Genomic DNA, 112,730 nt, shown 5'->3' on the forward strand with positions numbered 1-112,730 from the left:
TCCACCCCGAAGGGCTTCATCGTTCGACTTGCATGTGTTAAGCACGCCGCCAGCGTTCGTCCTGAGCCAGGATCAAACTCTCCATGAATGTTTACCGGTAATCCGGTGCACACGCACGAAAGAGCGGGTCAGCCTTGGTCGGAATATGACCGACTGACCACAACGTCCTCGCTGTGTTTGTCGCCTGCCAGTGCCCGAAGGCCCGACAGGTCTTTTCAAAGGAACCTCATCCACCGGAGTGGACGGGGTATCAACTTCTGGCGTTGATTTTTGGCACGCTGTTGAGTTCTCAAGGAACGGACGCTTCCTTTGTACTCACCCTCAGCGACATTTGCTGGGGCTTTCCTCCGGGCTTTCGTTCTTGCGATTCAGACTCTATCAGAATCTTTCTCGCTCGCTTTCCAGGTCCTTCGCTTTCGCGTTTTCCCTTTCCGGCGTTTCCGACTCTATCAGTGCTTTTCCTTCTCTCCGACCACCCTCCGTCGCGCCGAAAGGGCGCGTCGAAAAGGAGTGGAGATCGAGATCGTCACTGCTTGAGGAGGAGTCCCGTCCATCGACTGTTCGCGAGATGTTCACGCAACACGTCTCGGCGGGAGTCACGACAGTACAGGCCCCGAGGGGCGCAGGCAAATCCATTCACGCGTATGGTCTAGTCCACCGGTCTAGTCCACTAGTCTCCGTGTCGACGGGTCCACCCGGGTCGGGAACCGGCATCGGGCGAACCCGTACAAGCTGTGCAATATCCTTCACACGAAGAAGCCCCACCCCCTGGGAGGCCCCCATGACCAGCGTGACGTCCCCACTTGCCGGACGCGCCATCGGACTCGCGGCAGTGCCCGACCCGGTGTTCTCCGGCGCGATGGTGGGTCCCGGCACCGCCATCGATCCCGTGCGTGAGCCCTCCGCGGCGGTGTCCCCCGTCGACGGTGTGGTCGTCTCCCTGCACCCGCACGCGTACGTCGTCGTCGACGCCGAGGGCCACGGTGTGCTGACGCACCTCGGGATCGACACCGTGCAGCTGAATGGCGAGGGCTTCGAGCTGCTCGTCAACAAGGGCGACACGGTGGTCCGTGGCCAGGAGGTCATCCGCTGGGACCCGGCTGCCGTCGAGGCGGCCGGCAAGTCCCCCGTGTGCCCCGTCGTGGCGCTCGAGGCGACGGCCGACTCGCTCTCCGGCGTGGTCGAGTCCGGGGACGTCAAGACCGACGACGTCCTGTTCGGCTGGCAGTAAGACCTCAAGGCGTCCGCCTGCTCCCGCGGGCGAGTCGGACATCCACCGCGGCGGCTGCGCCCGCCGCTCAATCGGAGACGGGTGAAATGGAGACAACGCTGCGAGGCGTCGGCGTGAGCCACGGTGTGGCGATCGGCGAGGTGCGGCACATGGGTACGGCCGTACTGGAGCCGCCGGCGAAGCAGATCGCCGCGGACGAGGCGGAGCGCGAACAGGGGCGCGCCCGTCAGGCCGTGGAAGCCGTGTCGGCCGACCTGATGGCGCGCGGCCAGCTGGCCGGTGGTGAGGCCCAGCACGTGCTGGAGGCCCAGGCGATGATCGCCACGGACCCCGAGCTGATGTCGGACGTGGACCGGCGGATCGTCGTCGGCAGCACCGCCGAGCGCGCCGTCTACGACGCGTTCGCCTCCTACCGCGACCTGCTCGCGGGGGCCGGCGAGTACATGGCCGGGCGGGTGGCCGACCTGGACGACGTGCGCAACCGGATCGTGGCGCGCCTGCTGGGCGTGCCGATGCCGGGTGTGCCCGACAGCGACGAGCCGTACGTGCTGATCGCGCGGGACCTGGCCCCCGCGGACACCGCGCTGCTGGACCCCGCGCTCGTGCTCGGCTTCGTGACCGAGGAGGGCGGGCCGACCAGCCACAGCGCGATCCTCGCGCGGGCGCTGGGCGTGCCGGCCATCGTGGCGCTGCCGGGTGCCGGGGAGATCGCCGAGGGCACGGTGATCGCCGTGGACGGCAGCACCGGTGACCTGTTCGTCGAGCCGACGGCCGAGAAGCGGGCCGAGCTGGAGGCCGCGGCGGCCGAGCGGAAGGCGGCGCTGGCCGCCTCCTCCGGTCCGGGTGCCACCTCCGACGGGCACAAGGTGCCGCTGCTGGCGAACGTGGGCGGGCCGTCCGACGTGCCGGCCGCGGTGGAGGCCGGTGCCGAGGGCGTGGGCCTGTTCCGCACCGAGTTCCTCTTCCTGGACGACAGCAAGAAGGCGCCGTCCGAGGAGAAGCAGATCGAGTCGTACCGCAAGGTGCTCGAGGCCTTCCCCGAGGGCCGTGTGGTCGTGCGCGTCCTGGACGCGGGCGCGGACAAGCCGCTGGACTTCCTGACGCCGGCGGACGAGCCGAACCCGGCGCTGGGCGTACGCGGTCTGCGGACGCTGCTGGACCACCCGGAGGTGCTGCGGACGCAGCTCACGGCGCTGGCGAAGGCAGCCGAGGGGCTGCCGGTCTACCTCGAGGTCATGGCCCCGATGGTGGCGGACCGGATCGACGCCAAGGCGTTCGCGGACGCCTGCCGCGAGGCGGGTCTGGTGGCGAAGTTCGGTGCGATGGTGGAGATCCCCTCCGCCGCGCTGCGGGCGCGCTCGATCCTGCAGGAGGTCGAGTTCCTGTCGCTGGGCACGAACGACCTCGCGCAGTACGCCTTCGCCGCCGACCGTCAGGTGGGTGCGGTGTCGCGGCTCCAGGACCCCTGGCAGCCCGCGCTGCTCGACCTGATCGCCATGTCGGCCGAGGCCGCCAAGGCGGAGGGCAAGAGCTGCGGTGTCTGTGGTGAGGCCGCTTCGGACCCGCTGCTGGCCTGTGTGCTGACCGGTCTGGGTGTGACCTCCCTGTCGATGGGTTCCGCCTCGATCCCGTACGTGCGGGCGACGCTCGCGAAGTACACCCTCGCGCAGTGCGAGCGCGCGGCCGCGGCGGCGCGGGCGGCGGACAGCGCCGAGGAGGCGCGGGTGGCCGCGCAGGCGGTGCTGTCGGGCGAGTAGCCGGGCGCGTGCCGGAGCGATCGAGGGGCCTTCGCCGTGGGCGGGGGCCCCTCGGTCGTCTCCGTGTGCGTGTCCGTATCCGTGCCCGGCTCCGTGTTCCGGGGCGGGTCAGGTCGGGGCGGGTCGGGGTCAGTCGTGGGGGCCGGGGCTGTCCACCTCGTAGCCGGGGCAGTATTCGACGCCCGGTTCGGGGGCGACGGGGTCGCCGGTGTCGGCGTCCGTGCAGTAGGCGTCGAACACGGCGGCGGCGGAGAGGGCCAGCAGGCGGCCGCGGTCCAGGCGCCAGCCGTGGACGCGGTCCTGGAAGCCCTCGGTGGTGCTGCGCAGGACGAGCCCGCCGGGGCCGCCGAGGGCGAGGCCGGCGGCCAGGACGGTCACGAAGTCGAGGTGGTCACGGCCGTCCGTGCGGGGCGGTCCGCCGGGGTCGGCGGGTGCCTCGGCGTGCAGGACCGCGATGAGCTGTTCCTCCTCACCGGGGACGCTGCAGACGAGGTGGTGCCGGCCGGGTCCGGCTCCTTCGAGGAGGCGGAGCAGGAGGGCGGAGGCCCGTTCGAAGGAGGCGCGGCCGATGTCCTCGCCGCAGTCCGCGCATTCCCCGACGCCGGTGAGCAGGGCGCCGGCGTACTCCCGGGTGGCCTGGCGGACGGCCGCGTCGACGAGGAGGGGGACCAGTTCCTCCACGGGCTGGCCGGTGTAGGGCAGGGCCGGGCCGCAGGCCAGTTCGGCGGTGAAGCGGGTGCGGGCCGGGGCGCTGTCGGGGTCCAGGCCGTGGTCGGCGCAGTAGTCGGCGTACTCGTCGGGGTCGAAGAGGGCGACGGTGGTGTGGATGCCCTGGGCCGCGAGGGAGCGGAGCAGGGCATCGACGTGGCGCAGGTAGCCGGCGTAGTCGTCGCGGTGGCCGAAGGCGAAGCTGGGGTAGTCCCGCATGGCCGCGAAGTCCCGGGCGTCGGCGAGGACGCCGACGGTGCTGGGGACTTCGCGGCGCAGCTCACGGCGGAGGCGGGAGGTGGCGCTCCGGGTGCGTGACGGGCGGGGCCGCGAGGTGTCCGGTCGTGAGGTGTCGGGTGTGGTGTTCATGGTTCCCCCTGAGTGGTGCGCCGGTGGGCGCGACGGCTTGCTCACTCACGGTAACCATGACCACTGACAGTCACTTCCGGCTGCGGCCGAGCTCCTCGTAGAAGGCGAGCAGGTCCGGGTTGTCGACGGAGCCCGGGTTGACCGCCTTGGCCAGCGGGGTGCCCTGGAGGAGACGCTTGACGGGGACCTCGATGCGCTTGCCGGTCAGGGTGTGCGGGACGGCCGGGACCTCGATGACCTCGTCGGGGACGTGGCGCGGGGAGAGCTGTTCGCGGATGGTGGCGGCGATCTTCTTGCGCAGGGCCTCGTCGAGGACGGCTCCGGGGGCGAGGTGGACGAAGAGCGGCATCCAGTAGCCGCCGTTCGGCTCCTCCAGGCCGATGACCAGGGACTCCTTGATCTCGGGGAGGCGTTCGACGGCCTCGTAGATGTCGGCGGAGCCCATCCGGACGCCCTGCCGGTTGAGGGTGGAGTCGGAGCGGCCGTGGATGACGACGGAGCCGTGGTCGGTGAGGGTGATCCAGTCCCCGTGGCGCCAGACGCCGGGGAACATCTCGAAGTAGCTGTCGCGGTAGCGGCTGCCGTCGGCGTCGTTCCAGAAGTGGATCGGCATGGAGGGCATGGGGGCCGTGACGACCAGTTCGCCGACCTCGCCGGTCAGGGGCTTGCCGGCCGGGTCCCAGGACTGGAGGTCCGTACCGAGGCAGGCGGCCTGGAGTTCGCCGATGTGGACCGGGAGGGTGGGGACGGCGCCGGCGAAGCAGCTGCACACGTCGGTTCCGCCGCTGACGGAGGCGATCCACAGGTCCTCGGCGACCTCGTCGTGGAGCCAGCGGAAGCCGTCGGGCGGGAGCGGGGAGCCGGTGGTGGCCACGCACCTGACGGAGGAGAGGTCGAAGTCGCGGGCCGGGTGCACCTCGGCCTTCTTGCAGGCCATGACGTAGGCGGCGGAGGTGCCGTAGAGGGTGGCCCGGGTGCGTTCGGCGATGCGCCACTGGGCGCCGGTGTCGGGGAAGCCGGGGCTGCCGTCGTAGAGGACGACGGTGGTGCCGGTGAGCAGGCCGGAGACGAGGAAGTTCCACATCATCCAGCCGGTGGAGGTGTACCAGAAGAACCGGTCCTCGGGCCCGAGGTCGCAGTGCAGGCCGAGCTGCTTGAGGTGTTCCAGGAGGATCCCGCCCTGGGACTGGACGATCGCCTTGGGCGCGCCCGTGGTGCCGGAGGAGTAGAGGATCCACAGCGGGTGGTCGAAGGGGACGGCCTCGAAGACGGGTTCGACGTCCGCGGAGGTCAGCTCCGACCAGGCGCGGGTGCCCTCGGGGGCGGGGGTGCCCAGGAGCGGGATGTGGACGACGGCGCGCAGCGACGGCAGGCCCGCGCGCAGCTCGGCCACGGTGTCGCGGCGGTCGTGCTGCTTGCCACCGTAGCGGTAGCCGTCGACGGTGAACAGGACGACGGGTTCGACCTGCTCGAAGCGGTCGAGGACGCTGCGGGCGCCGAAGTCGGGGGCGCAGGAGGTCCAGACGCCGCCGACGGCGGCGGTGGCGAGGAGGGCGACGACGGCTTCGGGGATGTTGGGGAGGTAGCCGCTGACGCGGTCGCCGGGGCGTACGCCGAGGGCGCGGAGCTCGGCGGCGAGGGAGCCGACCTGGCGGCGGAGCTCGGCCCAGGTGACGGGGGCCGGCTCGTGGGTCTCGTCGACGTGGAGGAGGGCGGGGTCGGCGGCCCGGTCCGGGTCCTCGGCGGCGCGCAGGGCGTGCTCGGCGTAGTTGAGGGTGGAGCCGGTGAACCAGCGGGCGCCGGGCATGGTGCGGTCGGCGAGGACGCTCTCGTAGGGGGTGGTGAACCGTACGTCGAACCACTCGGCGACGGCCTGCCAGAAGGTGTCGAGCTCGTCGACGGACCAGCGGTGCAGCGCGGGGTAGCCGCCGTCGGCGGGGGCGTCGAAGCGTTCGGCCGCCCAGGCCTGGAAGGCGGTGACGCGGGCGGCGGCGATCCTGTCGGGGCTCGGGGACCAGAGGGGTTCCGGCTGGGTGGCTGAGGTCATGGGTCGGCTCCCGGTCAAGTCTGTGGCTCGCGCTTCGTGTGCGTACGGTGCCACCGCTGCGTCGGTGTGCGCGCGGCGGCTCACAGGGACGATGCCATGTGATCGACATCCGCACCAGAGCCGTCCCCGGCGGCCCGGGTTTCCTTCGCGGGTGAACGGCGGCTGAACGCCGCCCGCTCGGCGGGGGGCCGGTGGCAGGGTGACCGTCATGGACGGTCGTGAGCTGGTGCGTGCGGTGAAAGAGATCGGTACGGCGCGCGGGCGGCGCGCCTGGCGTGCGGCGCTGCGCCACCGCCGGACGGACGCGGAGGGGCTGCTTCCGCGGGGGCCGGAGCGGGCCCGGGTGCCGGGGCTGCTGGAGGGTACGGAGCCCCGGCCGGGCGGGGGCGTGCTGAGGTTCGCGCGCAGTGAGCTGACGGTGCGGATCGGCATGGGCGGCGTGGTGTTCTGGGGCTGGGACGGGGCCGGGCCGGAACCCTCGTACGCGGTACTGGGCGGGGGGCCGGAGCCCGATCCCCGGGCGTCGCTGGAGCCGGACACGGGGGGCGGCTGGCGGGTGGTGTCGGAACGGGTGACGGTGGCGGTGTCCCGGCACGGCGCGGTGGAGGTGCGGACCCCGGGCGGGGCGGTGCTGCGGCGGGAGCTGCCGCCGCGCTGGTGGGATCCGGCGGAGGGGGCGGCCGCAGGCGGCTCGCGGTGGCTCCAGCGGGCCGAGGTGGCGGCGGACGCCCGGTTCTTCGGGCTGGGCGGGCGGGCGCGGGGGCCTCGGCTGCGGGACGGGGAGTACCGGCTGTGGAACACCGACCCGAAGGGCGGGTTCGGGCCGGGCACCGATCCGCTGTACATCACGATGCCGGTGCAGGTGGTGGTGGCGGACGCGGGGACGCACCTGGCGTTCTACGACAACACCTGGGACGGGCGGTTCGTGCTGCGGGAGGGCGAGGAGGGTGCCGGTTCGGGGGCGGACCGGCCCGGGACGAGCGAGCTGCGGCTGGAGGGCGGTCCGGCCCGGTGCTGGGTGCTGCCGGGGACGCCGGCGCGGGTGGCGCAGGGGTGGGCGGGGCTGACGGGGGCACCGGCCGTGCCGCCGGAGTGGGCGCTGGGGTACCAGCACGCGCGCTGGGGGTTCGGGAGCGGGGCGGAGGTGCGGCGGGTGGTGGCCGGGTACGCGGAGCGGGGGCTGGCGCTGTCCGCCGTGCACCTGGACATCGACCACTACGACGGGCACCGGGTGTTCACGGTGGACCGGGAGGCGTTCCCGGATCTGCCAGGGCTGGCCGGGGAGCTGGGCGGGGCCGGGGTGCGGCTGGTGTCGATCGTGGACCCGGCGGTGAAGGCGGGGGACGCGGTGCACGCGGCGGGGCTGGAGGTCGGGCCGCACGGGGCGTTCGTACGGGACGGGCGCGGGCGGGAGGTGCGGGGGGAGGTCTGGCCGGGCGAGTGCGCCTATCCGGACTTCACGGATCCGGCGGTGCGCGAGTGGTGGGGCGGGCTGTACGCGGAGCGGCTCGCGCAGGGTTTCTCCGGGTTCTGGCACGACATGAACGAACCGGTGTCGTTCGCGCCGTGGGGGGACGCGACGCTGCCCCGGTCGGCGCGGCACGTGCTGGAGGGGGCGGGCGGGGACCACCGGGAGGGGCACAACGTGTACGCGCTGGGGATGGCGCGGGCGGGGTGGGAGGGGCTGGTGCGGCTGCGGCCGGCGGAGCGGCCGTTCCTGTTCTCCCGGTCGGGGTGGGCGGGGATGCAGCGGTACGGGGGCACGTGGTCCGGTGACGTGGAGAGCAGCTGGGACGGGCTGCGGGCGTCGCTGGCGCTGGTGCTGGGGCTCGGGCTGTGCGGGGTGCCGTACTCGGGACCGGACGTGGGGGGTTTCGGCGGGAGGCCGTCGCCGGAGCTGTACCTGCGGTGGCTGGAGCTGGGGGCGTACCTGCCGCTGTTCCGGACGCACTCGGCGATCTGGGCGGGGCCCCGGGAGCCGTGGGAGTTCGGGCCGCGGGTGGCGGAGGGCGCGGGGCGGGTGCTGGCGGAGCGGGAGCGGCTGCGGCCGTACTTCGTGACGCTGGCGCACCTGGCGCGGCGGACGGGGGCGCCGTACGTGCGGCCGCTGTGGTGGGGGGCGCCGGAGGACCGGCGGCTGCGGGACTGCGAGGACGCGTTCCTGCTGGGGGACGCGCTGCTGGTGGCGCCGGTGCTGGAGTGCGGGGCGGACCGGCGTGCGGTGCGGCTGCCGCGGGGGCGCTGGTACGACACGGCGACGGGGGCGGCGCACGAGGGGCCGGGCCAGGTGCTGCTGGACGCCCCGCTCGGGCGTACGCCGGTGCTGGCGCGGGCGGGGTCGGTGCTGCCGGTGCGGCGCGCGGACGGCTCGGTGGGCCTGGAGGCGTGGGCCCCGGCGCGGGGGCGGACCGGGGGCGGGGTGGTGATCCGGGACCCGGGGGCGGGGTTCGAGCCGGGCGAGGTGGAGCGGTACACCGTGCGGTGGGCCGGGGAGGCGGTGGTGGTGGAGGACGAGGCGGGCGGAGCGGTGAGCGGGGTGGAGGTACGGGGGGTGTAGCGCCGGCCACCCTGCGCGGGGCCGGGGGGCCGGGGGGGCCGGGGGTGGGGGCCCTGGGCGGGGCCGGCGGCCGGATCCGGGGCGTCGGCGGGGCCCGGGGGGGCGGTGGCTGGTGGCTGGTGGGCGGGGTTCGGTGGGCGGTGGGCGGGACCCGGAGCCCGGGGTGTCGGCGGTACCCGGTCGGCGGGGTCCGGTGGGCGGGGTTCGGTGGGCGCGGGCCGGTGGGCGGGGTCCGGGGGGTGGGCCGATGGGCGCGGGCCGACGGGCGGGGTCCGGGGGGCCGGGAAGCTGGGCGGGATCCGGGGGGCCGGGAAGCTGGGCGGTCGGGGGGCCGGCTGCGGGTGGCCGGGCCGTCCCCGCCGCCGGGTCCGGCAAGCCAGGAGGCTACGGGGAGGGCGGCTGCGGGTGGCCGGGGAGTTTCCGGGTGTGGGGGCGTCGGGGTGGGCTTGGGCGTGCGGTGCTTCGGGGCCGGGCGGTGCGTGGCGGTCGGGGGGGCTCGCGAGCGTCCGCCGGAAGGTCGAAGGGGGCCCCACGCCGACGGCGCCGGTTCCGGAGGAGGTGTGGGCTTCGCGCGTGACGGGTGGTGCCACCGATCGGGGCCAAGGCCGGGGTGGTCGGCGTGGTGCGGGCCGGTCACGAGGCTCCGGCCGCGATCATTTCGTCGCAAGGTCAGACCGCACCTCGCCCCCGCCGGGGCGGGAGCCTCGTGGTCGTCGCCCTGTCCCACACGGCCGACGGGGCGCACCGGCGACCTGTGACCGCCCACGCCCCGGGACTCCAGGGAAGGCACGCATGACAGGGATGGACGATGCCGCCGGCCGGGTGATCGCCGGGCGCTACCGGCTCCAGCGCAAGCTCGGCGCCGGCGGCATGGGGCGGGTCTGGCTCGCCCACGACCGGGAACTGGCGTGTGACGTCGCCATCAAGGAGATCGCCTTCCCGCCCGGCACCCCCAGGGCGGAGCTGGAATCCCGGATCACCAGGGCCCGCGGCGAGGCACGGCACTCGGCGCGGCTGCGCGGCAACCCCCACGTGGTCACGGTGTACGACGTCGTCGAGGAGGAGGGCCTCCCCTGGATCGTCATGGAGTACGTGCCCGGCGCGAGCGATCTGGGCCAGGTGGTGGACGAGCACGGTCCGCTGTCGCCGGCCGAGACCGCGCGGATCGGTCTGGCCGTGCTCGACGCCCTGTCCCAGGGCCACCGGCTCGGCATCCTCCACCGGGACGTCAAGCCCGCCAACATCCTGCTGACCGGTCCCGTCACCCAGGGCTCGTCCACCGGGGACGGCGGGCGCGTCATGCTGGCCGACTACGGGATCGCGCTCCAGCAGGACTCCGGTGAGCCCCGGCTCACCTCGACGGCCGGAGTGATCGGAACCCCCCGCTACCTCGCCCCGGAGCGCGCCCGCGGATCGGCGCCGACGCCGGCGGCGGACCTGTTCTCGCTCGGTGCCACGCTGTACTTCGCGGTCGAGGGCCACGGTCCCTTCGACCGGGATTCCGACGTGTCCAGCCTCACCGCGCTGCTCTTCGAGGAACCCTCACCCCCACGGCACGCCGCGGATCTGGCACCCGTCCTGCTGGGGCTCCTGTCGAAGGATCCCGGGCAGCGGCTGGACGGAGACACGGCGACGCGTCGTCTCACCCCGCTCGCCACAGAGCCCCGGCGCGCCCCCGCACCGCCCCCGCAGGAGCCCCCCACCCGTGACGTCCCGCCGCCCGCCCAGGAGCCGACGCGCACCGCTCCCCCTCGGCCGCCGGCCCGGACGGAGCCCGCGCCGCCCGTCCCGCCCGAGACGGAGAAGTCCTGGCCCCGACCACCCGCAGAACCACTCCCGACGCGCCGGAACGGGCCGGGCAAACCCGGTGGGCGTCTGTCCCTCAAGGTCCGGTTGATCGTCACCCTGACGGCTGCGGCGGTGGTGATGCTGATCGCCGGCATTCTGTGGGTGAACCTCCCCTTCGTCAAAGACGCGGTGAATCCCTCGAACACCACCAGTCCGGCCGACGGCGGCGTGAATGCCTGGGCCAAGAGGTTTTGCGACCCGGCCCGGCCCCAGCTTCAGAAGATCAGCGACGCCAACGCCGCGATGCAGCGCATGAGCGGAGCGGGCGACAAGCCGGCAGACGTCAAAAGGACCGACTCCCAGGCGTTCCAGCAGCTGTCGGAGGGGTACGGGGCGCTGAGCACCGCACTCCGGAACGCGGGCGCCCCGCCCGTCAAGGACGGCGTGGCGACCCAGCAGGGCGTCGTCAAGGCGTACCAGGACAAAGCCGCCGCCTACGCGGACGCGAAAAGGAAGATCGACGCACTCGACACGGATGACCAGGTGAAGTTCGCGGACGGTCTCCGGGCGATCGCGGGCCAGTTGGACGGTGTCGGCACGTCGAATGACAGCGCCGAGCGGAAGCTCACGTCCGGAGAGACCGGCGCGGCGATCTCCGCCCAGCCCGGCTGTCAGGTGTAGGCGCCCGCGAACCAGGAGGCGGCGGCCTGGGTGTGGAGGGGGAAGGCCAGTTCCGTCGGGGTGTGCAGGAGGTGCCAGCCCGTCGTCTCGTCGGTGGGCTTCGAGGGCGGGAGGGCGGAGGCCGGGCGGGTGGGCAGGAGGCCGAAGACGAGGAGGTGGCCGTGCGGGGAGCTGAGGACGTCGGCGAGGGCCACCTCGGAGGCCCGGGCCTCGATGCCGGTCTCCTCGCGGAGTTCGCGGGCCACGGCCTCGCGCCAGTCCTCGCCGAAGTCGACGAACCCGCCCGGCAGGGCGACGCCGCCCCTGGCCGGTTCGATGGTGCGGGTGATGACCACCAGGCCGGTGCCGGAGGCGTCCTCGACGGGGAGCAGGGCCACCGCCACCGGGAGCGGGTTGCGGTAGGCGACGGTGGCGCACGCGGGGCACGCGCGGGGCCAGTCGGTGGTGTCGAACGGCGCTCCGCAGGTGGAGCAGTGCGAGTCCCTCAGCTGTGCCGGCATGGGGTGATCGTATGCCAAGGGCCTCCGGGGCGCGGCCGGTTGGGGCCCCTTCCCGCTGTGCGGCCGGCGTTCGGCGTGGCAGACTTCTGACGGATCGTCAGGTTCGGGTTTCGGGAGGGGTCTTGGCACGCACACGTACACCCGTGGTCGGGGGTTGGTTCGCCGATACGCCCGGCGGCTTCCGCCTGCTCGGTACGCGGTGTTCCGCCTGCACGGCGGTGTTCTTCCCGCGGGAGGACGCGTACTGCCGCAATCCGCACTGCCCCGGCGGCGGTGCGCTCGCGGAGGTGCCGCTGTCGCCGCGCGGCCGCGTCTGGTCCTACACCGACGGGCGCTACCGGCCGCCGGCCCCCTACGTGTCCGACCCGGACGCGCCCTGGGAGCCGTACACGCTGGTCGCCGTGGAGCTGGAGGCCGAGCGGATGGTGGTGCTCGGGCAGGCGGCGCCCGGGGTGACCGTGGCCGACCTGGCGGTCGGCATGGAGGTGGAGGTGGTCGGCGGGGTGCTCGACGAGGACGCCGGAACCACCTGGACGACCTGGCGGTTCAAGCCGGTGGAGGGGGCGCTGTGAGCGGGGACGTGGCCATACTGGGGGCCGGTATGCACCCGTGGGGCAAGTGGGGCCGGAGTTTCGTCGAGTACGGGCGGGCGGCCGCCGCGGCCGCGCTCGCCGACGCCGGGCTCGACTGGACCGGCGTGCAGTCCGTGGTGGGCGCCGACACCGTGCGCGGCGGGTACCCGGGCTACGTCGCCGGGGCCACCTTCGCGCGGGCGCTCGGCTGGCAGGGGGCCCGGGTGACCAGCGTGTACGCCGCCTGTGCCTCCGGGGCCCAGGCCATCGGGACGGCCCGGGCGCAGATCCTGGCCGGGCTGGCGGAGGTGGTGCTGGTGGTGGGCGCGGACGCCGCGCCGAAGGGGTTCTTCGCCCCGGCCGGGGGCGACCGGCCGGACGATCCCGACTGGCTGCGGTTCCGGGTGCTCGGGGCGACGAACCCGGCGTACTTCGCGCTGTACGCGCGGCGCCGGATGGCCCTGTACGGGGACACCGGGGAGGACTTCGCGCAGGTCAAGGTGAAGAACTCGGCGGCGGGGGCGCTCAATCCGAACGCCCGCTACCGCAAGGCGGTGACGGCCGGGGAGGTGGCGGCGTCCGCGGTGGTCGCCGATCCGCTGCGGCTGCTGGACGTCTGCGCGACCTCCGACGGGGGCGCGGCGCTGGTGCTGAGCAGCCTGGACTTCGCCCGGTCGCGCGGGGTGGCCGACCCGGTGCGGATCCGGGCGGTGTCGACGGTGACGCCCACGTACCCGCGTACCGTGCTGGACCTGCCGGACATCGCGACCGATTCGGCGGTGGCGGTACGGCCGGCGGAGGGCTCCTTCCGGGCCTCGATCGCCCGGGCCGCGTACGAGGAGGCGGGGCTGGGGCCGGAGGACCTGTCGCTGGCCGAGGTGTACGACCTGTCGACCGCGCTGGAGCTGGAGTGGTACGAGGACATCGGCCTGTGCGGTGAGGGCGAGGGCGCCAAGCTCCTGCGGGAGGGGGCGACCGCGCTGGGCGGGCGGGTGCCCGTCAACGCGAGCGGCGGGCTGGCCTCCTTCGGGGAGGCGGTGCCGGCGCAGGCGATCGCCCAGGTGTGCGAGCTGACCTGGCAGCTGCGGGGGACGGCCGGGGCCCGGCAGGTGCCGGGGGCCCGGGTGGGGATCACGGCGAACCAGGGCCTGTTCGGGCACGGTTCGGCCGTGGTGGCGGTGCGCTGAGGCGGGGCGGCGGAAGCTGGCGGGGTGCCCCGACCACGGGGTGGGGCGGGGTCGTCACAAGTGCCGTCGCCGGGGTGCTTGACGCTCCCCGGTGGCGGGTTCACACTCTCCCCACGGTCCCGCGCCACGGCCCCCGGGACCCCCCGCAGCCCCCCATGAGAGCCGCGGCCCGTACCCCAGTCGGCGGGGGTACGGGCCGCCTCCACGCGCGGCGCCGGTCAGGCTCCGGCCGTCAGGCCGGCCCGGCGGGCCCGGGCCAGTGACATGGCGTGTTCCACGACTCCCACGAGCACGTCCTTGACCGACTCGCGGTCGCGGGCGTCGCAGAGCAGCACCGGTACCTCGGGGTCGAGGTCGAGCGCTTCGCGGATGGTCACCACGGGGTGGCGTTCCGCCCCGTCGAAGCAGTTCACCGCGATCAGGAAGGGCAGGCCGCGCCGCTCGAAGTAGTCGATGGCGGCGAAGCAGTCCGCGAGGCGGCGGGTGTCGGCGAGCACGACGGCACCGAGGGAGCCCTGCGAGAGCTCGTCCCACAGGAACCAGAAGCGGTCCTGCCCCGGTGTCCCGAAGAGGTACAGCACCAGGTCGTCGCGCAGGGTGATGCGGCCGAAGTCCATGGCCACGGTCGTGGTGCTCTTCTGCTCCACTCCCCCGGTGTCGTCGATGCCGACGCCGGGTTCGGAGAGCGTCTCCTCCGTCCGCAGGGGACGGATCTCGCTCACCGCACTGACCAGGGTGGTCTTCCCCACCCCGAAGCCTCCCGCGACCAGGATCTTCAGAGTCAGCGGTTCGACCGGCGAGACGGCATGCATCGCACCGGTGCGGCTAGAGCGCCCGAAGGCCATCGATCACCTCACGCAGAATGGATTCGTCGGGCAGTTCGGCCGGCGGTACCGGCCTGGTCACATGGACCAGCGCGTCGTCGACGAGGTCACCGATGAGGACCCGGACGACGCCGATGGCGAGGTCGAGGTCCGCGGCGAGCTCGGCGACGGACTGGGGGCGTTCCCGGCACAGCCCGAGGATGTGGGAGTGCTCCGGGGACAGGGTCAGGTCCCAGACCGGATCGTCGGCCGCCGGTTCGGCGACGACGAGGGCGATCAGGTCGAGGCGGTGCTGCGCGGCGGCGCGCGTCCGGCCGCGGGTCATGGCGTACGGGCGTACGACGGGCCCGGCTTCGTCGTCGAACCAGTGCGGGTGGCCGCTCCCGTGCGCCGTCGCGGGGGTGCCCGCGGACTCCGGGGAGGCCGGGAGGTGTTCGTGGCCTGGATCGCTCATACGGTCCGACTCACCCTCCGGCTGGCAGCCCGGTGCGCGGGGCGGTCGCCAGGTGGTCGCCGACGCGCTTGACCATGAGGGTCATCTCGTACGCGACCTGGCCCACGTCGGAGTCGGAGTCGGAGAGCACGGCCAGGCAGCTGCCGTCGCCGGCGGCCATGACGAACAGGAAGGCCTCGTCCAGCTCGACGACGGTCTGGCGGACCCGGCCGGAGTCGAAGTGCCGGCCGACGCCCTTGGCCAGGCTGTGGAAGCCGGAGGCCACGGCGGCCAGGTGCTCGCTGTCCTCGCGGGTCAGGTCCTTGGAGCTGCCCGTCGGCAGGCCGTCGCCGGAGAGCACCACCGCCTTGCGGATGCTGGCGACCTTGTCGACGAGTTCGTCGAGGAGCCAGTTGAGCGGGCCGGGGCCGCGGCCCCTGCTGTCGTTTCCGTTCTGCGGTGCGGTCATCGACCGTCCCCTTCGTTCTCGTGCGCGGGACCGGTGGCGGCGGGGGTGCCGGCCGTGGTCTCGGACTGCTGCGGTGCGTCGTGCTGCTGGGCTTGGCGTTCGGCGTGCTCCTTGCGCCCCGCCGTCCAGCCCCGCTGGAGGGCGGACATGCGGGCGCGTACGTCCTCCGCGTCGCGGTCGGTCGGAGGCGGCACGGGGGCTTCCTGCTCGGCAGGGGCCGGAGCGTCCTTCAGCTGGGGCGCGAGGCTGGCCTGGCGGACCCGGCGCGGCAGCCCGCCCGGGCCGGTCTGCGGCCGCTCCGGGGCCTTCACCCCGGCGGGGCGGGGGTCCACCCGGCGGCCGTGCTCGGCGACCAGGGTCGGGGTGGTGCGCCGGCGGGGCAGCGGGACCGTTCCGGAGCGGGGGCCGTCGGGGCGGACCGCGTCCAGGTGCGGGCGCTCGGCGCGGACGGGGCCGGTGGGCGTCTGGGGCTCCCGCTCGGCGCCCCGGGGACGGTCGGCGCCACCGCGGGGGCGGGTCCGGCCGGTGCCGGTCTCCGGGTCGGTGTCGCGGGCCCGGCCCCAGTCGCGGTGGCGGTCGGCGCCGTCGATCCGGTCGCCCTTCCAGGTGCCGCGCTCGGCGCCGCGCCGGTCGTCGGGGCGGCCCGCGGAGCCCAGGCCCAGCAGGGCGCTGCGCGGGGTGCCGCCGGGCGGGGTCTCGTCGTCGAGGGTGGCCATGGGCGGGCGGCCGCCGGCCCCGGCGATGCCGGTGATGGTGTCGTCGAGGCCGCCGAGGCCGTCGAGGCCCTCGGGCCCCTCCAGGCCGAGGAGGCCGAGCGGGCCCTCCAGCTCGACCGGGCCGTTGAGTACGCCCGCGGGGAGCGGGCGGGCCGAGGCGGCGCGGTCGAGGGAGGTGTGCGCGGGGCGGCCGGAACCCCTGGCGCCCTGGGCGGCCTTGACGCCCTTGACCGCGACGGGGCCCTTGGCGGCCCGTACGGCGTCGAGGCGGATGCCGCTGCCGTTGGTGTCGGGGGCCTCGGTGAGGAGATCGGCCGGGAGGAAGACCACCGCGGTGGTGCCCCCGTACGGGCTGTGCTGGAGCGCCACCTTGATGCCGTGGCGGCGCGCGAGGCGGCTGACCACGAAGAGGCCGAGGCGGTCGGTGTCGGAGAGCTCGAACTCGGGGGTCTCGGCCAGCCGGAGGTTCGCGTCGAGCAGGGCCTCCGGGTTCATGCCGAGGCCGCGGTCGTGGATCTCCAGGGTGAAGCCGTTGGCGACGCGTTCGCCGTGGACCTGGACGGCGGTGTGCGGGGGCGAGAACACCGTGGCGTTCTCCAGGAGTTCGGCGACGAGGTGGGTGACGTCGGCGACGGCCGGGCCTTCGATGCCGATGCGCGGCAGCCGGCGCACCTCGATGCGCTCGTAGTCCTCGACCTCGGCGACGGCGGCCCGTACGACGTCCATCAGCTGGACGGGCTTGCGCCACTGGCGGGAGGGGGCGGCGCCGGAGAGGATGACGAGGCCCTCGGCGTGGCGGCGCATGCGGGTGGTCATGTGGTCGAGGCGGAAGAGGTCGGCGAGCTCTTCGGCGTCCTCGGTGCGCCGCTCCATGGTGTCGAGCAGGGTCAGCTGACGGTGCAGCAGCACCTGGTTGCGGCGGGCGAGGTTGACGAACACCTCGGAGACCCCGCGGCGGAGCTCGGCCTGCTTGACGGCGGCCTCGACGGCGGCGCGCTGGAGGCTGTTGAGGGCCAGGCCGACCTGGCCGACCTCGTCCTTCTCGAACTCCAGGCGGGGCGCCTCGGTCTCCACGTCCACGGTCTCGCCGGCGGCGAGGCGGCGCATGACGCTGGGCAGGCGGACGCCGGAGGCCTCGTGGGCGTCCTTCCGCAGCTGCGAGAGGTCGCGGATCAGGTCGCGGCCGACGCGGACGGACAGGACGAGGGAGACGGCGAGGGCGATGAAGCCGAGGACGCCCGCGACGGCGGCCTGGACGAGGACGCCCTTCGCGACGGGTTCGACGCGCTTCTGGTAGCGGTCGCCGGCGGCGGTGCCCATGGTGGCGAGGTCGTCGAGGACCTTGCGGGAGGCCTCGTCCCACTGGGCGGCGGTGACGGTGCGCGGGTTCTTCCCGGCGCCGGCGGCGATGAACCGTTCCTCCGTGTCGCGCAGCGCCTTGCTGTCGGGGCCGTTCCAGTACTGCTCGAAGAGCTTGCGGTCGTCGGCCGGGAGGATCGCAAGGTTGAACTCGTACAGCAGGGAGCGGTTGGCGACGAAGGTGGAGACGTGGCGGACGTCGCCGGGGGTGACGTTGCCGGCGGCGAGGGCGGCGGCGATCACCGCGTCCTCGCGGGAGAGGGTCTCGCGGGCGCGGGTGATGCCGACGAGGGCGCGGCCCTGCTTGTCCATCTCCACGTTCTCCAGGGCGTGGAGGTTCATGAGGAAGTCGTAGCAGGGGTCGACGAGACGGCTGTAGAGGTCGAGGGCCTGGGCGGGGTCGAGGCTGCCGGCGTCGACGGAGCGGCGCAGGGCGGCGATGCCGTGGAAGGCGTCGAGGATCGAGCGCAGGCGCTGCCTGGCGCTGGAGCTGAGCTCCTCCAGGACCTCGGGGTCGGTCGCGTTCGCGGTGAACTTGCGGACCATCTCGTCGGTCGCGGTGCGGCTGCGGGTGAGCTCGGCGGTGGCCGCGGCGCCGCGGGGGTCGCCGACGACGACGAGGGTCTGGCGGCGCTCCTTCTGGATGACGCGGACGACGTCCTCGATGGGATAGCCGACCTTGTCGATGACGTACGCGACGTCGAGTAGCTGTACGGCCTCGCGGCCGGTGATCACCGTCGAGAAGCCCCAGAGGGCGGTCAGGGAGACGAGCGGCACCAGGAGCAACGCCACGATCTTCCGGCGGATCGACTTCCCGCGAAAGCGCATGGCCTCCCCAGCCTCCCCCAGCTCAACCCCCTTGCGAGGGGTCGGTGTTCCGTCGTTTAAACGGCGTGAGCCTACTACTGCCGGGGGGCGGGCTCGAAGGCGTGTCCGGACGTTTTCGGCCTGACCCCTGGACGAAGATCACGAGTTGTCCGATACTTCCGGTCAAGTCCGGCCCGATATGTGGCAGATGACACTCGGTGGGGTGTCGGTTCCCGGGACGGGAGGGATGGCTGGAACTCTCCGATCCGCAACGCGCGGGGGGCGGTGGCCCGTCCGGGATGCGGGAATCTCCCGGCGGGGCCGCTCGTTGGGCTCGGGGGGCGTGAGCGGAGCGGACCATGAGGATGTACGACGAAGAGGACGGATCGGTGTCCGAGGCGGCGGGGCGGGGCCTGTGGGTGGAGGAGCCGGCGCGGCGGCGGCGCCTGCCGGATCCGGTGCGGGCGTCGGCGGTGCGGGCGGTGCTGATCGTGGCGGTGACGCTGACGGAGGCGTCGGTCACGTTCTTCCTGGCCCTGACGGGGTCGTGGCTGGCGCTGCCGATGGTGATCCTGGGGATAGCGGGGACGGTGGTGGCCACGTGGGCCGTCCTGGACGTGTGGATCACGCGGCAGATGTGGCGTCAGCGGTACGGGGTGGTGTCGGAGCCGAGCAGCGCGGCCCGGGGGGACGAGGGGCGGTAGCCCTCCGGCGGGGCCGTGAACGGCCCCGCCGGCGCTGGTGGACCTCCGTCAGGCGGAAACCCCGCTGCGGCGGTACATGCGGGTCGCCGTGATCTCGCCGTGGATGGCTTCCGGCTCCTGGGTGGGCTGCGGGAGGCCCGGGCGGAGGTGTTCCTCCACGCTGATGTACTTCAGGCCCGCCCTCAGGTCCGCGTCGTTGCGCAGACGGATGACGAGGGGGAACTCCGCGAGGGCCGTCGTGTCGAAGAGGCCCGTCGTGTACAGGAGCTGGACGCCGAGGGCGTCGGAGACCGCCCGCTGGAGCTCCAGCAGGTACGTGGCGTTGGCGCGCCCGATCGGGTTGTCGAGGAACAGCGTGCCCGCGTGGCGGTGCTTGTCGCGGCCGCGGTCGTTGCTGCGGAGGGCCGCCATCGTGCAGTAGAGGGCGATGGCCGCGGTGAGCAGCTGGCCGCCGGAGAAGACGTCGCCCATCTGGCCGACCGGGACGCGTTCGGCACGCAGGACCGCGTCCGGCTTGAGGATCTCGACCGCGATGCCCTTGGGCTCCAGAGCGGCCTGGACGCCCCGCAGGAGCAGGGACATGCCGTCCCGGCGGCCTTCGCCGAAGGCGGCGTTCTTCCTGACGGCCGTGCGGGTGGCCTCGTCGATGACCTCGCCGAGCCGTTCGGTGAGGGTGGCCTGGTCCGGTTCCTCGAAGCGGATGCGCAGGAACTCCTGGCCCGACCACTCCCCGAGGCCCTCGGGGAGCTGGGACAGGCGCTGGGCGGAGCGGAGGGTGGCCAGGGCGGATTCGACGAGGCCGCGCAGGCGGTCGACGATGCTGTCCCGGTTGCGCTCCAGCTGCGCCAGCTCGTCCGTGAGGACGCGCAGCCGGGGCGCGAAGGCGGCCGCCCAGGCCGCGGCGTGCTCCGGGAGGGCGGAGGCGGGCAGCTCGCGGATCTGCTGGCGCGCGGGGGTGCGCACCTGCTCGTAGCGGTTGGCGTTGGCGTGCCGGACCAGGACGTCGCTCGCCTCGCGGACGGCGGCCTCGGCGGCCGAGAGGTCGGCGGCGCAGGCGCGCAGCGAGCGGCGGGTGTCGGTGGCGGACTGGCGGGCCTCCTCCAGGGTGCCCCGGTGGGCCGTCGGCTCCTGCTCGTCCTCGGGGTGGGTGTGGTCGCGCAGCAGGTCCCGCAGGAGGGCGGCGGTCTCGTCGAAGCCGCCGGCTCCCTCCTCGGCGGTGCGGTGGGCGCGCAGCAGGTCGGCGTGGGCGGCCCGGGCGCTCTCCACGGCGGCCGAGTGCGCGGCGAGCCGCGCGGTGGCGGCGCGCAGCAGGCCCTGGGCCTGTTCCACGTCGGCCGGGACCAGTTCCTCGGGCAGCTCGGTGTGCGCCTCGCCGTCGGCGGGGGCGTGCCGTTCGGCCTCGCCCCGCAGCCGGCCGAGCTGCTCGCTCGCGGCGGAGGCACGGGACTCCAGCATCTGGACGAGGGCCTCGGCGCGGGCGGCGGCGGCCTGCCGGGAGGGGCCGTCGGCGCCGTCGGTGCCTTCGAGGAGCTGGGCGGCGCGGGTGCGGACCTTGTTGGTGAGCCGGTCGAGCTCGGCGAGGGCGGCGCTCTCGTCGCTCTCGGCGCGGGCCTGTTCGGCGCGCAGGTCCGCGCCGACGCCGACCTTCTCGTACACCCGGGAGGCGGTGCGGTAGGCCTCGCGGAGGTCGGGCAGGGGCGCGCGCGGGCCCTCGCCCTCGGGGAGCTGGTCGGGGGCTCCGGCGATCTCGGCGCGTTCGGCGCGCAGGGCGCGGGCGGTGCGGCGGGCGTCGTCGGCGGCGCGCTGGGCGGCGCGGCGGTCCTCGTCGGCGGCGCGGGCCCGGTCCAGGCAGGCTTCGGCGCGGGCCTCGGACTCGGCGGCCTCGTCGGCGAGTTCGCGGACCCTGGCCTGCCAGCCGGAGCGCTCGCGCAGCCGGTGGGCGAGGCCGGCGAGGGCGTCGGCGGCGCGGCGGGCGCGCTGGGCGGTCTCCTGGCGTTCGTCGCGGACCCGGGCCGCATCGGCGGCGGCCTCGTCGGCCTCGGCGCGTACGGTACGGGCCTCGGCGAGCTCGGCGTCGGTCTCCTCGGCGAACGCGCGGGCGGCGGCGGCGTGTCCGGCCAGCTCGGCGAGGCGGCCGGGCGGGCAGCCGGTGCGCCAGGAGGCGAGGCGGGCGGCGAGTTCGCGGTCGCCGGCGAGCCGGGCGGCCAGCTCGCGGATCTCGGTGTCGCGGGCGGTGGCGCGGGCGCGCAGGGCCTGGCGTTCCTCGTCGGCGGCGTGCTCGTCGTGCATGGCCGGGTTCGGCGGGACGAGGAAGACCGCGTCGGAGCCGTCGGCCGGCGGTACGGGTGCCAGCAGGGCGGCGGCGGTGCCGACGGCCACGGTGGAGCGCGGCAGCAGGGCGGCGCCGGAGAGCACCTCGCGGGCCCGGCTGTGGGTGTCGGGGTCGGTGATGACGACGCCGTCGACGAGCTCGGGGCGGGCGGCGAGGACGGCGGCGTGGTCGGCCGGGGCCACGGACTGGGCCAGGTAGCGCCAGCCGGGAAGGGCCGGGATGCCGTGTTCGCCGAGGTACTCGACGGTGGCGAGGACGTCCGGGCCGGGCGGGAGCAGGCCGCCGTCGCCGAGGGCGCCGAGGATGCGGGCGTCGTCGGCGGCGGCGGTGCGCAGCTCGAACAGCTGGCGTTCGGCCGAGCCGACGGTGCCGGCCAGGAGTTCGGCGAGGGTGTCGGCGTTGCGGTCGAGGTCCTCGGCGGTGAGCCGTCCGGCGGTCTCGGGGTGGCCGGGCGCGGCGGATCCGCCGGGGCCGCCGGCGGCCTGCGTGGCCGTGCCCGGCGCCCCGGCCCGCGCGGCGGCGCCGGAGCCGGCGCCGTCGCCCGTGGCCGTCCCGGCCGTGCCGTGGGCCGCCGGTCCGGCCGCGTGCCGGGCTCCGGCCGGCGTGCCGGAACCTGCGGGTGCGGCGGCGGATCCGGCGGCCCGGCCCTCGCGCGGGTGCGGGAGGAAGGTCTCGGGGACCGACGGGAGGCCCAGGAGCTCCGCGAGGCGCGGGGAGGCGGCCAGGGAGGCGGCGGCGCGCTCCTCCGCCGCGTGGGCGGCCTCGGCCGCGTCGGCGGCGTCGGCGGCGCGGGCGGCGGTGAGCTCGGCGCGGGATTCGGCGGCGGCGGCCTCGCGGGCGGCTTCGGCGGCGGAGCGGGCGGCCTCGCGGGACTCGTCCCAGGCGGCCACGGCGGTCTTCTCGGCGTCGCTGGCGGCGAGCGCGGCGCGGGCCGGGTCGGCGTCGGGGGCGGTGTCGTCGAGCCAGCCGGCGCGGACGGCGTCGGCGGTCTCCTGCTCGACCTCGGCGAGGCGGGCGCGCAGGTGCTCGGCCTCGCTGCGGGCGCGCTGGGCGGCGGTGGCGGCGGAGGTGGCGTCGCGGTGGGCGGTCTCGCCGAGGGCCTGGAGCTCGGCGGAACGCTCCTCCTCCTCGTTGGCGGCCTGCTCGCCCTGCTCGGCGGCGGTGTGCAGGGCCCGTACCAGCTCGGCGGCGGCGGTGGCGCGGGCGGCCAGCGCGGGGGCGGCGTCCCGTTCCGCCTCGCGGATCGCGGCGGCGACGCGGGCGGAGCGGTCGGCTGCGGCGCGGTGGCGCAGGACGGTCTCGGCGGCCTGCCAGGCGGAGTGCAGGGTGCGGGCTTCGAGGAGTTCGCGGCGCTGGGCGGCGGCGGCCTTGTCGGCGACGGTCAGGGCCAGCGAGGCGTGCCGGTAGGCGAGTTCGGCGGAGACGGCGGCGCTGCGGGCGCGCTGCTCCTCGGCGGCGGTGACGGCGTGGGCGGCGCCGGTGACCTGCTGGGCGAGGTCGGCGGCGCGGCCGCGTTCCTCGGCGGCGCGGGCGGAGAGCCGGCGGGCGAGGGTACGGGTGCGGCGTTCGGCGCCGGCGTGGACGTCGCGCAGCCGGGCGCGGGTCTCGGCGGCCTCCACGATCCGGGTGAGGAGGTCGACGGAGCCGGCGGTGAAGTCGCGTTCGGCCATGAGCTCGGCACGGCGGCCGAGCTTGTTGCCGAAGCCGTGGACCAGGTCGGCGAGGCCGTCGGTGTCGCGGGTGTCGGTGACGGCGCGCAGCAGCAGGTCGGTGAAGTCGGAGTCCTTCTTGACCGCGAAGAGTCCGGCGGCCTCGCCCTCGTCGGCGTTCATCTCACGCTGGTAGCGGAAGAGTTCGGGGTCGAGGCCGAGTTCGGTGAGGTGCTCGTTCCAGCGGTCGTGGATCTCCTCCCAGGACACCTCCAGGTGCGGGTAGGCCTTGCCGGCCTCGGTGATCGCGTCGCGGAAGCCCTTCATGGTGCGGCGGCGGCCCTGGGCCCCGGAGGCGCCCTCGACGGGCGGGCGGACGGAGGTGGCCTCGGCGACGGGGAGGCTGTCCAGGCTCAGGCCGGGGCCGGGCCGGAAGGAGTACCAGGCCTCGGCGAACTTGCGGGGGTCGTTGGAGACCTGGCGGCCGCGCCATTCGCTGACCTTGCCGACGACCACGCACTCGCCGGTCTGGGTGTGCTGCCACTCCAGGGCGACGTGGCCGCAGTCGTCGGCGAGCAGGAACTTGCGGAGCACACCGGAGCTGGCGCCGCCGAGGGTGTTGCGGTGGCCGGGGAGCATGACCGAGAAGATCAGCTTGAGGAGGACGGACTTGCCGCCGCCGTTCTCCAGGAAGAGCACGCCGGCGGGCGCCGGGCGGCGGGGCGGGCCGGTGGGCTCGTCCTCGAAGAACTCCGCCTGGGTGGGCGCCGGGTGGGGTACCGGCTCGCCCACTCCGCGCAGGTCGAGCACGGTGTCGGCGTAGCGTGCGCCGGCGGGCCCGATGGAGTAGAGGCGGATCCGGGACAGCTCGTACATGGCGGCGGACTCTCGTTGCTTCTCGGTGTGTCTCAGTACGGGGGCGCGTGGGGCTCAGGCGTGGAACGGCAGGCCGGCGTCGGCGGCGAGTTCCAGGTCGTCGCCCTCGGGCGGCGGCAGGAGGGTGGCGGAGCCGTCGCTGACGGGTACCACGCCGAGTTCCAGGAGTTCGGCCATGGCCGCGCTGCCCGCCATGTCGCGGACCTGGAGCTGGTAGCGGGGGGTGGTGCGGTAGGTGCCGCCGGCGTCGTCGCCGGTGCGCTGGAGGAAGCCGGACTCGGTGAGGAAGGCGGCGGCCTTGCCGACGATGCCGGTGGTGGAGCCGGCGAGGCGGCGGGCGTCCTTGGTGGCGCCGGTCGCGCTGCGGCGGGCGTAGACGCGCCAGGCGGCCTCCAGGCCGGGGGCGTCGGAGGCGGGGTCGGTGTTCTCGCCGAGTTCCTCGGCGCGCTCCTCCAGGCGGCGGCAGGTCTGCCGGACGAAGGCGTCGACGCCGTTGACGGTGATCCGGCCGATGTAGCCGTCGTCGGCGAGGTCCTCGGGGCGGGGGAAGGCGAGGGCGGCGACGGCGAGGTGGGCGAGGCCGTGGAGGAAGCGGTCGCCGCCGTCGGCGGCGGTGCGGCGGGCGTAGTCGCCCATACGGACGGCGAAGACGGAGTCCTCGCCGGCGGCGACGGCCATACCGGCGCGCGGGGAGACCTCCAGGACGACGAGGCCGAGGCCGGTGGCGACGGCGTCGGTGAGCCGGCCGAAGCCGGGGTCCTCGCGGTAGCGGCGCAGCAGTTCGGCGTACTCGGCGTCGCGGGCGGGGAGCAGCTTGGGCTGGAGCCCGAACGCGACGAGGCGCGCCGCGTCGGCGGCGTCGGCCGGCGTCAGGGCGGCGGCCGGCGCGGGCGCGGCGGGGACCGACGTGCCGTCGGGCTCGCTCCACGCGGGGTGCTCGGCGTGGTGGTCGCTCACGGGTGGGTCTCCTCGGCGGTGCGGGTGTTCCGGGTACGGGTGCGGGTGCGGGTGAGGCGCGCGGCGGTGGCTCCGGCCGCGCCCGGCGCGAGCGCCACGGCGAAGCCGGCGGGCCCCGGCTGCGGGTGGGGGGCCGGGGTGGGGTGGGTCATGAGGGTTCCGCGCGGTCCGCGGCCATGCCCGCCGCGTCCAGGAGGGCCGTGCCGACGATCAGGTCGGCGCCGCCGAACTCGGGGTCCTCCAGCGGGGTGCCGTCGTCCACCGCGAACAGCAGCCGCTCCTCGCCCTGGCGGTACGCCGTGCCCACGGCCGGGCTGGCCGCGTGGACGGCGAGCAGGGCCACCAGGTACGGCAGGTCGGGGTCACTGAGGCGGGCCTCGGCGAGCAGGCCCGACAGCCGGCGCGGGGCGTCGTGCGGCAGTTCCAGGAGGCGGGTCGCGGCCGCGAGCTGCTCCTCGCTGAAGCGGCTGTCGTCCGGGGTCGCGATGAGGTCGGGCTCCGGCATCTCCACGCCGAGGTGCTCCCGCTCCAGCGGCGGGGTCAGCAGGATCTCCACCAGGTCGGCGACGCGTACCGAGACGGGGCTGCGCAGGCCGGTGCCGGCGGCGAAGAAGGCGTCGGTGACCCGGGTGGCCGCGGCCACGGGCAGCGGCAGCAGCGGAGCGACCAGCTGCCCGTACAGGTCGATCCCGGAGCGCGCGGCGGGCGCGGCGAAGGCCTGGCGGTCCTGTTCGGCGCGGAAGAGCGGGCCGGCGTCGAGGAGCCGGGACTGGAGCTGGGTGTGGCGGCGGATGCAGTCCTTGACGATGTCGACGAGCTCGGCGGCGCGCCGCTTGTTCTCGGGGTCCTCGGCCTCGTCGCGCGCCTTGCGGATGTTGGTGAGGATCGCGTTCTCGTGCCGGTAGCGGTCGGCGACGTGGTCGAGGGCCTCCTCGATCATGTCGGGCACGGACTCCAGCCAGTCGACCGCGCGGACGTTGCGCCGGGTGGCGTCCAGGGTGCGGCGCAGGGTCTCGGCGTACTGGACGGTCCGGTAGCGGGCCTGCTCGGCGGCGAGCTGGGCGTCGGCGAGGCGGCCCCGGCTGATCAGGACCTCCAGCTTGACCTCGGCGGCGATCTGCGCGCTGGTGACGTCGGTGTCGAGGGCGCCGACCAGGACGTTCACGGCCTCGTCGGTGGTGCGCAGGTACACGGCGCCGCCGTGGCCGGGGACCTCCTCGATCAGCTTGAAGTCGTAGTCGCGGCGGACGTAGACCCCGTCGGCGCCGAACGTGCCGTAGATCGCGCGGAAGCCCCGGTCGACGCTGCCGACGTTGATCAGGTTCTCCAGCACCCAGCGGGCGACCCGCTCGTGCTCGGCGGCCGGCCGGCCGGGGGTCTGGGCGGCGACGCGGGGCAGCAGCCTGGCCACTATCTGCTCGTGGTCGGCGCCCGTGTCGAAGTCCATGTTCAGCGTGACCAGGTCGATCGCGGACAGCGCGACCTCCGCCATCGCGTAGACCCCGTACTCGCCGGCCAGATTGGCCTTGCGTACGTCGAGGTCGTGCAGCGGGGCGGTGCAGGCGAGGGCGCGCAGCCGCCGGGCCAGGCCCTCGTCGGCGGCCGGGCCCGGCGCCGGGGACGGGAGGGTCTTCGCCGGGGCAGGGAGAGTCACGTCGAAAAGATTAGGCGGTGTCACGGACAACATCCCAAACGGCATGGTTCGGCCGGATCGTCCCCGGCTCCGCGGAAGGCCGCGGAAGGCCTCTGCGGCACGCGGCGCACGCGCTGTTCTACGCTCGCCGCATGGCTTCCATGATCACATCCCCAGCGGCCGCGATCGACCTCAACGCCGACCTCGGCGAGGGCTTCGGGCGGTGGGCGCTCACGGACGACGAGGCCCTCCTCTCGGTGGTCACCAGCGCCAACGTGGCCTGCGGCTTCCACGCGGGCGACCCGTCGATCATGCGGCGGGTGTGCGAGCTGGCCGCCGCGCGGGGCGTACGGATCGGCGCGCAGGTCTCGTACCGGGACCTGGCGGGCTTCGGGCGGCGGGCGATGGACGTGCCGGCGCCGGAGCTGGCGGCCGAGGTGGCGTACCAGATCGGGGCGCTGGAGGTGTTCGCTCGGGCGGCCGGGTCGAGGGTGTCGTACGTGAAACCGCACGGCGCGCTGTACAACCGGACGGTCCACGACGCGGACCAGGCCGGCGCGGTGGTGGCCGGGATCCGGCTGGCGGCCGGGGAGGCCGGGCTGCCGGTGCTGGGCCTGCCCGGGTCGCTGCTGCTGGAAGCGGCGCGGGAGGCCGGGCTGGAGCCCGTGGCGGAGGCCTTCGCCGACCGGGCCTACACCCCGCAGGGCACGCTGGTGCCGCGCGGGACGCCGGGGGCGGTGGTGCACGACCCGGACGCGGTGGTGGCGCGGGCCGTCCGGATGGCCGCCGAGCGGGAGGTCACCTCCTGCGACGGCTCGCCGGTACGGGTGGACGCGCGCTCGCTGTGCCTGCACGGGGACACCCCGGGGGCGGCGGGGCTCGCGGTGCGGGTCCGGGAGGCGCTGGGGGCGGCGGGCGTGCGGGTGGAGGCGTTCGCGTGAGGGCCCTGGTGGTGGGCCGGGAGGCGCTGCTGCTGGAGGCGGACTCGGCCGGGGAGGTGGCCGCCCTCCACGCCGAGCTGCTGCGGCGGCGCGACGCGGGCGAGCTGGGCGCCGTACGGGAGGTGGTGCCGGCGGCGCGGACGGTGCTGCTGGACGGGGTGCGGGAGCCGGCGGCGCTGGGCGCGCGGATCGCGCGCTGGGCGGTGCCCCCGCTCGCGGAGGCCGAGGGCCCGCTGGTCACCGTGCCGGTGCGGTACGACGGGCCGGACCTCGCGGAGGTGGCCGGCGCGTGGGGCGTCGGCGAGGGGGAGGTGGCCGCTCTGGTCGGGGGGATCGAGTTCCGGGTGGCGTTCTGCGGGTTCGCGCCCGGCTTCGGGTATCTGACGGGGCTCCCGGAGCGGCTGTGGCTGCCCCGGCGGGCCACGCCCCGTACGGCGGTCCCGGCGGGGTCCCTGGCGCTGGCCGGGGAGTACGCGGGGGTCTACCCGCGCTCCTCCCCCGGCGGCTGGCAGCTGATCGGCTCCACCGACGCGGTCTTGTGGGACCCCTCCCGGGAGCCGGCGGCGCTGTTCGCGCCGGGCGTGCGGGTGCGGTTCGAGGAGGCGGGGGCGTGAGCGGGCCGCCGGCGGGGCGGGGCGCGGGTGCGAGTGCGCGGCGGGGAGGGGCGGGCGTGAGCCGGAGTGGGCTGCTGGTGGTGCGGGCCGGGGCGCGGGTGCGCGACCGGAGCGTGAGCGGGCTCCCGGTGGCGCGGGCCGGGGCGCGGGAGCGGGACCGGAGCGGGGAGGTGCGGGCGTGAGCGGGCTGTTGGTGGTGCGGGCCGGGGCGCTGAGCACCGTGCAGGACCGGGGGCGGCCGGGGTACGCGCACCTGGGCGTGCCCCGGTCGGGGGCGCTGGACACGGCCGCGCACGCCCTGGCCAACCGGCTCGTGGGCAATCCGGCGGGGGCCGCCGCCCTGGAGACCACCCTGGACGGGGTCCGGCTGCGCGCCCTGGCCCCGGTGACGGTGGCGGTGACGGGCGCGCCGTGCGCGGTACGGGTCTCGGGGCGCCCGGCGGCGTGGGGTGCGCCGGTGTGGCTGCGGGCGGGGGCGGAGCTGGACGTGGGCCGGGCGGAGACCGGGCTGCGGAGCTATGTCGCCGTGCGGGGCGGGTTCGCCGCGCCGGCGGTGCTGGGGAGCCGTTCGACGGACCTGCTGTCGGGGCTGGGGCCGCCGGTCCTGGCGGACGGGACGGTGCTGGACGTCGGGCCCCCGGGGCCGGCCCCCGCGTCCGGGGCGGACGCCCTGCGGGTGCCGGGGCCGCCGGTGGCGGAACTGGTGCTGCCGCTGCGCCCCGGGCCCCGGGCGGACTGGTTCACGGGGGCTTCGGTGGCGCGGCTGCTGTCGTCGCCGTACCGGGTGTCGGCGGCTTCGAACCGGATCGGCCTGCGGACGGAGGCGGGGCCGCCGCTGGAACGGGCCCGGGCCGGGGAGCTGCCGAGTGAGGGCATGGTCCTGGGGGCGGTGCAGGTGCCGCCGGACGGGCTGCCGGTGGTGTTCCTGGCGGACCACCCGGTGACCGGGGGGTATCCGGTGGTCGGGGTGGTCCCGCCGGGCCCCGCCCTGGACGCCGCCGCGCAGGCCCGGCCGGGTCTGGCGGTCCGGTTCATCCGGACGTGAGGGGGCGGCGGGGGCCGCTGCGCGGGGCAGAGTCCCCTACCCTCCCCCAGACTCCGTCCGGGGGGACCCCCACTTCGCCCGTTCCCAGGGGCTCCGCCCCTGCCCCCGCGCCTCAATCGCCGGCGGGGCTGAAAGACCCGGGGTCGGCCCCGGGGAACGGAGGAAGGGCGGGGCGGGGAGACGGCCCCCCGCCCCCTGCGGAGCTACACGGCCGACTCGGGGGCGATGCGGCTACGGACCGCCGACTGGACGTCCTCTTCCTCCGCCGGGTCCGCCGCCAGGCGGCGCAGGCGCGGGGCGACGCGGGCGTCGGCCGTTTCGGCGTGGCGGGCCGCCACCTCGCGGGTGGTCTCCTCGCAGTCCCAGAGGCATTCGACCGCGAAGCCCGCCCCGAAGGAGGGGTCCGTGCTGGCCAGGGCGCGGGCGGCGCGGCCGCGCAGGTGGGAGGAGGAGGTCTCGCGGTAGATGTGGCGCAGTACCGGTGCGGCGCAGCCGATGGAGAGCCGGCCCGCGCCGTCCACCAGGGTGAAGAGCCGGGCGGAGTCCGGGCCGCAGCCGCGGACGGTGTTGCGGAGGGCCCCGAGCACCAGACCCGCGTCGTCGGCTCCGCCGCAGGCCGCCAGGAGGGCCGCGGCGGCCGCTCCGAGGGCGTCGGGGCGGTGGACCCACAGGCGGGCGCGTTCGAGGGCGGCGGGGCCGCACATGCGCTCGTAGGCGGCCACGGCCGGCTCGTCGCCGGCGGCCTCGATGAGGTCCAGGACGGCCGGGTTCTCCGGTTCGGCGAGGACCAGGTGGTGCAGGGCGGTGGCCCGGGCGGCCTCGCCCAGCGAGCCGGCGGCGGCCGCGAGGATCTCGGGGCGGTCCTCCGGCGCGGCCACGGCGGCGAGACACCGCGCGGCGGGCACGTGCAGCGGGGTGCCACGGCGCAGCCCGTCGGCGGCCCAGTCGAAGACGGCCCGCACCCCCCAGCCGGGCCGGGGGCCGCTGGGGGTGAGCTGGCGCTGCCAGCGGTCGAAGGAGCCCTGCTGGCGGGCGGCGCGCAGGCGTTGCCCGTACTGCGGCAGCTCCTCCCACAGGCTCCACGGCCGGGGCTCGTAGGCGTCGCGGACGGCGGCGGCCAGCCGCGCCCCGCCCTCGGCGGTCTCGGGGAACCGGGCGAGGACCGGGTCGGCGAGGGAGCGCAGCCCCTCGTCGTCGTCGCGCAGGGCGAGCTCGTCGAGGGCCCAGGCCCAGTTGGCTCCGGAGGCGGCGTAGCGGCGCAGCAGCATGAGCGCGTCGTCGCGGCCGTACGAGGCCAGGTGTCCGAGGACGGACAGGGCGAGCCCGGTGCGGTGGTCCTCCTCGTCGAGGAGGTCGTCGACGCCGAAGAGGTGGGCCTCGATGGCGCCGAGGGGGCCGTCGAGGTCCAGGTACAGACGTGCGTAGTACAGCGACCGGTTCTCGACCTGCCAGTCCTGCCGCGGGTCACGGGTCACGCACTCGTCCAGGGCCGCCAGGGCCTCCGGCCGGGGCGCCGCGAGGGCGTGCAGCGTGCCGTCGCCGCGGCCGCGCTGGAGGAGGCCGAGCAGGGTGCCGCTCGGCGCTATGACTGGTTCGAACATGGGAATGGCCTCATATCAAGCTGGGGACGCAACCGGGAATCGGGATTCACAGGGCCGCGTAACAGCATGTGAGGACGTTCGCCGTCATGTTCCGCTCGATGTAGACCATTGCCTTCTCACTCTCGTCGGTGCTTCGCGTCCGTGCCGGCCGGTACGGCAGGGGTGGGTGTGGACACCCGTCGTGTCCAGCCCGCTCCTGCCCGTCCGTCATGTCCGCGAATCGAATCCGACGCCATGATGACCCAGGCGGTTTGTGCGCCGCGACCACATTTAAGGGCGTCGTGACCAAGCCGTGAGGTCGCGGACCCGTCCCGGCCCGGGCCGGGCGGGGAAATAAGCGGATTACTCGGCTCCGAAGAGTTCCAGCAGGTCGGCCTTGTTGAACATGCGGGCCGTGTCCACCGCGGAGGGGGTTCCGGCGTGCGGGTCGGCCCCGCCGGCGAGCAGGGCCCGGATGACGGCCTCCTCGCCCTTGAAGACGGCTCCGGCCAGCGGGGTCTGGCCGCGGTCGTTGGCCCGGTCGGCCTCGGCGCCACGGGCCAGCAGGGCGGTGACGGCGTCGGCGTGGCCGTGGTAGGCGGCGAGCATGACGAGGGTGTCGCCGCGGTCGTTGGTGAGGTTCGCCGGGACGCCGGCGTCGAGGTAGGCGGCCAGGGTCGACGTCTCACCCTGACGGGCGAGGTCGAAGATCTTGGTGGCCAGCTCGATGACGTCCTCGTCGGGCGCGTCCTGGTGCTCGCTCATCGGTCGTACCGCCTTTCGCTCTTCTCACGTCGCATGGGGCAGGAGTCTGCCCAGGCCGGGCGGGCAGGGGGGTGCCCGGCGCTGCGTCCGTACGGGTGAATCGCCAGGGTAGCGCCCGGTCGGGGACATGCGGGGGCCAGGCCGAGGCAAGGATGTCGGTGGCCGGGGCACCCGACACCCTCGCGGGCCGACGCGCCAGCGGGGAGGGGCCGGTCAAGTGAAAAACCCGAAGGTTCACCCGTATGCACCTTTTGTCGCATTGATACTTCCTGTGAGCCTGGAACAACTGATGGTGACCTTCCCTACCGTCCCGCTACCAGGAGAACTCCCATGGTCCTGTCGATCTCAGGCGTCGTGCTGCTCGGCATCATCTGCTTCCTGTTCTTCAAGAAGGACGGGATGAAGCTGACGCACGCCGTCGTCTGCGCGCTCTTCGGCTTCTTCCTCGCCGGCTCCGCGATCGCCCCGAGCATCACCGCCAGCACGGCGAGCCTCGCGAGCCTGCTCGGCGGCATCAAGCTCTAGCCCGCCCCCGCCCCACCACCCAGGAGACGACCGTGGCCCGGCGCCCACTCCCCCGCATCCTCACCAGTGGCAGCACCTCGCTCGCCCGGGGCCGCGATCTCGCCCGCACGGCGGCCGACAACGCCACGGACGTCCTCCATCCGCTCCTGGTCATCGGGCGCGGACTGCGCGTGCTGGCCTCGGCCGGCCGCCGCAAATGGGCCGCGACCCCCAAGGACAAACGGGGACCCGCGCTGTTCCTGGGGGCCGCCTGCGTCCTCGTGGTCGCGCTCGTCCCGTACGGGCCCGTCACCGCGCTGCTCGCGCTCATGGCGGCGGCGGGCTGGCACGGGCGCGACCGCACCCCGGCGAAGACCGGGCCCAGCGACGCCGAGACCGACCGGCTGCGCTCCCTCTACGAGGCCCTCGTGCCCTACTTCTCCGCCCCGGAGGACCCGAGCCCGCTCTTCGCCCACGGCGGCGGCTTCGAGGACGCCTTCAGCGACTACGCGTTCGACGCGGAGGGCCGGGTCACCCGGCTGCGGATCCGCTACCCCGCGTACTTCACCGACGGCGAGGCGGCCTCGCGGGCCCGGATCGAGGCCCTGCTGCACGCCAAGTCGGGGCGCGGCCGGGAGTACCTCTTCGTCTGGGACGAGGAGGCCAACCGGCTCGACCTGCGCGTCCTGGAGGCTCTGCCCACCGGGATCGCCGCCCAGCCGTTCGTGACCTCGCCCGGCGAGTGCGTCCTCGGCTTCACCGACCCCGAGGGGGTCCGGCGCACCCTCCCCGTGCTGGAGGGCGACGAGCCGCGCGACCTGCCGCCCGTCGTCTGGCGGACCGGCCCCGGCTCCACCGAGCCGCACCTGCTCGCCGTGGGCCAGCCCGGCGGCGGCACGACCACCCTGCTGCGCTCGATCGCCCTCCAGGCCCTGCGCCACGGCGGCGACGTGATGATCGTGGAGGGCGGCGGCAGCAACGAGTACGCCTGCCTGGCCGGGCGTGCGGGCGTCCTGGCCGTCGAGTGCGGCCCCACCGGCGCCCTGGCCACGGTCGAGTGGGCCGCCCACGAGACCGAGCGGCGCCTGATCGCAGCGCACCGGGCCCGCGAGGCCGGGCGGCCCGCCCCCGAGGACATCCGGCGGCCGCTGTGGATCCTGCTGGACCGGCCCAGCGTGCTCGCCCACCTCGCGACCGCCGAGGGCCGGCCCGACCCCCTCGCCCAGCTCCAGGTGCCCCTGCGGCACGGCCGCGCCGCGCACGTCACGGTGGTCGTCGCCGAGAACTTCGACCACCTGGAGCTGATCGGCGACGCCGTCTGGCAGCACACCCGGGCCCGGGTCGTCCTCGGGCCCGCCCCCGTCCAGCAGCTCACCGACGTCCTCGGGCTGCCCCCGCACACCACCCCCGCCCCGCAGCTCCCGCCCGGCCGCGGCTACGCCCGGCTCGGCACCGGGCCGGTGCACCGGCTCCAGGTGCCCGCCACACCGGACCCGTACGACGACGCCACGCACCCCGCGCACCGCCACGCCGTACTGGAGCTGCTGCCCGAGCGGCAGGCGGCGGGACCCGGCGGCGGCGAGGCCCCGCCCGCGGCCCCGGGACCGCTCAAGGAGCACCCCCCGGCCCAGGCCTCGGCCTCGGCCTCGGCCCTCGACGCCGGGGAGCTCCCGGAGGTCGCGGCGGAGGCCCCGTAGCCCGGCCGGACCGGGCGTATCGGGCTCTGAGGCGTACCAGGCGTATCAGGCCACGAACGTGCGGGGCGGCTCCGCCCCGCCGCCCGCCCCCGTACCGACCAGACGGGCCGCCGACGCCAGGCGCGCGGCGGCCTCGTCGGCCACCGGCCCGCCCACGGTGAACGGCAGCCGGACGTAGCCCTCGAAGGCCCCGTCCACCCCGAACCGGGGGCCCGAGGGGACGCGGACGCCGACCCGCTCCCCCACCTCCGCCAGCCGCGACCCGGACAGCCCGCCGGCCCGGGCCCACAGGGTGAGCCCCCCGGCCGGCACCGCGAACTCCCAGTCCGGCAGCTCCCTGCGCACCGCGGCGACCAGCGCGTCCCGGTTCTCCCTGGCCTGCACGCGGCGCATCCCGACGGCCTCCTCCCAGCCGCCGGTGCGCATCAGCCAGTTCACCGCGAGCTGCTCCAGCACCGGGGTACCGAGGTCGGCGTAGGCGCGCGCCGCGACCAGGCTGCGGATGACGTCGGGGGCCGCCCGGACCCAGCCGATCCGCATGCCCGCCCAGAAGGCCTTGCTGGCGGAGCCCACGGTGATCACCGTGGAGCCGGCCGGGTCGAAGGAGCACACGGGGCGCGGCATCGCGGGCTCCGGGTCCAGCCGGAGCTCGGCCATGGTCTCGTCGGCGATCAGGACGGTGCCGGCGGAGCGGGCGGCCTCGACCATGGCCCGGCGCTGCTCCTCGGAGGCCAGGGCCCCGGTCGGGTTGTGGAAGTCGGCGACGACGTACGCCAGGCGCGGGGCCGCGTCGCGCAGCACCTGCCGCCAGACGTCCATGTCCCAGCCGCTCAGCCCCGCGCCCATGGCGACGGGCACCAGGCGGACCCCGGCGGCGCGCATCAGCTGGAGGATGTTGGCGTAGGAGGGGGACTCGACGGCGATCCGCTCGCCCCGGCCGGCGAAGAGGCTGCAGATGGCGTCTATGGCGCCCATCGCGCCGGTGGTGACCATGATCTGCTCGGGCATGGTCGGGATGCCGCGCTCGGTGTAGCGGTCGGCGAGCATCCGGCGCAGCGCGGGCAGGCCGGCCGGGTAGTCGCCGTGGGTGTGGGCGTACGGCGGGAGTTCCTCCAGGGCGCCCTGGACGGCCTTGGTGAGCCAGGGCTCGGGGGCCGGGAGGGCGGCGCAGCCCAGGTCGATCATGGAGCCGAGGGATTCGGGCGGGAGGGGTTCCAGGCCGCGGGCCGGGAGCGGGTTCCCGGCCGGTACGGCCGTCCAGCTGCCGGCGCCCCGGCGGGACTCCAGGAAGCCCTCGCCGCGCAGGGCCTCGTAGGCGGCGGCGACGGTGGTGCGGCTGAGGGAGAGGGCGACGGCCAGTTCGCGCTCGGCGGGCAGCCGGGCGGCGACGGGGACGCGGCCCTCCAGGACGAGCAGCCGGATCCCGTCGGCGAGCGTGCGGTACGCGGGCGCCTTGCGGGCGCCGGACACGGCGGGCCGCTCCTGCTGCGAGGTGATCAGCCGGGCGAGCTGTGCGGTGCCGACCGCTGAGGTCCACTGAGCCATGGCGTCCGGTCCACCTTCATCGGATTGGCCCCGGCCGGCCGGGGCCGGGGCCGGGATTGGATTGGTTCCGCGGCCCCCAGGGTGTCATGGTGCGGTCCACCCGGGCCAGACGGGGGCCGGTCCGGCCGCCCCGGCCCGGCGGGCGGCCGGCTGCGTTCACCGTCCGTCCACGCGGGCGCTCCCGTCCCGGGGGACCCAGCGTGCATACTGCGGCCGTGACCCACGTACGTCTTCGCCATCCCTATCTGGACCACCCGGCCCCGATCCCCTTCGCCCACCGGGGCGGGGCCGCGGACGGGCTGGAGAACACCGCCGCCGCCTTCCGCCGGGCGGCCCGGGCGGGCTACCGGTACTTCGAGACCGATGTGCACGCGACCGCGGACGGAAAGCTGGTGGCCTTCCACGACGCCACCCTGGACCGGGTCACCGACGCGACGGGCCGGATCCGGGAGCTCTCCTGGAGCCGGGTGCGGGAGGCGCGGGTGGCGGGGAGCGAGCCGCTGTCGCTGTTCGAGGAGCTGCTGGAGGAGTTCCCGGACGCCCGCTGGAACGTGGACGTGAAGGACGAGTCGGCCCTGTACCCGCTGGTGAACCTGATCGCCCGGGCCGGGGTCTGGGACCGGGTGTGCGTGGGTTCCTTCTCGGAGAGCCGGGTGGCCCGGGCGCAGAGGATCGCCGGCCCCCGGCTGGCGACCTCCTACGGGGTGCGGGGCGTGCTGGGGCTGCGGCTGCGGTCGTGGGCGATCCCGGCGGCGCTGCGGGTGGGCGCGGTGGCGGCCCAGGTGCCGGAGACCCAGGCGGGCATCCGGGTGGTGGACCGGCGTTTCGTACGGACCGCGCACGAGCGGGGACTCCAGGTGCACGTCTGGACCGTGAACGAACCGGAACGTATGGAAGCTCTACTCGACCTGGGTGTCGATGGCATCATGACCGACCGGATCGACATCTTGCGCACGGTGCTGGACCGGCGCGGAGCCTGGGCCTGACGGGCCGCGGGCCCCCCGCGCCCGGTGCGGCGGCCGGCGTCCTACGGGGAACGGCAAGGGGGCGCTCATGACCGAGCGTACGGAAAACGAAGCGGAATCCGGCGCGGACGACGGCAGAGCCGCCGCCGACGGGGCCGCCGCGCGCAGGCGCGAACAGCACGGCTGGTACTTCTACGACTTCGCCTGCTCGGTCTACTCGACGAGCGTGCTCACCGTCTTCCTCGGGCCGTACCTGACGGCGGTGGCCAAGGCCGCCGCCGACGCCGAGGGCTACGTGCACCCGCTGGGCATACCGGTGCGGGCCGGGTCCTTCTTCGCGTACGCGGTGTCGCTGTCGGTGATCCTGGCCGTGCTGGTCATGCCGCTGGCGGGCGCGGCGGCGGACCGCAGCGGCCGCAAGAAGCCGCTGCTGGCGGCGGCCGCGTACACGGGGGCGGCGGCGACGGCCGGGATGTTCTTCCTGGACGGGGACCGCTACCTGCTGGGCGGTTTCCTGCTGGTCGTCGCGAACGCCTCGCTGGCGGTCTCGATGGTGCTCTACAACGCCTTCCTGCCGCAGATCTCGACCCCGGACGAGCGCGACACCGTCTCCTCCCGGGGCTGGGCCTTCGGCTACACCTCGGGCGCGTTCGTGCTGGTGCTGAACCTGGTGCTGTTCCAGGGGCACGACTCCTTCGGGCTCTCCGAGGGGACCGCCGTCCGGATCTGCCTGGCCTCGGCGGGCCTGTGGTGGGGGGCCTTCGCGGTCATCCCGCTGCGCCGGCTGCGGGACCGGGCGGTGGTCCGGGAGGCGGGTGCGGCCCCGGCCGTCAGCGGCTGGCGGCAGCTGGTGGCCACGCTGAAGGACATGCGGCGCTACCCGCTGACCCTGTCGTTCCTGCTGGCGTACCTGGTCTACAACGACGGCGTGCAGACCGTGATCTCCCAGGCCTCGGTGTACGGCTCGGAGGAGCTGGAGCTGGAGCAGTCCACGCTGATCGTGGCCGTGCTGCTGGTCCAGGTCCTCGCCGTGGTCGGCGCGCTGGCGATGGGCCGGCTGGCGGCCTCGTACGGGGCGAAGCGGACGATCCTCGGCTCGCTGGCGGCCTGGGCGCTGACGCTGGGGGCCGGGTACTTCCTTCCGGCCAGGACCCCGGTGTGGTTCTTCGCGCTCGCCGCGATGATCGGGCTGGTGCTGGGCGGGAGCCAGGCGCTGTCGCGCTCGCTGTTCTCGCACCTGGTGCCGGCGGGCAAGGAGGCGGAGTACTTCTCCGCGTACGAGATGAGCGACCGCGGGCTGAGCTGGGTGGGGCCGCTGGTCTTCGGGCTGACGTACCAGGTCACGGGCAGCTACCGGGACGCGATCATCTCGCTGGTGGTCTTCTTCGCACTGGGTTTCGCCCTGCTGGCGCGAGTGCCGGTGCGGCGTGCGGTGGAGGCGGCGGGGAATCCTGTTCCGGTGCGCGTCTGAACCGGGATCCGTCCGGACTCGTGAACGAGTTCCGAACGGATTTCGACGTTATGGCAATCGGCCGGTAGTGTACGCCTTTGGCCTGCCAGGCGGACCGTTACTGCGCGTTCATGAAATAGAGACGTTGGGTGACATCTGCTGCCAGATGTGACAAAACGGGCACTGGTGGGTACAACAAGGGGCGGCACGACGGGCGACGCATGACCCGGAGCGGGAATCTATACCGCCGACCGGACGTTGACCGGATGACGACGACAGCGACACCTGTCCTGTGGGCGACAAGCCCGGGAGGCACGATTCATGAGTGAGCGAGCTCTCCGCGGTACGCGGCTCGTGGTTACCAGCTACGAGACGGACCGCGGCATCGATCTGGCCCCGCGCCAGGCGGTGGAGTACGCATGCCAGAACGGACATCGATTTGAGATGCCGTTCTCGGTTGAGGCAGAGATTCCGCCGGAGTGGGAGTGCAAGGCGTGCGGCGCCATGGCACTCCTCGTGGACGGGGACGGGCCCGAAGAGAAGAAGGGCAAGCCTGCGCGAACGCACTGGGACATGCTCATGGAGCGACGCACTCGCGAGGAGCTCGAGGAGGTGCTGGCCGAACGGCTGGCCGTCCTGCGCTCCGGCGCCATGAACATCGCCGTGCATCCGCGGGACAGCCGCAAGTCCGCCTGACCGCGGGCGTGAGCACAAGCCGAGGGGCCCCGCCACTGACGTGGCGGGGCCCCTCGGCTTGTTCCGTTCCGTTCCGGCCGCGAGCCGCGCCCTCCGGCTACGGGGTCAGCGGCGGGCGGTACGTCGTATCGGGTCCGGCCGGGGAGCCGTCCTCGCGGATCACCTCGCCCTGGACCACCTTGCCGTCGGGGAAGTGGATCCGGGCCTGCGTGTAGGCGTCGCCGAAACCGCCCGGGGTGCCCGCAGCCATCTTCCGCTCCAGCGAGCGCCCGGCCAGACGGCCGGCGAGGGCCCGTACCGGAGGCAGCAGCAGGAGCAGGCCGGCCACGTCGGAGAGCAGCCCGGGCAGGATCAGCAGGAGACCGGCCAGCATGGTCATGCCGTTGCCGGAGCCCCGGGCGGGCTGCGGGGCCGTCGGGGTCCCGCCCGCCATCGCCTGTTCCTGCGCCTGCTGGAAGGTCCGCGTCAGGTTCTTGAAGGCCCGCCGCCCGGCGCGCTTGATGACCACCACGCCCAGCACCAGCCCGCCCGCGAGCAGCGCGGCCACGGTGAACCCGCCGGCCGCCCCGGCGACCAGGCTGAGCAGCCAGATCTCCAGGATCAGCCAGCCGGCCACCGCCAGCGGGAGGAACGTACGGGCGCGCGAACGCTGCCGGGGGGCCGTGGCCGTCGGTGTACCGCTACTCATACCACCCAGTGTGCCCGGGCGGGCGTAAAAGCGACCTCAGCCGGAGGTACCGGACAGCCCCTAGGGGACGGTGGGAGGGCGCTCCCCCGGCTACCGGCGGGGGCTGCCCCCGGTGAGCTTGGCCAGGCGCTCGCCGAGGCCCCAGCGGGTGACCCGCCACAGGGCCTCGACCACGATGTCCCTGCTCATCTTGCTGTCGCCGAGCTCGCGCTCCACGAAGGTGATGGGCACCTCGACCACGCGGAAGCCCCTGCGGACCGCCCGGCGGGCCAGGTCGACCTGGAAGCAGTAGCCGGCCGAGGCGACCTCGTCCAGGCCGAGCCCCTCCAGCGTCTCGCGGCGGAAGGCGCGGTAGCCGCCGGTGACGTCCCGGATGGGGACGTCCAGCATCAGGCGGGAGTAGGTGGATCCGCCACGGGAGAGGAACTCCCGGCTCTTGGGCCAGTTCACGACCCGGCCGCCCGGCACCCAGCGGGAGCCGAGGACGAGGTCCGCGCCGGCCAGCGCGGTGAGCAGGCGCGGCAGCTCCTCCGGCTGGTGGGAGCCGTCGGCGTCCATCTCCACGAGGACCCCGTAGCCGTGCTCCAGGCCCCAGGCGAAGCCCGCCAGGTAGGCGGCGCCGAGCCCCTCCTTGCCCTTGCGGTGCAGGACGTGGACGTGGTCGTCCCCGGCCGCCAGCTCGTCGGCGAGCTTGCCGGTGCCGTCGGGGCTGTTGTCGTCCGCGACGAGCACGTGCGCCTCGGGGACCGCCGCACGGACCCGGCCCACGATCCGGCCGATGTTCTCCGCCTCGTTGTAGGTCGGAATGATCACCAGCGTGGTGCCGAGCGGCCCGAAGGTCCGCTGTCCGCCGTTGCTCACCGGTTCCCCTTGCGTGTCTTTCGTGGAGTCGGACCACTGCGGGGCACCCTCGTCCGGCCCGTCACAGCAGGATGATTTTAGAACAGCGATCGGGGCCCGGCGGCCCTTCGGGCCGGACCGGGGCCCGCTGGCTGCGGGCCGCCCTGACCGTTGTCTACTGGACCGCCGGGCCCGATCCGGGGCCACCCGCCGCCCCGGTGAAACCTTCCGTCGCCCCCGAGGCTCGGGTGCGCTGAACGGTCGGCTCCCTCCGGTCGGGCGTCCTGCCGGTGGACCCGGGCGAACCTATCCGGGCGGGGCCGCCGGTACCGAGCCGATGCCCGGTGGATCACCCCTGTGGCCGTACGAATACCTCCCGGCCGCCCACGACCGTCTTCAGGCACACGGGCAGTTCCCCGCCCGGGCTCAGGTCGGGCAGGCCGGGGGTGCCGGAGCGGGGGTCGGTGGACCAGCGGGCCACCCGGTCGTCGGGGGCCTGGACCACCAGCGCGCCGGTCTCCCAGACCGCGTAGTCGGCGGGCGCGCCGGGCACCAGGATGCCCGCGTCGTCGCGGCCCAGCGCCCGCCAGCCGCCCCGGGTGTGGGCGGCGAAGGCGGCCCGTACGGAGATCCGGTGCTCGGGGGTGCGGTGGAAGGCGGCGGCGCGGACCGTGCCCCAGGGGTCGAGCGGGGTCACCGGCGCGTCGGAGCCGAAGGCCAGCGGGACGCCGGCCTTGAGCATGGCCGCGTACGGGTTGAGGGTGCGGGCGCGCTCGGCGCCGAGCCGGTCGGCGTACATGCCGTCCTCGCCGCCCCAGGCGGCGTCGAAGGCGGGCTGCACCGAGGCGGTGAGGCCGAGCTCCGCGAAGGCGGCGATGGTGGCGGGGGTCATCATCTCCGCGTGCTCGACGCGGTGGCGGGCGGCCCTGATCCGGTCCAGGCCCACCTTCTCGGCGGCCGCGCGGACCCCCTCGACGACGGCGGTGACGGCGGCGTCGCCGATGGCGTGGAACCCGGCCTGGAGGCCCGCCTCGGTACAGGCGGCCACGTGCCCGGCGATCTCGGCGGCGTCCAGGTAGCCGGTGCCGGTGTGCGCGGCGTCCGCGTACGGGGCGTGCAGGCAGGCCGTGTGCGAACCGAGGGCTCCGTCCACGAAGAGGTCGCCGGCGGCGCCGACCGCGCCGAGCTCGCGGGCCAGGTCGAGGTCGCGGTCGGCCCAGTAGCCGTGGACCCGGGGCCCGGGGCGTTCGGCGGCCAGGGCCAGCAGGCCCGCGAAGTCCTCGGCGGAGGAGATGTCGGGGCCGCCGCACTCGTGTACGGAGCCGATGCCGAGGGAGGCGGCCCGGTCGAGGGCGGCCCGCTGGGCCTCGGCGCGCTGGGCCGGGGCGAGGGCGGCGAGCGCGGCGCGGCGGACGGCGTGGTGGTCGTCCTTGGTGAGCGGTTCGCCGTCACCGTGCGGGTGTACCCGGGGGACGAGGTCGAGGAGGGCGGTGGTGACGACCGCGGAGTGGACGTCGATGCGGCTGAGGTAGAGCGGGCGGCCCCCGGTGGCCTCGTCGAGCTCGGAGCGGCGCGGGGCCCGGCGCTCGGGCCAGCGGGCGGCGTCCCAGCCGTGGCCGAGGAGCACCCGGTCGGCGGGGCGGCGCGCGGCGTACGCCCGGACGAGGCCCAGGGCCTCGGTGAGGGAACGGGTGGTGGTGAGGTCGAGGCCGGTGAGGGCCAGGCCGGTGGAGGTGGCGTGGACGTGGGCGTCGGTGAAGGCGGGGGTGACGAGTGCCCCGCCGAGGTCGACGACCTCGTCCACGCCCTGCGCGAAGGCGTCGGCGGCGCCTTCGGAGCCGACCCAGGCGATGTGGCCGCGCTCGACGACCATCGCCGTCGCGAAGGGGTCGGCGGGGCTGTGCACCTCGCCTCCGCGGAGGAGGAGCGTGCGGGGTGCTCCGGCGGCTTCGGCGGAGGGGGCGGTGCGGTCTGTCATGGGGACCAGTTTCGCCCCTGCGGGGGGCGGGATTTTCCCCCGCCCCGCCCTTTCACCGTTTCCCGGGGGCTCCGCCCCCGGACCCCCGCGCCTCAAACGCCGGCGAGGCTGTAAATGGCCCCGGGAGGCTAGACCCGCGGTGGACGGGCTTCGTAGGGGGTGCTGAGGACCACTGTGGTGCGGGTGGAGACGTGGGCCAGGGCTCTGAGGCGGCCCAGGAGGTCCTCCAGTTCCAGCGGGGTGGCCACGCGGACCTTCAGGATGTAGTTCTCGTCGCCCGCGACGCTGTGGCAGGCCTCGATCTCGGGTACGCCCGCCAGCCGCTCCGCGATGTCGTCCGGCGCGCTCGGGTCGAACGGCTTGACCGAGATGAAGGCCGTGAGGGGGAGCCCGACGGCCTCGGGGTCGACCACGGCCGCGTAGCCGCGGATCACTCCGCGCTGTTCCAGGCGGCGTACTCGCTGGTGGACGGCCGATGTGGACAGTCCGGTGGCCTTGCCCAGATCCGTGTAGCTCATCCGCCCGTCCCGCACGAGCAGATCCACGATCTGGCGGTCCAGCTCCTCCATTGCGCTCATAGCCGCTCAACCTAAGGCCCAGGACCGCTCCAGGCCCAGCGGTGTCCACGCAGAAGTGGCACCTGCGGCGGGCATGTGACCAAAGCCACAGACGTGTACGGGCGTACATCCCGCTCTCGTGGTTACTCGTGCCGCTCGACGGGAAGTGCTTGCTGTGGCCGTGGCCGAAGAAAGTGCCCGCCCGGCCCACCCAAGGGGGAGTACATCCATGCTGAACACCAAGCGCGCCGGTCGCACCGAACCGGAGCCCCTGGAACCGCTCGCCGCCGAGTACGCGGACGACGACGACTACCTCGATTCCGCCGACGCCGAGGGGTTCGAGATCCACCACGCGATCTGCCCCGACTGCGGGCAGTCGATCGCCCTCGTGGCGGACGAGGAGCACCTCCCGGAGCACGCCCTGTGCCTGACCCCGTGGAACCCGTTCGGGCTCACGGTGTGCGCGGGTACGGGCCGGCCGGTTTCCGACGCGCTGGCGACGGTGGGGCTGCTCCAGTCGGAGCAGCCGGAGCTGGACGTCGTACACCTCACGCTGCCGCAGGGCCTCGACTGGCGGACGCAGCCCTTCTCGCACGTCGGCGGTCCGGGCTCGCGTCCGGTGCGGCCGGCGACGGCCCCGCTGCCGGAGAAGCGCCAGCACGCGCAGGCCGCCTGACCCGCGCTACCAGTAGGTTCCCTGCACCATGGCGGCGAGGCTGCCGTGGTGCAGGATCAGCCCGTCGGGGTCGGCGGGCACCTCGACCTCCCCGAAGTACGCCTGCCGGTAGGCGATGCGCAGCATCACGATGCCGTGCCGCAGGGCGGCGTAGAGGGTGTGGAACTCCATGTCCCGCGGGGTGTGCCCGGTGAGCTCGGCGTACCGGCGTTCCAGGTCCTCGCGGCGCAGGAAGTCCGGCAGGCCGGGCTGGCCGAAGCTCACGGTCAGGTCCTGGAAGAAGCGGTGGAGGTAGACGGTCCAGCCGAGGTCGACCTCGCGCGGGGCGCAGCCGGCCATCTCCCAGTCGAGGACCGCCGCCGGCCGGAAGCCGTCGTAGACCACGTTGCCGATGCGGGCGTCGCCCCAGTTGAGGACGGGATCCCCCTCGTCGGCGGGCCAGAGTTCCTCCAGCCGGTCGAAGGCGCGTTCCAGGAGGGGCGAGCGGGCCAGGCCGTCCACCACCCACGCGTAGTAGGCGCGCTGGGCGTCGACGTGGCGGCGCAGCGGGCTCCCCTCGCCGGGCGGGAGCAGGAACGCGGCCTCCTCGGCCGGTACCTGGTCGTGCAGGCGCGCGAGCAGGGAGATGCTCTGCTCCTGGAGCTCGGCGCGTTCGGCGTCGGTCGCGGAGTGCAGCCAGTTGCCCTCGTAGGTGTAAGGCATGACGTCGGGCGGTACGCGGCCCTCGGCGCGGGCCATCACGAAGAACGGCGAGCCCAGCGGGGCGGGGTCCTCCTCCAGCCAGAGCACGCGCGGCACGGGTAGGTCGGTGTGCTCGGCGACCAGGGCCATCACGCGGTGCTGGCGGGGCATGTCGTAGGAGGGGAAGACGGTGTAGGCGGCCGGGTCGGCGGCCAGGCGCAGGGCGCAGGCGCGGACGGGGGCGTCGGGGTGGTCGACGTCGAAGAGCAGGGTCTCGCTGGACATGCCGTTGGAGCCGGGCACGGAGGTGTTGGTGACCTTGGCGCCGGGCAGCCGGCGGTCGAGCCAGGCCGTGAGGCGGCGGCCGAGTTCCTCGGGTTCGCGGGTGGAGGTGCGGGGGCGCGGTGCCGTCATGTGGTGCTCCTCTCCGGATCGGGGCTGGTCAGGGGGCTACCGAGGTGTAGTCGGCGAAGCCGCTGGGGTCGTGGCGGCCGAAGCTGCCGTGTTCGAAGATGCCGAAGCCGGTGCGGCCGTCGAGGGTGAAGCGGGCCGAGTGGTCGGTGACCCCGAAGGCGGCCATGGGGTGGGCGCCGGGGTCGGAGAGGTCGTAGGCGCGGCGGTCGGTCCAGCCGCGGCCCTGCCAGCTGCCGTGCTGCCAGTCGGCGGCGGGCGGGTAGCCGGCGCCCACGGCGAGCGGGGAGGAGTTCAGGATCTCCACGCCGAGTTCGAGGGGTTTGCGGGAGGGGTCGGTGAGGTGGACGACGGCCCGTTCGGGGTGGCGGCTGCCGGGGCGGTAGCGGATCTCGGTGTGGGGCCAGCCGAGCTGGACGTCGTGACGGCCGGCGGCCTCGGGGAAGACCTGGACGGCCTCGTTCAGGGTGCGGTGGCCGTCGGCGTCCTCCTGGGCGATGACCATGACGAAGCGGTCCTCGAAGCGGACGGGGATCCAGAGCCAGTGGAAGCCCTCGGGGCGCATCTCCTCGGCGGCGCGGCCGCCGTCCTCGCCGGGTATCGGGCGCACCCCCCAGCTGCGGTCGCGGGTGCCGGTCCACTCCCCCGGGTTCAGGGTGAACTCCTCGCCGCGGGCCCGGATCGTGCCGGTGACGCCGCCGGCCTGGACGAAGCGGCGGCCCTCCAGCATGAGGCGGTCGCCGCGCCGCTGGATGTGGTGGGGCTCCCAGACGGCGGGGAACCCGGCGGTCCAGGTGACGTCGTACGAGAGTCCGCGCGGGTCACCGGGGTCGGGTTCGCAGCGCAGGGTGAGCCGCTGGAGCGGGACGTCCACGGTGATCGACAGGGGCCCGACGGAGAGGTTCATGCGGTCGTCGGTCAGGGCGTCGGAGGCGCGGACGGCGAGGAGTTCGTCGCCCAGGCGCAGGGTGGCGTACGCGTCGATGACCCCGGCGTTGGGGTAGACGCCGAGGCCGAGGATGAGGACGGCGCGGCCGGCGTGGTCGAAGACGTGGAAGATGCAGCGGTCGTAGGCGTTGCGGTCGCCCGTGACCAGGTGCTTCATCGAGAGCGGGGCCTGGTGGACGGGGTACTCGTCGAGGGGCACGGGACGGTCGGCGGGCATGGGCGAACCTCCTGGGCGCGGGTGCCGGCGCGGCGCCGGCCGAGCGGATATGACGGTACGTCAGATATCGCGCCCGCGGCCAGAGGCGTGGCACACCCTGACAGCACGGCACTCCTGGCCACCGTCGCGCACGTGGGACGGCTCGAACGGATGGGCGCGCGGGGGTGGCGGTTACCCGTGTGTCGGGTCCCGCGTTGGCCCTGCATGACCACCCTCGAAACGCCCTCGCCGAGAGCGGGACGCAGGCGGCGTCCCACCCCGCCGGGCTACGAAGAATCGGTTCAGCAGGCGGGTCCACAGGCGGCTCCGCAGGCGGTTCAGCAGACGGGCCCGCAGGTCGGCGCGCCGGGCGTGCGGCGCCCCGCGCCCGAGCAGCCCCGGTCGGGGGCGCAGGGGCACCGGGGGCTGCCGGACCCGCCGATCTACACGGCCCTGGTCGCCCGCTGGGCCGCCGACGGCAGGACCCTGCCGGGCCGGCACGACCCGGACTGGTCCCGCATCGCCGCGACCCCGATCTGGCCGTCCGGTCCGCTCTTCGGCTGAGGGAACGCCGAAGGGGCCGCCCCGGCTCCCCGCCGGTGCGGCCCCTTCCGTCGTCGTCAGCGGGTCTCGGGGCCGGCCAGGTGGCGGGCGATGACCATGCGCTGGATCTGGTTGGTGCCCTCCACGATCTGGAGCACCTTCGCCTCGCGCATCAGGCGCTCCACCGGGAAGTCCGCGGTGTAGCCGTAGCCGCCGAGGATCTGGACCGCGTCGGTGGTGACGGCCATCGCCGCGTCCGTGCAGAACAGCTTGGCCATCGCCGCCTGCCGGGAGAACGGCTTGCCCGCGTCGCGCAGCCGCGCGGCCGCGAGGTAGAGCGCCCGGCCCGCCTCGATCTTGGTGGCCATGTCGGCCAGCATGAAGCGCAGCCCCTGGAAGTCGGCGATCGGGTGCCCGAACTGCTTGCGGCCGAGCGCGTAGGAGACGGCCTCGTCCAGGGCGGCCTGGGCGACGCCGATGGCGCAGGCGGCGATGCCGAGGCGGCCCGCGTCGAGCGCGGCCAGGGCGATGGTGAAGCCCTGCCCCTCCTCGCCGATCCGCCGGGCGTCGGGGACGCGCACGCCGTCGAAGTGCAGCTGGGCGGTGGGCGAGCCCTTCATGCCCATCTTCTTCTCGGGCACGGCGGCGGTCAGGCCCTCGGCGTCACCGGGCACGAGGAAGGCCGTGATGCCCTTGGCGCCGGGGGCGCCGGTGCGGGCGAGGACGGTGTAGAAGTCGGCGACCCCGCCGTGGGTGATCCAGGCCTTGGTCCCGGTGATCACCCAGTCGTCGCCGTCGCGCACGGCCTTGGTGGTCAGCGAGGCGGCGTCCGAACCGGAGGCCGGCTCGGAGAGGCAGTAGGCGCCCAGCAGCCCGCCGCCGAGCATGTCGGGCAGGTGGGCGGCGCGCTGCTCCTTGGTGCCGTATCCGGCCAGGCCGTGGCAGGCCAGCGAGTGCACGCTGACGCCCAGGCCCACGGTCAGACGGGCGGCCGCGAGCTCCTCCAGGACCTGGAGGTAGACCTCGTACGGCTGGTCGCCGCCGCCGAACTCCCCCGCGTACGGGAGGCCCAGCAGCCCGGACTCGGAGAGCAGCGTGAAGACCTCGCGGGGGAAGCGTCCGGCGTCCTCCTCGTCGGCGGCGTTGGGGCGGATCTCCCTCTGGGCGATCTCGCGTACGAGCGCGAGGAGGTCCCGGGACTCCTCGGTGGGCAGCTGACGGTCCACCGGCTGCGGGGCGCGGTCGGTCATGGCGGCGCTCTCCTCCCTCGTCGGGCACGGCGGCGACGCGTGAGGTGTGGTACGCGCCACCGGATCTCGGTGCTGGCACAGCCGATGCTGCCCTCCCGGGTCGCGGAAGGGCTCGAACAGCGGCTGCGGCGGCTTGAGTATGCCCGATCAGGCGCTTTACGTCACCGGTACAGGATTGCCATGATCATCCGGGGTCCTCGAAGCCTCCTCGGGGCCGGCCGGAGGAGCGGGACATTCGGGGACGAGCTCCTCGATCACGGTGAAGGTCGCGCGCAGCTGCCGGACGAGGAGCCCGGCGAGCGCGGACCGGTCGGGCCGGCCCCCGTCCCCGGCGTCCGCTCCGGGTGAGCCGGTCCAGTCGAGGGTGGCGCCCTCCACCCCGGAGAGCCAGCCGACGAGGGCGAGCCGGGCCAGCGGCGGGACGGCGCGGCGTCCGTACGCGCCCTCGGCGATGGCGGCGAGCAGCTCCTCGCGGACGGCGTCGCGTATCGCGAGGACCTCGGCGTCGGAGCCGACCCCGCCGGTGACGATGGTGCGGTAGGCGGCGCGGTGGTGCTCGGCGTAGTGGAGGTAGCCGTCGACGGTGCGGCGCAGCCTTTCGGCGCCCGGCAGTTCGGGCTCGCCGGTGGCTCGGGCGACGAGCTGGGCGACCGAGTCCTCGACGATGGCCAGGTAGTAGCCGCGCTTGCTCTTGAAGTAGTAGTAGACGAGCCCCTTGGCGACGCCCGCGTGCTGGGCGATGTCGTCCATGGAGAGCGCGTCGTATGAGGTCTCGGCGAACAACTTCCGCCCGATCGCGATGAGTTCGGCCCTGCGGACCTGCGATCGGCCGGTCGTGCCGCGCTGTTGACTATTATTCAAATCCGGCCCTAGCCTCGAAGCCTCGAACTGTCCGCCACAGGAATTCCCGCAGTGTACGGGAGGGACCGCATGGGCAAGGACGGCACGAAGCCCGCCGAAGGCCGGGTCAACTGGAGGAAATCGGCGGCCGTGGCGCTGCCGGCGGTCGCGGCCGTCGGGGTGCTGGCCGTGGTCATGGCGCAGGGCGCTCTCGCCGCGTCCTTCGCCGTATCGGGGACGAGCTTCCAGGTCTCCTCGTCGAAGCTCAGCAGCAAGGGGCTCGCCTCGTACGTGCACACCGACCGCTCCGCCGACGGCACGGGGCACCCGGTGGCGCTGCTGGGGATCGGCGAGGCCACCCTGAGCGACATCTGCCAGTCGGCGAAGGTGGACACCCCGCTGGGCACGGTGGTGTTCAAGCTGACCGCGGGCGGCCCGGCCGGGGAGGTGACCGCCCGCAACCTGGTCATCGACGGCGAGGACCTCGTCGGGGACGCCACCTTCGGCACGGCGCAGATCGGCCGGGACGCCTCCACCCTCGACCAGGTGGACGGGGTACGGGGCGAGCCGGGCAAGTTCGGGCTCCAGGCGGGGAACATCGAGGTCGCGGGGGTGCGGTCGCACGCCTGGTCGGCCACGGGCGGCGATTTCCGGCTCAAGGGGCTGCGCCTCGGCGTCAGCCTCGGCGGGGCGCCGTGCTTCACGTAGGCGGCCTGCGGGCGCGGCTGCGGGTCTGGCGCAGGGGGCGGCCGTTCTGGGGCGGGCTGCTGCTGGTGCTGAGCGGGAGCGAGCTGCTGCTGGTCCCGCTCTCCCCGCTGACGGTGCTGGTCAGCCTGGGCCTGGGCGGGATCGCGGCCATCGGGATCGGGGCCGCGCTGATCCTCGCGGGGCTGTTCCTCTGGTACCTGCCGCAGGCCCGGGCCTACGTGTCGGCGCACGCCCTGCTGCTGTCGGTGGTGTCCGTCGTCGCGACCAACCTGGGCGGCTTCTTCGTCGGCGCCCTGCTGGGCATCGCGGGCGGCGCCCTGGCCTTCGGGTGGACCCCGCTGCCCCGGGACGGGGAGGAGGAGGGCCCCTACCGCCGGAGCCGGGACGCGCCGGTCCCCGGGGCGCCGGGTCCGCCGCGGGTGCTGGCCGCCGCGCTGCCGGTGGCGCTGCTGGCCGCGCTGGCCTCCGGGGCTCCGCCGGCGCGGGCGGAGCCGGCCGCCGGGCACGGGCCGCCGCCGGCCGCGCGCACTCCGCCCACGGTGACCACCTCGCTCTTCGCGCCGCAGGGGTTCGCCCTGGCCGGCGTCACGGAGGTGGCGACCGCGGACGGGCCGCGCCGGGTCCTCGTCCTGAAGATGGCGGCGGCCTCGCTGCGGGACTACCGGCTGCGCACCCGCGACGGGCGGGAGGAGTACGGGCTGGCCGCCCGCTCCCTGGAGCTGCGCGGGGACGTGACCCTCTACCTGACGCGGTTCAGCGGGTGCGTCGAAGGGCTGCTGTGCGTGACGTTCAGCCCGGACGGGCTGCCGGCTCCCCCGGTCATCCCGCCGTTCGTGTTCATGACCCGGGTCAGCGCCGAGCAGGCGCTGGTCACCTCGGACGTGATCGTCACCGACGGGCTGCGGCTGGAGGCCTCCTGAGCCCGGCGGAAGGGGCTACAGCCAGCCGACCTGGGTGACGAACATGGCCACGACGACCACCAGCGTCCAGCCGAGTACGTGCTCCAGCCAGGCGGAGTCCTTGGGGCCGCCGGTGCCGACGAGGCGCCGGGCGCGGGCGGAGAGGGCGGCGGTGTGTGCGGTCATGCCGTCCAATGTGCCAGCGTTCGCGGCATTCACGGTATATGGCAAGGGTCACAGGGCGGCGGCACGGGCCGTACGCCACCGGGCCCCGGCGGCCTCCGCGCTGCGGAGGACCGGCCGGGGCCCGGTGGCGTACGGGGCTCGTGTCCGGGTCAGGTGGTCGTGCGCGGGCGTCCGCCGATGGCCACCATGGCCAGGCCGAGGCACAGGGCGACCGCGCCGGTGATGACGTTGCTGACGACACTGCGGGTGGTGTCCATCGCACCGGCCATGACCCAGGGGGCCACGATGGTCCAGGCGCCGATCGCGACCGCGGTCCAGGCCATCGCGTGCGTACGCTCGTACGCCGATCCCAGGCCGCCCATGCACAGGCAGAAGGCCGCGCCGGCGATGAGGTTGTTGATGGCCAGCGGGCTCAGCGCACTGAACCCGGCGATCCACGCCGATGCCGCCAGGTAGAGGCCCGTGATCAGGGCCAGCGCCTCCACGGCCTGCGCGGCGGGAGTGGCCGTGACCCGCTCGAACCGAGTCCGCATTTCAGCGAGGTCCGGGTGGTGTTCGATGCTCGAATGGGTGGTCATGGTGGGCTGCCTCCTATGAGAAGCCTTATATGCCCTTTATGCCCAGAATCGGCCGGTTAAGCCATCCGGAGCAGCGGATGTTCGGCGGTGTTCCGGCGCCGTCGGCGGTGGCCTTCCCGTCACAGCACCCCGACCTGCCGGAGCGCGGCGATCTGGGCCGCCGTGGGCCGGGCCGGGGCGTAGAGGTAGCAGACGCCGCCGCTGCCGGAGACGGTCTTGCCCTCGGCGTTGCGGCGCTTGGTCCGCAGCCAGACGTTCTCCCACTCGCGCCGCTTGTAGACGCGGCGGACGGCGGTGTTGTCCGCCGAGTTCGGGTCGTTGGCCACCACGTCCCCGGCGGCGGTGAAGCCGATCACGGTCATCAGGTGGCCTGCGGTGCCGTAGCCGGCGCCGGTCAGCTCCTCGCGCAGGAAGGACTGGGAGGTGATGGCCGGGATCCCGGCGGCCACCAGCGTCTCCAGGTCGGTGAGGGAGCCGAGGCGGGTGACGACGCCCGCCATGTCGCGGTAGGTCGCGGCGTAGGCGGCGTTGAAGGGCCAGTTCCCGCAGCCCTTGTAGGCGGCGTCGTAGGTGGAGCGGGCGGCGTGGCAGACCTGCGGGTCGGCGTACGCCGGATCGACCCAGGCCAGGGCGGCGGCGGAGGGCTTGCGGCCCCAGTACTCGATGATCATCTGGGAGGAGGTGGGGCTGCACCAGGCCTCGCCGCCGTTGTCGTACTCCGGGTACTGGCCGGTGTGCACCTCCTGGGAGTAGCGCGGGACCTTCAGCTCGTGGGCCCTGCCCGAGGGGGTGGAGGCCGGCACGGTGAACCGGTCCGGGACGGCGGACGCCATCGCCCCGGCCAGCCAGACCGTGGGCCCGCCGTTGGTGCCGGGCCGGCGGTAGAGGGTCAGGCGCAGCTGCCAGTGCGTGATCCGCACCCCGGCCGCGGCGGCCGGGGTGCGCACGGCGAGGGTGTCCGTCCAGACGGTGGTGCGGCCGTCGCCCTGGCCGTCGACGGAGGTGCGGCGGATGTCGCCGTCCCCGGCCGCCCAGCGGCCCATCACGTACCAGGGGCCCGTCGTGCCGTCGGGGTAGGTGACGCGCAGCTCGGTCTGGATCCAGGTGCCGGCCGGGGTCCGGGCGTTCCAGGAGGCGATGGCCTCGGTGGCGGGGACGGAGGAGCGGTGCACGGGGGAGGTCCAGGCGGCGTACTCCCAGGTGGACTTCCGGCCGGTGTGCGGGTCGGTGTAGTCGGTGCGGCCGGCGGGCGCCGCGATCTCCAGGCCGGGCCGGGCGCCGTCGACGGCGGTGGTGCCGCGGTGGGTGCCGGCGCGCCAGTGGGCGTGGGTGTACCAGAAGCGGTTGTCGACGGTGCCGGTCGCCGCGGCGGTGCCGGCGGTGCCGGCCGGGGCTCCGGTGGCCGCGGCGGCCCGGCCGGCCGTGGGCAGGGTGGCCGCCGTGGCGGCGGCCACGGCGAGGGCCAGGAGGGTGCGGCGGGGTGTGGGTGCGGTCATCGGCGTGGCCCCCCAGGGGTCGGTGTGGCGGATCGGACTGATCCACCTTTCCAGTTCCCCGGGGCGGGGTGGCGAAGCCTGCGCCTCGTGTCGGGGGGCCGTCTCCCCGCCCCGCCCTTCCAGCGCTCCTCCCCCGGCCACCGCTGGGAGGTGCCCCCGGGAGGCCGGGCCTCGGATCACCGCCCGGCCAGGGCCTAGGCTGGGCGGGGTGGAAGGACACACGTCACTCGAACCGCTCGCGCGGGAGCTCGCCGCCGCGCCGCCCTCCCTCGGCCCCGTCCGCGTCATCGGGGTCGACGGGCACGCCGGCAGCGGCAAGAGCACCTTCGCCGGCCGGCTCGCCGAGGCCCTCGGCGGGGCGCCGGTGCTGCACCTGGACGACGTGGCCACCCACGCGCAGCTCTTCGACTGGTGGGGGCGGCTGCGCGCCCAGGTGGTGGAGCCGCTCGCCGCCGGTCGGCCCGCGCGCTGGGCCCCGTACGACTGGGAGCTCCGCCGTTTCGGCCCCGAGCGGGTGCTGGAGCCGGCGCCCGTGCTGCTCGTCGAGGGGGTCGGGGCCGGGCGGCGGGCGCTGCGCCCGCATCTGGCGCGGCTGCTGTGGATGGAGACCCCCCGCGAGACCTCCTGGGGGCGGGGTCGCGACCGGGACGGGCGCGAACTCTCCGGTTTCTGGGACGGATGGGAGCGCGCCGAGCTCGCGCACTTCTCGGACGACCCTTCGCGCCCCTTCGCGGACACCTTGGTGCACCAGAGCGGTACGGGATACGAGTGGACTTCCGGGGTTTCTGCGACCCCGGGAGCGCCCTCCGCGCTCACCGACGGTGACGGACTCCCCCAGGCCTGAGCAGTTCCGCTCGACTGAGCCCGGAGCGCTGCCCCGACCCGCTTGACCCGGGCCCGGATGCGGCCTTACGTTCTGAATGCGCGGTCTGCGAAGGCCGCCGCGGACGCGAAGCCCCCGGTTGTTCCCCCGTGATCGGGGGCTTCGTTCTGCCCTGAGCCGGTACCGGCCGGGCCCGGCGTGCGTCGCTCCGCCCACCACCCCTCACCCTGAGTTACCGTAGACATGCGGGGCACACCCTCGACCCGTGTGCACCGCACCCTGGGTAAGGTGCGTCACCGCAGGTACGATGCAGCCCTGATTTCATCGGCCGGGTGGACAACTCGCGCGCTCGGCGCGGGGGTTGCCGCGTGCCACGGGCAGGCTTGTGGGGGACGTGATGGACTTCGGCATGCCGGGCGGCACACACACCCCGGCCGAACTCGCCTGGCTGCGCGGGGTCGACGCCTGCACCATGGGCGCCTACCCGCAGGCCGAGGAGGAGTTCCGCACGGCCGTCAGCCTGGATCCCACGATGGCCGACGCCTGGCTGGGACTGCACGCGCTGCGCGCGGACACCACCAACGCCTTACTGCGCATGTACGCCCACCGGGACCGCTTCGGCGAGCAGCGCACCCGGCACCGGCGGACCCTGAACTCCTGGTACTGGCTGGGCTGGTGGGTCCAGCCCGTGCTGGAGAGCCGGCGCGACCTGCTGCTGGCCCACGCCTCGCACTGGCTGGACGGCCGCCACGTCCCCGAACTGGACCAGGCCCTGGCAGCGCTGCCGCCGGTGGACACCGATCCGCAGGTGCGGTTCCTGCACGCCTGCCGGGCCTACCTGGTCAAGGACTGGGAACAGCTCGTACGGCACACCGAGCCGCTGGTCCACGATCCGCTGCTGGGCATCGAGGCCGGGCTCTTCGGCGGGATGGCCCGGGTCCGGCTGGAGATGTACGGGCAGGCGGAGCCGATGCTGTCGGCGGCGCTGATGCGCTGCCGCAGCGAGCAGCCCCAGCGCAAGGAGCTGCGGTACTGGCTGGCGCGGGCCCGCGAGGGCACCGGGCGCAGTGCGGCGGCGCTGCCGCTGTACCGGGCCGTGCACCGGGTGGACCCGGCGTTCATGGACACGGCGGCCCGGCTGACGGCCATCGAGGACAGTGACGATTTCGACGGGATGGCGGACGCCGCCGGGTACGCCGGATACGGCGGCCACCTCTCCGAGGGCTTCGCCGGGCACGGGCTCTCCCCGGCCGGCGGCGACTACACGGCGGTCGCGTCGCTGGGCGGCGGCGGGCCCGTGCAGGACGTGGCCCCGGACGGGCAGGTGGAGGCCGATCCCCCGACGCCCGGGGAGCCCCCGGACCCGCGCTTCGGGCCCCCGGCCGGGACGGGCCGGCTGGAGGGCGTACGGCACAAGGTGACCGTCCCCGCGCAGGGCGCCCCCGTCGGGCTGCCGGCCGGGCCGGCCGATCCACAGGCGCTGGCGGAAGCGCTCGCGGAACTGGAGCGGATGGTCGGCCTGGAGCCGGTGAAGCGGCAGGTGAAGGCCCTCTCGGCGCAGCTGCACATGGCCCGGCTGCGGGCGGCGCAGGGGCTCCCCGTGCAGCCGCCGAAGCGGCACTTCGTCTTCTCGGGCCCCTCGGGGACCGGCAAGACCACCGTGGCCCGGATCCTGGGGCGGGTGTTCTACGCGCTGGGGCTGCTGGGCGGCGACCACCTGGTGGAGGCGCAACGGGCCGATCTGGTGGGCGAGTTCCTGGGGCAGACCGCGGTCAAGGCGAACGAGCTGATCGACTCGGCGATCGGCGGGGTGCTGTTCGTCGACGAGGCGTACAGCCTGTCCAACTCCGGCTACAGCAAGGGCGACGCGTACGGGGACGAGGCCCTCCAGGTGCTGCTCAAGCGCGCCGAGGACAACCGGGACCACCTGGTGGTGATCCTGGCGGGCTATCCGGCGGGGATGGACCGGCTGCTCGCCGCCAACCCGGGGCTGTCGTCCCGGTTCACGACGCGGGTGGACTTCCCGAGCTACCGGCCGGGGGAACTGACCGCGATCGGCGAGGTGCTGGCCGACGCCAACGGGGACGGCTGGGACGAGGAGGCCCTGGAGGAACTGCGCAGCATCAGCGGGCACGTGGTGGAGCAGGGCTGGATCGACGAGCTCGGCAACGGCCGCTTCCTGCGCACCCTGTACGAGAAGAGCTGCGCCTACCGGGACCTGAGGCTCGCGGGCTTCGCCGGGGACCCCTCGCGGGAGGACCTGGCGACGCTGCGGCTGGCGGACCTGATGCAGGCGTACGGGGAGGTCCTGTCCGGCCGGGGCCCCCAGGAACGGCCGGAGCAGCCGCCGCTGTAGCCGGGACGGGACGTCAGGGGGTCCGGGGACCGGCGCGGACGACGGCCTGGTCGCCGCGGGGGCCGAACAGGTGCAGGACCTCCGCCGCGACGCCGTCGGCCGGGCCGAACCAGTGCGGGCGCGCGGTGTCGAACTCGGCCACCTCGCCCGGGCGCAGGACGATCTCCTCGTCCCCGAGGAGCAGCCGCACCTCGCCGGCGAGGACGTAGAACCACTCGTAGCCCTCGTGGGTGACGAGTTTCGGCTCGCGCGGGGTCAGGACCTGCTTGAACACCTGGATCCGGCCCGGGTAGCGGGTCAGCGGCACGATGACGCGCCCGTGCCGGCGGAGGGGCTCCAGATGGACCCGTGGGTCGCCGGTGGGCGGGGCGCCGACCAGGTCGTCGAGGGCGACGCGGTGGGCCCTGGCGAGCGGGAGGAGCAGCTCCAGGGTGGGGCGGCGCTTGCCGGATTCGAGGCGGGAGAGGGTGCTCACCGAGATGCCGGTGGTGGCGGCGAGGGCCTCCAGGGTGAGGCCTCGGGTGCGGCGGAGCGTGCGGAGGCGGGGGCCGATGGCGTCGAGTACCGCTTCCGTGTCCGGGTCCACGGAACCATTGTGCCGGGTGGCCTCGCGGTGCCGGGGGCCGCTGCGCTCAAACGCCGCGCGGGCTGGAATTTCGCTGTGCGAAATCCAGCCCCGCGCGGCGTACGAGGCGTTGCGGCGTCAGGCGGTCAGGGCGGGGCGCTCGCGGCGGCGGGCCGGGACGCGGTGGGCGGGGTCTCGGACCTCGCCGACGAGCATCTCCAGGACGTCCTCCAGGGCCACCAGGCCCAGCACGCGGCCCGCCGGGTCGGCGACCTGGGCCAGGTGGGTGGCGTCCCGCCGCATGACGCTGAGGGCGTCGTCGAGCGGAAGCGTCGAGCACAGGGTGGTCATCCGGCGCCACACCCGCTGCGGTACGGCCCGTTCCCGGTTCTCCAGGTCCAGGACGTCCTTGACGTGGAGGTAGCCCATGAAGGCGCCGCTGTCGGAGCGGACCGGGAAGCGCGAGTAGCCGGTGCGCACGGTCAGCTGTTCGATCTGGCGCGGGGTGACGGCCGGGCCGACGGTGACGAGCCGGCCCGGGGCCAGCAGCACGTCGGTGACCGGGCGGCTGCCCAGCTCCAGGGCGTCCTCCAGGCGCTCCTGCTCCACCGGTTCGAGGAGCCCGGCCTGCCGGGAGTCCTCGACGAGCCGGCCGAGCTGGGCGCTGGTGTAGACGGCCTCCACCTCGTCCTTCGGCTCCACCTTGAAGAGCCGCAGGACCAGCGCGGCGCAGGCGCCCAGGGCGGTGGTGACCGGCCCGCAGAGGCGGGCGAAGGCCACCAGGCCGGGGCTGAACCACAGGGCGGTCTTCTCGGGGGCGGCCATGGCGAGGTTCTTGGGGACCATCTCGCCGATCACCAGGTGCAGGAAGACCACCGCGGCCAGCGCGAAGGCGTAGCCCAGCGGGTGGATCAGCCCCTCGGGGACGTGAACGGCCTCGAAGACGGGCTCCAGCAGCCGGGCCACGGTGGGTTCGGCGACCGCGCCGAGGGTGAGGGAGCACAGGGTGATGCCGAACTGGGCGGCGGCCATCATGCGCGGCAGGTTCTCCAGGCCGTACAGCACCTGGCGGGCCCGCTTGGAGCCGGCCGCCAGGGGCTCGATCTGGCTGCGGCGGACGGAGACGAGCGCGAACTCGGCGCCGACGAAGAAACCGTTGGCCAGGACCAGGAGCAGGGCGAAGAGCAGTTGGAGGGCGTTCATCGGGCGGCGCCTTCCAGCTGCTGCTCGGTGCGCTGCCGCCCGGCGGTGCGGGCGGGCTGCGGGACGGTCTCGGCGGCGGTCTGCGCGGCGGCCGTCAGACGGACCAGCCGGACCCGCTCGGCGCGGTTGCGGCGGACCTGGCGGACCGACAGCTTCCAGCCGGGCAGCTCGGCCCGGTCCCCGGGGGCGGGGATCCGGCCCAGGAGGTCGGCGACGAGGCCGGCGACGGTCTCGTACGGGCCCTCGGGCACCTCCAGGCCTATGCGGCGCAGGGTGTGCACGCGGCAGCTGCCGTCGGCCTCCCAGGAGGGCCGGCCGTCCTCGGCGGCGACGGCGGCCAGCTCGGGGCTGTCGTCCTCGGCGAGGTCGTGCTCGTCGCGGACCTCGCCGACGAGTTCCTCCACGATGTCCTCCAGGGTGACCACGCCGGCGGTGCCGCCGTACTCGTCGACCACGACGGCCATCGGCTGTTCACTGCGCAGCCGCTCCAGCAGCGGCTGCACCGGCAGGGAGCCGGGCACCAGCAGCGGGGCGACGCAGATCCGGCCGACGGTCGTGCGGGCGCGTTCGGACTCGCGCACGGCGAGGGCGTCCTTGAGGTGGACGACCCCGGTGATCTCGTCGATGCGCTCGCGGTAGACCGGGAAGCGGGACAGGCCCGTGGCGCGGGTCAGGTTCAGCACGTCGGCCGCGGTGGCCGAGTCCTGGAGGGCGCTGACCTTCACCCGGGGGGTCATGACGTGCTGGGCGGTGAGCTCGCCCAGCGACAGGGTCCGTACGAAGAGGTCGGCGGTGTCCTGTTCGAGGGCGCCGGCCTGGGCCGAATGGCGGACCAGGGAGACCAGTTCGCCGGGGGTGCGGGCGGAGGCCATCTCCTCGGCGGGCTCGACGCCGAGCGCCCGCACGAGGCGGTTCGCTACGGAGTTGAGACCGGCGATGACGGGCCGCAGGGCCCGGGAGAAGGCCTGCTGCGGGCCGGCCACGAACCTCGCCACCTGGAGCGGCTTGGAGACCGCCCAGTTCTTCGGGACGAGCTCGCCGACGACCATCTGGACGGCGGAGGCGAGCAGCATGCCGATGAGGACGGCGGCGCCGGGGACGGCCCCCGCGGGCAGGCCCGTCGCGGCGAGCGGCTTCGACAGCAGCGCGGCCAGGGCCGGTTCGGCGAGCATGCCGACCACGAGGGAGGTGATGGTGATGCCGAGCTGGGTGCCCGAGAGCTGGAAGGACAGCTCCCGCAGGGCTTCGACCACCGTGCGGGCACGGCGGTCACCGTCGGCTGCGGCCCGTTCGGCCTCGGGCTTCTCCACCGTGACGAGGCCGAACTCGGCCGCCACGAAGAAACCGTTGGCGAGGATCAGGGCGAATGCCGCCACGAGCAGGAGTAGCGGGATGGTCATGCCGCCGCCTCCACGGGGAGGGCGGCGCGGGTACTACCGGACGATCCGTCCATTGCTGGAGGGAGTCACTCCTCTGGTCGCAGGTGCCCACGGGCCACGGGGTCCCGGGGCGGGTGGGTGGGCGCTGTGGTGCGCCGCCCCACCAGGGTAGTCATTGAGATCGCCGCCGCAATGGGACGCAGCGGACGGGTGCGGCGGGCTCAGCGGCCGGCGCCGCCGGTGCCGCGGGTCTCGGCGAGGGCGCGCAGGGCGCGGGCGTCGCCGATGGCACGGGCCTTGGCGATGCCCGGCTGGATGCCCAGGGCGGGCAGGCTGGTGCCGTCGTTCAGGTCGAGGAACACCCACGGGTCGCCGGGGCGGAGGTTGACGCGCAGGATCTGCGCCCACTCCAGGCGGCGGGTGGTGGTGAGGTTGACCACGGTCACCCCGGCCTCGTCCGCGACCACCTTGGGGCGGCTGAGCAGGACGAGGACGGAGGACAGCAGGACGGCGGTGACGACGAAGCTGACCCGCTCGCCGGGGCTGAGGTTCTCCAGCAGCAGGGCGATCGCCGTGATGGTGGCGAACATGACGGATCCGACGCCCAGCAGCACCGCCCGGGTGCGGTTCGGCCGGAAGGTGACCGGCAGTGCGGGCGGTGCGGGCTGGGCGGCGGACTCGCTCATGGTGCGGTGATGCCTTCTGGGACGGGCCGGCCGGTCAGAGGCGGCAGGCGTGGATCGAGGTGGTGAGGATCGCGCGCGCGCCGAGCTCGTACAGGTCGTCCATGATCCGCTGCGCGTCCTTGGCGGGGACCATGGCGCGGACCGCGACCCAGCCCTCGTTGTGGAGCGGGGAGATCGTCGGCGACTCCAGGCCCGGGGTGAGGGCGACCGCGCGCTCCAGGTGCTCGGCGCGGCAGTCGTAGTCCATCATCACGTAGCTGCGGGCCACCAGGACGCCCTGCAGGCGGCGCAGGAACTGCGCGGCCTTCGGGTCGTCGCCGTCGGCGCCGGTGCGGCGGATGACGGTCGCCTCGGACTTGAGGATCGGCTCGCCGATGACCTCCAGACCGGCGTTGCGCAGGCTGGTGCCGGTCTCGACGACGTCGGCGATGACCTGGGCCACGCCGAGCTCGATGGCGGTCTCGACGGCGCCGTCCAGGTGGACGACGGAGGCGTCGATGCCCAGGTCGGCGAGGTGCTTGGCGACGATGCCCTCGTAGGAGGTGGCGATCGTCATACCGCTGAAGTCCTCGGGGCCCTTCGCCGTGCCGGGCTTGGTGGCGTAGCGGAAGGTGGAGCGGCCGAAGTTCAGCGGCAGGATCTCCTCGGCGTTGGCCCCGGAGTCCAGCAGCAGGTCGCGGCCGGTGATGCCGATGTCGAGCTTGCCCGACGCGACGTAGATCGCGATGTCCTTCGGGCGGAGGTAGAAGAACTCGACCTCGTTGTCGGGGTCGACCGTGACGAGTTCCTTGGACTCCTTGCGCTGGCGGTAGCCGGCCTCATGGAGCATCTCCGACGCCGGTCCGGAGAGCGAACCCTTGTTGGGGACGGCGATGCGCAGCATGGGGCTTCCTTCGTGCGTAGGTGCGTAAGGGGGTGTGGGCGGGGGCCCGCGGTGAAGAGCTCCGGCCTAGAGGTGGGAGTAGACGTCGTCGAGGGAGATCCCGCGCGCCACCATCATCACCTGGACGTGGTAGAGCAGCTGGGAGATCTCCTCGGCGGCGGCTTCCTTGCCCTCGTACTCGGCGGCCATCCAGACCTCGGCGGCCTCCTCGACGATCTTCTTGCCGATGGCATGGACGCCCTTGCCGACGAGCTCGGCGGTGCGGGAGGTGCTGGGGTCGCCGTCGGCGGCCTTGAGCTGGAGCTCGCTGAAGAGCTCTTCGAAGGTCTTGTTCGCCATGATGCCCTTAGGGTACGGGTTCACCCGGGCCCCCCGGTGCCGGGGTTCACTCCGTGGACTACCGCCAGGGCTCGCTGACCGTGCGCAGGGTCATGGCGGTGGAGACGGCGGCGGTGACCGCTTCGTGCCCCTTGTCCTCGTTCGACCCCTCCAGGCCGGCGCGGTCCAGCGCCTGCTCGTCGTTGTCGCAGGTCAGGACGCCGAAGCCGACGGGGACCCCGGTGTCGATCGACACCTGCACCAGGCCCTGGGTGACGCCCTGGCACACGTAGTCGAAGTGCGGGGTGCCGCCGCGGATGACCACGCCGAGGGCGACGATCGCGTCGTAGCCGCGGCCGGCGAGCACCTTGGCCACGACCGGGAGCTCGAAGCTGCCGGGGACGCGCAGCAGGGTGGGCTCGTCGATGCCCAGCTCGTGCAGGGCCCGCAGGGCGCCGTCCACCAGGCCGTCCATGACCTTCTCGTGCCACTGGGCCGCGATCACGGCCACCCGGAGGTCGCCGCAGTTCTTCACGCTCAGTACGGGTGCGCCCTTGCCGCTCACAGCTCTGCTCCTCGGGGGGTTCCGGTTCGTACCGGGATTGACGGATGGGGTGGGTGGGGTGGGTGGTGCGTGGTTACTGGTTTCCGCAGGCGGAGGTGGGCACGGCCCCCTCCAGCCAGGGGAGGTCGTGGCCCATGCGGTCCCGCTTGGTGCGCAGGTACCGCAGGTTGTGCTCGCCGGCCCCGACGGGCATGGCCTCCCGTCCGGCGACGGAGATGCCGTGGTCTTCCAGGGCGGCCGCCTTGTCGGGGTTGTTGGTCAGCAGCCGGACGGTGCGTACGCCCAGGTCGGCGAGGATCTGGGCGCCGGCGCCGTAGTCGCGGGCGTCGGCGGGCAGGCCCAGTTCCAGGTTGGCGTCCAGGGTGTCGCGGCCGCGTTCCTGGAGCTCGTAGGCGCGCATCTTGGACAGCAGTCCGATGCCCCGGCCCTCGTGCCCGCGCAGGTAGACGATGATCCCGCGGCCCTCGGCCTGGACCCGGGCCATGGCGGCCTGGAGCTGGGGGCCGCAGTCGCAGCGCTGGGACTGGAAGATGTCGCCGGTCAGGCACTCGGAGTGCATCCGGACGAGGACGTCGCGGCCGTCGCCGATCTCCCCGTGGACGAGGGCGACGTGCTCGACGCCGTCGACGGTGGAGCGGTAGCCGTACGCCGTGAACTCGCCGGCGGCGGTCGGCAGGCTGACCTCGGCCTCGCGGCGGACGGTGGGCTCGGCGGAGCGGCGGTAGGCGATCAGGTCCTCGATGGAGATGATCGTCAGTCCGTGCTTGCGGGCGAAGGGGATCAGCTCGGGCAGCCGCAGCATGACCCCGTCCTCGCCGGCGATCTCCACGATGGCGCCGGCCGGGCGCAGGCCCGCGAGGCGGGCGAGGTCGACGGCGGCCTCGGTGTGGCCGTTGCGGACCAGGACGCCGCCGGGCTTGGCGCGCAGCGGGAAGATGTGGCCGGGGCGGACGAAGTCGCCGGGCCCGGAGGCGCCGTTGGCCAGCAGGCGCAGGGTGGTGGCGCGGTCGGCGGCGGAGATGCCGGTGGTGACGCCGTGGGCGGCGCTCGCGTCGACGGAGACGGTGAAGGCGGTCTTCATCGACTCGGTGTTGTGCTGGACCATCTGCGGGAGCTCCAGGCGGTCCAGCTCGGGGCCCTCCATCGGCGCGCAGATCAGGCCCCGGCACTCGCTCATCATGAACGCGATGATCTCGGGGGTGGCCTTCTCGGCGGCGATGACGAGGTCGCCCTCGTTCTCGCGGTCCTCGTCGTCGACGACGACCACGGGGCGGCCGGCGGCGATGTCGCGGATGGCCTGCTCGACGGGGTCGAGGCGGAAGGACTCCTCGGCGCCGGAGTCGGCCGGGTCGGGCACGGGCTTGAGGACGGGGGTCATGCCGTTGCTCCTTCGAGGGCCGGGGCGGGGGTGGTGCGCGAGCGCTGGTACCAGTCGTAGGCACCCCAGAGCACGAGGGCTCCGTAGATCACGTAGACGAAGGCGGAGAAGGCGTAGCCGCTGGTGAAGGCGAGGGGGACGCCGACGGCGTCGACGAGCAGCCAGGCGAACCAGAACTCGACCAGGCCCTTGGCCTGGGCGTACATGGCCACGATGGTGCCGACGAAGATGTAGGCGTCCGGCAGCGGGTTCCAGGACATCCACGGGTAGAGGGTGAACAGCCCGGTGACGGCGAGGGTGCCGGCGGCGGCGGCCCCCAGCAGCAGTCCGCGCTCGCGCCAGCTCGCGAAACGGACGGCGAGGGAGGCGTCCTGGGCCTGCCGCTTGCCGCGGGTCCACTGGGCCCAGCCCCACAGGGCGACCAGCATGACGACGACCTGCTTGCCGGCGTTGCCGGAGAGGTGGCCGGCGGCGAAGGCGACGAAGAGGATGGCGCCGGAGAGGAACTGGGTCGGCCAGGTCCATATGGAGCGCTTCCAGCCGAGGGCGAGGGCGACCAGGCCCATGGTGTTGCCGATGGCGTCGGACCAGATGATCTTCTGGCCGAAGGCGGTGAAGGCCTCGGAGTTCAGCCAGGTCAGGGCGCTCACTTCTGGGTCTCCTCGGCGTGCAGCGGGTTCACGCCGGCGGCGAGCAGGCGCTCGACGTACTTGGCGAGGACGTCGACCTCCAGGTTGACCGGGTCGCCGGGCTGCTTGATGCCCAGGGTGGTCAGCGCGAGGGTGGTGGGGATGAGGCTGATGGTGAAGTAGTCGGCGGCGGCCTCGACGACGGTGAGGCTGACGCCGTCGACCGTGATGGAGCCCTTCTCCACGACGTACCGGGCGAGGTGGCCCGGGAGCGCGACCTTGACGAGCTCCCAGTGCTCGGAGGGGGTGCGGGAGAGGATCTCGCCGGTGCCGTCGACGTGGCCCTGGACCAGGTGTCCGCCGAGCCGGCCGCCGAGGGCCATGGGGCGTTCCAGGTTGACCCGGGAGCCCGCGCCGAGGACGCCGAGGCTGGAGCGGTTGAGGGTCTCCTGCATGACGTCGGCGGTGAACTCGCCGTCGGCGGTCTCCACGACGGTCAGGCAGACGCCGTTGACGGCGATCGAGTCGCCGTGCTTGGCGCCCTCGGTGACGACCGGGCCGCGCAGGCGGAAGCGGGAGGCCTCGGCGAGCTGCTCGACGGCGGTGACCTCGCCCAGTTCTTCGACGATTCCGGTGAACACTCAGTGCTCCTTGGGGGCGTTGGCGGGAACGGCGGTGATACGCAGATCGGTGCCGCTGCGTACGGCCTCGGTGATCTCGAGGCGGACGGCGTGGGCGATGTTCGTGATGCCGGCGCCGGCGAGGGCGGCGGGGCCCGAGCCGAGGAGGGCCGGGGCGATGTAGCCGATGACGCGGTCGACGGCGCCGGCTTCGAGGAAGGCGCCCGCGAGGGTGGGCCCGCCTTCGAGGAGGACGGAGCGCACACCCCGGGCGTACAGCTCGGTGAGCAGGCGGGGTACGGGGACGCGGCCGTCGCTCAGGGGCAGCCGCAGGACGTCGGCGCCGGGCAGGTGACGGGTGTCGGCGTCCTCGCCGGTGACGATCAGGGTGGGGGCCGCGTCGTCGAGGACGCGGGCCGTGGCGGGCAGTGCGGCGCGGGTGTCGAGGGCGACGCGCAGCGGCTGGACGGCCCCGTCGATGCCGCGTACGGCCAGGTGGGGGTCGTCCGCGCGCAGGGTGCCGCCGCCGACGAGGACCGCGTCGGCCTCGGCGCGCAGCCGGTGGACGTCGGCGCGGGACTCGGCGGAGGTGATCCAGCGGCTGCTGCCGTCCTCGGCGGCGCTGCGGCCGTCGAGGGTGGCGGCGTACTTCCAGGTGACGTGGGGGCGGCCCAGGCGGACGGAGGTGAGCCAGGCGGCGTTGCCCTGCTCGGCCTCGTCGGCCAGCAGGCCCGCCCCGGTGGCGATCCCGGCGGCGCGCAGGGTGGCTCCGCCGCCGCTGGCCTGCGGGTTCGGGTCGGAGACGGCGTACACCACGCGGGCGATCCCGGCGTCGATGAGCGCCTGCGCGCAGGGTCCCGTACGACCGGTGTGGTTGCAGGGTTCGAGGGTGACGTAGGCGGTGGCGCCGCGGGCGGCCTCACCGGCCGCGCGCAGGGCGTGGACCTCGGCGTGCGGGCCGCCGGCCCGCTGGTGCCAGCCCTCGCCGACGACGGCGCCCGAGGGGTCGGTGATGACACAGCCGACGACGGGGTTGGGGCTGGTGGAGCCGAGTCCGCGGGAGGCCAGCTCGATGGCCCGGCGCATCGCGGTGACGCTCGGGTCGGGTGCTGCCTGCGCGGCGTGTGTCGCCACCGGGTCCTCCTGCCTCATCGGGCACGGACTCCGGGGCCTGTCGGGATACGACAGATGAAGCGGAACAGCACACGCGGGGACGCCGGGGGCCGGAAAACACGGTCCCTCCGACACGTATCCCTGGGGATACGCCGATGGACCGCCGGCGGCGGCGTACCGGTGACTGCCCGCCGCGCACTGCCTCCCATCCGGACTTTAACCGTCGGTCCAGGAATTTCACCTGGTCAACCGGCCGCTGGATGCGGACGGGTCGCGGACTATACCGCCGGTTCGGAATTACACCGACCCCGGAGTGCGCTGCTACTGGTACTAGGGCCAGTGTGCCACGGGGGATCGGCGGCCATGCGGGTGAACCGCTGTGGCCTGGCTCACAAGACCACCGTTCTCGAGCGCTCCTCTTGCGCCGGCCGCGTCGCGAACGCGCCGGGTCCGAGGTTGGTCCAGACCTATTGACGGGTTGGTCTAGTCCTCTTAACGTTCCCTTCATCTTCCCGGGAGCCGGGCCTGCCGACGTGCGCACGTCACAGGCCAACCAGCGCCACATCCATGCCTGTTGCCGCATTTGGCCCTGCCATCCTCCCCTCCCCAGGAGGCACCATGCCGTCCCCCACACGTACGAGAGCGATGCTCCTGGCATCCGGCGCCGCCATCGCCGGACTGCTGCTACCCGCACTATCGACGGCCTCGCATGCCGCCTGGGGGTCCCCCCGGACGGAGTCTGGGGGAGAGGGCTGTCGCCCCGACGGGCTGTACAAGACGCCCGGAGTGGACGTTCCGTACTGCTCCGTCTACGACACCGAAGGCCGCGAGAAGATGGGCGCGGACCACCAGCGCCGCGTCATCGGCTACTTCACCGGCTGGCGCACGGGCAAGGACGGCACCCCCGCCTACCTGGCCAGCAACGTCCCGTGGTCCAAGGTCACCCACCTGAACTACGCCTTCGCCCACGTCGGCTCGGACAACAGGATCTCGGTGGGCTCGGACGGCCCGAACAACGCCGCCACCGGGATGACCTGGCCGGGCGTGGCCGGCGCCGAGATGGACCCGGCCCTCCCCTACAAGGGCCACTTCAACCTGCTGAACAAGTTCAAGAAGCAGTACCCGAACGTGAAGACCCTGATCTCGGTCGGCGGCTGGGCCGAGACGGGCGGCTACTTCGGCGACGACGGCAACCGCGTGGCCTCCGGCGGCTTCTACTCGATGGCCACCAACGCCGACGGCTCCGTCAACCAGGCGGGCATCGACACCTTCGCGGACTCCTCGGTCGAGTTCATCCGCAAGTACGGCTTCAACGGCGTCGACATCGACTACGAGTACCCGACCACGATGAAGGACGCGGGCAACCCGCTGGACTGGCAGCTGTCCAACGCCCGCCGGGCAGGCCTGGTCCAGGGCTACGCGGCCCTGATGAAGTCGCTGCGCGAGAGGCTCGACCGCGCGGGCGCCGCCGACGGCAAGCACTACCTGCTGTCCGTCGCCGCCCCCTCCTCCGGCTACCTGCTGCGGGGCATGGAGACGTTCCAGATGCAGAAGTACCTGGACTACGTCAACATCATGTCCTACGACCTGCACGGCGCCTGGAACGAGTACGTCGGCCCGAACGCGTCCCTCTTCGACGACGGTAAGGACGCCGAACTGGCGGCCGCGGGCGTCTACTCCACCTCCCAGTACGGCGGCGTCGGCTACCTCAACACCGACTGGGCCTACCACTACTTCCGCGGCTCGATGCCCTCGGGCCGGATCAACATCGGCCTGCCGTACTACACCCGCGGCTTCAAGAACGTGCAGGGCGGCACCGACGGCCTGTGGGGCAAGGCGGCGGCCACCAGCTGCCCGGCGGGCGCGGGCCTGACCAAGTGCGGTGACGGCGCGGTCGGCATCGACAACCTCTGGCACGACCTCGACACCAACGGCGTCGAGTCCCCGGCGGGCTCGAACCCGATGTGGCACGCGAAGAACCTGGAGAAGGGCGTCGTCGGCGACTACGTCACCAAGTACGGCTTCCCCGCGAACACCACGCTGACCGGCACCTACGCCCGCAAGTACGACTCCACGCTGGTGGCGCCGTGGCTGTGGAACGCGCAGAAGAAGGTCTTCCTGTCCACTGAGGACGAGCAGTCCGTCGCCGCCAAGGCCGACTACGTGGTGAACAAGGGCATCGGCGGCACGATGGTCTGGGAGCTGGCCGGCGACTACGCGTACAACGCGGCCAAGGGCCAGTACGAGATGGGCGACACGCTCACCTCCCTGATGTACGACAAGTTCAAGGCGGCCTCCCCCTACGGCGCGAAGAAGGCGGGCACGGCCCTGCCCACCCAGGCGGTGGACATCAGGACGGAGTTCACGGACTTCAAGCTGGGCGACTCGAACTACCCGATCACCCCGAAGCTGAAGATCACCAACAACACGAAGAGCACCCTGCCCGGCGGCACCGAGTTCCAGTTCGACTACGGCACCTCGGCCCCGAACAACGCCTCCGACCAGTCCGGCTTCGGTACGAAGGTGATCAGCAGCGGGCACACCGGCAGCAACGTGGGCGGCCTGAAGGGCGACTTCCAGCGGGTCTCGCTGAAGCTCCCGGCCTGGCAGACGCTGGCCCCGGGCGCCACGGTCGACCTGGCGTTCAACTACTACCTGCCGGTGTCCACCCCCTCCAACTGGACGGTGAACATCTCCGGCACGACCTACGCCCTCGCCGGCGACCTGGCGCGCGGCACGACGGTGACGGAGCCGGGCGGCAGCCAGCCCCCGACCACCCCGCCGACCACGCCTCCCACCACGCCTCCCACCACCCCGCCGACCACTCCCCCGACGACGCCGCCGACCACGCCCCCGGGCGGGACCTGCGCCAACCCGGCGTACGTGGCGGGCACGGTCTACACCGGCGGGACCGTCGTCTCGCACAAGGGCCACAACTGGAAGGCCCAGTGGTGGACGCAGAACGAGGAGCCCGGCACCACCGGACAGTGGGGCGTCTGGCAGGACCTGGGCGCCTGCTGACCCCCTCCGGGTGACGTGAAGCGTGAGGACCCGGTGGCCCGGCGGCCACCGGGTCCTCGCACGTCCGCCGGAGGATCCTCCGCGCGCCGATGTCACATTCCGCGGCCCTGGTCTGTCCTGTGGGCACAGGCACTCCCACGCGGAAGGACACCCCCACCATGAGCGCGATCCTCGTGACCGGCGGCACCGGCAACCTCGGTGCCCTCGTCGTCGGCATGCTGCGGGAACAGGGCCACGAGGTCCGGGCGCTGAGCCGGAGCTCGGCCGAGTTCCCGGTCGACCTGCGCGACGGCAGCGGGCTGGACGCGGCGCTGGCGGGCGCGGAGGTCGTCGTCCACTGCGCGAGCTCCCCGCGCGGGGGCGACGACGTGGCCGCCGGGCACCTGATCGAGGCGTCCCGGCGCGCCGGGACGGTCACCAACCTCGTCTACATCTCGATCGTCGGGGTGGACGTGGTGCCGCTCGGCTACTACCGGACGAAGCTGCGGGTGGAGCGGATGCTGGAGGATTCCGGGCTCGGGGTCACCATCCTGCGCACCACCCAGTTCCACGACCTGGTGGCCCAGGTGACGGCGTCCATGGCGAAGCTGCCGCTGGTACCGGTGGTGCCGCTGCCCAAGGGCGTACGGGTGCAGCCGATCGCCGTCGAGGAGGTCGCGGACCGGCTCGCGGAGCTGGCGGTGCCGGTCCCGGCGGGGCGGGTGGCGGACATGGGCGGGCCGGAGGTGCGCACGCTGGAGGAGTGGGGGCGGGAGTACCTCGCGGCGGCCGGCAGCCGGCGGCGGGTGGTGGGCGTGCGGATGGCCGGGGCGGCGTATGCCGGGTTCCGGCGGGGCGGGAACCTGGCGCCTGACCGGGCGGTCGGCCGCATCACCTTCGGTGAGTACCTCGCGGCACGGTAGCGGTCCGGCGGTGCGGGTGGGCCGCTGCGCGGAGCCGTCTCCCCGCCCCGCCCTTCGCCCGTTCCCAGGGGGCTCCGCCCCCAGACCCTCCCCCAGCTACCGCTGGGAGGTGCCCCCAGCGCCTCAAACGCCGGCGGGGCTATAAATAGCCCCGTCGGCGTTTGAGGCGACGGGCGCGCAGCGGGCGCACGGGGGGTCAGCCGAACAGGGACGCCTGCGCCGCTTCGCGGGCCGCGAGGCGGGCACCCTCCAGGACCGCCGGGTCGCCCAGCGCGGTGGCCCGGACCTCGGTCGGGACCGGGTTCAGGGCGGCGAGGCGGCGGGCCACCCGGGCGGCCAGAGGATCGCCGCCCGCCCGGCCCAGGCCCCCGCCGAGGACCACGCAGCCCGGGTCCAGCACCGAGGCGACGGCCGCCGCCCCGAGGGCGAGCCGCTCGGCGACGGCCTCCAGGAAGGCCTCCCCGCCGGCCCCGGCGAGCGCCTCCTCCACCGGTCCGCCGAAGCCGTGTTCCACGGCCAGCGCCGCCACCGCCGCCGCGCCGGCCAGGGCGTGGAAGCCCCCGCCGCAGTCGGTGGCCGAGGGCAGTCCGGCCGTACCCGGCACCGGCAGGAAGCCGATCTCGCCCGCCCCGCCGGAGGCGCCCCGTCTCAGGCGGCCGTCGAGCACCACCGCGGCCCCGACCCCCGCGCCGAGCCACAGCAGTACGAAGGAGTCCACGTCCCGCGCGGCGCCGACCCGCTGTTCGGCCAGGGCCGCGAGGTTGGTCTCGTTCTCCACCACCACCCGGGCGGGCAGCCTGCGCTGGAGCGCGGCCACCAGGTCCCGGTGCCAGGCGGGCAGGCCCGAGGTGCCGCGCAGTTCGCCCGAGGCCGGGGCGACCAGGCCGGGCGCGCCGACGACCACCGTGTGCAGCGCCTCCGCGCCGGCCTCCCGGGCCAGGGCCTCCAGCCGGTCCACGGCCTCGTCCACGGCGTCGACGGGGAGCTCCGCCCGGGCGAGCGGCTCGCCGAGCAGGTCGGTGACCACCGCCGTCGCGCTGTCGGTCCGGACGTCCAGGGCGGCCAGGTGGGCCCGGCGGGCCACGATCCCGTAGAGACGGGCGTTGGGGCCGCGCCGCTGGGCCCCGGACTCCCCCACGACCTCGACCAGTCCGGCCGCGCCGAGCCGTTCGAGCAGGTCGGCGACGGACGGGCGGGAGAGCCCGGTGAGCTGCTTGAGCTGGGTCGCCGTCAGCGGCCCGCGCGCCTGGAGGAGTTCCAGCGCGAGGCGGTCGTTCATGGCCCGGGCCGTGCTCGGCGAGGCGGGCGAGGGCGCCGGGGCGGCGGGCGGGGCGGAAACGGCGGGGGACATCGCCTTCACAGGGGTCACGGACCCATCCTAAGGAAAAGGCCTTAATTATCAGGCAGCCTCCCTGATAGTTTCCTCCCATGACGACCGTGACGCCCGGGGAACCCGGCACCGGCCCGGCGCGGCTGCGCCGTGCCCGCTTCGCGATAGCCGCCGTCTTCTGCGCCCACGGCGCCGTGACCGGCTCCTTCGCCACCCGCATCCCGTGGATCCAGGAGCACGCCCAGATCGGCGCCGGCACCCTGGGCCTAGCCCTCGCCTTCCCCGCCCTCGGCGCGGCCCTCGCCATGCCGCTGGCCGGGCGGGTCAACCACCGCTTCGGCGCCCGCGCCGCGCTGCGCGGGCTGCTGTCGCTGTGGACCCTGTCCCTCGTCCTGCCGGGCCTCGCCCCGAATCCGGTCACCCTCTGCTGCGCCCTCTTCGCCTACGGGGCCGCCGCCGGCATGTCGGACGTCGCCATGAACGCGCTCGGGGTGGAGACCGAGAACCGGCTCGGCCGTTCGATCATGTCCTCGCTGCACGGGATGTGGAGCGTGGGCGCCCTGCTCGGTTCGGCCGCCGGGACCGTCGCCGCGCACACCGGGACGGACGCCCGGGTGCACCACCTGATCGCCGCCCTGGCCCTGACCGCGGCCGGGCTGGTCGCCGCACGCGGGGTGCTGGACCTGCGCAGCGAGCCCGGGCAGGAGGCGCCGCCCCGGTTCGCCCGGCCCCCGAAGGCGGCCGTGCTGATCGGGGCCGTCGGGTTCTGCGCGGTGTTCGCGGAGGGCGCGAGCCTGGACTGGTCGGCGGTGTTCCTGCGGGACGTACTGGACACCGGGGCCGGTACGGCGGCCGCCTCCACCACCGCGTTCGCGCTGACCATGGCGGTGGCCCGGCTGGCCGGGGACCGGGCCGTGGACCGGTTCGGGGCGGTGCGCACGGTGCGGGCGGGCGGGGTGCTGGCCACGGCGGGCGGGCTGCTCGTGGTGACGGTGCGCCAGCCGGCGGCGGTCATGGCCGGGTTCGGGATGATCGGGCTGGGCATCGCGGTGGTCGTGCCGCTGGCCTTCGCGGCGGCGGCGCGCAGTGGGCCCGCCCCGGCGCAGGCGATCGCCGGGGTGGCGACGATCACGTACACCTCGGGGCTGATCGCCCCGTCGGCGATCGGGGCGGTGGCGGACGCGACCTCGCTGGTGGTGTCGTTCGGCCTGGTGACGCTCCTGGCGTGCGCGCTGGTCGCGGGGGCGGCGGTGCTGCGGCCGAAGGCCGGGCCGTCGGGCGGCGCGCAGGCCGCGAACCGGGACGAACCCGCTGCTATCCGGCCGTAATATATCGCTGGCCGCCCTGCGGTCATGATCCTTGACCTCTCGGCGGAACGGAAGTGGTGGAACATGGGCTTCGGCCTGCGCTGGACCCTGCACGGAGACGGGCGGACCCCGGCCCCCGGCGCGGTGGTCCGGCCGGACGAGCGGCTGTCGTGGCCGCGCACCGCCGGGCTCGGCGCCCAGCACGTGGTCGCCATGTTCGGGGCGAGCTTCGTCTCCCCGGTGCTCATGGGCCTGGACCCGAACCTGGCCATCATGATGTCGGGCATCGCCACCGCCGTCTTCCTGCTCGCGACGCGCGGGCGGGTCCCCTCGTACCTGGGCTGTTCGCTCTCCTTCGTGGGCGTGGCGGCGGCGATCCGGGCCGGCGGCGGGGACAGCGCCGTGGTCACGGGCGCGGTGTTCGTGGTCGGCGCGGCGCTGTTCCTGGCGGGTCTGGCCGTGCAGCGGTTCGGGGCGCGGATCATCCACGCGGCGATGCCGCCGGTGGTGACGGGCGCCGTCGTGATGCTGATCGGGTTCAACCTGGCGCCGGTGACGGCGGCCACGTACTGGCCGCAGGACCAGTGGACGGCGCTGCTGACCATGCTGTTCACCGGGCTGGCCGTGGTGTGCCTGCGCGGTTTCTGGTCGCGGATCGCGATCTTCCTGGGCCTGGTCTTCGGGTACGGGATCTCGTGGGTCTTCGACCTGCTCTTCGGCAAGATCCACTCCACGGCCGGCGGTACCGAGGCCGTGGACCACTGGCGGCTCGACCTCTCGGGGGTGGGCAAGGCCGACTGGATCGGCCTGCCGTCCCTCCACGGGCCGTCCTTCGAGTGGTCGGCGATCCTGATCGCCCTGCCGGTCGTGATCGCGCTGATCGCCGAGAACGCCGGGCACATCAAGGCGGTCGGCGAGATGACGGGCGACCCGCTCGACGACAAGCTCGGCACGGCGATCGCCGCCGACGGCGCCGCGTCCATGCTGTCCACGGCGGTGGGCGGCCCGCCGAACACCACGTACTCCGAGAACATCGGGGTCATGGCCGCCACCCGGGTCTACTCCACGGCGGCCTACTGGGCTGCGGCCGGCTTCGCGCTGCTCTTCGGCCTGTGCCCGAAGTTCGGCGCGGTCGTCGCCGCGATCCCCGGTGGGGTGCTGGGCGGCATCACCGTGATCCTGTACGGCATGATCGGCCTGCTCGGCGCGCAGATCTGGCTGAACGGGCGGGTGGACCTGCGCAATCCGCTGAACCTGGTCCCGGCCGCCGCGGGCATCATCATCGGCGTCGGCGGCGTCAAGCTGCACTTCAGCGACAGCTTCGAGCTGGGCGGCATCGCGCTCGGCACGATCGTGGTGATCACCGGGTACCACGCGCTGCGCTACTTCGCGCCGGAGCACCTCAAGCGGCAGGAGCCGCTGCTGGACTCGGGCACCTCCGCCTACGACGAGGGCGCCGGGGAGCCCCGGGACAAGCGGGGTTGACGGTCCTTCGCCCGAACCGGCGAAGCCTGCGGCCAAGTTCCCCGCCCCCGGCGCCGGGGCTGTGACGCTGTCCTCCATGGAAGCGGTACTCGCGCGGATGCGCGTCCTCGACGAGCGGCTGCCGGCGCAGGACGGCGTGGCCGTCTTCAACCGGGTGTACCTGACCGTGACGCAGACCCTGCACGAGCGGATCGAGCACGGGGACTTCCCCCGGCCCCGGCGGGCCGAGGCGCTGAGCGTGCGGTTCGCGGAGCGGTACCTGACGGCGGTGGAGTCGGAGCGGGCGCCGGCCTGCTGGCGCCCGCTCCTGCAGTACCGCCGCCACCCCGGGGTGCGCCCGCTCCAGCACGCGCTGGCCGGGATCAACGCCCACATCGGGCACGACCTGGCCCTGGCGGTGGTGTCCACCTGCCGGGTGCTGGACTGCGCCCCGGCGGCCCTGGAGGCCGACTTCCACCGGGTCGGCGACACCCTGGTGGCCCTGGAGGAACGCATCCGGGAGGACCTGATGCCGGGCCCGGACCTGCTGGAGATCGCCGACCCCCTGACGCACCTCCTGGGCTCCTGGAGCCTGGAACGCGCCCGCGCCGGCGCCTGGGCGGCGGCCCGCCTCCTGTGGACCCTGCGCCGCTCCCCCGGCCTGGCGGAAGAGTTCGAGGAATCCCTGGACGCGGGCGTCGGCCTGGTCGGCCGCTGCCTCCTGACCCCCGTCCGGGCATGAGAACGGGCCGCCGCCGCGTGGGGACGCGGGGGCGGCCCGTGGTCACGGGGCCGGGGGTACCGCCTGGGTACTAGTCCTCCGGGAGTTCGACCGGGGCGATCTCGTCGTAGACGTCGCCCGGGCCCGGGTTGGTGGCGTCCGTGGAGCCGCCGAGGTGGTGCATGACGCCCCAGACCGCGTTCAGGGCGGTCTGGACGGCGCCCTCGGCCCAGCCGGCCGTCCAGGAGATGTCGTCGCCCGCGAGGAAGATGCCGCGCTTGTCCTCGGGGAGGCGGTCCTGCATGAAGTGGGTGAACAGGCGCCGCTGGTAGCGGTAGTGGCCCGGGAGGTTGGCCTTGAACGCGCCCATGAAGTAGGGCTCGTCCTCCCAGGAGACGGTGACCGGGTTGCCGATGATGTGACGGCGGATGTCGACCTTGGGGTAGATCTCGCCGAGGGACTTCAGCATGACCTCCATCCGCTCGTTCGCGGACAGCGGCAGCCACTTCAGGCTGTCGTCGCACCACGTGTACGAGAGGCAGATGACGGCGGGCTTGTCCGGGCCGTTGTCCAGCAGGTAGGTGCCGCGGGTCATACGGTCGGTCAGCGTCATCGACATGACGTCGCGGCCGGTCTCCTCGTCCTTGTCCAGCCAGAACGGCCGGTCGACGGGGACGAACAGCTTGGACGACTCCATGTAGTGGGTGCGCTCGATCGCCGTCCAGTGGTCGATCGGGAACAGCGTGTCGTCGCACTCGATCTTCGACAGGAGCATCCAGGACTGGGCCGTGAAGATCGCGGCGCGGTAGGTGCGGATGTCGCCCGAGGCGTCGGTGACCGTGATGCGGTTGCCGGCCGTGCGGTGCAGGCGGGTCACCGCCGGGCGCGGGGTGCCCTCGTGCAGGGTGGACAGCGAGGTGCCCTGGGCCCAGTGGACGATCTTCTCGGGCTCGCGCTCCCACAGGCGCAGCGGCAGCTGCTGCGAGCCGCCGACGATGCCGCGGTGGTGGTCGTCGGCCTCGGTGTAGACGACGCGCAGGATCTCCAGGATGGAGTTCGGGAAGTCGGTGTCCCAGCCGCCCGTGCCGAAGCCGACCTGGCCGAAGATCTCGCGCTTGCGGAAGGACTTGAAGGCCTCCGACTTGCAGAGGAAGCCGTAGAAGGTCTCGTCGTCGAGCTTCTCGACGAGCTTGGCCCAGATCTCGCGGATGCGCGGGACGTCCCGCTCGCGCATCGCGGTGTTCATGTCCGAGAAGTCGGCGCCCTCGTCGAGGCAGGCGTTCCACGCGGCGGACACGTCGCGGTAGATCTGCGGGAGGTCCGCGATCGTCTCGGCGTAGTGCGTCTCGCCCTTCAGGTCGACGACCGTCGAGGGGGTGGACTCGGCGAGCGGGTTCGGGAAGGGCTCCGTGACCAGGCCGACGAGGTCGATGTAGTGCTGCAGGGCCGTGGAGGAGGGCGGGAAGCGCATGGCGCCCATCTCGGCGGTGAGGCCCTCGGTCTCGGCACCCTCGAAGCCGACGGTGCGCAGGCGGCCGCCGATCTGGTCGGCCTCGTAGACGACGGGCTTGAGGCCCATCTTCATCAGCTCGTAGGCGGAGATGATGCCGGACAGGCCGCCGCCGATGACGGCGACCTCGGTGCCGAACTCGGTCGCCGGTATCTGGCCCAGGCCCGCCGGGTGGGCGAGGAAGTCGTCGTACGCGTACGGGAAGTCCGGTCCGAACATGGTGATCGGCGGGAGCTGTCCGTCGCCGTGCGGGACGGCGGTGGTGGGCACCGTGGACGTCATGGGGGTACGTCTCCTTGCGGCTGAGCAGGCAGGGCGGGGGCGGGGTGGTGAAGGGGGGCGGGCGGGCCTCAGACGAGGGAGGCGTAGAGCCCGGGGCGGCGGTCGCGCAGGTACGGGTTGGTCTCGCGCGAGGCGCGGAGCAGCTCGGGGTCGACCTCGCCCTGGACCAGCTCCTCGCCGCGGCCGGCGCGGGTGCGGGTGACCCCGTCCGGGCCGGCGAGGCAGCTGAGGCCGACGAACTCGAACTCGCCCTCGGGGCCGGTCCGGTTGACGTACGCGATGTACATCTGGTTCTCGAAGGCCCGTACCGGGACCAGCTGTTCGGCGACGAACTGGAACGGGTGCATCTGCGCGGTCGGGACCAGGAGGAGGTCGGTCCCGGCCAGCGCGTGCGCCCGTACGTTCTCCGGGAACTCCACGTCGTAGCAGATCATGATGCCGACGCGGAGGCCGTTCAGGTCGGCCTGGACGACGGGGACGTCGCCGGGGGTGAAGGCCTCCTGCTCGAAGCAGCCGAACAGGTGGGTCTTGCGGTAGTTCGCCAGCCGGGTCCCGTCGGGGCCGACGAGCTGGGCCGAGTTGTAGACGGTGTCGCCGTCGCGCTCGGGGTAGCCGTACAGGACCGCGATCCCGTGGCGGCGGGCGATGCCCCCGATGGCGTGGGCGGACTCGCCGTCGGCCGGCTCGGCCAGGCCCGCGACGTCCCCGACCTCCAGCGCGTAGCCGGTCAGGTACATCTCCGAGGTCACGAGGAGCCCGGCCCCGCCCTGTGCGGCGCGCGCCGCGGCCTCGTCGAGCCGCTTCAGGTTCTCGGCGGTGTCGCCGAGCCGTCCGGAGCTCTGGAGGAGTGCGGTGCGCAGCGGGGGCATGGGCGAACCTCTGTGACAGGTGGGGTGGGGGTCGTAAAACGGTACGTTCGGGCGTTCGACCGGGACAAGCCGTCAGCGTTGCGCTGGCCTCATCGATTCGTTGCGCGTTCCGCCCCGGGTGCGGCGAATCGTTGCGTGGGGCCTTTCCGGCGGGCGGAGCGGGGCGGATGGGGGGCGGATGGGGGGCGCGGCCGTAATTCCGCTGCTCCCGGGGGCCGCGGCGGCGTACCCTGCGGCCGTCGCCGCAGTCCCGTGCCGCCGCGCGGGGGTCCGGAAGGCGGCCGCCTCCAGGGAAGGATCCCGCACCGCATGTCCACCGAGAACCCCGCCGCCCCGCTGGACAACCCGGTGTGGGCCGCGCTGACCGGTCCGCACCGGGCCTTCGCCGAGTACTCCGGGCGGGGGGCCGCCCGCTACCTCCCGGCGGCGAACCCGTTCGCCGCCGTCGCCGACCCGGCCGACCCGGCCGCCTGGGCGGACCTGGCCGCGCTGGTGGGGCCGGGCCGGGAGGTGTGGCTGACCGGCCTGCCGACGCCGCCGCCCGACTGGGGGACCGTGCGCGTCATCCCGGGCGTGCAGCTGGAGGGGCGGGCGGTGCGGGCCGAGGCCGCGCCGGAGGCGGTGCGGCTGGGGCCGGCCGACGTCGCCGAGATGACGGCCCTGGTGGAGCTGACCGAGCCGGGCCCCTTCCTGCCGCGCACCATCGAGCTGGGCGCCTACCTGGGGATCCGCCGCGAGGGCCGGCTGGTGGCGATGGCCGGGGAGCGGATGCGGCCGCCGGGCTGGACGGAGATCAGCGCGGTGTGCACCCATCCGGACCACCGCGGGCAGGGCCTGGCCGCGCTGCTGGTCCGGGCGGTGGCGGCCGGCATCCGCGAGCGCGGGGACGTGCCGTTCCTGCACGCGGCGGCGGACAACACGAACGCGATCCGGCTGTACGAGTCGATGGGCTTCGCCCTGCGCCGGGAGCCGGTCTTCATCGGGCTGCGTACGCCCGGGACCCCGCACGACCGGCCCTGACCCGGTTTAACACGGGGTTCATTGAGTCGGCCCGGGGCCTCCCGTAGCGTCGGTGCCACGAAGGGGGCCCGGGCAGGGGGCCGGACGGCCGGGCGATGAACACGCGGATCAGCGGCCGCCCGGCCCTCCGCCCGGCCCCCTTCCCCCGTTCCCGGCCCATGGCGGCACCCGCCCGTGACGGCCTCCCCCGCGGATACGACGACGCCCCCGCCGGGTGAGGGCGGGGGCGTGGCCGTTACGCGGGCGCTCCGGAGGTGAAGCGGCGCAGCAGGGGCGACAGGACGAGGACGGATTTGGTCCGTTCCACGAAGGGCTCGCCCGCGATGCGTTCCAGGACCCGCTCGAAGTGGCGCATGTCGGAGGCGAAGACCTGGACGAGGGCGTCCGCGTCGCCGGTGACGGTCGACGCGGACACCACCTCGGGGTACCGCTCCAGTCCCCGCCGGATGTCGTCCGGCGAGGTGTTGTGGCGGCAGTAGATCTCGATGAAGCCCTCGGTCTCCCAGCCCATGGCCGCCGGGTCCACGCGGACGGTGAACCCGGTGATGGCGCCTTCGGCGCGCAGCCGGTCCACGCGGCGTTTGACGGCGGGGGCGGAGAGGCCGACCTCGGAGCCGATGTCGGCGTAGGAGCGTCGGGCGTCCTCGGCGAGGGCGTGCACGATGCGTTCGTCGAGATCGTTCAGTCGCACTGCGGATGGATCACATTTCTGCTGGAGCCACTTCTTCCGTGGCCAGTCGGGAGCGGCGGATGCCGTACACGAAGTAGAACACGAGGCCCACGATCATCCAGCCACCGAAGACCATCCAGGTCGCGCTGTCGAGCTCGAACATCATGTAGCCGCAGGCGATGGCGCCGAGGATCGGGGTGACGGGGAAGAGCGCCACCTTGAAGGTGCGCGGCATGTCCGGGCGGGTCCGGCGCAGGATGATGACGGCGACGTTGACCAGGCCGAAGGCGAAGAGGGTGCCGATGCTGGTGGCGTCGGCGAGCTTGCCCAGCGGGATGAAGGCGGCGAGGACGCCGCAGAAGAGGGAGACGATGACGACGTTGGCGCGGGGGGCGCCGGTCTTCTCGTCGACCTTGGCGAAGACCTTGGGGACGAGGCCGTCGCGGGACATCGCGAAGAGGATGCGGGTCTGGCCGTAGAGGACGGCGAAGACGACGGAGAAGATCGCGACGATGGCGCCGGCGGCGAGGACGACGCCCCAGACGCTGGTGCCGGTGACGTCGGTCATGATCTGGGCCAGCGCGGCCTCGGCGCCCTCGAAGTCCTTCCACGGCATGGCGCCGACGGCGACGAAGGCGACGAGCACGTAGAGGACGGTGACGATGGCCAGCGACAGCATGATCGCGCGCGGCAGGTCCTTCTTCGGGTCCTTGGCCTCCTCACCGGCGGTGGAGGCGGCGTCGAAGCCGATGTAGGAGAAGAAGAGGGTGGAGGCGCCGGCCGCGATGCCGCTCATGCCCAGCGGGGCGAGCGGGGTGTAGTTGCCGGCCTTGATCCCCATGACGCCGATGCCGATGAAGAGCAGCAGGGTGACGATCTTCACCGCGACCATGATCGAGTTGACGGTGGCGCTCTCCTTGGCGCCGCGCATCAGGAAGACCATCGAGAGCAGGACGACGACCAGGGCCGGCAGGTTGATGAACCCGCCGTCGCCGTACGGCTGGGAGATGGCCTCGGGGACGGTGACGCCTATGGTCCCGTCGAGGAACTCGTTGAGGTACTGGCCCCAGCCGACGGCGACGGCCGCCACGGAGACGGCGTACTCCAGGACCAGGCACCAGCCGCAGATCCAGGCGATGAGCTCGCCCATGGTGGCGTACGCGTAGGAGTACGAGGAGCCGGAGACCGGGACGGAGCCGGCGAGCTCGGCGTAGGAGAGGGCCGAGAACAGGGCGGTGAGGCCCGCGAGGATGAAGGAGATCGTCACGGCGGGGCCGGCCTTGGGGGCGGCGGTGCCGAGGACGACGAAGATGCCGGTGCCCAGGGTGGCGCCGATGCTGATCATGGTCAGCTGCCACATGGTGAGCGAGCGGCGCAGCGTGCCGCCCTCGCCCTGCCCGCCCTCGGAGATGAGCCGCTCGACCGGCTTGCGCCGCATGAGCGGGTTCACGGGCTTGCGCGTCTCGGGGGAGAGCGGGGGTGCCTGGCCCTGATCGAGCACGGGGGGACTCCTTTGACACTGCGGGATGGGGACGGGTCGGGCGTCGACCGCAGCGGTCCGGAGCAGTTGACAGACGGGTGGGCCCGTCTGGGCATGAGAGGACCGCCGAGCAGGCGGTCCGCGCCACTCCACGTACAGGGGGTGAGCCTACGAGCTGAGGGATACCGCCCGTAATGCACCATCCTTGCACATTGGCGCACGATCGTTGCGCGGATCTGTCCTGGATGGTCCTTTGTTGCACGCGGATGATCGATCAGTGCGCGGCCTCCACCGCCTCCCGTTCTTGACAGCCCGTCAGAATTGCCGCAGCGTGCCGCCATGGACGCAGACGGAACGGCCACGGCCTGGCTCGATCCGGGCCCCTTCCTGCGCGGGGTCGCCTGGCTGGACGGGAACCGGCCCGTACGGGCCGACCCGGCCGACACCGAGCGGCTGCCCTGGGACACGGGCGAACGGGCCACCCTGCCGATCGGGGTCCGCCTGGAGTTCCTCGCCCACGGGGCGCGGGCGGTGGAGATCCGCTACCGGGCCGCCGTCCCCGGCCCCACGGACGCCCTGCGCGACCTCGCGCACGGCTTCTCCCTGTGGGACCGCCACGGGCCGGTCCGCGAGGTCTTCACCGACCCCGCCACGGAGGCCGTCGTGCGCATCGGCCTGCCCGGCGGCCCCGGCCCCTTCACCGTCCACCCGCCCGAGGCGCAGTCCCCCCTGGTCCTGGGCGTGCGCGGGGTCGGCGGGGCCCTCGCCCCCGCCCCGCCCGCCCCACGCTGGGTGGTGCACGGCGACTCGATCACCGAGGGCTGGTGGTCCACCCGCCCCGCCCACGGCTGGCCCGCCGTCGCCGGGCGGGCGCTCGGATGGAACACCGTGAACCTCGGGTACGCGGGAGCCGCGCGCGGGGAGCTGGCCACCGCCGAACAGCTCGCGGCGCTCCCCGCCGACGCCCTCACCCTCGCCTTCGGCACCAACTGCTGGACCCGCGTCCCCTACACGGCCGCCCTGCTGTACGAGACCACCCGCGTCTTCCTCGACCTGGTCCGCCAGGGCCACCCCCGCACCCCGCTGCTGCTGGTCTCCCCCGTGCTGCGCCCCGACGCCGAACGCACCCCGAACCGCCTCGGCGCCACCCTGGGGGCCCTGCGCGACGCCATGGAGCGGGCCGCCCGCGAGCGGACCGCCGCCGGGGACGACCGGCTCGCCCTGCTGCCGGGCCGGGACCTGCTCGGGCCCGAGCACCTCGCGGACGGGCTGCACCCGAACGACGCCGGGCACCGGATCCTCGGCCTCGCTGTGGCCACGGCCCTGCGGCGGGCCGGGTTCGACGGCGGGTGAGTGAAACACGCCATACCGCCCCCGGTGAACAGGAGGCTCCCCCGGCGCCGTGTTCCGCACGAGTTGACGGGTACGGCGGGCGAACAGCCCCCGGACCCGGCGGAACACACACGGGAGAGATCACCATGGGCATCAAGCGCGGAACCACCCTGGCCGCGGTCGCGGTCGTCGTCGTGCTGGCGGCGACCGCCTGCAACGGGGACGACAAGGCCGGCAAGGCCGACGCGGCCAAGCCGGCCGGGGCCACCGCGGCCGCGCCCGCCGCCGACCCCTACGCCGGGGACAAGCCCGCCGGGGAGGCCGGTGCCAAGCCCGCCGGCGCGCTCGTCGTCTCCACCACCGACAAGCTCGGGCCGGTGCTCACCGACAGCGCCGGGTTCACCCTGTACCGCTTCGACAAGGACACCGCCAAGCCCCCGGCCTCCAACTGCGACGGTGACTGCGCCAAGGCGTGGCCGGTGGTCCCGGCGGGCGACGCGAGCGCCGCGGCGGGCATGGACCCGTCCCTGCTGGGCGAGGTGGTCCGCAAGGACGGCAGCAAGCAGCTGACGGTGGCCGGCTGGCCCGCGTACCGCTTCGCCAAGGACACCAAGGCCGGCGACCTGAACGGCCAGGGCGTGGGCGGCACCTGGTTCGCCCTCGCGCCCGACGGCAAGAAGGCGGCCAAGGCCGCGCCGGCCGCCCCCGCCCCCGCCGGAGCGGGTCAGGCCGCCGGCGCCCTGACCGTGGCCAAGGACCCCAAGCTCGGCGACCACATCGTCGACGGCAACGGGATGACCGTCTACCGCTTCAAGCCCGACACCGCCTGGCCCATGGTCTCCAAGTGCACCGGTGACTGCCTGGCCAAGTGGCCGGCCGTCGCCCCGGCCGAGCGCGGGAACGGCATCGTCGAGAAGAACTACCTGGTCCTCGACCGCCCCGACGGAAAGAAGCAGCAGACCGTCAACTGCTGGCCCGTGTACACCTTCACCGGCGACCAGAAGCCCGGCGACGTCAACGGCCAGGGCGTGGGCGGCACCTGGTACGCCGTCGCCCCCGACGGCAAGCTCCTCGGCGCCCAGTAGCCGGCTGCCCCCGGTAGCCGGGTGACTCCCCCCACACACCGGCCGCGCGGCCCCCGCCCTCCTCCCCCCGGGCGGGGGCCGCGCACCCGTTTTCCGCAGCGGAGGCCCCGCCTAGACTCGCCCCATGCTGCGCGTACTGGCCGTCGACGACGAGAAGCCCCTGCTGGAGGAGCTCCTCTACCTGCTGCGCTCCGACGACCGGGTGCTCAGCGCGGAGGGCGCCTCGGACGCCACCGAGGCGCTGCGCCGGATCACCCGGGCCGTGGAGAGCGGCCCCGACGGGCCCGACGCCATCGACGTCGTCTTCCTGGACATCCAGATGGCCGGGCTGACCGGTCTGGACATCGCCCGGCTGCTGGCCGGGTTCGCGCGGCCGCCGCTGATCGTGTTCGTCACCGCCCACGAGGGTTTCGCCGTCCAGGCCTTCGACCTCAAGGCGGTGGACTACGTACTGAAGCCCGTGCGGCCGGAACGGCTGGCCGAGGCGGTGCGGCGGGCCCGGGCCATGCTCGGCGGCCCGGAGGAGCCGGCCGTCCAGCCGCCCGCCGGACCCCCGCCGGCCGCCGCCGAGCCGACCCCCTCCGAGCCGGCCCCCGCCGAGCGGGCCCCCGAGCAGATCGCCGTCGAACTGGGCGGCGTCACCCGGTTCGTGGCCATCGCGGACATCGCGTACGTCGAGGCCCAGGGCGACTACGCGCGGCTGCACACCGACGGCGGCAGCCACCTGGTGCGGATCCCGCTGTCCACACTGGAGGAGCGCTGGGCCCCGCGCGGGTTCGTCCGCATCCACCGGCGCCATCTGGTGGCGCTGGGCCGGATAGACGAGCTCCGCGTGGACGCGGGCACCACCAGCGTCCGGATCGGCACGGCGGAGCTCCAGGTGAGCCGCCGTCACGCCCGGCAGCTCCGCGACCTGCTGATGCGCCAGGCGACGGGCTGACCCTCCCGCCCCAGGCCCCCCGCCCCGCGACCCGGCCGCCCCGTGCGCCCGCCCGTGCCACCGGCTCACGCCCCGCGCCCGGACGACCGTCCGGCGTACCAAGGCGCCGTTCGTCGCTCGGGGAGGGGCGTACGGCGATCCACCGGGCCCGTCGGCCGCAGGAGGAGGGCGTTGCCGCCCCGGGCCGTCCGGGCCGCCGTATCGTGGATCTTCCGGCCCCGGGAGGAGCGAAATGTCCGAGATCGAGGCGCTGCTGGACGCGCTGACCGGACTGCCCCGCACCCGGGCCGCCGGCCCCGCGGAGGCCGAGGCGCTGCTGGCGCGGCTGCGCAGCGCGGCCGCCCGCTGGGCCGACGTGCTGTACGAGGCCCGCGAGGGCACCCGCGAGCAGCTGCCCCCGAGCGCGGAGGCGGCCCTGACGCTGGCCTTCCGGCGGGCCGAGGAATCGTACGTGGAACTGGAGATCGCCCTGCGCGGCTGCGCGGAACACCGCGACCCGGCGTTCTGAGGGCCGGAACCGGCCTGTTCGGGGACGCGGGGGCTGCGTAGACTCCCAAGATCCCCTCCCCTGCCGAAGGACCCCCGGTGAACCAGACGTACGCGCTGACCGCGGTCACCGTCGTCGTCCTGGTCACGGTGCTGGTCGGCGCCCTCGGGCTGCGGATATCGCGGACCACCTCCGACTTCTACGTCGCCTCCCGCACGGTCGGCCCCCGGCTGAACGCGGCCGCCATCGGCGGGGAGTACCTCTCCGCCGCCTCCTTCCTCGGGGTCGCCGGACTGGTGCTGCTCCAGGGGCCGGAGATGCTCTGGTACCCGGTCGGCTACACCGCCGGGTACCTGGTCCTGCTGGTGTTCGTCGCGGCGCCGCTGCGCCGCTCCGGGGCGTACACGCTGCCCGACTTCGCCGAGGCCCGCCTCCAGTCGCAGGCGGTGCGGCGGATCGCGGTGCTGTTCGTGCTCGGCGTCGGCTGGCTGTACCTGCTGCCGCAGCTCCAGGGGGCCGGGCTGACGCTGGAGGTGCTGACCGGGGCCCCGCACTGGGTGGGCGGCCTGGTCGTCGCCTGCGTGGTCACGGCGGCGGTGGCGGCGGGCGGGATGCGCAGCATCACCTTCGTCCAGGCCTTCCAGTACTGGCTCAAGCTCACCGCCCTGCTGGTGCCGGCCTTCTTCCTGCTCGCCGCCTGGGCGGGCGACGGCGCGCCCCGCGCCTCCTTCGACGCCCCGGCCGTCTTCCGCGAGCACACCGCCGTCACCCTCGCCCGGGACGTCCGGCTGTCGGTGCGCGAGCCGCTGACCCTCACCGTGACGGGCCGGGTCGACGGGCGCGCCTACCGGGAGGCCCCGCTGACGCTGGAGGCCGGACAGCACACCGTGCAGGCGCGCGCCCGGCTGGAGTTCACCCCCGGCTCGGCCGTCCCGGACTCCCGCACCGGGGCCGACCGGGACACCCCGGGCTGGTCGAAACCGCTGTCCGGGGGCGACCGGGGGCACCGGCTGTACGCCACGTACGGGCTGATCCTCGCCACGTTCCTCGGCACCATGGGCCTGCCGCACGTCGCCGTGCGCTTCTACACCAGCCCCGACGGACGGGCCGCCCGCCGCACCACCCTGGTCGTGCTGGGCCTGCTCGGGGGGTTCTACCTGCTGCCCCAGGTGTACGGGGCCCTCGGCCGGATCTACGCGCCCGAGCTGGCACTGACCGGGAACACCGACGCGGCCGTGCTCGTGCTGCCGGAGCGGATGCTGGGCGGGCTGGTCGGGGACCTGCTGGGGGCGCTGCTGGCGGGGGGCGCCTTCGCGGCGTTCCTGTCGACGGCCTCGGGGCTGACGATGGCGGTGGCGGGGGTGCTGCACCAGGACGTGCTGCCCCGGCGCGGGGTGGGCAGCTTCCGGCTCGCGGTGGTGGTGGCCATGGCGGTGCCGCTGGCGGTCGGGTGCGTCTCCACCCAGGTGCCGGTCGCGGACGCGGTCGGGCTGGCCTTCGCGGTGTCGGCGTCCACCTTCTGTCCGCTGCTGGTACTCGGCATCTGGTGGCGCGGGCTGACCCCGCCGGGTGCGGTGGCCGGTCTGCTGACCGGCGGCGGGGCGGCGCTGGGGGCGGTGGTGGCCACCCGCAGCGGGCTGGTCCCGCAGGGGTGGGCGCACGCGCTGCTGGCCTGGCCTGCGGTGTGGTCCGTTCCGCTGGGGTTCCTGACGATGGTGCTGGTGTCGCTGGCGACCCCGTCGCGGGTGCCGGCCGGGACGGCGGCGGCCCTGGCCCGGCTGCACCTGCCGGAGGACGTGGCGGGGGCGCGGAGCTCGGGGAAGGGGGCCTGGTGACGGGCACGGCGCTGACGGTGCTGGTGGTGGCCGGGGCCGCCCTGCTGCTGGGGCTGGGCTGGGCGGGCGGCCACCGCCAGGCCCGGCGCGGGGAGCGGGCGGCGGGGCTGGACCTGGGAACTCCGGTGGAGCGGGCCACGTTCCACACCCTGTACACCGCCTCCCTGGCCGCTCCCCCGCTGCGGGCCGGGCTGACGCAGGACGCCGCCCGCAAGGCGGCCCGGCGGCTGCGCTCGCTGCTGGGCACGGAGGCCCTGTGCCTCACCGACCGGGAGGCGGTGCTGGCCTGGGACGGGCCGGGCGCCGACCACCACCAGCGGCGGGCGATGGCCCGGGTGGCGGTGATGCTGGAGTCGGGGCGCAGCCAGAGCGTGCGCACGGAGTGCCAGCGGCCGGACTGCCCGCTGAAGTGGGCGGTGTTCGCCCCGCTGACGGGTGAGGACGGGGTGCTGGGGGCGCTCGTCGCCTACGGGTCGCGGGAGTCGGCGGTGCTGGTGCGGGCGGCGACGGAGGTGGCCCGCTGGGTGTCGGTACAGCTGGAGCTGTCGGAGCTGGACCGGGCGCGTACCCGGCTGATGGAGGCGGAGATCAAGGCGCTGCGGGCGCAGATCTCCCCGCACTTCATCTTCAACTCCCTCGCGGCGATCGCCTCGTTCGTGCGGACGGATCCGGAGCGGGCGCGGGAGCTGCTGCTGGAGTTCGCGGACTTCACCCGCTACTCGTTCCGCCGGCACGGGGAGTTCACCACGCTGGCCGAGGAGCTGCGTTCGATCGAGCAGTACCTGGCGCTGGCCGGTGCCCGGTTCGGGGACCGGCTGAAGGTGACGCTCCAGGTGGCTCCGGAGGTGCTGCCGGTGGCGCTGCCGTTCCTGTGCCTCCAGCCGCTGGTGGAGAACGCGGTCAAGCACGGGGTGGAGGACTCCACCGGGGAGTGCCGGATCACCATCGCGGCCCGGGACGCGGGCGCGGAGGCGGTGCTGACCATCGAGGACAACGGGGTGGGCATGGACCCGGCCCGGCTGCGCCGCATCCTGGCCGGGGACCGGGCGGGGTCCTCGTCGGGCGTCGGGCTGCCGAACGTGGACGAGCGGATGCGGCAGGTGTACGGGGACGACTACGGGCTGGTCATCGAGACGGGCGTGGGCGCGGGCATGAAGATCACGGTCCGGCTCCCCAAGTACCGGGCGGGCGTGCACACGACGACGCCCCGCCCCCCGGCCGGTCCGGCGGGGGGCGGGGCGTCGTCACAGGCCCGGGGGGACTAGCTCCAGCTGGCGTGCAGCGGCTTGCCCTCGGCGTAGCCGGCGGCGGACTGGATGCCGACGACGGCCTTCTCCTCGAACTCGGCCAGGGAGGCCGCGCCCGCGTAGGTGCAGGAGGAGCGGACACCGGCGATGATCGAGTCGATCAGGTCCTCGACGCCCGGGCGCTGCGGGTCGAGGAACATGCGGGAGGTGGAGATGCCCTCCTCGAACAGCGCCTTGCGGGCGCGGTCGTAGGCGGACTCCTCCGAGGTGCGGTTGCGCACGGCGCGGGCGGAGGCCATGCCGAAGGACTCCTTGTACAGGCGGCCCTCGGCCGACTGCTGGAGGTCGCCCGGGGACTCGTAGGTTCCGGCGAACCAGGAGCCGATCATGACGTTGGAGGCGCCGGCGGCCAGGGCCATCGCCACGTCGCGCGGGTGGCGGACGCCGCCGTCGGCCCAGACGTGCTTGCCGTACTTCTTGGCCTCGGCGGCGCACTCGAGCACCGCGGAGAACTGCGGGCGGCCCACGCCGGTCATCATGCGGGTGGTGCACATGGCGCCGGGGCCCACGCCGACCTTGATGATGTCGGCGCCGGCGTCGATGAGGTCCTTGACGCCCTCGGCGGCGACGATGTTGCCGGCGACGATCGGGACCTGCGGGTCCAGGGCGCGGACGGCCTTGATCGCGTTGATCATCGACTCCTGGTGGCCGTGGGCCGTGTCGATGACGAGCGTGTCCACGCCGGCGTCGAGGAGCTGCTTGGCCTTGCCGACGAAGTCGCCGTTGATGCCGACGGCGGCGGCGATGCGCAGCTTGCCGTTGGCGTCGGTGGCGGGGGTGTACAGGGTGGCGCGCAGGGCGCCCTTGCGGGTCAGGATGCCGACGAGCCGGCCGTCCTTGTCGACCGCGGGGGCCAGCTTGCGGTGGCCGGCGTCGAGCTGGTTGAAGGCCTCGCGGGGGTCGATGTCGGCGTCGATGAGCAGGAGCTCCTTCGACATGACCTCGGAGAGCTGGGTGAAGCGGTCCACGCCGGTGAGGTCGTGGTCGGTGACCACGCCGACGGGGCGGTTCTCGGCGTCGACGACGACGCCGGCGCCGTGGGCCCGCTTGGGCAGGAGCGAGAGCGCGTCGGCGACGGTCTGGGTGGGCGCCAGCGTGATCGGGGTGTCGAGCACGAGGTGGCGGGTCTTGACCCAGGAGATGACGTCGGTGACGACCTCGATCGGGATGTCCTGCGGGATGACGACGATTCCACCGCGGCGGGCGACGGTCTCGGCCATGCGCCGGCCGGCGATCGCGGTCATGTTGGCCACCACCAGCGGAATGGTGGTGCCGGTGCCGTCGGGCGAGGAGAGGTCCACGCCCTGGCGGGAGCCGACCGCGGAGCGGCTCGGCACCATGAACACATCGTCGTACGTCAGGTCGTACGGCGGCTTCAGGTCATTGAGGAAACGCACGTGCTGAACATCCCAGTCGATCGGAGGTACCTCGACAGAAGACAGCCGAGGAAACGCACGTACTTCATTCTCCCACGGTCCGGCGTTCACACAGCCCGGGCTGATCGTCCAGGACATTCCGGGCCGCGTGGTCTTTTCCTACGGGACCAAGGTCCTGAAAGGGTGGTGCAGGGGGCTCAGGCCGCCGGTCAGCGGGGCGGCGGTGGCCCCGTGGCGGACGGCGGTGAGCTCGGCGGCGATGGCGACGGCCGTCTCCTCGGGGGTGCGTCCGCCCAGGTCGAGGCCGATGGGCGATCTGAGCCGGGCCAGCTCGGCCTCGGTCACCCCCTCGGCCCGCAGCCGTTCGGTCCGCTCGGCGTGGGTGCGGCGCGAGCCCATGGCCCCGACGTAGGCCAGCGGGAGCCGCAGCGCCAGGGCGAGGACGGGTACGTCGAACTTGGCGTCGTGGGTCAGGACGCATACGGCCGTACGGGGGTCCAGGCGCCCGGCGTCCCGTTCCCCGGCCAGGTGCCGGTGGGGCCAGTCCACGATCACCTCGTCGGCACCGGGGAAGCGCTCGGGAGTGGCGAAGACGGGCCGGGCGTCACAGACGGTGACCCGGTGGCCGAGGAAGGTGCCCATTCTGGCCAGGGCGGAGGCGAAGTCGATGGCCCCGTAGACGATCAGCCGGGGCGGTTCGGCTGCGGATTCCACCAGCAGGGTGAGCGGCTCGCCGCACAGCCCGCCGGCGGTCCCCAGCTCGGCGGTGCCGGTCCGCCCGGCGAGCAGCAGGGCGCGGACCCGTTCGGCCGCGGCCCGGTCCAGGGCGGCGCCGCCGCTGAGCCCGCCCTCCCAGGAGCCGTCGGCGTGGACGGCCAGGGCCCGGCCGAGCTGGCCGGGCGGTCCGGAGACCACCCGGGCCAGCGCGGCCCGGCCCCCGCCGGCGGCGGCGTCGAGCACCGAGCCGAGCACGGGCCGTACGGGGTCCTGTCCGCGCACCGGGGTGACCAGCACGTCCAGGACCCCGCCGCAGGTCAGCCCCACCGCGAAGGCGTCGTCGTCGCTGTAGCCGAAGCGGTGGACGCCGCCTTGGCCCGAGGCGATGGCGTCCAGGCAGAGCTCGTGGACGGCGGACTCCACGCAGCCCCCCGACAGGGAGCCGAGCGCGGTGCCGCCGGCGTCCACGGCCAGGCTGGCGCCCGGTCCCCGGGGTGCGCTGCCGCTGACGGCGACCACGGTGGCCAGGGCGAACTCCCGGCGCTCGGCGCACCAGCCGCGCAGCGGCCCGGCGATGTCGAGCATCAGCGGATGTACGCGCGGCGCGCGGACTGGCCGGGGATCAGCGGCCTCGGCGGAAGGACGGCGGGCGGCCGGCCCTGGGTGTGTCCGCCCGGGTAGCGGGCGGGTGAGGCGAGGGACACCGGGTCGGTGCCGCGTCCGCCGGTGCCGAGGAGCCGGGCCGCGTGGGCGACGCTGGCGAGGGTGGCGTGGTGGTGCCAGCCGCGGAAGGAGCGGCCCTCGAAGTCGCGGATGCCGACGGGTTCGCAGGTCTCGGTGAAGTCCAGGGCGACCCGGTCGGTGAGCTTGGCGAGCAGGAAGAGCTGGGCGAGCGGCCGGTCCCCGATGTTGGTGATCCAGAACTCGGAGGGCATCAGGGAGGCCTCGGTCCAGGCGCCCATCAGGAGCAGCGGGGCGGGCACGGGCCGGTCCTCGGCGGGGGTGGCGAGGATGTGGGCGGAGGTGAGCAGGGTGACCGCTCCCTCGGCCCGGCCGTGCCGGGTCCATTCGACGACGCGGCGCTGGGAGCGCAGCGAGTCGATCAGCTCGCGGGCGGGGGCGGTGTACGGGCCGGGCTTGTGGCGGCCCGCTCCGCCGAAGGAGACGGGCAGGGAGCCGTCCACCTTCAGGACGAAGGGGATGTCCTGGAGGGCGAAGGCCTCCAGGACGGAGGGCAGGTCGGTGTTGGAGACCTCCATGACGACCGGGCGGCGCTGAAGCTGCCAGGTCGCGGCCATGCGCTGGACGGCGTGCACGGCGTCCTGCGCGGGTGTCTGGGAACGTGCGGTGTCGGGGATCCCGGCCCGGCGGCGGCGCAGCAGTTCGCTGGTCCAGGGGCCGGGGAGGGTGAGGGTCCATTCGACGGGAAAGCTGGCCTCGCTGGAGGCGAGCCAGATCCCGCCGGCCTGCTGACAGTTGGCGGTGCGGCCGAGCTGGGGGACGAACTGCCTGCCGACGCCCACGGAGCGGTCGCCGGCCTTCTCGATGACCATGGGCTGCACCACCCAGGCCAGCGGGCGCTGGGCGGTGCGTTCGAGGTGCTGGGCGAGGGACCGCCGTACCGGGGTCCAGTCCCAGGGGGACTTGCTGATGAACTGCTGGAGGCTCTGTTCCACGGAACTGGCCCCCGTTCCGGCGATGTTGCGGATCGTTTTCTTCCCGCTGGTCCGGACCAGGCCGTTGAGATAAACGCGGGCCCAGTTTCGCTGGTCCCGCCGCGGTAAAGACTCGAAGAATAGCGAGATCAATACGTCGATCAATTCGGAGATTTCCGTGCTGGAATCCTCCGGCAGCACTGCGCGAACCATCTGGAGCCTCCCCCGCGACCAGACCGGACCTTGACCCTACTTGACCGTACAGAACGCCCGTAGGGCCCTGCGGCTACTTCCTGAGGTCGCTGCCAGATTCGAGCCGCTCTTCTTCTACCACGAGCGGGATGGGGATCTGGTTCGCAGCATAGTAGAGGGCGATCAGGAAGTGTGCGACGAGAGTGAGAGGTGCGGAGAAGAAGGACAGAATCACGGTCAAGGGGTATGCGACCGCACCCAGTCCGAATCGGACCCTTGTGGCCCGGGCGCCCTCCTTGTCCACCGCTTCGTGGAAGAGGTGGCCGACCCTGGTGACGTACCACCAGAAGGCGAGGAACGCGAGGGCGTACACGACGGTCCACGCACTGTAGAGGATCGCCGCGACATTGGCCGAATCCCCGTCCATGAGGTGCTCGGCGAGGATGTTGGTGGTGTAGGGAATCACCGAAACCACCATCAGCACCATCAGATTCAGGAACAACAGGGGTCGGTCGACCCTCTTGAGGTGACTGAAGATCGTGTGGTGGTTCACCCACATCACGCCGATGATGAGAAAACTCACCAGATACGCGGCATAGTGCGGCCATTGTTCCAGGAGTCCGTGCCACAGGGCCGACCCCTGCTCTTCCGGAACCTTTAACTCCAGCACCAGAATGGTGATCACGATGGCGAATACGCCGTCACTGAACGCCTCCACCCGGTTGGTTTCCTTGTCCATGACCTCCCCTTCCCGAATCCACGCACGCGGACGGGGAGGGCGGCCTGCGCCCTCCCCGCTCACGCTACCCACGAAAGCGCGGTCAGCTGCCGAAGCCGGCCGTCTGGCGCCAGATCCGGCCATCGCGGACGATCAGTGTCCCGAACGCGTGCTCCGGAGCGCCGTTGAGGTTCATGATCGCCCGGTAGAAGATGGTGTCGTCGGTCTCGATGTACTCCTGGAGCTCGACGAGCGAGGGCTTCAGGGTGAGATAGCCGGTGAACGTCTCGCGAACGGCTTCGATGCCCACCGAGGCCCCCTCGAAGCGGACGAGGACGGCGTCGTCGGTGTAGTTCTTCATCACCGCCTCGATGTCCAGCGCGGCCAGGGCGTCCATCTGACGGACGAAGACCGGGTGCAGCGCGGAGATGTCGTACTTGGCCATGTTCGACTTCCTTTCGGTGGGAGTGGGTGACGGCTTGCGGGGTGACGGATCCCGGCGGCCGGGGATCCGGGGACGGCGGCTCAGCCGGCGAGGGGCAGGCGTACGAGCATCCGGGTCTCGCCCGGGCGGGAGCGGGCCGCGATCGACCCGTGGTGGCGCTGGGTCACGATCCGGTAGCTGAGGTGCAGCCCCAGGCCCGTTCCCTTGCCGACGTCCTTGGTCGTGTAGAAGGGCTCGAAGATGCGCGGCAGGACGTCCTCGGGGATGCCCCGTCCGGTGTCGGTGATCTCCACGACCATGCAGACGCCCTCGGCGTAGCAGCGCAGGGTCAGCGTGCCCGCGCCCTCCATGGCCTCGGCGGCGTTGTCGACCAGGTTGGTCCACACCTGGTTGAGCTCCCCCGGGTAGCCGGTGAGGTCCGGCAGGTCCGGGTCGTAGGCCCGGACGATGGTGATCCCGGTGAGCTTGGAGCGGAGCACCACCAGGGTGTTCTCCAGGCCGTCGGTCACCGCGAACCGCTGCTCGGGGGCCCGGTCGAGGTTGGCGTAGTCGCGGGTGGCCGCGACCAGCTGGGAGATGCGGGGACCGGCCGCGCGCAGCTCGGCGGCGAGCGAGCGGGCCTCCAGCAGCGCCGCCAGGTGGTCGAGGGCGGCGGGCAGGGAGTCCGCGCCGATCCCCTCCAGCCGCTCCAGCAGCCAGCCGAGTTCCAGCCCGAGGTCGGAGGCCCCGGAGCCGAGCAGCCCGGGCCGGGCCGCGCCGGCGTCCTCGGCCCAGTCGGTGATCTCCTCCTCGGCGTCGGCCTGGGCGAGCGGGTCGGTGGTCTCGGGCGGCGGGAGCCGGTCCAGCTCCCCGGCCAGGTGTTCCAGTACGCCGCGCTCGGCGTCCGTGGCGGCCGCGCCCCACCCGTACGCGGTGGCGGTCAGCCGGTCCAGGGCGGGCACCAGCTCCTGCGCGGCGCGGGCCACGGCGGCGGCGGGGTTGTTCAGCTCGTGGGCGAGGCCGGCGGCGAGCGTGCCGAGGGCCTCCACGGTGGCCCGTTTGCGGGCCTGGACCTCGGAGGACTTGATCCGCCAGGCCAGCACCGGGATCAGGACGGCGGCCACCCCGTTGCAGCGGGTCAGCATCTCGAAGAACACCGCCTTGGGGTACGCCACGACGGTGGTCGCCGGGCCGCTCGCGGACGCGGTGGCCACGTAGGACCCGTCCGTCAGCAGCGGCAGTTCCCCGGTGAACCGGTGCGCGGCGGCGGGCTTGCCGTCGTGCTCCTCGGCGGCGGCGCTCTCCTCCTCGGTGGAGTGCCGGGTCAGCACCTCCTCCCGCCCGTCGACGACCTTGGTGACGACCAGCCCGCCGGAGACCAGCACGTGGAAGCAGGTGGCCTCGTCCCCGTCGCGGAAGAGGACCTCCCCGTCGGCCAGGACGCTCAGGTGGGAGACCGAGACGAGCCAGTCGAGCTGCTCCTCGGTGAGCGCGGCGAAGATCTCCAGCCCCTGGAGGGCGGTCCGCAGCTCTTTGGTGCTCACGGTGGTCACAGGGTGCTCCCCTCGGCCCTGGTGCGGGCCGCCAGCCGCAGGGTCGTGAACAGGGCCAGCGCGCACACCGCGGCGACGGCCGCCATGAAGCCGACCGAGGTGCGCTGCAGGCCGTGGATGTTGGTCAGGAGTCCGGCGAGGACCGCCGGGACGCTCATGGCGAGGTACGCGAAGACGTAGACGGCGGCGGTCAGTTCGCCGCGGTGCTCCGGTTCGGCGAGGCTGCTGATCGCGCGGAAGGAGCCGAGGAAGGCCGCCCCCCAGCCGCTGCCGAGGACGGCGGTGGCGACGAGGAACACCGGCGCCGAGCCGGTGCCCAGCGCCAGCAGCACCAGGGCCAGCCCGGCGAGCAGGCCGAGCAGCCCCAGTACGGCGGTGCGCAGCGGTTCGGTGCGGCCCAGCAGCAGCTGGGCGCAGGTGGCGGAGCCCGCGAGCAGGGCCACCGTGGCCCCGCCGGCCAGGTAGTTGGTGGAGTGGAGCAGGGACAGGGCCAGGTGTGGCCCGAGGGAGAGGTAGAAGCCGCCGACGGTCCAGACGGCCACCACCGTCAGCACCAGCACGGCGAACCTCCGCCGTACGGCGGCCGGCACCCGGATCCGGTGCGGGGCCACCCGCGGCCGGCCCCCGGCCCCGGGCGCGCTCTCGCCCATCCGGACCACCCCGACCAGGGTGACCGCGAAGGCGACGACCAGCAGCAGGTAGCTCAGCACGGTCGGGGCGGGCGCGTACTGCACGAGCAGTCCCGCGCCGAGCCCGCCGAGGCCGATGCCGACGGTCGGTCCCGCGCTGTTGACCTGGGCCCCGAGGGCGGGCCGCGAGCGCGGGCTGAGTTCCAGCAGGGCGGCGCCCATCGCCCCGGTGGCCAGGCCCACCGCCAGCCCCTGTACGGCGCGGGCGGCGAGCAGCAGGCCGAGCCCGTCGGCCCCGGCGAACAGGCCCATGGAGACGATCGCCAGGACCAGTCCGGCGCCGAGGACGGGCCGGCGCCCCAGGGTGTCGGAGAGCGAGCCGAACAGCAGCAGTCCGGCGAGCACGGTGACGGCGTACACGGCGAAGACCACCGTGACGACGCCGGAGGACAGGCCCCAGCGCTGCTGGTAGAGCACGTAGAGGGCGGAGGGCACGGAGGAGGAGAGCATCAGCAGTACGAGGACCGAGCCCACCACCCAGAAGCCGGACGGTCTCGGCCGCGCCGCCGCGCGGCCCTCCGGGTGGCGGACCTCTCCCGTGGTCGTCGTCTCGTTCGGTTCGCGCACGCTGGTCAACTCCACTCCCCCGCCCTGCCCCGGCGGGCCGTCAGGCGCTGCTGTGGTCCGCCGCCCTGGCCAGGGCGCGGGCGGTGAGCACGCCCGCGAGGTGGCCCAGGTACTCGGCCGAGGTACCGCGCCCGGGGACGAACAGCTCCCTGGGCTCGGCGCGGAAGGCCGCGAGCACCTCCGTGGTGGTGTACGGGCCCCCGCGCAGCCGTTCCTCGACCCCGCGCAGGCGCAGGGCACGGGGGGTGGCTCCGGTGACCGCGATGCGCGGCCCGTCGGGGGTGATCCGTACCGCGGCGGCGCACAGCGGGTACCGGGTGGCCCGGTCGGCGGTCTTCTCGAAGGCGGCCGCCCCTCCGGCGGCGGGCACCAGCAGGGCGGTGAGCACCTCACCCGCGGGTACCCCGGAGGCGGCGAGTTCCTCGGCCGGGACCCGGCGGGTCCCGCCCGGTCCGGCCAGTTCGGCCCGGGCGCCGGCGGCGATGGCGGCGACGGGCAGGTCGGTGGGGCGCTCGGTGGCGGCCAGGTTGCCGCCGACGGTTCCGAGGTTGCGGACCTGGGGGTCGCCGTTGGCGCGGGCCGCGGCGGCCAGCTCCGGGGCCCCGGCGCGCACCAGCGGGTCCGCGGCGAGCTCGGCCAGGGTGGTCAGGGCCCCGATCCGCAGCTCCCCTCCGGCCCGCTCGACGCCGCGCAGCGGCGCGAGGTGGCGTACGTCGACCAGCAGGCGGGCCCGGTCGGCGCCGGTGCGCAGCCCCGGCAGCAGGCTCTGGCCGCCGGCCAGCACCCGGGCTCCGGGGGCGGCCAGGAGGGTGAGGGCCTCGTCGAGGGAGGCGGGCCGGGCGTAGTCGAAATCGGCGAGGATCACCGGTCTCCTCCTTCCAGGACGCGCCAGACCTTCTCGGGCGTCAGCGGCATGTCGATGTGCGTGACGCCGAGGTCGGCGAGGGCGTCGACGACCGCGTTGACCACGGCGGCGGCGGGCGGCACGGTGGCGATCTCGCCGGCCCCCTTGGCGCCGAGCGGGTTGTGCGGGGAGGGCGTGACGGTCCGGTCGAGGGTGAAGAAGGGCACGTCGGCGGCCCGGGGCAGGGCGTAGGCGGTCAGGTCGGAGCTGACGAGGATGCCGTTCTCGTCGTACTCGGCGGCCTCCATCAGGGCCTGGCCCAGGCCGTGCACGATGCTTCCCTCGATCTGTCCGTCGACGATCTTCGGGTTGCCGATGTTCCCGGCGTCGTCGACGGCGGTGTAGTCCACCACTTCGGTCTCGCCGGTGAGTTCGTCGATCTCGACGACGGCGACGTGGGTGCCGAAGGGGTAGTTGAAGTCCGGCGGGTCGAAGTGGGTGGTCTCGTCGAGGGCCGGTTCGATCTCGGGGGGCAGTCCCCAGCCGTACCACATGGCCATGGCCAGTTCGGAGAAGGTCTTGGCGTTCTCCGGGTTGCCCGCCTCGTGGACGCCGCCGTTCTCGTAGACGACCCGGTCCTCGGGGACGCCCAGGAAGACGGCCCCGGCCTTGACGAGTTTGGCCTTGATCTTGCGGGCGGTGAGGGCGACGGCGGGGGCGGCCATGCTGTAGGAGCGGGAGCCGTAGGTGCCCTGCCCGTACGGGGCCTTGAGCGTGTCCCCCTCGTACACCTGGACCTGCGCCGGGTCGATGCCGAGCTCGTCGGCGGCGACCATCGCGAAGACGGTGCCGTGACTCTGGCCGGTGGAGGCGGAGCCGACGGTGACGGCGACCTCGCCGGTGGGGTGGACGCGGATGTTCGCGCTCTCCCAGGTCCCGCCGAGCATGCCCTCCTTGGACATCCGGGTGGAGGGGCCGACGCCGCAGATGGCCACGTAGGTGGCGATGCCGGCGCCGAGCCGCTTGCCGCGGGCGCGGGCCGCCGCCTTGCGGGCGGGCAGGTCGGCGTAGCCGGCCAGTTCCAGGGCCCGTTCGAAGTTGGGCGCGTAGTTCCCGGAGTCGTAGGTCCAGCCGAGGCCGTTGTCGTACGGGAACTTCTCCTTCGGCACCAGGTTCCTGCGGCGGACCTCCGCCGGGTCCATGCCGATCTCGGCGGCGTAGCGGTCGACGAGGCGCTCCATCAGGAAGGCGGCCTCGGCGCGGCCGCTGCCGCGCTGGGCGCCGAGGGAGACGGTGTTGGTGAAGGCGGCGTAGACCTCGCAGAAGGCGGCCTCGACCTCGTACATACCGGTGATGGAGCGGCCCATCAGGGCGGTGGCGACACCGGGCCCGATGGTGGAGGGGTAGGCGCCGAGGTTGGCGTAGCTGGTGCAGCGGACGGCGGTGATGCGGCCGTCGCGGGTGCCGGCGAGGGTGACGTGCTGGCGGTGGTCGCGGCCCTGGACGGTGGAGTTCATCAGGCCGGTGCGGGTGTCGACCCATTTGACGGGCCGGCCGAGCGCCTTGGAGAGCAGCAGGACCAGGGCCATGTCCGGGTAGAGGTAGCCCTTGGTGCCGAAGCTGCCGCCGACGGTCGGGGCGATCACCCTCAGCTTGTTGAAGGGGATGCCGAGGACCAGCGCGGAGAGCAGGAAGCGGTGGTTGTGCGGGCCCTGGGTGGAGGCGTAGAGGGTGTACTCGCCGGTGGCGGCGTTGTAGTCGCCGACGGCCCCGCGCGGTTCGATGGGGCTGTTGATGGTGCGCTGGTTGACGAGGTCCAGCTCCACGGTGACCTCGGCGCGGGCGATGGCCGCGTCGGTGCGGTCCTTGTCGCCGCAGGTCCAGTACGCGTTGAGGTTCCCGGGGACGGCCTCGTGCAGCTGCGGCGCGCCCTCGGCGAGGGCCTCGTCGGCCCGGGTGACCACGGGCAGCGGCTCGTACTCCACGCTGATCGCGGCGAGGGCGGCGGCGGCCTGGCGCGGGGTCTCGGCGACGACCACGGCGATCGGGTCGCCGACGTGGCGGACGGTGTCGCCGGTGAGCACCGGGCGGGCGCCAGGCAGTCCGTAGGGGTGGGGCGGGAAGTGGCTCTCCACCCCGCCGGGTATCCAGATGCAGGGCAGCGGCATGACGTCGGTGAAGTCGGCGGCGGTGGCCACCTTCAGGACGCCCGGCAGCTGCTCGGCCGCTTTGGTCTCGATGGAGAGGATCTTCGCGTGGGCCACCGGGCTGCCCAGGATCGCCATGTGCGCGGTGCCCGGCAGGTCGATGTCGGCCACGTACACGGCCTCGCCGCGCAGCAGCTGCGGGTCCTCCCGGCTGTCCAGCGGGCGTCCGAGGACGCCGCCGTCGGTGGTGCTCTCCCCCGTCACGGTGGTCATCCCCCTCACCGCCCCTCGGCCGCGGGCGCGGCGCCGGACTCGGCGGGCGCGGCGCAGGCGCGCTGCACGCCACGGACCACGCTGTGGTAGCCGGTGCAGCGGCACAGGTTGCCGGTGAGCCACTCGCGGATCTCGGGCTCGGTGGGCGCCTGGCCCGGGCCGGTGTTCTCGACGAGTTCGCCCAGCGCCATGACCATGCCGGGGGTGCAGAACCCGCACTGGGTGCCGTGTTCCTGGCGCAGGGCCTCCTGGAGGCCGGTCAGCTCCCCGCCCCGGTCGGACACCCCCTCGATGGTGGTGACCTCCGAGCCGACGGCGGAGGCGGTGAGGACCAGGCAGCTCTTGACGGACCTGCCGTCGAGGCGGACCACGCAGGAGCCGCACTGGCCGGTGTCGCAGCCGACCTTGGTGCCGGTCAGCCCGAGTCCGTCGCGGAGCCGTTCCACGAGGAGTTCGCTCGGCCGCGCCGCGAACTCCTCGGGTCTTCCGTTCACGTGGAGGGTCAGGGTGGGGGCGGGTGTCAGATCCATGCGAGCGCCTGCGCTTCCGTGAGCGACCGGTTGAAGAGGGGGCCGCCGGGCTGCTGGAGAATTCCACCGGAATGCAGCGGTCCGGTGTCGACGGCGGCGAATCCGAGATCGGTGATGATTCCCGCGACGATTTCCTTCGCCTTCGGGTCGTCGCCCGCCGTGTAATGGGCGAGGCGTTCCCCTCCGGCTTTCCCGGCGACGGCGAGCGTTTCGTAATGCATGGTGTTCAGGGATTTCACGACCCGGGCGCCGGGATACCACTCGGCGACCAGTTCGCTGGAGGCACGGCCGCCCAGGTCGGCGGGGGTGCCGGGGCCGCTGAAGGCGTTGGTGGAGTCCACCAGCACCTTGTCCTGCACGACGTGCGGGGGCAGCAGCCCGCGCACGCTCGCGTAGGGCACCATCAGCACCAGGAGGTCGGCCCGGCCGGCCGCCTCGACGGGGCGCGCCGCGGTGGCGGCGGGGCCCAGTTCGGCGAGCAGGGGGGCGAGGGACTGCGGCCCGGTGCCGTTGGCGAGGACCACCTCGTGGCCTGCCGCCACCAGGATCCTCGCCAGGGTCGAGCCGATCCGCCCGGTGCCGATGACGCCTGTCCGCATTGAGGCTCCTCGATCGCTCGGTCCGGCGCTGCCGGACGTCGGTCCGTACGTCGGTCCGTACGTCAGTCCATGCCGATCCAGACCGACTTGGTCTGGGTGTAGCTCTCCAGGGACTCCGGGCCGCACTCGCGGCCGTAGCCGGAGGCCTTGTAGCCGCCGTAGGGGACGGAGGGGTCGTACTGGTTGTAGCAGTTGACCCAGACCGTGCCGGCCTTGATCTGCGAGGCGACCCGGTGGGCCCGGCGCAGGTCCTTGGTGTGGACGCCGGCGGCGAGGCCGTACGCGCTGTCGTTGGCGATGCGTACGGCGTCCTCCTCCGTGTCGAAGGGGATGATCGACAGGACGGGTCCGAAGATCTCCTCCTGGGCGATGCGCATCCCGTTGTCGACGCCGGTGAAGACGGTCGGCAGGAAGTACAGGCCCTGGCTGGAGGCCCCCTCGGGGGTCCAGCCGGAGCCGCCGGTGCGCAGCACCGCGCCTTCCTTCTCGCCCACCTCGATGTAGGAGCTGACCTTGTCGAACTGGGCGCGGTGGGCGAGCGGGCCGAAGAGGGTCTGCGGGTCGCGCGGGTCGCCGGGCTTGAGGGCGGCGGCCCGGCGGACCAGGCGTTCGACCAGTTCGTCGTGGATCGGGCGCTGGAGCAGCAGCCGGGAGCCGGCCGTGCAGATCTCGCCCTTGTTGTAGTAGATGCCGAAGAAGGCGAGTTCCTCGGCGGCGTCGAGGTCGGCGTCGGCGAAGACGATGTTGGCGGACTTGCCGCCGAGTTCCATCGTCACCTTCTTCAGGGTGCCCGCCGACTTGCGGATGATCGACTGTCCGACGGCGGTGGAGCCGGTGAAGGCGATCTTGTCGATGCCGGGGTGGCCGGTGAGGGTCTCCCCCAGCTCCACGCCGGGTCCGGTGACGACGTTCAGCACCCCGTCGGGGATCTCCGCCTCCTGGAACAGTTCGGCGATCTTGAGGGCGGTGAGCGGGGTGGCCGGGGAGGGCTTGTGGACGACCGTGTTCCCGGCCGCGAGGGCCGGGGCGATCTTGGTCATCGACAGCAGGAGCGGGAAGTTGAACGGGGTGATGGCGCAGACCACGCCCAGCGGCTCGCGCAGGGTGTAGGCGAGCTGACCGCCGGCGGGAGCCCTGGAGGAGCCGTCGACCCGGGTGACCGCGCCCGCGTAGTAGTGCATCAGCTGGGCGGCCATGGGTGCGTCGACCGTGCTGGAGAAGGCGAACGGCTTGCCCATGTCCACCGTCTCCAGCAGGGCTATCTCCTCCAGGTCCCGTTCGATCAGTTCACCGACCCGGTTCAGCCGCAGCGCGCGCTCCTGGGCCGACAGCCGGCTCCAGGGACCTTCCTCGTACGCCGCGCGGGCGGCCGCGACGGCGGCGTCCGCGTCGGTCGCGGCGGCCTGGGCCACCGGCACGATCTCCTGTCCGTCGATCGGGCTGATGTCCGGCTCCGTACGGCCGTCCCGGGCCGGGACCCATTGGCCGCCGATGAACAGCTTCCCGGGATGGGCCAGGGGGTGGCCGCTGAGCTCGCGCTTGGTCATGGCTGCACCTTCCGGTGTCGCGGGGGCTAGGCCTCGTCGAGCTGCCGCAGAAACGTCTCGGCGAGGGCCTTGGAGGAGTAGGGGTTCTGGCCGGTGGTGAGCTTGCGGTCGACGACGACGTGCGAGTCCCAGATCGCGTCGGCCTTCTCGTAGCGGGCGCCGAGCCTGGTCAGTTCGGCCTCCAGGATCAGCGGGAGCCGGCCGGCCATGTTGGTGACCAGCTCCTCCTCGTGGGAGAACGCCGTCATCCGGTACCCCTCGAAGGGCCAGCGGCCCTCTCCGTCGCGCAGGGCGAGGAGGGAGGTGTGGCCGTGGCAGACCGTGGCGATCGGCTTGTCCTGGGCGATGGCCCAGCGCAGCACCTGCGCCAGGTCGTCGGACTTGGGCAGGTCGCCGATGGCCCCGTGGCCGCCGCTGATGTAGAGCGCGTCGTACCCGGCGACGTCCTTCTCGCCGAGCGACTCGATCGCGAGCGGGTTCTGGAGCTGGGGGGCCCGCTCGATGACGCGCACGTACTCGGCCGCGTTGGCGGCGTCCTCGTCGGGCGAGCCCGCCGGGCGCACGTACTGCAGGAACTGGGGGTCGATGCTGGTCTGGTCGACCGTGGGGGTGACACCCCCGATCGTCGCCACGTCGACGGTGTGGCCGGCGGCCTGGAAGAGGGTGTAGGGAACCACGAATTCCTCGGCCCAGAAGCCCGAGGGGTGCTGCTCCCCGTCCAGGAGATGGAGGGTGGCCTTTGCCGTCAAGACGACGAGAATCCTCATGATTCTCTCCTTGTTCTGGATTCGCTGCCGATTCAACACGCCACTGAAGAGGCGCGTAAGGGGGCGACGTCAGGCCCGCGATACTTCGTCACGTGCGTCCAACGCCGTGAGGATCGTGCGGAATTCACCGACCAGGGGGTGGTCGGGGAACGCGTCGGCGAATATGCGTTCGCCGTAGAGGGCCGCCATTTCCGGTACGTACGGGAGGATTCCGGCCAGGGGGGTGCCGTATACCTCCTCGGCGCGCCGGCGGACGGCTTCGTGATCGACGCCCTCGGGCGCCATGCTCAGGACGAGGGCGCGCCGGCAGGCCAGCCGCCCGGCGAGGGCGATGGTCTCCTCGACCCCGGAGAGGTCGACGCGGTCCGCCCTCGTCATGATCAGTACGACGTCGGCGCTGCCCATGGCGGTCACCGACTCGTTGTTGAGCCCCGCGTGGGTGTCGAGCAGCAGGACGTCCAGCGCGTGGCTGCGCGCCAGCCGCTCGAAACCCTCCGGGAGCAGGCCCACGTCGTACCCGGTGGCCATGAGCTCCCGCAGGGCCGCCGTCCCGGTCCGGGCCGGTACGACGTACAGCCCGGGGACCGCGGTGCGCCGGGCCGCGGCCTCGATCTCGCAGCGGCCGAGCAGGTAGTCGGCCAGCGAGCCGGGGCCGGGCGCCACCCCGAACAGCAGGTCCAGCGTGGGCGACTGGAGGTCCGTGTCGACCACTCCGACCCGCCGTCCGGCGGCCGCCAGCAGCAGCGCCAGATTGGCGAGCACCGACGACTTCCCGGTGCCGCCGCGGTGCGAGTGCACCACGATGGTCCGGGTCATCACGCCACCACCCGGTAGCCGTCACCGTCCGCATGCGGCCCCCGCGCCGCACGTGGCCGGTGCAGGGCCAGCATGGTGACGTCGTCGTGCTGTTCGGCGGTGCCGGTGTGCTCGCGCACCGCCCGGTCCATCAGGTCGACCACGTCCCGGCCGCTCGCCGGGGGGCCGGCGAGCAGTTCGAGCATCCTCTCGTCGCCCAGGAAGTCACCCTGGGGGCAGCGCGCCTCGGGTACTCCGTCGGTGAAGACGAACAGGGTGTCGCCCGGGTCGAGCTGGGCGTAGCCGAGGGTGTAGACGCAGTCGGGCAGGACCCCGACCGCCGGTCCCGTGACCTCGAGCGCCCGGGTGCCGGAGCCGTCGCCGGAGAGCAGCAGCGGCGGGTTGTGACCGCCGTTGATGTAGACGAGGCTGCCGGTGTGGGGGTCCAGGACGCCGAAGAAGAGGGTGGCGAAGTAGCCCTGCCTGAGGTGGTTGCGGGTGAGGTAGCCGTTGGTGGCGGTGACCGCGTTGAGCAGCGGCGTGGCGCCGACCACCGGGGTGCGCCGGCTGCCGCCGGTGCGGCCGGCGGCCATCAGGTGCTGGAGCCCGCTGTTCTCGGCGGTGTGGCGGAGCAGGGAGCGGATCAGCGCCATGAAGAGGGCGGCGCCCACCCCCTTGTCGCAGACGTCGGCGACCACGAGGGCCAGCCTGCGGCCCCGGGAGATCTCGAAGACGTCGTAGAAGTCCCCGGCGACCTGCCGGGCCGGCCGGAAGCGTACGTCGATCTCCCAGCCGGCGGGTACGGGCAGTGATTCGGGCAGGAAGCCGGCCTGGATCTCCCGGCCGATCTCCAGTTCCTTCTCGTAGCCCATGAGTTCGGCGCGGGCGTCGGCCTCCTGCACGGTGCGGCCGAGTCCGGCCCGTTCGGTGCAGCTGCGCAGCCGGGCCCCGACCAGGGAGGGCAGGAAGGGCGGGACGAGGTAGTCGTGGCCCAGGCGGACGTGCCGCTCCAGGGCGGGGAAGTCCCCCGCGGTCCAGGCGACCACGATCGGGGCCCCGGCCCAGCGGCGCAGCCGGCGTACGACCGTGCGCACGGTGTCGGGGTCGGCTTCGGCGGGGACGAGGAGCACGTCCCCGGTGGGCAGCGCGTCCAGGCGGCCGCGCAGCAGGTGCGAAAGGGTGGGGCTGACGAGTTCCGCGTCCATCAGCCGGAGCGAGTCGAGCAGTTCGGCCGGCGGCAGCGGATCCACGTCGAGGATGATCACGGTTGTGGAGGGCATGCGTCCGTCCCCTCGGCCTTGACGGTCAGCGTGCTGATGTTGCGGCCGTCCCTGCGGGCATAGGTGTACGTGTCCACGCTGGTCAGGGCCAGGTGGATGCCGAGGCCGCCGACCCGCCGCCGCTCCGGGGGGACCCCGGGGGCGGGGGGCAGGCGGCCCGCGACGGGGTCGAACGCGGGGGCGGTGTCCTCGATGACGATCCGCACCCCTTCGGGACCGGAGCGGCCCAGGACGGTGATCCGTCCCTCGCCGCCCCGGTACCCGTGCATCACGATGTTGGTGGCCAGTTCGTCGACGGCCAGCCGGATGCGGTAGGTCGCCCCGGTGCCGAGGCGGGCCCGGGCGGCGAGCCGCAGGACGAACGCGGCGATCTCGCCCAGGGCCCCCAGCGTCGCGGGCACCTCCAGTACGGCGGGCTTCCTCGCCAGTTCGACCACGTCACTCACCGGCCCGGGGGCCCCGCTCGGTCGTCGGTGACTCAGTCATCGGCGAGCACGATGCTGCGGTCGAGCCCGGCCGTGCGGATGGTCCGCGAGACGGGCTCGATGGCGCCGACCACCTTGATGGTCACGTGCTCCGCGACCTTCTGCTGGGCGAAGACCAGGGAGCGCAGCCCGGCGCTGGCCATGTAGCCGACGCCCGCCATCCGGATCTCGACGGTGCTGGTGCCGTGGCCGGCGGCCTTCTCGATGGTCTGGTGGAACTCCGGTGCCGTCTTGGCGTCCAGCTCGCCCGTCAGTTCGATCACGGTGGTGTCGCCGTCGATGCTCAGGGACACGGAAAGCGGCATGTCAGGTCTCCTTCGGTCACTCGGGGTCGTTGGCGCGGCCGACCAGGATCACGACCGAGCGCGGGCCGATCAGGTACTTGCCGGCGTTGTCGAGCTCCTGCTCCGTCCCCGGGGTGCGGATGTCGTACGGGGCCTCGGCGCCGGTGTCGGCGAACAGGTGCCAGCTGCGCCCATGGGGCAGGGCGGGCAGTTCCAGGTCGTGCGCCTCCCAGTGCGAGTTCATGGCGACGTACACCACGTCCTCGTCGTTGGTGCCGCAGCGGGCCACCGCGATCAGGCGGCTCTCCGGCGACCAGTCGGGCTGCCAGGCCCGCTCCCCGTGCCAGCTGATGTCCGGCAGCCCGAGGCCGTCGCGGAGCTTGCCGGTGGGGTGGCTGGTGGAGCGCAGCTCGCGGTGGCGGCCCCGGAAGGCGATCATCTCGCGGGTGAAGCGGAGCAGTTCGGCGTTCTCCCCGACCTGGTCCCAGTCGAACCAGGACAGCTCGTTGTCCTGGCAGTAGGTGTTGTTGTTGCCCTGCTGGGTGCGGGCGACTTCGTCCCCGGACAGCAGCATCGGGATGCCCTGGCTGGTGAGGAGGATGGCCATGGCGTTCTTCATCTGCCGCAGCCGCAGCGCGTTGACCTCGGGGTCGTCCGTGGGGCCCTCGGCCCCGCAGTTCCAGCTGTTGTTGTCGTTGGCCCCGTCGTTGTTGCCCTCGCCGTTGGCCTCGTTGTGCTTGTCGTTGTACGAGACCAGGTCGGCCAGGGTGAAACCGTCGTGCGCCGTCAGGAAGTTGACGGAGGCGGTGGTCCCGCGGCCGGAGTAGAGGTCGGGCGAGCCCGCGATCCTGGTGGCCAGCTCCCCGGTGACCCCGGGGTCGCCCTTGAGGAAGCTGCGCACGGTGTCGCGGTACTTGCCGTTCCACTCGGCCCAGCGGCCGTAGGCCGGGAAGTTGCCGACCTCGTAGAGGCCGCCGGCGTCCCAGGCCTCGGCGATGAGCTTGGTGTGCCGCAGGACGGGGTCGAAGGCGAGCATCTCCAGCAGCGGCGGGTTGGGCAGCGGAGTGCCGTCCAGGTCCCGGCCGAGGATGGCCGCGAGGTCGAACCGGAAGCCGTCGACGTGGTAGTCGGCGACCCAGTGGCGCAGGCAGTCGAGCACGTAGTTGCGCACCACGGGGTGGTTGCAGTTGACCGTGTTGCCGGTGCCGCTGAAGTTGAAGTAGTACCCCTCGGGCGTGAGCATGTAGTACGTGGCGTTGTCGAGGCCCTTGAAGGAGATGGTCGGGCCCTGCTCGTTGCCCTCGGCGGTGTGGTTGAAGACGACGTCGAGGATGACCTCGATGCCGGCCGCGTGCAGGTCCTTGATCAGGGTGCGGAACTCGTCGCCCTGCATCCCGTAGCGTCCGGTGGCCGCGTAGCCGGCCTTGGGCGCGAAGAAGGAGACGGTGTTGTAGCCCCAGTAGTCGTAGAGCTTCTCGCCGGTCTCCGGGTTGCTGCGCGGGTTGTCGCTCTCGTCGAACTCGAAGACGGGCAGGAGTTCGATGCAGTTGACCCCGAGCTCCTTCAGGTACGGGATCTTCTCCCGCAGCCCCGCGAAGGTGCCGGGGGCGGTGACCCGCGAGGAGGGGTGCCGGGTGAAGCCGCGCACGTGGGCCTCGTACACGACGAGGTCCTCGGCGGGGATCCCCAGCGGGGTGTCGTCGCCCCAGTCGAAGTCCTGGAGGCAGACCCGCGAGCGGTACTGGTAGCCGCGGCTGCGGTCCGGCTCCACGCCCCACACGTCACGGCCGGCGATCAGCCGGGCGTAGGGGTCGGAGAGGACCTGGCGGGCGTCGAAGCGGTGGCCGGTGACCGGGTCGTAGGGGCCGTCGGCCCGGTACCCGTACTCGATGTTCTCGTGGTCGAGGCCGAAGACCGTCATGGAGAAGACGCTGCCGGTGCGGAACTCCTCGGGGAATTCCAGCTCGGCCATCGGCTCGGGCTCTCCGCGCTTGTAGATGACCAGGGTCATGGAGGTGGCCTGGTCGGAGAAGACGGAGAAGCTGACCCCGCCGGGGACCACGTTGGCCCCGAAGGGGAACGGCTTGCCCGCGCGGACGCGGTACCCGCCCACCTCGTGGGTCGGGTACGCGTCCACGCGCAGCACTCGTTCGGACCGGGCCTCGCTCATCGCGCGGCCTTGGCCCGGCCGGCGGCGGCCGCGGCCTCGCCGGTCTCGAAGAAGTCGAGGAAGCCGGTGGCCGACATGACGAACCGGACCTCCTCGCTCACCCCGTACAGGGTGACGGCGACGCCGGCGTGCTGGGCCTCGCGGTAGACGACCAGCAGGGTGCGCAGGCCGGCGCTGGAGACGTAGGTGACGGCGGTCAGGTCGATGCGCAGCGGCCGGCCCTCGCGGACGAGCGGCAGCAGGGTTTCCAGCAGGGTGCCGGAGGTCTCGCTGTTGATCTCGCCGGTGGCGACGAGCACGGTGCCCGTCTTGTTGCGGCGTTCCTTCAGGTTCAGACTCATGTCGTGCTTCCCCTCTGGTTGGGGCGCCCCCCGTTGGGCACTACTTCTGGGCCACCGGCCGGAGCCGGACCTTGACCTTCACCCGTCCCTGGACGTCGGGGAGGTGGACGGTCAGCTCGTCCGCGTCGAACTCCTCGTACGGCTTCTCGTCGATCTCCACGGACGCGATCCGCACCGAGCCCGCGGGCAGCAGGTCGGGCGAGACGCGCAGCGTCCGGCCGGGCAGGTCGGTCGGGTCGGGCTGGAAGTGGAAGTCCATCTCCCGGCCGTTGATGAGCAGGTTGTTGTAGACGGCGGCGAGGTAGCACAGCTCCGCCGAGTGGTACATGGACATCGAGTGGCTGCCCTTGAGCCGCTCGGTGCCGAGCAGGTACGGCGTGCCGCTGGCGAGCACGTTGAAGTACACGGCCCCCTCGTCGTGGTCGAGGAAGAAGGTGTTGTAGAAGGCCTGCGCCTGGCGGGCCTCGCGCAGGTTCGCCTCACCGCCGACGGTGCCGCTCAGGATGAGGTAGGCGAGGATCGCCTGCTCCTGCTGCCACCAGGCCTTGCGGTCGTGCCAGGCGAAACGATACGTCTCCTGGTCCCCCTCCTTCACCCGCTCCACGACGTCGTACCAGCCGCCGCGCTGGAGGTCGCTGCCGACGGCCGGCATGATCTCGCCGATCTTCCGGGCGAGCTCCTCGTAGGCGGGCTTGGCCTTCAGCGAGTTCATCCGCATCAGGTTCCAGGCGATCTTCAGGTTGTGCCCGACGACCGCGCGGTTCTGCTGCCAGCTGTGCGCGGTGTCGTGCGACCAGTCGCGGAAGAAGCGCTCCTGGACGAACGGGCTGTTCTTGTAGTCCGGGAACTTGTCCGCGATGGTGTCGAAGGTGTACTCGAGGAAGTCGGCGTACTTCTGGTCGCCGGTCGCCAGGTACAGGTTGATCAGGTACGCGGGCGCGTGGTCGCCGACCGAGTTCCAGTTCTTGCGCTCGGCGTTCTCGCCGAGGGACTCGTGGTCGGGGCTGAAGAGGATCGGGTCGATGTGCGAGAAGTAGCCGCCCTGCTCCGGGTCGAGGAAGAACTTGTCGAACAGCCGGATGGTGGCGTCGGCGTCGTTCTTGATCCGGACGTCGCCGGTGACCCGGTAGGTCTGGATCGGGCCGGCCAGGGCGTAGATCTGCTCGTACATCGGGATCGCGTCGTAGTCGTCGGAGAACTCCGAGGTGAACAGCTTGCGCTCGCTGTCCCCGTCGACGCTGATGCCGTGGTACCAGTAGACGACGTCTTCCTCGGTGTCCACGACCCGCATGTGCTTGCGCAGGTACTCGGTGCCGCGCTCGGCGACCTCCAGGTACTCGTCCTTGCCGGTCAGCAGGTAGGCCGAGGCCATGCCGTAGACCAGACGGGAGATGGTGTCGGTCTCCTGGACGTGGCTGGCGGTCTTGTCACCGCCGAGCCGGATCTCGGTGCGGTACTGGGTGAAGTCCACCGGCCCGTCGCCGAACTGCGCCCGCTTGTAGAAGTCGGCCAGGGACTCGATCTGCTTCACCCACCAGCCGGCGTCCTCGAAGCGGTAGTCCTCGGCGCTGCGGCCCAGGAACACCAGCCGCTTGGCGTCGAAGCGCCCGCCCTGCTCGGGGTAGTGGACGCCGTAGGCGAAGAGCAGGCGGCCCGGCGAGAGCATCTCGTCGATGTGGCCGGAGGCGTCGATGTACGGCTCGTCCAGGTTGCGGACCAGCTCGGCGCTGGGGCCCGAGGCGAGCGAGACGTCGAACTCCCGGTCGTCGGCGGTCTTCAGCCGCAGCAGCCGCGAGGCGGAGTCGAAGCGGACGACGTAGCCCGCGATCGTGTCGGAGAAGGAGAAACCGGTCGTGCCCGCCATGTCATGCACCGTCCTTGTCGTGTGAGCGGTCGTCCTCGAATCCCTGACTGACCTCGACGATCACCCCGTCGGGATCGCGGACCCACACGGTCCGCCAGCCGCAGATGAAGTCGTCGAAGTCCAGCGGCCCCAGGGTCACGTCGGCCGCGTCGCCCAGTTCCGCGAGGAACGCGTCGACGCTGTCGGTCTGGAAGGCCAGGTGCCGGATCCGGCCCGGGGCCGGCGGCCCGTCGTCCAGGGCCGGACGGGCCGGGCCGGCGGCCGACTCGAAGAGTTCCAGGTACGCGTCCCCCTTGCGCAGGAACACGATCCGCGCCTCCCCGAGGTCGACCACCCGGGCCCGGGTGAAGCCGAAGTAGCGGGTGTAGAACTCCTCGGTGCTCTTCTGGTCGGCGCAGTTGAGGCCGACGTGCGACCAGACCATCGCGCGCTCGCCGGCGGCGGTCATCAGCCGTTCCCCCGGCCCCGCCCGGCCGCCACCAGTTCGATGATCCGGCGGGCGAAGAGGTGGTGGTGGGCGCCGGTGCGGCCGGTGACCAGGTCCCCGTCGACCACCACGTCCTCGTTGACGTACTCGGCGCCCATGTTGCGGACGTCGCCGATGAGGTTGTTGTGGCAGACCACCTTGCGGCCGCGGACCTTGTCCGGGATCGAGGAGGCCAGCCACATGCCGTGGCAGATGATCCCCTTGAGGACCGTGGGCTCCTCGAAGGCCCGGCGCAGGAACTCGGTCGCGGGCGCCAGCACGTCCACGTCCTCGGTGTAGCGCAGCCGGTCGGCCACCATGCCGGAGGGCACGATGACGGCGGCGTAGCCGCGCAGCTCCTCGTCGCTCAGCCCCTCCAGGGACTTGTCGGCGGTGAACGGCGCCCGGTACTCGTGTCCGGAGAAGGTGATGGAGTCGTTGCCCCACAGCCGGGTCAGGAAGTCGACCTCGGCGCCCTCCTCCGCGAACCGGTGCCCGTAGTAGAAGATCTCCGGCTCGTAGAAGTCGCTCTCGACCAGGACCGCGATCCGCGTCCCGCTCAGCGCGCCCTCGCGCAGTACGACGTCAGGCACGTCGGGCCCCCCTGTTCCGGCCGGTGAGGAAGTCCGCCGCGCGCTCGGCGATCATCGCGATGGCGGTGTGGCAGTTGCCCGACGGGACGGCCGGCATCACGCTCGCGTCGACGACGCGCAGGTTCCGGACGCCGTGCACCCGCAGCTCGGGATCGACGACGGCGAGGTCGTCGACGCCCATACGGCAGGAGCCCGCCTGGTGGTGGTAGCTCTCCGCCTTCTGCCGGACGAAGGTCCGCAGGTCCTCGTCGGTGACGGCGCCGGGTCCCGGCTGGAGCTCCTGCTTGTACCAGGGCGAGAAGGCCGAGGTGGCGAAGATCTCCCGGGCGAGCTTGACGCCCTGCACCATCCGCTCCAGGTCCCAGCGGTCGCCCAGGTAGTTCGGGTGGATCAGCGGGTGGGCGAGCGGGTCGGCGCTCGCGAGCCGGATCCAGCCGCGCGAGACCGGGCGGACGACCCCGGGGAGGATGGACACCGTGTTCGGGTGGTCCTGGCCGACGATCACGTCGAAGGGGACGTGGACGAAGGCGATCTGGAGGTCCGGCGCGGGCAGCCCGGGCCGGGAGGAGAGGAACAGGGCGCTCTCCGACAGGTTCTGCGCGGGCGCCGGGAGCTCCTGGGTGACCTCGGCCATCAGCCCGGTCAGGACGTGGTTGTGGAAGTTCTCGCCCACCCCGGGCACGGCCGCGGTGACGGCGATGCCGTGCTCGCGCAGCTGCTCGGGGTGGCCGATGCCGGAGAGCAGCAGCAGCTTCGGGGACTCGATCGCCCCGGCGGCCACGATCACCTCGCGGCGGGCCCGTACGGTGTGGAGCCCGGGGGCCGCGGCCGTGCTGTGGCGGTCCCGTACCGTGCGGCCCGGGACGTCGGCCGGCGGCTTCAGCTGCGCGTACTCCACGCCCGTGCAGGTGTCCCCGTCGAAGAGCAGCCGGGTGGACTGGGCGCTGGTGCGCAGGGTCAGGTTGGGGCGGGTGAGGGCCGGCTCCAGGTAGGAGGCCAGGGTGCCCTGGCGGCGGCCGTCGGCCACGTCGATGTGGTGCCAGCCGGTGCCGAAGAGGCCGCCGCGCGGGCCGTCGGTGTTGAAGTCGTCGATCTCGCGGTGGCCGAGCTCGACGGCGGCGTCGATGAAGGCGCGGGAGACCGGGTTGGGCCCGTGCCGCCCGGCGTTGGTGACCCGCTGCGGTCCGGCGGTGCCGGTGGTGGCGGCGGTGACGTCCTCCTGGGACTCCAGGAGGGCGAAGTACGGGAGCACGTCCTCGTACGCCCAGCCGGCCGCGCCCTGGTAGGCCCAGTTGTCGAAGTCCGAGGCGTGGCCCCGGATGTGCATCATGATGTAGAGGTTGCTGCTGCCGCCGGGGGCCTTGCCGCGCGGTTCGTAGGTGCGCCGCCCGCCCAGGCCCGGCTGCGGGACGCTGGTGTAGCCCCAGTCGACGGGTCCGCCGAGCAGCTTGTACCAGGAGGACGGGTCGTCCACCTCGGGCGGGATGCGGTTGCCGCCGGCCTCCAGGACCAGGACGGAGACGTCCGGGTCGGCGGAGAGGCGGTCGGCGAGGACGCTGCCGGCGGTGCCGGAGCCGACGATCACGTAGTCGTACTGCTCTGTGGCCACGGTCGGGTCCCCTCAGTCCTGGCTCAGCACCTGGAAGGGAACGGTGTCGTGGTAGTTCGCCATGTAGGCGATCCGGCCGTCCACGATCCGGAAGAAGTTCATCACCTCGGCCTCGATGGCCTGGCCGGAGGGGCTGACGGCGGTGATGTGGGAGACGGCCGCGGCCTTCTCCCCGTCGACCAGGAAGTGGACGGGCTCGTTGCGGAAGACCCGGTACATGGTCCCCATGCCCTTCATCATCGAGCGCAGGGTCTCCAGGCCCTCGATGTGTCCGGCGAGCTGCTCGTCCATGACCTGGTCCTCGGCGAACAGGTCGCACCAGCGGTCCCAGTCACCGGCGTTGGCGTACTCGTAGTATTTGGTCAGGATCGTTCGGGCGTCCATCGCGTCTCTCATCCCCCTATCGGTCCCTGCGGGTGCCGTCCGGCGCGAAGGGCGCCCAGAACTGGCTGAAGGCACTGGCCGTGTCGCCGAAGAGCCCGTCGCGGCCCTCGACGATCCGCCCGTCCCGCCACCGCATGAAGTGGAAGACCGGGTAGTCCATGCGCTCGTACGGGGAGCCGGTGGCCGGGTCCGCGCCGTCCCGCAGGGCGGTGTTGCGGCAGACGTCGGCGCTGCAGTCCGGTCCGGTGAGGACGGCCTCCAGCTCCATCCGGAAGGTGCCGCCGGTGAGCTTGTGGGTCTGGCCCATCAGCTCCAGGAAGGCGTCCAGGCTCTCGTACCAGCCGGCCAGCGGGTGGTTGCCGGGCACCAGCCAGCGCAGGTCCTCGGAGTAGTACTCCAGGATGCGCGCGCGGTCTCCGGAGCCGAGGGCGCGGTAGGCGGCCTCGACCCGCTCGCGGGTCACTTCGGTCATCGCCGCCGCCCTCTCAGAGCGAGCCCGAACCGGGCATCGGGGCCAGGTCGTTGACGGTGTACTGCTTGATCAGCGGTCCGTCGGCGCCCGCCACCACGGTCCAGGTCTGGTCGGCGTCGAAGCCGAGCCACTGGCTGCGGGCGGCCGGCGCGTCCCAGATCTTGGCCTGCCAGTTGACGAGGACGCGGACGATCGCCCGGTCCCCCTCGATGACCGGCTCCACCTTGGTGACCGTGTGCACCTCGTCGAAGAACCGGTGGGTGACGGCCTCGTACCAGCGGCCGAAGCCCTGGTGGCCGAGGAAGGTGTCCTCGGGGACCTTGAACTCCAGGTCCTCGGTGATGAGGGCGAGGACCTGCTCCAGCGGGAGGTGGCGGTCCAGGGCCACGTACCAGTTCTCGGCGAAGCTGCGGATCGCGTCCTCGGTCAGCCGCTCGGCGGGCATGCGGTCTCCTCCTGTTCGGTGGGGTCCGGTCGGTTCAGATCTGGACGTCGACGAGGAACGGGCCGGGGTGGGCCAGCATCCGGTCCACGGCGGCCGCCGCCTCGTCCGGCTTCTCCACCCGCGTCCCGTCGGCGCCCAGCGCCCGGGCCAGCCCCGCGAAGTCGATCTCGGGGCGGGAGAGGTCGAAGGAGCCCGGGAAGGGGTGCTCGGCGATGTCCCGTTCGCGCCAGTACTGGGCGATGTTGTCGTCGAGCAGCCGGTACTTGCGGTTGTTGCAGACCACGAACTTGGCGTCGATCCCGTGCCGGACCGCCGTCCACAGCGCCTGGTAGGTGTACATCGACCCGCCGTCGCCCGCGAAGCCGACGACGAGCCGGTCCGGGCGGGCCAGCTTGGCGCCGACCGCCCCCGGGAAGCCCACGCCCAGCGAACCGCCCCGGGTGAGGTGGTAGTCGCCCGGCCGCTCCGGCGGCAGGTGGCGGGTGACCAGCGGGGAGGTGGTGAGCGCCTCGTCGAAGACGATCAGGTCCCCGCGGGTGCGTTCGGCCAGGGTCCGCAGGAAGACGCCCATCGCCGTGTCGTCGTCCGGGGACGCCTGCCGGGTGGCACGGGCCCGCTCCCGGGTCCGTACGTCGATCCGCGCGGCCGCCGCCGCCCGCCGGGCCGGGGTCAGCCGCTGTTCCAGTACGCCGGCCAGCGCGCGCAGCGCCTGGCGCGGGTCGGCGGCCAGCCCGAGGTCGACGGGGTGGTTCTTGGCGATCTCGTAGGCGTTCAGGTCGATGTGCACGACCTTGGCGCCGGGCCGGAAGGGGTTCTCCAGTTCGGGGAACACCTCGGGGAAGACGTAGGTACCGACGATCAGCACCCCGTCCGCCCCGCCGACGAGTTCCTTACTGTGCGGGCCGAACATGTGGCCGGTCTGGCCCCGGCGCAGCGGGTGCGAGGCGGCGATGTTGACCTCGGAGGAGTCGACCTCGTACACGTCGGCGCCCAGCAGCTCGGCGACGGCGGCGAGTTCGGCCTGCGCCCCGGAGAGCGCGACCCCGTCCCCGACGAGGATCAGCGGCCGTTCGGCGGAGGCGAGGAGCTCGGCCGCCCGGCCCACCGACGCCGGCGAGGGCGCCACGTCGGTGAGCGGCACCGTGGCGGGCAGGACGGGCTCGGAGTTGAGCTCGTCCAGGACGTCCATGGGCAGGGCCACGAACACCGGGCCGCGCGGCGGGGTGAGGGCGATCTTCACGGCCCGCCGGATCGTGCGCAGCACGGACCGGGGGTCGGTGACCCGGGTCGCGTACTTGGTGACGGGTTTGGCCATGGCCACCAGGTCGGAGGCCATCTGGGCGTCCATGGCGTCGTAGCGCACCCCGGCGTCGCCGGCGACCACGACCAGCGGGGTGTGGCCGCGCAGCGACTGGTAGAGCATCCCGATGC

102 protein-coding genes, 1 rRNA gene and 1 riboswitch (1 of these 104 running past the window's edge) are annotated in these 112,730 nt (G+C 73.6%); of the genes, 34 read left to right on the forward strand and 69 right to left on the reverse strand.

What is annotated here, in order from left to right:
- Positions 1–88 (reverse strand): 16S ribosomal RNA (locus tag ABT403_RS16145); the annotation flags it as partial.
- 693 nt (positions 89–781) lie between these two features.
- Between ABT403_RS16145 and ABT403_RS16150 the strand changes: the two genes are divergently transcribed.
- Together ABT403_RS16150 and ptsP are read left to right on the forward strand one after the other, a co-directional pair.
- Positions 782–1,231: a PTS sugar transporter subunit IIA gene (locus tag ABT403_RS16150; protein ID WP_344159780.1), complete on the forward strand. Its 450-nt coding sequence runs from the start codon at positions 782–784 to the stop codon at positions 1,229–1,231.
- 86 nt (positions 1,232–1,317) lie between these two features.
- Positions 1,318–2,988 carry a phosphoenolpyruvate--protein phosphotransferase gene (gene ptsP, locus ABT403_RS16155; RefSeq protein WP_344159777.1) on the forward strand — a complete coding sequence of 557 codons (1,671 nt, stop codon included), beginning with the start codon at positions 1,318–1,320 and terminating at the stop codon, positions 2,986–2,988.
- A gap of 129 nt (positions 2,989–3,117) precedes the next feature.
- Here ptsP and ABT403_RS16160 read toward each other — a convergent pair whose 3' ends face one another.
- On the reverse strand, positions 3,118–4,065 hold the full coding sequence (locus ABT403_RS16160; RefSeq protein ID WP_344159774.1) for a DUF8829 domain-containing protein: 948 nt from the start codon (positions 4,063–4,065) through the stop codon (positions 3,118–3,120).
- Positions 4,066–4,135: 70 nt separating this feature from the next.
- The gene (locus tag ABT403_RS16165; protein ID WP_344159771.1) at positions 4,136–6,112 is read right to left on the reverse strand and encodes an acetoacetate--CoA ligase; all 1,977 of its coding nucleotides are present in this window, start codon (positions 6,110–6,112) and stop codon (positions 4,136–4,138) included.
- A gap of 208 nt (positions 6,113–6,320) precedes the next feature.
- Between ABT403_RS16165 and ABT403_RS16170 the strand changes: the two genes are divergently transcribed.
- Both ABT403_RS16170 and ABT403_RS16175 read left to right on the forward strand, forming a co-directional pair.
- Positions 6,321–8,669 (forward strand): glycoside hydrolase family 31 protein, encoded by a 2,349-nt coding sequence (locus tag ABT403_RS16170; RefSeq protein ID WP_344159769.1) that lies wholly within the window; start codon positions 6,321–6,323, stop codon positions 8,667–8,669.
- A 792-nt stretch (positions 8,670–9,461) separates the two neighbouring features.
- Positions 9,462–11,138 (forward strand): serine/threonine-protein kinase, encoded by a 1,677-nt coding sequence (locus tag ABT403_RS16175; RefSeq protein ID WP_344159766.1) that lies wholly within the window; start codon positions 9,462–9,464, stop codon positions 11,136–11,138.
- On the opposite strand, the gene ABT403_RS16180 is transcribed toward ABT403_RS16175, so the two are convergent.
- Positions 11,129–11,638, reverse strand: coding sequence for an NUDIX domain-containing protein (locus ABT403_RS16180; RefSeq protein WP_344159763.1), 510 nt, complete (start codon positions 11,636–11,638; stop codon positions 11,129–11,131). The genes ABT403_RS16175 and ABT403_RS16180 overlap by 10 nt on opposite strands.
- Positions 11,639–11,760: 122 nt before the next feature.
- Here ABT403_RS16180 and ABT403_RS16185 point away from each other — a divergent pair, with 122 nt between their 5' ends.
- Together ABT403_RS16185 and ABT403_RS16190 are read left to right on the forward strand one after the other, a co-directional pair.
- On the forward strand, positions 11,761–12,210 hold the full coding sequence (locus ABT403_RS16185; protein WP_344159760.1) for a Zn-ribbon domain-containing OB-fold protein: 450 nt from the start codon (positions 11,761–11,763) through the stop codon (positions 12,208–12,210).
- The gene (locus tag ABT403_RS16190) at positions 12,207–13,397 is read left to right on the forward strand and encodes a lipid-transfer protein (RefSeq protein ID WP_344159757.1); all 1,191 of its coding nucleotides are present in this window, start codon (positions 12,207–12,209) and stop codon (positions 13,395–13,397) included. The genes ABT403_RS16185 and ABT403_RS16190 overlap by 4 nt, the downstream gene beginning before the upstream one ends.
- 218 nt (positions 13,398–13,615) lie before the next feature.
- On the opposite strand, the gene ABT403_RS16195 is transcribed toward ABT403_RS16190, so the two are convergent.
- Genes ABT403_RS16195 through ABT403_RS16210 form a run of 4 tightly spaced genes read right to left on the reverse strand, consistent with a single transcriptional unit; the run spans position 13,616 to position 18,026 of the window.
- A complete protein-coding gene (locus tag ABT403_RS16195; RefSeq protein WP_344159754.1) occupies positions 13,616–14,242 on the reverse strand; it encodes a GTP-binding protein in 627 nt (208 codons plus the stop codon).
- Complete coding sequence (locus ABT403_RS16200; protein WP_344159751.1) at positions 14,223–14,675, reverse strand: DUF742 domain-containing protein; 453 nt, start codon at positions 14,673–14,675, stop codon at positions 14,223–14,225. The genes ABT403_RS16195 and ABT403_RS16200 overlap by 20 nt, the downstream gene beginning before the upstream one ends.
- Before the next feature lie 10 nt (positions 14,676–14,685).
- Complete coding sequence (locus ABT403_RS16205) at positions 14,686–15,123, reverse strand: roadblock/LC7 domain-containing protein (RefSeq protein ID WP_100865124.1); 438 nt, start codon at positions 15,121–15,123, stop codon at positions 14,686–14,688.
- On the reverse strand, positions 15,120–18,026 hold the full coding sequence (locus tag ABT403_RS16210) for a sensor histidine kinase (RefSeq protein WP_344159745.1): 2,907 nt from the start codon (positions 18,024–18,026) through the stop codon (positions 15,120–15,122). The genes ABT403_RS16205 and ABT403_RS16210 overlap by 4 nt, the downstream gene beginning before the upstream one ends.
- 338 nt (positions 18,027–18,364) lie before the next feature.
- Here ABT403_RS16210 and ABT403_RS16215 point away from each other — a divergent pair, with 338 nt between their 5' ends.
- Complete coding sequence (locus ABT403_RS16215; protein ID WP_344159743.1) at positions 18,365–18,709, forward strand: hypothetical protein; 345 nt, start codon at positions 18,365–18,367, stop codon at positions 18,707–18,709.
- Positions 18,710–18,757: 48 nt separating this feature from the next.
- On the opposite strand, the gene ABT403_RS16220 is transcribed toward ABT403_RS16215, so the two are convergent.
- The 4 genes from ABT403_RS16220 to ABT403_RS16235 are packed head-to-tail and all read right to left on the reverse strand — an operon-like array spanning position 18,758 to position 26,222.
- Positions 18,758–23,566 (reverse strand): hypothetical protein, encoded by a 4,809-nt coding sequence (locus tag ABT403_RS16220; protein ID WP_344159740.1) that lies wholly within the window; start codon positions 23,564–23,566, stop codon positions 18,758–18,760.
- A gap of 54 nt (positions 23,567–23,620) precedes the next feature.
- Positions 23,621–24,523, reverse strand: a complete 903-nt coding sequence (locus tag ABT403_RS16225) for a hypothetical protein (protein ID WP_344159737.1) — start codon at positions 24,521–24,523, stop codon at positions 23,621–23,623.
- Positions 24,520–24,675 (reverse strand): hypothetical protein, encoded by a 156-nt coding sequence (locus ABT403_RS16230; protein WP_344159734.1) that lies wholly within the window; start codon positions 24,673–24,675, stop codon positions 24,520–24,522. The genes ABT403_RS16225 and ABT403_RS16230 overlap by 4 nt, the downstream gene beginning before the upstream one ends.
- Positions 24,672–26,222, reverse strand: a complete 1,551-nt coding sequence (locus ABT403_RS16235; protein WP_344159731.1) for a hypothetical protein — start codon at positions 26,220–26,222, stop codon at positions 24,672–24,674. Before ABT403_RS16235 ends, ABT403_RS16230 begins: the two co-directional genes overlap by 4 nt.
- Before the next feature lie 86 nt (positions 26,223–26,308).
- Here ABT403_RS16235 and ABT403_RS16240 point away from each other — a divergent pair, with 86 nt between their 5' ends.
- The 4 genes from ABT403_RS16240 to ABT403_RS16255 are packed head-to-tail and all read left to right on the forward strand — an operon-like array spanning position 26,309 to position 28,756.
- Positions 26,309–27,097: a LamB/YcsF family protein gene (locus ABT403_RS16240; RefSeq protein WP_344159728.1), complete on the forward strand. Its 789-nt coding sequence runs from the start codon at positions 26,309–26,311 to the stop codon at positions 27,095–27,097.
- The gene (locus ABT403_RS16245; protein WP_344159725.1) at positions 27,094–27,711 is read left to right on the forward strand and encodes a 5-oxoprolinase subunit B family protein; all 618 of its coding nucleotides are present in this window, start codon (positions 27,094–27,096) and stop codon (positions 27,709–27,711) included. The genes ABT403_RS16240 and ABT403_RS16245 overlap by 4 nt, the downstream gene beginning before the upstream one ends.
- Positions 27,712–27,767: 56 nt before the next feature.
- Complete coding sequence (locus ABT403_RS16250) at positions 27,768–27,893, forward strand: hypothetical protein (protein WP_344159722.1); 126 nt, start codon at positions 27,768–27,770, stop codon at positions 27,891–27,893.
- Positions 27,894–27,898: 5 nt separating this feature from the next.
- Positions 27,899–28,756: a 5-oxoprolinase subunit C family protein gene (locus tag ABT403_RS16255; RefSeq protein ID WP_344159824.1), complete on the forward strand. Its 858-nt coding sequence runs from the start codon at positions 27,899–27,901 to the stop codon at positions 28,754–28,756.
- Between the two features lie 203 nt (positions 28,757–28,959).
- Here the strand turns inward: ABT403_RS16255 and ABT403_RS16260 are convergent, their stop codons facing one another.
- Together ABT403_RS16260 and ABT403_RS16265 are read right to left on the reverse strand one after the other, a co-directional pair.
- Positions 28,960–30,357 (reverse strand): HEAT repeat domain-containing protein, encoded by a 1,398-nt coding sequence (locus tag ABT403_RS16260; protein WP_344159720.1) that lies wholly within the window; start codon positions 30,355–30,357, stop codon positions 28,960–28,962.
- Between the two features lie 342 nt (positions 30,358–30,699).
- A complete protein-coding gene (locus ABT403_RS16265) occupies positions 30,700–31,101 on the reverse strand; it encodes an ankyrin repeat domain-containing protein (RefSeq protein ID WP_344159718.1) in 402 nt (133 codons plus the stop codon).
- A 330-nt stretch (positions 31,102–31,431) separates the two neighbouring features.
- On the opposite strand from ABT403_RS16265, the gene ABT403_RS16270 reads away from it, so the two are divergent.
- Together ABT403_RS16270 and ABT403_RS16275 are read left to right on the forward strand one after the other, a co-directional pair.
- Positions 31,432–31,626, forward strand: coding sequence for a hypothetical protein (locus ABT403_RS16270; protein WP_344159715.1), 195 nt, complete (start codon positions 31,432–31,434; stop codon positions 31,624–31,626).
- A 32-nt stretch (positions 31,627–31,658) separates the two neighbouring features.
- Positions 31,659–33,302, forward strand: coding sequence for a hypothetical protein (locus tag ABT403_RS16275; RefSeq protein WP_344159712.1), 1,644 nt, complete (start codon positions 31,659–31,661; stop codon positions 33,300–33,302).
- Positions 33,303–33,347: 45 nt separating this feature from the next.
- Here the strand turns inward: ABT403_RS16275 and ABT403_RS16280 are convergent, their stop codons facing one another.
- Positions 33,348–34,847, reverse strand: coding sequence for an SCO1417 family PLP biosynthesis transcription factor (locus ABT403_RS16280; RefSeq protein WP_344159709.1), 1,500 nt, complete (start codon positions 34,845–34,847; stop codon positions 33,348–33,350).
- A gap of 215 nt (positions 34,848–35,062) precedes the next feature.
- Here ABT403_RS16280 and ABT403_RS16285 point away from each other — a divergent pair, with 215 nt between their 5' ends.
- From ABT403_RS16285 to ABT403_RS16295, 3 genes are all read left to right on the forward strand, one after another.
- Positions 35,063–35,833 carry a glycerophosphodiester phosphodiesterase family protein gene (locus ABT403_RS16285; protein ID WP_344159706.1) on the forward strand — a complete coding sequence of 257 codons (771 nt, stop codon included), beginning with the start codon at positions 35,063–35,065 and terminating at the stop codon, positions 35,831–35,833.
- Between the two features lie 67 nt (positions 35,834–35,900).
- The gene (locus tag ABT403_RS16290) at positions 35,901–37,283 is read left to right on the forward strand and encodes an MFS transporter (RefSeq protein WP_344159703.1); all 1,383 of its coding nucleotides are present in this window, start codon (positions 35,901–35,903) and stop codon (positions 37,281–37,283) included.
- A gap of 300 nt (positions 37,284–37,583) precedes the next feature.
- Positions 37,584–37,958, forward strand: a complete 375-nt coding sequence (locus ABT403_RS16295; RefSeq protein WP_007262928.1) for an RNA polymerase-binding protein RbpA — start codon at positions 37,584–37,586, stop codon at positions 37,956–37,958.
- 97 nt (positions 37,959–38,055) lie between these two features.
- Here the strand turns inward: ABT403_RS16295 and fxsA are convergent, their stop codons facing one another.
- The 4 genes from fxsA to ABT403_RS16315 form a co-directional block, all read right to left on the reverse strand.
- On the reverse strand, positions 38,056–38,646 hold the full coding sequence (gene fxsA / locus ABT403_RS16300) for an FxsA family membrane protein (RefSeq protein ID WP_344159698.1): 591 nt from the start codon (positions 38,644–38,646) through the stop codon (positions 38,056–38,058).
- Positions 38,647–38,736: 90 nt separating this feature from the next.
- Positions 38,737–39,507, reverse strand: a complete 771-nt coding sequence (locus ABT403_RS16305) for a polyprenol monophosphomannose synthase (protein WP_344159695.1) — start codon at positions 39,505–39,507, stop codon at positions 38,737–38,739.
- Positions 39,508–39,835: 328 nt separating this feature from the next.
- The gene (locus tag ABT403_RS16310) at positions 39,836–41,464 is read right to left on the reverse strand and encodes an amidohydrolase (protein WP_344159692.1); all 1,629 of its coding nucleotides are present in this window, start codon (positions 41,462–41,464) and stop codon (positions 39,836–39,838) included.
- Positions 41,465–41,592: 128 nt separating this feature from the next.
- A complete protein-coding gene (locus ABT403_RS16315; RefSeq protein ID WP_030240692.1) occupies positions 41,593–42,033 on the reverse strand; it encodes an Lrp/AsnC family transcriptional regulator in 441 nt (146 codons plus the stop codon).
- 217 nt (positions 42,034–42,250) lie between these two features.
- On the opposite strand from ABT403_RS16315, the gene ABT403_RS16320 reads away from it, so the two are divergent.
- Positions 42,251–42,697 (forward strand): hypothetical protein, encoded by a 447-nt coding sequence (locus ABT403_RS16320; protein ID WP_344159689.1) that lies wholly within the window; start codon positions 42,251–42,253, stop codon positions 42,695–42,697.
- 6 nt (positions 42,698–42,703) lie between these two features.
- Here ABT403_RS16320 and ABT403_RS16325 read toward each other — a convergent pair whose 3' ends face one another.
- Both ABT403_RS16325 and ABT403_RS16330 read right to left on the reverse strand, forming a co-directional pair.
- Positions 42,704–43,792, reverse strand: a complete 1,089-nt coding sequence (locus tag ABT403_RS16325) for a phosphotransferase family protein (RefSeq protein WP_344159687.1) — start codon at positions 43,790–43,792, stop codon at positions 42,704–42,706.
- Positions 43,793–43,820: 28 nt separating this feature from the next.
- Positions 43,821–44,954, reverse strand: coding sequence for an Rv3169 family protein (locus ABT403_RS16330; RefSeq protein WP_344159684.1), 1,134 nt, complete (start codon positions 44,952–44,954; stop codon positions 43,821–43,823).
- 351 nt (positions 44,955–45,305) lie between these two features.
- Here ABT403_RS16330 and ABT403_RS16335 point away from each other — a divergent pair, with 351 nt between their 5' ends.
- Positions 45,306–45,497 (forward strand): hypothetical protein, encoded by a 192-nt coding sequence (locus ABT403_RS16335; protein WP_344159681.1) that lies wholly within the window; start codon positions 45,306–45,308, stop codon positions 45,495–45,497.
- Between the two features lie 56 nt (positions 45,498–45,553).
- Here the strand turns inward: ABT403_RS16335 and ABT403_RS16340 are convergent, their stop codons facing one another.
- Both ABT403_RS16340 and ABT403_RS16345 read right to left on the reverse strand, forming a co-directional pair.
- Positions 45,554–46,726 (reverse strand): acyl-CoA dehydrogenase family protein, encoded by a 1,173-nt coding sequence (locus ABT403_RS16340; protein ID WP_344159678.1) that lies wholly within the window; start codon positions 46,724–46,726, stop codon positions 45,554–45,556.
- A 156-nt stretch (positions 46,727–46,882) separates the two neighbouring features.
- A complete protein-coding gene (locus tag ABT403_RS16345; RefSeq protein ID WP_344159675.1) occupies positions 46,883–47,587 on the reverse strand; it encodes a TetR/AcrR family transcriptional regulator in 705 nt (234 codons plus the stop codon).
- Positions 47,588–47,656: 69 nt separating this feature from the next.
- Between ABT403_RS16345 and ABT403_RS16350 the strand changes: the two genes are divergently transcribed.
- Positions 47,657–48,274: a DUF6230 family protein gene (locus ABT403_RS16350; RefSeq protein WP_344159672.1), complete on the forward strand. Its 618-nt coding sequence runs from the start codon at positions 47,657–47,659 to the stop codon at positions 48,272–48,274.
- Positions 48,262–49,194: a DUF6114 domain-containing protein gene (locus ABT403_RS16355; RefSeq protein ID WP_344159669.1), complete on the forward strand. Its 933-nt coding sequence runs from the start codon at positions 48,262–48,264 to the stop codon at positions 49,192–49,194. Before ABT403_RS16350 ends, ABT403_RS16355 begins: the two co-directional genes overlap by 13 nt.
- 15 nt (positions 49,195–49,209) lie before the next feature.
- Here ABT403_RS16355 and ABT403_RS16360 read toward each other — a convergent pair whose 3' ends face one another.
- From ABT403_RS16360 to ABT403_RS16370, 3 genes are all read right to left on the reverse strand, one after another.
- On the reverse strand, positions 49,210–49,359 hold the full coding sequence (locus ABT403_RS16360) for an SCO1431 family membrane protein (protein ID WP_344159666.1): 150 nt from the start codon (positions 49,357–49,359) through the stop codon (positions 49,210–49,212).
- 149 nt (positions 49,360–49,508) lie between these two features.
- Positions 49,509–49,937: an SPW repeat protein gene (locus ABT403_RS16365; RefSeq protein ID WP_344159663.1), complete on the reverse strand. Its 429-nt coding sequence runs from the start codon at positions 49,935–49,937 to the stop codon at positions 49,509–49,511.
- Positions 49,938–50,056: 119 nt separating this feature from the next.
- Complete coding sequence (locus ABT403_RS16370) at positions 50,057–51,433, reverse strand: C39 family peptidase (RefSeq protein ID WP_344159660.1); 1,377 nt, start codon at positions 51,431–51,433, stop codon at positions 50,057–50,059.
- 208 nt (positions 51,434–51,641) lie between these two features.
- On the opposite strand from ABT403_RS16370, the gene ABT403_RS16375 reads away from it, so the two are divergent.
- On the forward strand, positions 51,642–52,277 hold the full coding sequence (locus tag ABT403_RS16375; protein WP_344159657.1) for a uridine kinase family protein: 636 nt from the start codon (positions 51,642–51,644) through the stop codon (positions 52,275–52,277).
- A 376-nt stretch (positions 52,278–52,653) separates the two neighbouring features.
- Positions 52,654–54,612 carry an AAA family ATPase gene (locus tag ABT403_RS16380; RefSeq protein WP_425580199.1) on the forward strand — a complete coding sequence of 653 codons (1,959 nt, stop codon included), beginning with the start codon at positions 52,654–52,656 and terminating at the stop codon, positions 54,610–54,612.
- 13 nt (positions 54,613–54,625) lie between these two features.
- Here the strand turns inward: ABT403_RS16380 and ABT403_RS16385 are convergent, their stop codons facing one another.
- The 11 genes from ABT403_RS16385 to ribD form a co-directional block, all read right to left on the reverse strand.
- Complete coding sequence (locus ABT403_RS16385; RefSeq protein ID WP_344159651.1) at positions 54,626–55,198, reverse strand: helix-turn-helix domain-containing protein; 573 nt, start codon at positions 55,196–55,198, stop codon at positions 54,626–54,628.
- A 117-nt stretch (positions 55,199–55,315) separates the two neighbouring features.
- Positions 55,316–56,380, reverse strand: coding sequence for a hemolysin family protein (locus ABT403_RS16390; RefSeq protein ID WP_344159649.1), 1,065 nt, complete (start codon positions 56,378–56,380; stop codon positions 55,316–55,318).
- A complete protein-coding gene (locus ABT403_RS16395; RefSeq protein WP_344159646.1) occupies positions 56,377–57,780 on the reverse strand; it encodes a hemolysin family protein in 1,404 nt (467 codons plus the stop codon). Before ABT403_RS16395 ends, ABT403_RS16390 begins: the two co-directional genes overlap by 4 nt.
- A gap of 200 nt (positions 57,781–57,980) precedes the next feature.
- Positions 57,981–58,445: a PH domain-containing protein gene (locus tag ABT403_RS16400; protein ID WP_045951229.1), complete on the reverse strand. Its 465-nt coding sequence runs from the start codon at positions 58,443–58,445 to the stop codon at positions 57,981–57,983.
- A 34-nt stretch (positions 58,446–58,479) separates the two neighbouring features.
- Entirely contained in the window at positions 58,480–59,328 is an 849-nt protein-coding gene (gene hisG, locus ABT403_RS16405) for an ATP phosphoribosyltransferase (RefSeq protein ID WP_344159639.1), read from the reverse strand.
- 66 nt (positions 59,329–59,394) lie between these two features.
- The gene (locus ABT403_RS16410; protein WP_344159636.1) at positions 59,395–59,667 is read right to left on the reverse strand and encodes a phosphoribosyl-ATP diphosphatase; all 273 of its coding nucleotides are present in this window, start codon (positions 59,665–59,667) and stop codon (positions 59,395–59,397) included.
- Between the two features lie 58 nt (positions 59,668–59,725).
- The gene (gene ribH, locus ABT403_RS16415) at positions 59,726–60,211 is read right to left on the reverse strand and encodes a 6,7-dimethyl-8-ribityllumazine synthase (RefSeq protein ID WP_042817356.1); all 486 of its coding nucleotides are present in this window, start codon (positions 60,209–60,211) and stop codon (positions 59,726–59,728) included.
- Between the two features lie 73 nt (positions 60,212–60,284).
- Positions 60,285–61,589, reverse strand: a complete 1,305-nt coding sequence (locus ABT403_RS16420) for a bifunctional 3,4-dihydroxy-2-butanone-4-phosphate synthase/GTP cyclohydrolase II (RefSeq protein WP_344159628.1) — start codon at positions 61,587–61,589, stop codon at positions 60,285–60,287.
- The gene (locus ABT403_RS16425) at positions 61,586–62,239 is read right to left on the reverse strand and encodes a nicotinamide mononucleotide transporter family protein (RefSeq protein WP_344159625.1); all 654 of its coding nucleotides are present in this window, start codon (positions 62,237–62,239) and stop codon (positions 61,586–61,588) included. The genes ABT403_RS16420 and ABT403_RS16425 overlap by 4 nt, the downstream gene beginning before the upstream one ends.
- Positions 62,236–62,859 (reverse strand): riboflavin synthase, encoded by a 624-nt coding sequence (locus ABT403_RS16430; RefSeq protein ID WP_344159622.1) that lies wholly within the window; start codon positions 62,857–62,859, stop codon positions 62,236–62,238. The genes ABT403_RS16425 and ABT403_RS16430 overlap by 4 nt, the downstream gene beginning before the upstream one ends.
- A complete protein-coding gene (gene ribD, locus ABT403_RS16435; protein WP_344159619.1) occupies positions 62,860–63,990 on the reverse strand; it encodes a bifunctional diaminohydroxyphosphoribosylaminopyrimidine deaminase/5-amino-6-(5-phosphoribosylamino)uracil reductase RibD in 1,131 nt (376 codons plus the stop codon). It lies immediately after the preceding gene.
- Between the two features lie 152 nt (positions 63,991–64,142).
- A riboswitch (FMN riboswitch) is annotated at positions 64,143–64,272 on the reverse strand.
- Positions 64,273–64,569: 297 nt separating this feature from the next.
- Between ribD and ABT403_RS16440 the strand changes: the two genes are divergently transcribed.
- Both ABT403_RS16440 and ABT403_RS16445 read left to right on the forward strand, forming a co-directional pair.
- Positions 64,570–66,972, forward strand: coding sequence for a chitinase C-terminal domain-containing protein (locus ABT403_RS16440; protein ID WP_344159616.1), 2,403 nt, complete (start codon positions 64,570–64,572; stop codon positions 66,970–66,972).
- A gap of 158 nt (positions 66,973–67,130) precedes the next feature.
- The gene (locus tag ABT403_RS16445; protein WP_344159614.1) at positions 67,131–67,874 is read left to right on the forward strand and encodes an SDR family oxidoreductase; all 744 of its coding nucleotides are present in this window, start codon (positions 67,131–67,133) and stop codon (positions 67,872–67,874) included.
- A gap of 196 nt (positions 67,875–68,070) precedes the next feature.
- Here ABT403_RS16445 and ABT403_RS16450 read toward each other — a convergent pair whose 3' ends face one another.
- A complete protein-coding gene (locus ABT403_RS16450) occupies positions 68,071–69,225 on the reverse strand; it encodes an ROK family transcriptional regulator (protein WP_344159813.1) in 1,155 nt (384 codons plus the stop codon).
- A gap of 77 nt (positions 69,226–69,302) precedes the next feature.
- Between ABT403_RS16450 and ABT403_RS16455 the strand changes: the two genes are divergently transcribed.
- From ABT403_RS16455 to ABT403_RS16465, 3 genes are all read left to right on the forward strand, one after another.
- Positions 69,303–70,532: an MFS transporter gene (locus ABT403_RS16455; RefSeq protein WP_344159612.1), complete on the forward strand. Its 1,230-nt coding sequence runs from the start codon at positions 69,303–69,305 to the stop codon at positions 70,530–70,532.
- Positions 70,533–70,595: 63 nt separating this feature from the next.
- A complete protein-coding gene (locus ABT403_RS16460; protein WP_344159810.1) occupies positions 70,596–71,996 on the forward strand; it encodes a uracil-xanthine permease family protein in 1,401 nt (466 codons plus the stop codon).
- Between the two features lie 76 nt (positions 71,997–72,072).
- Positions 72,073–72,717, forward strand: coding sequence for a DUF5995 family protein (locus ABT403_RS16465; RefSeq protein WP_344159609.1), 645 nt, complete (start codon positions 72,073–72,075; stop codon positions 72,715–72,717).
- Between the two features lie 70 nt (positions 72,718–72,787).
- On the opposite strand, the gene ABT403_RS16470 is transcribed toward ABT403_RS16465, so the two are convergent.
- Together ABT403_RS16470 and ABT403_RS16475 are read right to left on the reverse strand one after the other, a co-directional pair.
- The gene (locus ABT403_RS16470; RefSeq protein WP_344159606.1) at positions 72,788–74,488 is read right to left on the reverse strand and encodes a flavin monoamine oxidase family protein; all 1,701 of its coding nucleotides are present in this window, start codon (positions 74,486–74,488) and stop codon (positions 72,788–72,790) included.
- A gap of 68 nt (positions 74,489–74,556) precedes the next feature.
- Positions 74,557–75,357, reverse strand: coding sequence for a carbon-nitrogen hydrolase family protein (locus ABT403_RS16475; RefSeq protein ID WP_344159603.1), 801 nt, complete (start codon positions 75,355–75,357; stop codon positions 74,557–74,559).
- Between the two features lie 309 nt (positions 75,358–75,666).
- Between ABT403_RS16475 and ABT403_RS16480 the strand changes: the two genes are divergently transcribed.
- Positions 75,667–76,377, forward strand: coding sequence for a GNAT family N-acetyltransferase (locus tag ABT403_RS16480; RefSeq protein WP_344159600.1), 711 nt, complete (start codon positions 75,667–75,669; stop codon positions 76,375–76,377).
- 235 nt (positions 76,378–76,612) lie between these two features.
- Here ABT403_RS16480 and ABT403_RS16485 read toward each other — a convergent pair whose 3' ends face one another.
- A complete protein-coding gene (locus tag ABT403_RS16485; RefSeq protein WP_007262967.1) occupies positions 76,613–77,068 on the reverse strand; it encodes an Lrp/AsnC family transcriptional regulator in 456 nt (151 codons plus the stop codon).
- Between the two features lie 10 nt (positions 77,069–77,078).
- A complete protein-coding gene (locus tag ABT403_RS16490; RefSeq protein WP_344159595.1) occupies positions 77,079–78,548 on the reverse strand; it encodes an amino acid permease in 1,470 nt (489 codons plus the stop codon).
- A gap of 318 nt (positions 78,549–78,866) precedes the next feature.
- Here ABT403_RS16490 and ABT403_RS16495 point away from each other — a divergent pair, with 318 nt between their 5' ends.
- The 6 genes from ABT403_RS16495 to ABT403_RS16520 all read left to right on the forward strand — a co-directional run bounded on the left by ABT403_RS16495 (position 78,867) and on the right by ABT403_RS16520 (position 85,471).
- A complete protein-coding gene (locus tag ABT403_RS16495; RefSeq protein ID WP_344159592.1) occupies positions 78,867–79,880 on the forward strand; it encodes a GDSL-type esterase/lipase family protein in 1,014 nt (337 codons plus the stop codon).
- Positions 79,881–80,005: 125 nt separating this feature from the next.
- On the forward strand, positions 80,006–80,944 hold the full coding sequence (locus tag ABT403_RS16500) for an SCO0930 family lipoprotein (RefSeq protein WP_344159589.1): 939 nt from the start codon (positions 80,006–80,008) through the stop codon (positions 80,942–80,944).
- A 124-nt stretch (positions 80,945–81,068) separates the two neighbouring features.
- Positions 81,069–81,884: a LytR/AlgR family response regulator transcription factor gene (locus ABT403_RS16505; RefSeq protein WP_344159586.1), complete on the forward strand. Its 816-nt coding sequence runs from the start codon at positions 81,069–81,071 to the stop codon at positions 81,882–81,884.
- Positions 81,885–82,116: 232 nt separating this feature from the next.
- Complete coding sequence (locus ABT403_RS16510) at positions 82,117–82,392, forward strand: hypothetical protein (RefSeq protein ID WP_344159583.1); 276 nt, start codon at positions 82,117–82,119, stop codon at positions 82,390–82,392.
- 77 nt (positions 82,393–82,469) lie between these two features.
- On the forward strand, positions 82,470–84,206 hold the full coding sequence (locus ABT403_RS16515; RefSeq protein ID WP_344159580.1) for a sodium/solute symporter: 1,737 nt from the start codon (positions 82,470–82,472) through the stop codon (positions 84,204–84,206).
- Positions 84,203–85,471: a sensor histidine kinase gene (locus ABT403_RS16520; RefSeq protein ID WP_344159577.1), complete on the forward strand. Its 1,269-nt coding sequence runs from the start codon at positions 84,203–84,205 to the stop codon at positions 85,469–85,471. Before ABT403_RS16515 ends, ABT403_RS16520 begins: the two co-directional genes overlap by 4 nt.
- Here the strand turns inward: ABT403_RS16520 and ABT403_RS16525 are convergent.
- The 27 genes from ABT403_RS16525 to ABT403_RS16655 form a co-directional block, all read right to left on the reverse strand.
- Complete coding sequence (locus ABT403_RS16525) at positions 85,468–86,910, reverse strand: GuaB1 family IMP dehydrogenase-related protein (protein WP_344159574.1); 1,443 nt, start codon at positions 86,908–86,910, stop codon at positions 85,468–85,470. The two genes, ABT403_RS16520 and ABT403_RS16525, sit on opposite strands and share 4 nt — an antisense overlap.
- A gap of 138 nt (positions 86,911–87,048) precedes the next feature.
- A complete protein-coding gene (locus ABT403_RS16530; RefSeq protein WP_344159571.1) occupies positions 87,049–88,191 on the reverse strand; it encodes an XdhC family protein in 1,143 nt (380 codons plus the stop codon).
- Positions 88,191–89,474 (reverse strand): IS701 family transposase, encoded by a 1,284-nt coding sequence (locus ABT403_RS16535; protein WP_344159568.1) that lies wholly within the window; start codon positions 89,472–89,474, stop codon positions 88,191–88,193. Before ABT403_RS16535 ends, ABT403_RS16530 begins: the two co-directional genes overlap by 1 nt.
- A 73-nt stretch (positions 89,475–89,547) precedes the next feature.
- Complete coding sequence (locus ABT403_RS16540) at positions 89,548–90,192, reverse strand: TMEM175 family protein (RefSeq protein WP_344159565.1); 645 nt, start codon at positions 90,190–90,192, stop codon at positions 89,548–89,550.
- Between the two features lie 82 nt (positions 90,193–90,274).
- A complete protein-coding gene (locus tag ABT403_RS16545) occupies positions 90,275–90,616 on the reverse strand; it encodes a nuclear transport factor 2 family protein (protein WP_344159562.1) in 342 nt (113 codons plus the stop codon).
- A gap of 80 nt (positions 90,617–90,696) precedes the next feature.
- Positions 90,697–92,148, reverse strand: a complete 1,452-nt coding sequence (locus ABT403_RS16550) for an ATP-binding protein (RefSeq protein WP_344159559.1) — start codon at positions 92,146–92,148, stop codon at positions 90,697–90,699.
- Positions 92,145–93,404: an MFS transporter gene (locus ABT403_RS16555; RefSeq protein ID WP_344159556.1), complete on the reverse strand. Its 1,260-nt coding sequence runs from the start codon at positions 93,402–93,404 to the stop codon at positions 92,145–92,147. Before ABT403_RS16555 ends, ABT403_RS16550 begins: the two co-directional genes overlap by 4 nt.
- Positions 93,405–93,444: 40 nt before the next feature.
- Positions 93,445–94,269 (reverse strand): FAD binding domain-containing protein, encoded by an 825-nt coding sequence (locus ABT403_RS16560; RefSeq protein WP_344159553.1) that lies wholly within the window; start codon positions 94,267–94,269, stop codon positions 93,445–93,447.
- Positions 94,266–96,668 (reverse strand): xanthine dehydrogenase family protein molybdopterin-binding subunit, encoded by a 2,403-nt coding sequence (locus tag ABT403_RS16565; RefSeq protein WP_344159550.1) that lies wholly within the window; start codon positions 96,666–96,668, stop codon positions 94,266–94,268. Before ABT403_RS16565 ends, ABT403_RS16560 begins: the two co-directional genes overlap by 4 nt.
- A 5-nt stretch (positions 96,669–96,673) precedes the next feature.
- Positions 96,674–97,198, reverse strand: coding sequence for a (2Fe-2S)-binding protein (locus tag ABT403_RS16570; protein WP_344159547.1), 525 nt, complete (start codon positions 97,196–97,198; stop codon positions 96,674–96,676).
- Positions 97,189–97,797: an NADPH-dependent F420 reductase gene (locus tag ABT403_RS16575; protein WP_425580198.1), complete on the reverse strand. Its 609-nt coding sequence runs from the start codon at positions 97,795–97,797 to the stop codon at positions 97,189–97,191. The genes ABT403_RS16570 and ABT403_RS16575 overlap by 10 nt, the downstream gene beginning before the upstream one ends.
- Positions 97,798–97,859: 62 nt before the next feature.
- Positions 97,860–99,344 carry an aldehyde dehydrogenase family protein gene (locus tag ABT403_RS16580; protein ID WP_344159541.1) on the reverse strand — a complete coding sequence of 495 codons (1,485 nt, stop codon included), beginning with the start codon at positions 99,342–99,344 and terminating at the stop codon, positions 97,860–97,862.
- Positions 99,345–99,370: 26 nt separating this feature from the next.
- Entirely contained in the window at positions 99,371–100,111 is a 741-nt protein-coding gene (locus ABT403_RS16585; RefSeq protein WP_344159538.1) for a type 1 glutamine amidotransferase domain-containing protein, read from the reverse strand.
- Positions 100,112–100,180: 69 nt separating this feature from the next.
- Positions 100,181–100,927 (reverse strand): AAA family ATPase, encoded by a 747-nt coding sequence (locus ABT403_RS16590; RefSeq protein WP_344159535.1) that lies wholly within the window; start codon positions 100,925–100,927, stop codon positions 100,181–100,183.
- Positions 100,927–102,186, reverse strand: coding sequence for a PP2C family protein-serine/threonine phosphatase (locus ABT403_RS16595; protein ID WP_344159532.1), 1,260 nt, complete (start codon positions 102,184–102,186; stop codon positions 100,927–100,929). Before ABT403_RS16595 ends, ABT403_RS16590 begins: the two co-directional genes overlap by 1 nt.
- Positions 102,168–102,632: an ATP-binding protein gene (locus ABT403_RS16600; RefSeq protein ID WP_344159529.1), complete on the reverse strand. Its 465-nt coding sequence runs from the start codon at positions 102,630–102,632 to the stop codon at positions 102,168–102,170. The genes ABT403_RS16595 and ABT403_RS16600 overlap by 19 nt, the downstream gene beginning before the upstream one ends.
- Positions 102,633–102,664: 32 nt before the next feature.
- Positions 102,665–102,976, reverse strand: coding sequence for an STAS domain-containing protein (locus ABT403_RS16605; RefSeq protein ID WP_344159526.1), 312 nt, complete (start codon positions 102,974–102,976; stop codon positions 102,665–102,667).
- A 16-nt stretch (positions 102,977–102,992) separates the two neighbouring features.
- Positions 102,993–105,125 (reverse strand): glycogen debranching protein GlgX, encoded by a 2,133-nt coding sequence (glgX, locus tag ABT403_RS16610; RefSeq protein ID WP_344159523.1) that lies wholly within the window; start codon positions 105,123–105,125, stop codon positions 102,993–102,995.
- Positions 105,122–105,466, reverse strand: coding sequence for an STAS domain-containing protein (locus tag ABT403_RS16615; RefSeq protein ID WP_344159520.1), 345 nt, complete (start codon positions 105,464–105,466; stop codon positions 105,122–105,124). The genes glgX and ABT403_RS16615 overlap by 4 nt, the downstream gene beginning before the upstream one ends.
- Before the next feature lie 40 nt (positions 105,467–105,506).
- Entirely contained in the window at positions 105,507–107,330 is a 1,824-nt protein-coding gene (locus ABT403_RS16620) for an AGE family epimerase/isomerase (protein WP_344159517.1), read from the reverse strand.
- Between the two features lies 1 nt (position 107,331).
- On the reverse strand, positions 107,332–107,778 hold the full coding sequence (locus tag ABT403_RS16625; RefSeq protein WP_344159513.1) for a VOC family protein: 447 nt from the start codon (positions 107,776–107,778) through the stop codon (positions 107,332–107,334).
- Complete coding sequence (locus tag ABT403_RS16630) at positions 107,778–108,389, reverse strand: DJ-1/PfpI family protein (RefSeq protein ID WP_344159510.1); 612 nt, start codon at positions 108,387–108,389, stop codon at positions 107,778–107,780. Before ABT403_RS16630 ends, ABT403_RS16625 begins: the two co-directional genes overlap by 1 nt.
- Positions 108,382–109,998 (reverse strand): GMC family oxidoreductase, encoded by a 1,617-nt coding sequence (locus tag ABT403_RS16635; protein WP_344159507.1) that lies wholly within the window; start codon positions 109,996–109,998, stop codon positions 108,382–108,384. The genes ABT403_RS16630 and ABT403_RS16635 overlap by 8 nt, the downstream gene beginning before the upstream one ends.
- A 12-nt stretch (positions 109,999–110,010) precedes the next feature.
- Complete coding sequence (locus ABT403_RS16640; RefSeq protein ID WP_344159504.1) at positions 110,011–110,382, reverse strand: nuclear transport factor 2 family protein; 372 nt, start codon at positions 110,380–110,382, stop codon at positions 110,011–110,013.
- A gap of 16 nt (positions 110,383–110,398) precedes the next feature.
- Entirely contained in the window at positions 110,399–110,854 is a 456-nt protein-coding gene (locus tag ABT403_RS16645; protein ID WP_344159501.1) for a nuclear transport factor 2 family protein, read from the reverse strand.
- 13 nt (positions 110,855–110,867) lie between these two features.
- On the reverse strand, positions 110,868–111,299 hold the full coding sequence (locus ABT403_RS16650; RefSeq protein WP_344159498.1) for a nuclear transport factor 2 family protein: 432 nt from the start codon (positions 111,297–111,299) through the stop codon (positions 110,868–110,870).
- A gap of 34 nt (positions 111,300–111,333) precedes the next feature.
- Positions 111,334–112,730, reverse strand: partial view of a thiamine pyrophosphate-binding protein gene (locus ABT403_RS16655; protein WP_344159495.1) — the 3' portion only. 250 nt of this gene lie beyond the right edge of the window; 1,397 of the gene's 1,647 nt are visible here — the last part of the coding sequence; the start codon falls outside the window, past its right edge — the gene reads right to left on this strand; the stop codon is at positions 111,334–111,336.

Source organism: Streptomyces sp. NPDC000075 (assembly GCF_040301925.1).
Classification (GTDB): Bacteria; Actinomycetota; Actinomycetes; order Streptomycetales; family Streptomycetaceae; genus Streptomyces; species Streptomyces polychromogenes.

Coding starts and splice junctions, on each gene's coding strand:
- ABT403_RS16195 (WP_344159754.1), bottom strand. CDS start 14,242: ATGGCCTTCGGGCGCTCTAGCCGCACCGGTGCGATGCATGCCGTCTCG.
- ABT403_RS16205 (WP_100865124.1), bottom strand. CDS start 15,123: ATGACCGCACCGCAGAACGGAAACGACAGCAGGGGCCGCGGCCCCGGC.
- ABT403_RS16365 (WP_344159663.1), bottom strand. CDS start 49,937: ATGACCACCCATTCGAGCATCGAACACCACCCGGACCTCGCTGAAATG.
- ABT403_RS16265 (WP_344159718.1), bottom strand. CDS start 31,101: ATGAGCGAGCACCAGGACGCGCCCGACGAGGACGTCATCGAGCTGGCC.
- ABT403_RS16535 (WP_344159568.1), bottom strand. CDS start 89,474: ATGGTTCGCGCAGTGCTGCCGGAGGATTCCAGCACGGAAATCTCCGAA.
- ABT403_RS16380 (WP_425580199.1), top strand. CDS start 52,654: ATGGACTTCGGCATGCCGGGCGGCACACACACCCCGGCCGAACTCGCC.
- ABT403_RS16440 (WP_344159616.1), top strand. CDS start 64,570: ATGCCGTCCCCCACACGTACGAGAGCGATGCTCCTGGCATCCGGCGCC.
- ABT403_RS16315 (WP_030240692.1), bottom strand. CDS start 42,033: ATGGAGGAGCTGGACCGCCAGATCGTGGATCTGCTCGTGCGGGACGGG.
- ABT403_RS16420 (WP_344159628.1), bottom strand. CDS start 61,589: ATGACCCCCGTCCTCAAGCCCGTGCCCGACCCGGCCGACTCCGGCGCC.
- ABT403_RS16455 (WP_344159612.1), top strand. CDS start 69,303: ATGACGACCGTGACGCCCGGGGAACCCGGCACCGGCCCGGCGCGGCTG.
- ABT403_RS16530 (WP_344159571.1), bottom strand. CDS start 88,191: ATGCTCGACATCGCCGGGCCGCTGCGCGGCTGGTGCGCCGAGCGCCGG.
- fxsA (WP_344159698.1), bottom strand. CDS start 38,646: ATGAGTAGCGGTACACCGACGGCCACGGCCCCCCGGCAGCGTTCGCGC.
- ABT403_RS16500 (WP_344159589.1), top strand. CDS start 80,006: ATGGGCATCAAGCGCGGAACCACCCTGGCCGCGGTCGCGGTCGTCGTC.
- ABT403_RS16410 (WP_344159636.1), bottom strand. CDS start 59,667: ATGGCGAACAAGACCTTCGAAGAGCTCTTCAGCGAGCTCCAGCTCAAG.
- ABT403_RS16370 (WP_344159660.1), bottom strand. CDS start 51,433: ATGACCGCACCCACACCCCGCCGCACCCTCCTGGCCCTCGCCGTGGCC.
- ABT403_RS16565 (WP_344159550.1), bottom strand. CDS start 96,668: ATGACCACCGTGACGGGGGAGAGCACCACCGACGGCGGCGTCCTCGGA.
- ABT403_RS16540 (WP_344159565.1), bottom strand. CDS start 90,192: ATGGACAAGGAAACCAACCGGGTGGAGGCGTTCAGTGACGGCGTATTC.
- ABT403_RS16280 (WP_344159709.1), bottom strand. CDS start 34,847: ATGGCTCAGTGGACCTCAGCGGTCGGCACCGCACAGCTCGCCCGGCTG.
- ABT403_RS16210 (WP_344159745.1), bottom strand. CDS start 18,026: ATGCGCTTTCGCGGGAAGTCGATCCGCCGGAAGATCGTGGCGTTGCTC.
- ABT403_RS16325 (WP_344159687.1), bottom strand. CDS start 43,792: ATGACGGCACCGCGCCCCCGCACCTCCACCCGCGAACCCGAGGAACTC.
- ABT403_RS16615 (WP_344159520.1), bottom strand. CDS start 105,466: ATGAGTCTGAACCTGAAGGAACGCCGCAACAAGACGGGCACCGTGCTC.
- ABT403_RS16230 (WP_344159734.1), bottom strand. CDS start 24,675: ATGACCCACCCCACCCCGGCCCCCCACCCGCAGCCGGGGCCCGCCGGC.
- ABT403_RS16495 (WP_344159592.1), top strand. CDS start 78,867: ATGGACGCAGACGGAACGGCCACGGCCTGGCTCGATCCGGGCCCCTTC.
- ABT403_RS16585 (WP_344159538.1), bottom strand. CDS start 100,111: ATGAGGATTCTCGTCGTCTTGACGGCAAAGGCCACCCTCCATCTCCTG.
- ABT403_RS16595 (WP_344159532.1), bottom strand. CDS start 102,186: ATGCCCTCCACAACCGTGATCATCCTCGACGTGGATCCGCTGCCGCCG.
- ABT403_RS16450 (WP_344159813.1), bottom strand. CDS start 69,225: ATGTCCCCCGCCGTTTCCGCCCCGCCCGCCGCCCCGGCGCCCTCGCCC.
- ABT403_RS16390 (WP_344159649.1), bottom strand. CDS start 56,380: ATGAACGCCCTCCAACTGCTCTTCGCCCTGCTCCTGGTCCTGGCCAAC.
- ABT403_RS16165 (WP_344159771.1), bottom strand. CDS start 6,112: ATGACCTCAGCCACCCAGCCGGAACCCCTCTGGTCCCCGAGCCCCGAC.
- ABT403_RS16475 (WP_344159603.1), bottom strand. CDS start 75,357: ATGCCCCCGCTGCGCACCGCACTCCTCCAGAGCTCCGGACGGCTCGGC.
- ABT403_RS16235 (WP_344159731.1), bottom strand. CDS start 26,222: ATGCCGTTTGGGATGTTGTCCGTGACACCGCCTAATCTTTTCGACGTG.
- ABT403_RS16200 (WP_344159751.1), bottom strand. CDS start 14,675: ATGAGCGATCCAGGCCACGAACACCTCCCGGCCTCCCCGGAGTCCGCG.
- ABT403_RS16290 (WP_344159703.1), top strand. CDS start 35,901: ATGACCGAGCGTACGGAAAACGAAGCGGAATCCGGCGCGGACGACGGC.
- ABT403_RS16350 (WP_344159672.1), top strand. CDS start 47,657: ATGGGCAAGGACGGCACGAAGCCCGCCGAAGGCCGGGTCAACTGGAGG.
- ABT403_RS16340 (WP_344159678.1), bottom strand. CDS start 46,726: ATGACCGACCGCGCCCCGCAGCCGGTGGACCGTCAGCTGCCCACCGAG.
- ABT403_RS16175 (WP_344159766.1), top strand. CDS start 9,462: ATGACAGGGATGGACGATGCCGCCGGCCGGGTGATCGCCGGGCGCTAC.
- ABT403_RS16465 (WP_344159609.1), top strand. CDS start 72,073: ATGGAAGCGGTACTCGCGCGGATGCGCGTCCTCGACGAGCGGCTGCCG.
- ABT403_RS16150 (WP_344159780.1), top strand. CDS start 782: ATGACCAGCGTGACGTCCCCACTTGCCGGACGCGCCATCGGACTCGCG.
- ABT403_RS16505 (WP_344159586.1), top strand. CDS start 81,069: ATGCTGCGCGTACTGGCCGTCGACGACGAGAAGCCCCTGCTGGAGGAG.
- ABT403_RS16445 (WP_344159614.1), top strand. CDS start 67,131: ATGAGCGCGATCCTCGTGACCGGCGGCACCGGCAACCTCGGTGCCCTC.
- ribD (WP_344159619.1), bottom strand. CDS start 63,990: ATGAGGCAGGAGGACCCGGTGGCGACACACGCCGCGCAGGCAGCACCC.
- ABT403_RS16320 (WP_344159689.1), top strand. CDS start 42,251: ATGCTGAACACCAAGCGCGCCGGTCGCACCGAACCGGAGCCCCTGGAA.
- ABT403_RS16260 (WP_344159720.1), bottom strand. CDS start 30,357: ATGTTCGAACCAGTCATAGCGCCGAGCGGCACCCTGCTCGGCCTCCTC.
- ABT403_RS16330 (WP_344159684.1), bottom strand. CDS start 44,954: ATGCCCGCCGACCGTCCCGTGCCCCTCGACGAGTACCCCGTCCACCAG.
- ABT403_RS16590 (WP_344159535.1), bottom strand. CDS start 100,927: ATGACCCGGACCATCGTGGTGCACTCGCACCGCGGCGGCACCGGGAAG.
- ABT403_RS16510 (WP_344159583.1), top strand. CDS start 82,117: ATGTCCGAGATCGAGGCGCTGCTGGACGCGCTGACCGGACTGCCCCGC.
- ABT403_RS16270 (WP_344159715.1), top strand. CDS start 31,432: ATGGTCCTGTCGATCTCAGGCGTCGTGCTGCTCGGCATCATCTGCTTC.
- ABT403_RS16575 (WP_425580198.1), bottom strand. CDS start 97,797: ATGCGGACAGGCGTCATCGGCACCGGGCGGATCGGCTCGACCCTGGCG.
- ABT403_RS16395 (WP_344159646.1), bottom strand. CDS start 57,780: ATGACCATCCCGCTACTCCTGCTCGTGGCGGCATTCGCCCTGATCCTC.
- ABT403_RS16310 (WP_344159692.1), bottom strand. CDS start 41,464: ATGACAGACCGCACCGCCCCCTCCGCCGAAGCCGCCGGAGCACCCCGC.
- ABT403_RS16580 (WP_344159541.1), bottom strand. CDS start 99,344: ATGACCAAGCGCGAGCTCAGCGGCCACCCCCTGGCCCATCCCGGGAAG.
- ABT403_RS16645 (WP_344159501.1), bottom strand. CDS start 110,854: ATGACCGAAGTGACCCGCGAGCGGGTCGAGGCCGCCTACCGCGCCCTC.
- ABT403_RS16545 (WP_344159562.1), bottom strand. CDS start 90,616: ATGGCCAAGTACGACATCTCCGCGCTGCACCCGGTCTTCGTCCGTCAG.
- ABT403_RS16460 (WP_344159810.1), top strand. CDS start 70,596: ATGGGCTTCGGCCTGCGCTGGACCCTGCACGGAGACGGGCGGACCCCG.
- ABT403_RS16220 (WP_344159740.1), bottom strand. CDS start 23,566: ATGTACGAGCTGTCCCGGATCCGCCTCTACTCCATCGGGCCCGCCGGC.
- ABT403_RS16160 (WP_344159774.1), bottom strand. CDS start 4,065: ATGAACACCACACCCGACACCTCACGACCGGACACCTCGCGGCCCCGC.
- ABT403_RS16640 (WP_344159504.1), bottom strand. CDS start 110,382: ATGGACGCCCGAACGATCCTGACCAAATACTACGAGTACGCCAACGCC.
- ABT403_RS16400 (WP_045951229.1), bottom strand. CDS start 58,445: ATGAGCGAGTCCGCCGCCCAGCCCGCACCGCCCGCACTGCCGGTCACC.
- ABT403_RS16215 (WP_344159743.1), top strand. CDS start 18,365: ATGAGGATGTACGACGAAGAGGACGGATCGGTGTCCGAGGCGGCGGGG.
- ABT403_RS16620 (WP_344159517.1), bottom strand. CDS start 107,330: ATGGCGGGCACGACCGGTTTCTCCTTCTCCGACACGATCGCGGGCTAC.
- ABT403_RS16650 (WP_344159498.1), bottom strand. CDS start 111,299: ATGCCCGCCGAGCGGCTGACCGAGGACGCGATCCGCAGCTTCGCCGAG.
- ABT403_RS16480 (WP_344159600.1), top strand. CDS start 75,667: ATGTCCACCGAGAACCCCGCCGCCCCGCTGGACAACCCGGTGTGGGCC.
- ptsP (WP_344159777.1), top strand. CDS start 1,318: ATGGAGACAACGCTGCGAGGCGTCGGCGTGAGCCACGGTGTGGCGATC.
- hisG (WP_344159639.1), bottom strand. CDS start 59,328: ATGCTGCGCATCGCCGTCCCCAACAAGGGTTCGCTCTCCGGACCGGCG.
- ABT403_RS16470 (WP_344159606.1), bottom strand. CDS start 74,488: ATGACGTCCACGGTGCCCACCACCGCCGTCCCGCACGGCGACGGACAG.
- ABT403_RS16170 (WP_344159769.1), top strand. CDS start 6,321: ATGGACGGTCGTGAGCTGGTGCGTGCGGTGAAAGAGATCGGTACGGCG.
- ABT403_RS16625 (WP_344159513.1), bottom strand. CDS start 107,778: ATGACCGCCGCCGGCGAGCGCGCGATGGTCTGGTCGCACGTCGGCCTC.
- glgX (WP_344159523.1), bottom strand. CDS start 105,125: ATGAGCGAGGCCCGGTCCGAACGAGTGCTGCGCGTGGACGCGTACCCG.
- ABT403_RS16180 (WP_344159763.1), bottom strand. CDS start 11,638: ATGCCGGCACAGCTGAGGGACTCGCACTGCTCCACCTGCGGAGCGCCG.
- ABT403_RS16240 (WP_344159728.1), top strand. CDS start 26,309: ATGGCTTCCATGATCACATCCCCAGCGGCCGCGATCGACCTCAACGCC.
- ABT403_RS16605 (WP_344159526.1), bottom strand. CDS start 102,976: ATGCCGCTTTCCGTGTCCCTGAGCATCGACGGCGACACCACCGTGATC.
- ABT403_RS16295 (WP_007262928.1), top strand. CDS start 37,584: ATGAGTGAGCGAGCTCTCCGCGGTACGCGGCTCGTGGTTACCAGCTAC.
- ABT403_RS16570 (WP_344159547.1), bottom strand. CDS start 97,198: ATGGATCTGACACCCGCCCCCACCCTGACCCTCCACGTGAACGGAAGA.
- ABT403_RS16360 (WP_344159666.1), bottom strand. CDS start 49,359: ATGACCGCACACACCGCCGCCCTCTCCGCCCGCGCCCGGCGCCTCGTC.